The 114,027-nt window shown below is 59.0% G+C and carries 111 protein-coding genes and 1 pseudogene (1 of these 112 only partly in view); 72 read left to right on the top strand and 40 right to left on the bottom strand.

Annotated features, from left to right (window positions below; all coding sequences use genetic code 11):
- From Q0601_RS13505 to Q0601_RS13495, 3 genes are all read left to right on the top strand, one after another.
- On the top strand, positions 1–720 hold the 3' portion of the coding sequence (locus tag Q0601_RS13505) for a TRAP transporter large permease (RefSeq protein ID WP_305290370.1). 594 nt of this gene lie to the left of the window's left edge; the window shows 720 of its 1,314 coding nt (coding positions 595–1,314); its start codon lies beyond the left edge, outside the window; its stop codon occupies positions 718–720.
- A gap of 57 nt (positions 721–777) precedes the next feature.
- The gene (locus Q0601_RS13500; protein ID WP_305290369.1) at positions 778–1,191 is read left to right on the top strand and encodes a PaaI family thioesterase; all 414 of its coding nucleotides are present in this window, start codon (positions 778–780) and stop codon (positions 1,189–1,191) included.
- 89 nt (positions 1,192–1,280) lie between these two features.
- Entirely contained in the window at positions 1,281–1,943 is a 663-nt protein-coding gene (locus tag Q0601_RS13495; RefSeq protein WP_305290368.1) for a TetR/AcrR family transcriptional regulator, read from the top strand.
- Positions 1,944–2,000: 57 nt separating this feature from the next.
- Here Q0601_RS13495 and Q0601_RS13490 read toward each other — a convergent pair whose 3' ends face one another.
- From Q0601_RS13490 to Q0601_RS13480, 3 genes are all read right to left on the bottom strand, one after another.
- A complete protein-coding gene (locus Q0601_RS13490) occupies positions 2,001–2,765 on the bottom strand; it encodes an SDR family NAD(P)-dependent oxidoreductase (protein ID WP_305290367.1) in 765 nt (254 codons plus the stop codon).
- A 67-nt stretch (positions 2,766–2,832) separates the two neighbouring features.
- Positions 2,833–4,539: a class I adenylate-forming enzyme family protein gene (locus tag Q0601_RS13485; RefSeq protein ID WP_305290366.1), complete on the bottom strand. Its 1,707-nt coding sequence runs from the start codon at positions 4,537–4,539 to the stop codon at positions 2,833–2,835.
- Between the two features lie 123 nt (positions 4,540–4,662).
- The gene (locus tag Q0601_RS13480; RefSeq protein ID WP_305290365.1) at positions 4,663–5,763 is read right to left on the bottom strand and encodes a phosphotransferase family protein; all 1,101 of its coding nucleotides are present in this window, start codon (positions 5,761–5,763) and stop codon (positions 4,663–4,665) included.
- Between the two features lie 275 nt (positions 5,764–6,038).
- Here Q0601_RS13480 and Q0601_RS13475 point away from each other — a divergent pair, with 275 nt between their 5' ends.
- The 4 genes from Q0601_RS13475 (at position 6,039) to Q0601_RS13460 (ending at position 11,153) form a co-directional block, all read left to right on the top strand.
- The gene (locus Q0601_RS13475; protein WP_305290364.1) at positions 6,039–7,334 is read left to right on the top strand and encodes an acyl-CoA dehydrogenase family protein; all 1,296 of its coding nucleotides are present in this window, start codon (positions 6,039–6,041) and stop codon (positions 7,332–7,334) included.
- Positions 7,335–7,476: 142 nt separating this feature from the next.
- Positions 7,477–8,895 (top strand): MATE family efflux transporter, encoded by a 1,419-nt coding sequence (locus Q0601_RS13470; protein WP_305290363.1) that lies wholly within the window; start codon positions 7,477–7,479, stop codon positions 8,893–8,895.
- Between the two features lie 73 nt (positions 8,896–8,968).
- Positions 8,969–9,832, top strand: a complete 864-nt coding sequence (locus Q0601_RS13465; protein ID WP_305290362.1) for an acyl-CoA thioesterase — start codon at positions 8,969–8,971, stop codon at positions 9,830–9,832.
- A gap of 244 nt (positions 9,833–10,076) precedes the next feature.
- Positions 10,077–11,153 (top strand): AbrB family transcriptional regulator, encoded by a 1,077-nt coding sequence (locus tag Q0601_RS13460; RefSeq protein ID WP_370656136.1) that lies wholly within the window; start codon positions 10,077–10,079, stop codon positions 11,151–11,153.
- A gap of 152 nt (positions 11,154–11,305) precedes the next feature.
- Here Q0601_RS13460 and Q0601_RS13455 read toward each other — a convergent pair whose 3' ends face one another.
- On the bottom strand, positions 11,306–12,097 hold the full coding sequence (locus Q0601_RS13455) for a DeoR/GlpR family DNA-binding transcription regulator (protein ID WP_305290361.1): 792 nt from the start codon (positions 12,095–12,097) through the stop codon (positions 11,306–11,308).
- A gap of 139 nt (positions 12,098–12,236) precedes the next feature.
- On the opposite strand from Q0601_RS13455, the gene glpD reads away from it, so the two are divergent.
- The 14 genes from glpD (at position 12,237) to Q0601_RS13385 (ending at position 32,015) form a co-directional block, all read left to right on the top strand.
- Positions 12,237–13,787: a glycerol-3-phosphate dehydrogenase gene (gene glpD, locus Q0601_RS13450; protein ID WP_305290360.1), complete on the top strand. Its 1,551-nt coding sequence runs from the start codon at positions 12,237–12,239 to the stop codon at positions 13,785–13,787.
- Positions 13,784–14,851: an ABC transporter ATP-binding protein gene (locus Q0601_RS13445; protein WP_305290408.1), complete on the top strand. Its 1,068-nt coding sequence runs from the start codon at positions 13,784–13,786 to the stop codon at positions 14,849–14,851. Before glpD ends, Q0601_RS13445 begins: the two co-directional genes overlap by 4 nt.
- Positions 14,852–14,867: 16 nt before the next feature.
- Complete coding sequence (locus Q0601_RS13440; RefSeq protein WP_305290359.1) at positions 14,868–15,959, top strand: ABC transporter ATP-binding protein; 1,092 nt, start codon at positions 14,868–14,870, stop codon at positions 15,957–15,959.
- Complete coding sequence (locus Q0601_RS13435) at positions 15,959–16,819, top strand: carbohydrate ABC transporter permease (protein ID WP_305290357.1); 861 nt, start codon at positions 15,959–15,961, stop codon at positions 16,817–16,819. Before Q0601_RS13440 ends, Q0601_RS13435 begins: the two co-directional genes overlap by 1 nt.
- Positions 16,819–17,640, top strand: coding sequence for a carbohydrate ABC transporter permease (locus Q0601_RS13430; protein ID WP_305290355.1), 822 nt, complete (start codon positions 16,819–16,821; stop codon positions 17,638–17,640). Before Q0601_RS13435 ends, Q0601_RS13430 begins: the two co-directional genes overlap by 1 nt.
- 201 nt (positions 17,641–17,841) lie before the next feature.
- Positions 17,842–18,141, top strand: coding sequence for a DUF2160 domain-containing protein (locus tag Q0601_RS13425; protein ID WP_305290407.1), 300 nt, complete (start codon positions 17,842–17,844; stop codon positions 18,139–18,141).
- A gap of 23 nt (positions 18,142–18,164) precedes the next feature.
- Positions 18,165–19,877, top strand: a complete 1,713-nt coding sequence (locus tag Q0601_RS13420; RefSeq protein ID WP_305290353.1) for an ABC transporter substrate-binding protein — start codon at positions 18,165–18,167, stop codon at positions 19,875–19,877.
- 256 nt (positions 19,878–20,133) lie between these two features.
- Complete coding sequence (locus Q0601_RS13415) at positions 20,134–21,489, top strand: NAD(P)-dependent oxidoreductase (RefSeq protein WP_305290351.1); 1,356 nt, start codon at positions 20,134–20,136, stop codon at positions 21,487–21,489.
- 34 nt (positions 21,490–21,523) lie between these two features.
- On the top strand, positions 21,524–22,822 hold the full coding sequence (preA, locus tag Q0601_RS13410) for an NAD-dependent dihydropyrimidine dehydrogenase subunit PreA (RefSeq protein ID WP_305290350.1): 1,299 nt from the start codon (positions 21,524–21,526) through the stop codon (positions 22,820–22,822).
- A gap of 161 nt (positions 22,823–22,983) precedes the next feature.
- On the top strand, positions 22,984–23,721 hold the full coding sequence (locus tag Q0601_RS13405) for an SDR family oxidoreductase (protein ID WP_305290349.1): 738 nt from the start codon (positions 22,984–22,986) through the stop codon (positions 23,719–23,721).
- Between the two features lie 34 nt (positions 23,722–23,755).
- Positions 23,756–24,514 (top strand): HpcH/HpaI aldolase family protein, encoded by a 759-nt coding sequence (locus Q0601_RS13400; protein WP_305290348.1) that lies wholly within the window; start codon positions 23,756–23,758, stop codon positions 24,512–24,514.
- 15 nt (positions 24,515–24,529) lie between these two features.
- Positions 24,530–25,561, top strand: a complete 1,032-nt coding sequence (locus Q0601_RS13395) for a glucokinase (RefSeq protein WP_305290347.1) — start codon at positions 24,530–24,532, stop codon at positions 25,559–25,561.
- A gap of 113 nt (positions 25,562–25,674) precedes the next feature.
- Entirely contained in the window at positions 25,675–27,534 is a 1,860-nt protein-coding gene (locus Q0601_RS13390) for an autotransporter assembly complex protein TamA (RefSeq protein ID WP_305290346.1), read from the top strand.
- On the top strand, positions 27,534–32,015 hold the full coding sequence (locus Q0601_RS13385) for a translocation/assembly module TamB domain-containing protein (protein ID WP_305290345.1): 4,482 nt from the start codon (positions 27,534–27,536) through the stop codon (positions 32,013–32,015). Before Q0601_RS13390 ends, Q0601_RS13385 begins: the two co-directional genes overlap by 1 nt.
- A gap of 49 nt (positions 32,016–32,064) precedes the next feature.
- Here the strand turns inward: Q0601_RS13385 and Q0601_RS13380 are convergent, their stop codons facing one another.
- Together Q0601_RS13380 and Q0601_RS13375 are read right to left on the bottom strand one after the other, a co-directional pair.
- On the bottom strand, positions 32,065–33,522 hold the full coding sequence (locus Q0601_RS13380; RefSeq protein WP_305290343.1) for a PAS-domain containing protein: 1,458 nt from the start codon (positions 33,520–33,522) through the stop codon (positions 32,065–32,067).
- Between the two features lie 64 nt (positions 33,523–33,586).
- Positions 33,587–34,906 (bottom strand): ActS/PrrB/RegB family redox-sensitive histidine kinase, encoded by a 1,320-nt coding sequence (locus Q0601_RS13375; RefSeq protein WP_305290342.1) that lies wholly within the window; start codon positions 34,904–34,906, stop codon positions 33,587–33,589.
- A gap of 90 nt (positions 34,907–34,996) precedes the next feature.
- On the opposite strand from Q0601_RS13375, the gene Q0601_RS13370 reads away from it, so the two are divergent.
- The 3 genes from Q0601_RS13370 (at position 34,997) to Q0601_RS13360 (ending at position 36,625) form a co-directional block, all read left to right on the top strand.
- Positions 34,997–35,623: an SCO family protein gene (locus Q0601_RS13370; protein WP_305290341.1), complete on the top strand. Its 627-nt coding sequence runs from the start codon at positions 34,997–34,999 to the stop codon at positions 35,621–35,623.
- A 59-nt stretch (positions 35,624–35,682) separates the two neighbouring features.
- Complete coding sequence (locus tag Q0601_RS13365; protein WP_305290406.1) at positions 35,683–36,237, top strand: ActR/PrrA/RegA family redox response regulator transcription factor; 555 nt, start codon at positions 35,683–35,685, stop codon at positions 36,235–36,237.
- A 76-nt stretch (positions 36,238–36,313) separates the two neighbouring features.
- On the top strand, positions 36,314–36,625 hold the full coding sequence (locus tag Q0601_RS13360) for an H-NS histone family protein (RefSeq protein WP_119750867.1): 312 nt from the start codon (positions 36,314–36,316) through the stop codon (positions 36,623–36,625).
- A 27-nt stretch (positions 36,626–36,652) separates the two neighbouring features.
- Here the strand turns inward: Q0601_RS13360 and Q0601_RS13355 are convergent, their stop codons facing one another.
- The 3 genes from Q0601_RS13355 to Q0601_RS13345 are packed head-to-tail and all read right to left on the bottom strand — an operon-like array spanning position 36,653 to position 38,392.
- Positions 36,653–37,270: an HD family hydrolase gene (locus Q0601_RS13355; protein ID WP_305290340.1), complete on the bottom strand. Its 618-nt coding sequence runs from the start codon at positions 37,268–37,270 to the stop codon at positions 36,653–36,655.
- A gap of 12 nt (positions 37,271–37,282) precedes the next feature.
- The gene (secB, locus tag Q0601_RS13350) at positions 37,283–37,810 is read right to left on the bottom strand and encodes a protein-export chaperone SecB (protein ID WP_119750865.1); all 528 of its coding nucleotides are present in this window, start codon (positions 37,808–37,810) and stop codon (positions 37,283–37,285) included.
- Positions 37,811–37,870: 60 nt separating this feature from the next.
- Positions 37,871–38,392, bottom strand: a complete 522-nt coding sequence (locus Q0601_RS13345; protein ID WP_305290339.1) for an FxsA family protein — start codon at positions 38,390–38,392, stop codon at positions 37,871–37,873.
- Between the two features lie 111 nt (positions 38,393–38,503).
- On the opposite strand from Q0601_RS13345, the gene Q0601_RS13340 reads away from it, so the two are divergent.
- Together Q0601_RS13340 and Q0601_RS13335 are read left to right on the top strand one after the other, a co-directional pair.
- Entirely contained in the window at positions 38,504–39,160 is a 657-nt protein-coding gene (locus Q0601_RS13340; protein ID WP_305290338.1) for a Tim44/TimA family putative adaptor protein, read from the top strand.
- A 1-nt stretch (position 39,161) separates the two neighbouring features.
- On the top strand, positions 39,162–39,752 hold the full coding sequence (locus Q0601_RS13335) for a Smr/MutS family protein (RefSeq protein WP_305290337.1): 591 nt from the start codon (positions 39,162–39,164) through the stop codon (positions 39,750–39,752).
- Positions 39,753–39,757: 5 nt separating this feature from the next.
- Here the strand turns inward: Q0601_RS13335 and Q0601_RS13330 are convergent, their stop codons facing one another.
- Positions 39,758–39,937 (bottom strand): PLDc N-terminal domain-containing protein, encoded by a 180-nt coding sequence (locus tag Q0601_RS13330; RefSeq protein WP_119750861.1) that lies wholly within the window; start codon positions 39,935–39,937, stop codon positions 39,758–39,760.
- Between the two features lie 297 nt (positions 39,938–40,234).
- A complete protein-coding gene (locus tag Q0601_RS13325; RefSeq protein ID WP_119750860.1) occupies positions 40,235–40,921 on the bottom strand; it encodes a response regulator transcription factor in 687 nt (228 codons plus the stop codon).
- A 133-nt stretch (positions 40,922–41,054) separates the two neighbouring features.
- Between Q0601_RS13325 and ribA the strand changes: the two genes are divergently transcribed.
- Both ribA and Q0601_RS13315 read left to right on the top strand, forming a co-directional pair.
- Positions 41,055–42,113: a GTP cyclohydrolase II gene (gene ribA, locus Q0601_RS13320; RefSeq protein ID WP_305290335.1), complete on the top strand. Its 1,059-nt coding sequence runs from the start codon at positions 41,055–41,057 to the stop codon at positions 42,111–42,113.
- An 11-nt stretch (positions 42,114–42,124) separates the two neighbouring features.
- Positions 42,125–42,622, top strand: coding sequence for a L,D-transpeptidase family protein (locus Q0601_RS13315; RefSeq protein WP_370656135.1), 498 nt, complete (start codon positions 42,125–42,127; stop codon positions 42,620–42,622).
- Between the two features lie 78 nt (positions 42,623–42,700).
- On the opposite strand, the gene Q0601_RS13310 is transcribed toward Q0601_RS13315, so the two are convergent.
- Both Q0601_RS13310 and Q0601_RS13305 read right to left on the bottom strand, forming a co-directional pair.
- Entirely contained in the window at positions 42,701–43,354 is a 654-nt protein-coding gene (locus Q0601_RS13310) for a YggS family pyridoxal phosphate-dependent enzyme (protein WP_305290331.1), read from the bottom strand.
- A gap of 70 nt (positions 43,355–43,424) precedes the next feature.
- Positions 43,425–44,450, bottom strand: a complete 1,026-nt coding sequence (locus Q0601_RS13305) for a porin (RefSeq protein WP_305290330.1) — start codon at positions 44,448–44,450, stop codon at positions 43,425–43,427.
- Positions 44,451–44,733: 283 nt separating this feature from the next.
- Here Q0601_RS13305 and Q0601_RS13300 point away from each other — a divergent pair, with 283 nt between their 5' ends.
- The 5 genes from Q0601_RS13300 to Q0601_RS13280 all read left to right on the top strand — a co-directional run bounded on the left by Q0601_RS13300 (position 44,734) and on the right by Q0601_RS13280 (position 50,617).
- A complete protein-coding gene (locus tag Q0601_RS13300) occupies positions 44,734–45,216 on the top strand; it encodes a DUF3576 domain-containing protein (RefSeq protein ID WP_305290329.1) in 483 nt (160 codons plus the stop codon).
- Between the two features lie 80 nt (positions 45,217–45,296).
- Complete coding sequence (gene leuS, locus Q0601_RS13295) at positions 45,297–47,831, top strand: leucine--tRNA ligase (RefSeq protein WP_305290327.1); 2,535 nt, start codon at positions 45,297–45,299, stop codon at positions 47,829–47,831.
- 10 nt (positions 47,832–47,841) lie between these two features.
- Positions 47,842–48,390, top strand: a complete 549-nt coding sequence (gene lptE / locus Q0601_RS13290; RefSeq protein ID WP_305290326.1) for an LPS assembly lipoprotein LptE — start codon at positions 47,842–47,844, stop codon at positions 48,388–48,390.
- Positions 48,387–49,415: a DNA polymerase III subunit delta gene (gene holA, locus Q0601_RS13285; RefSeq protein WP_305290325.1), complete on the top strand. Its 1,029-nt coding sequence runs from the start codon at positions 48,387–48,389 to the stop codon at positions 49,413–49,415. The genes lptE and holA overlap by 4 nt, the downstream gene beginning before the upstream one ends.
- Complete coding sequence (locus Q0601_RS13280; RefSeq protein WP_305290324.1) at positions 49,412–50,617, top strand: BaiN/RdsA family NAD(P)/FAD-dependent oxidoreductase; 1,206 nt, start codon at positions 49,412–49,414, stop codon at positions 50,615–50,617. The genes holA and Q0601_RS13280 overlap by 4 nt, the downstream gene beginning before the upstream one ends.
- A gap of 168 nt (positions 50,618–50,785) precedes the next feature.
- Here Q0601_RS13280 and Q0601_RS13275 read toward each other — a convergent pair whose 3' ends face one another.
- On the bottom strand, positions 50,786–52,102 hold the full coding sequence (locus Q0601_RS13275; protein WP_305290323.1) for an MFS transporter: 1,317 nt from the start codon (positions 52,100–52,102) through the stop codon (positions 50,786–50,788).
- A 151-nt stretch (positions 52,103–52,253) separates the two neighbouring features.
- On the opposite strand from Q0601_RS13275, the gene Q0601_RS13270 reads away from it, so the two are divergent.
- The 4 genes from Q0601_RS13270 (at position 52,254) to Q0601_RS13255 (ending at position 58,550) form a co-directional block, all read left to right on the top strand.
- The gene (locus Q0601_RS13270; protein WP_305290322.1) at positions 52,254–53,039 is read left to right on the top strand and encodes an exodeoxyribonuclease III; all 786 of its coding nucleotides are present in this window, start codon (positions 52,254–52,256) and stop codon (positions 53,037–53,039) included.
- 152 nt (positions 53,040–53,191) lie between these two features.
- Positions 53,192–54,823: a DUF1217 domain-containing protein gene (locus Q0601_RS13265; RefSeq protein ID WP_305290321.1), complete on the top strand. Its 1,632-nt coding sequence runs from the start codon at positions 53,192–53,194 to the stop codon at positions 54,821–54,823.
- A 101-nt stretch (positions 54,824–54,924) separates the two neighbouring features.
- Complete coding sequence (gene carB / locus Q0601_RS13260; protein ID WP_305290320.1) at positions 54,925–58,263, top strand: carbamoyl-phosphate synthase large subunit; 3,339 nt, start codon at positions 54,925–54,927, stop codon at positions 58,261–58,263.
- A 68-nt stretch (positions 58,264–58,331) separates the two neighbouring features.
- Entirely contained in the window at positions 58,332–58,550 is a 219-nt protein-coding gene (locus Q0601_RS13255) for a hypothetical protein (RefSeq protein WP_305290319.1), read from the top strand.
- Here the strand turns inward: Q0601_RS13255 and Q0601_RS13250 are convergent.
- On the bottom strand, positions 58,514–59,095 hold the full coding sequence (locus Q0601_RS13250) for a transglycosylase SLT domain-containing protein (RefSeq protein WP_305290318.1): 582 nt from the start codon (positions 59,093–59,095) through the stop codon (positions 58,514–58,516). The two genes, Q0601_RS13255 and Q0601_RS13250, sit on opposite strands and share 37 nt — an antisense overlap.
- Before the next feature lie 69 nt (positions 59,096–59,164).
- Positions 59,165–60,643, bottom strand: coding sequence for a glycerol kinase GlpK (gene glpK / locus Q0601_RS13245; RefSeq protein WP_305290317.1), 1,479 nt, complete (start codon positions 60,641–60,643; stop codon positions 59,165–59,167).
- A gap of 206 nt (positions 60,644–60,849) precedes the next feature.
- On the opposite strand from glpK, the gene Q0601_RS13240 reads away from it, so the two are divergent.
- Positions 60,850–61,929, top strand: coding sequence for an ABC transporter ATP-binding protein (locus tag Q0601_RS13240; protein WP_305290316.1), 1,080 nt, complete (start codon positions 60,850–60,852; stop codon positions 61,927–61,929).
- A gap of 57 nt (positions 61,930–61,986) precedes the next feature.
- Here Q0601_RS13240 and Q0601_RS13235 read toward each other — a convergent pair whose 3' ends face one another.
- Positions 61,987–62,628 carry a DsbA family protein gene (locus tag Q0601_RS13235; RefSeq protein WP_305290315.1) on the bottom strand — a complete coding sequence of 214 codons (642 nt, stop codon included), beginning with the start codon at positions 62,626–62,628 and terminating at the stop codon, positions 61,987–61,989.
- Positions 62,622–63,167 (bottom strand): DUF721 domain-containing protein, encoded by a 546-nt coding sequence (locus Q0601_RS13230; protein WP_305290314.1) that lies wholly within the window; start codon positions 63,165–63,167, stop codon positions 62,622–62,624. The genes Q0601_RS13235 and Q0601_RS13230 overlap by 7 nt, the downstream gene beginning before the upstream one ends.
- 84 nt (positions 63,168–63,251) lie before the next feature.
- Between Q0601_RS13230 and Q0601_RS13225 the strand changes: the two genes are divergently transcribed.
- The 7 genes from Q0601_RS13225 to cysN all read left to right on the top strand — a co-directional run bounded on the left by Q0601_RS13225 (position 63,252) and on the right by cysN (position 70,985).
- The gene (locus Q0601_RS13225; protein ID WP_305290313.1) at positions 63,252–64,292 is read left to right on the top strand and encodes an A/G-specific adenine glycosylase; all 1,041 of its coding nucleotides are present in this window, start codon (positions 63,252–63,254) and stop codon (positions 64,290–64,292) included.
- Positions 64,289–65,428 carry an alkane 1-monooxygenase gene (locus tag Q0601_RS13220; RefSeq protein ID WP_305290312.1) on the top strand — a complete coding sequence of 380 codons (1,140 nt, stop codon included), beginning with the start codon at positions 64,289–64,291 and terminating at the stop codon, positions 65,426–65,428. The genes Q0601_RS13225 and Q0601_RS13220 overlap by 4 nt, the downstream gene beginning before the upstream one ends.
- A gap of 11 nt (positions 65,429–65,439) precedes the next feature.
- Positions 65,440–66,192, top strand: coding sequence for a 5-oxoprolinase subunit B family protein (locus Q0601_RS13215; protein WP_305290311.1), 753 nt, complete (start codon positions 65,440–65,442; stop codon positions 66,190–66,192).
- Entirely contained in the window at positions 66,189–67,202 is a 1,014-nt protein-coding gene (locus Q0601_RS13210) for a 5-oxoprolinase subunit C family protein (protein WP_305290310.1), read from the top strand. The genes Q0601_RS13215 and Q0601_RS13210 overlap by 4 nt, the downstream gene beginning before the upstream one ends.
- Complete coding sequence (locus Q0601_RS13205) at positions 67,199–67,957, top strand: LamB/YcsF family protein (protein ID WP_305290309.1); 759 nt, start codon at positions 67,199–67,201, stop codon at positions 67,955–67,957. The genes Q0601_RS13210 and Q0601_RS13205 overlap by 4 nt, the downstream gene beginning before the upstream one ends.
- 170 nt (positions 67,958–68,127) lie before the next feature.
- Complete coding sequence (gene cysD / locus Q0601_RS13200) at positions 68,128–69,063, top strand: sulfate adenylyltransferase subunit CysD (RefSeq protein ID WP_305290308.1); 936 nt, start codon at positions 68,128–68,130, stop codon at positions 69,061–69,063.
- Positions 69,063–70,985 carry a sulfate adenylyltransferase subunit CysN gene (cysN, locus tag Q0601_RS13195; protein ID WP_305290307.1) on the top strand — a complete coding sequence of 641 codons (1,923 nt, stop codon included), beginning with the start codon at positions 69,063–69,065 and terminating at the stop codon, positions 70,983–70,985. The genes cysD and cysN overlap by 1 nt, the downstream gene beginning before the upstream one ends.
- 201 nt (positions 70,986–71,186) lie before the next feature.
- Here cysN and Q0601_RS13190 read toward each other — a convergent pair whose 3' ends face one another.
- The 11 genes from Q0601_RS13190 to Q0601_RS13140 all read right to left on the bottom strand — a co-directional run bounded on the left by Q0601_RS13190 (position 71,187) and on the right by Q0601_RS13140 (position 80,547).
- Complete coding sequence (locus Q0601_RS13190) at positions 71,187–71,861, bottom strand: rhomboid family intramembrane serine protease (RefSeq protein ID WP_305290306.1); 675 nt, start codon at positions 71,859–71,861, stop codon at positions 71,187–71,189.
- A 7-nt stretch (positions 71,862–71,868) separates the two neighbouring features.
- The gene (locus Q0601_RS13185) at positions 71,869–72,063 is read right to left on the bottom strand and encodes a Trm112 family protein (RefSeq protein ID WP_305290305.1); all 195 of its coding nucleotides are present in this window, start codon (positions 72,061–72,063) and stop codon (positions 71,869–71,871) included.
- Complete coding sequence (locus Q0601_RS13180) at positions 72,060–72,686, bottom strand: LON peptidase substrate-binding domain-containing protein (protein WP_305290304.1); 627 nt, start codon at positions 72,684–72,686, stop codon at positions 72,060–72,062. The genes Q0601_RS13185 and Q0601_RS13180 overlap by 4 nt, the downstream gene beginning before the upstream one ends.
- On the bottom strand, positions 72,686–73,600 hold the full coding sequence (locus Q0601_RS13175; RefSeq protein ID WP_370656134.1) for a tetratricopeptide repeat protein: 915 nt from the start codon (positions 73,598–73,600) through the stop codon (positions 72,686–72,688). The genes Q0601_RS13180 and Q0601_RS13175 overlap by 1 nt, the downstream gene beginning before the upstream one ends.
- A gap of 103 nt (positions 73,601–73,703) precedes the next feature.
- Positions 73,704–74,348: a PqiC family protein gene (locus Q0601_RS13170; RefSeq protein ID WP_305290303.1), complete on the bottom strand. Its 645-nt coding sequence runs from the start codon at positions 74,346–74,348 to the stop codon at positions 73,704–73,706.
- 1 nt (position 74,349) lies between these two features.
- On the bottom strand, positions 74,350–76,410 hold the full coding sequence (locus Q0601_RS13165; protein WP_305290302.1) for an MlaD family protein: 2,061 nt from the start codon (positions 76,408–76,410) through the stop codon (positions 74,350–74,352).
- A complete protein-coding gene (locus Q0601_RS13160) occupies positions 76,407–77,102 on the bottom strand; it encodes a paraquat-inducible protein A (protein ID WP_305290301.1) in 696 nt (231 codons plus the stop codon). The genes Q0601_RS13165 and Q0601_RS13160 overlap by 4 nt, the downstream gene beginning before the upstream one ends.
- The gene (locus Q0601_RS13155; protein ID WP_305290300.1) at positions 77,099–77,797 is read right to left on the bottom strand and encodes a paraquat-inducible protein A; all 699 of its coding nucleotides are present in this window, start codon (positions 77,795–77,797) and stop codon (positions 77,099–77,101) included. The genes Q0601_RS13160 and Q0601_RS13155 overlap by 4 nt, the downstream gene beginning before the upstream one ends.
- A 191-nt stretch (positions 77,798–77,988) precedes the next feature.
- Positions 77,989–79,785, bottom strand: a complete 1,797-nt coding sequence (locus tag Q0601_RS13150) for a sensor histidine kinase (protein WP_305290299.1) — start codon at positions 79,783–79,785, stop codon at positions 77,989–77,991.
- 12 nt (positions 79,786–79,797) lie between these two features.
- Positions 79,798–80,397: an RNA polymerase sigma factor gene (locus Q0601_RS13145; protein WP_305290298.1), complete on the bottom strand. Its 600-nt coding sequence runs from the start codon at positions 80,395–80,397 to the stop codon at positions 79,798–79,800.
- Positions 80,398–80,400: 3 nt separating this feature from the next.
- Positions 80,401–80,547 carry a NepR family anti-sigma factor gene (locus tag Q0601_RS13140; RefSeq protein WP_119750828.1) on the bottom strand — a complete coding sequence of 49 codons (147 nt, stop codon included), beginning with the start codon at positions 80,545–80,547 and terminating at the stop codon, positions 80,401–80,403.
- Positions 80,548–80,643: 96 nt separating this feature from the next.
- Between Q0601_RS13140 and Q0601_RS13135 the strand changes: the two genes are divergently transcribed.
- Positions 80,644–81,447 carry a response regulator gene (locus Q0601_RS13135; RefSeq protein WP_305290297.1) on the top strand — a complete coding sequence of 268 codons (804 nt, stop codon included), beginning with the start codon at positions 80,644–80,646 and terminating at the stop codon, positions 81,445–81,447.
- 44 nt (positions 81,448–81,491) lie between these two features.
- Here Q0601_RS13135 and Q0601_RS13130 read toward each other — a convergent pair whose 3' ends face one another.
- From Q0601_RS13130 to Q0601_RS13115, 4 genes are read right to left on the bottom strand one after another with little or no spacing between them, the layout of a single operon-like run.
- Positions 81,492–82,346 carry a YihY/virulence factor BrkB family protein gene (locus tag Q0601_RS13130; RefSeq protein ID WP_305290296.1) on the bottom strand — a complete coding sequence of 285 codons (855 nt, stop codon included), beginning with the start codon at positions 82,344–82,346 and terminating at the stop codon, positions 81,492–81,494.
- Between the two features lie 51 nt (positions 82,347–82,397).
- Positions 82,398–83,102: a DNA polymerase III subunit epsilon gene (gene dnaQ, locus Q0601_RS13125; RefSeq protein WP_305290295.1), complete on the bottom strand. Its 705-nt coding sequence runs from the start codon at positions 83,100–83,102 to the stop codon at positions 82,398–82,400.
- On the bottom strand, positions 83,095–83,682 hold the full coding sequence (gene coaE, locus Q0601_RS13120) for a dephospho-CoA kinase (RefSeq protein ID WP_305290294.1): 588 nt from the start codon (positions 83,680–83,682) through the stop codon (positions 83,095–83,097). Before coaE ends, dnaQ begins: the two co-directional genes overlap by 8 nt.
- The gene (locus Q0601_RS13115) at positions 83,679–84,533 is read right to left on the bottom strand and encodes a shikimate dehydrogenase (RefSeq protein WP_305290293.1); all 855 of its coding nucleotides are present in this window, start codon (positions 84,531–84,533) and stop codon (positions 83,679–83,681) included. Before Q0601_RS13115 ends, coaE begins: the two co-directional genes overlap by 4 nt.
- A 494-nt stretch (positions 84,534–85,027) precedes the next feature.
- On the opposite strand from Q0601_RS13115, the gene Q0601_RS13110 reads away from it, so the two are divergent.
- The 7 genes from Q0601_RS13110 (at position 85,028) to Q0601_RS13080 (ending at position 92,274) form a co-directional block, all read left to right on the top strand.
- Entirely contained in the window at positions 85,028–85,474 is a 447-nt protein-coding gene (locus Q0601_RS13110) for a CopD family protein (protein WP_305290292.1), read from the top strand.
- A gap of 124 nt (positions 85,475–85,598) precedes the next feature.
- Entirely contained in the window at positions 85,599–86,870 is a 1,272-nt protein-coding gene (gene rho, locus Q0601_RS13105; RefSeq protein ID WP_305290291.1) for a transcription termination factor Rho, read from the top strand.
- 10 nt (positions 86,871–86,880) lie between these two features.
- Positions 86,881–88,149, top strand: a complete 1,269-nt coding sequence (gene mnmE / locus Q0601_RS13100) for a tRNA uridine-5-carboxymethylaminomethyl(34) synthesis GTPase MnmE (protein WP_305290290.1) — start codon at positions 86,881–86,883, stop codon at positions 88,147–88,149.
- Position 88,150: 1 nt separating this feature from the next.
- A complete protein-coding gene (gene mnmG / locus Q0601_RS13095) occupies positions 88,151–90,022 on the top strand; it encodes a tRNA uridine-5-carboxymethylaminomethyl(34) synthesis enzyme MnmG (RefSeq protein ID WP_305290289.1) in 1,872 nt (623 codons plus the stop codon).
- Positions 90,019–90,621 carry a 16S rRNA (guanine(527)-N(7))-methyltransferase RsmG gene (rsmG, locus tag Q0601_RS13090; RefSeq protein WP_305290288.1) on the top strand — a complete coding sequence of 201 codons (603 nt, stop codon included), beginning with the start codon at positions 90,019–90,021 and terminating at the stop codon, positions 90,619–90,621. Before mnmG ends, rsmG begins: the two co-directional genes overlap by 4 nt.
- The gene (locus tag Q0601_RS13085) at positions 90,608–91,393 is read left to right on the top strand and encodes a ParA family protein (protein ID WP_305290287.1); all 786 of its coding nucleotides are present in this window, start codon (positions 90,608–90,610) and stop codon (positions 91,391–91,393) included. The genes rsmG and Q0601_RS13085 overlap by 14 nt, the downstream gene beginning before the upstream one ends.
- Positions 91,393–92,274, top strand: a complete 882-nt coding sequence (locus Q0601_RS13080; protein WP_305290286.1) for a ParB/RepB/Spo0J family partition protein — start codon at positions 91,393–91,395, stop codon at positions 92,272–92,274. Before Q0601_RS13085 ends, Q0601_RS13080 begins: the two co-directional genes overlap by 1 nt.
- Positions 92,275–92,410: 136 nt before the next feature.
- On the opposite strand, the gene Q0601_RS13075 is transcribed toward Q0601_RS13080, so the two are convergent.
- Genes Q0601_RS13075 through rph form a run of 5 tightly spaced genes read right to left on the bottom strand, consistent with a single transcriptional unit; the run spans position 92,411 to position 95,628 of the window.
- The gene (locus Q0601_RS13075; protein WP_305290285.1) at positions 92,411–92,764 is read right to left on the bottom strand and encodes a YbaN family protein; all 354 of its coding nucleotides are present in this window, start codon (positions 92,762–92,764) and stop codon (positions 92,411–92,413) included.
- A complete protein-coding gene (gene hemW, locus Q0601_RS13070) occupies positions 92,765–93,946 on the bottom strand; it encodes a radical SAM family heme chaperone HemW (RefSeq protein WP_305290284.1) in 1,182 nt (393 codons plus the stop codon). It abuts the gene before it with no gap.
- Complete coding sequence (locus tag Q0601_RS13065) at positions 93,943–94,317, bottom strand: RidA family protein (protein WP_305290283.1); 375 nt, start codon at positions 94,315–94,317, stop codon at positions 93,943–93,945. The genes hemW and Q0601_RS13065 overlap by 4 nt, the downstream gene beginning before the upstream one ends.
- Positions 94,310–94,918, bottom strand: a complete 609-nt coding sequence (gene rdgB, locus Q0601_RS13060; RefSeq protein ID WP_305290282.1) for an RdgB/HAM1 family non-canonical purine NTP pyrophosphatase — start codon at positions 94,916–94,918, stop codon at positions 94,310–94,312. The genes Q0601_RS13065 and rdgB overlap by 8 nt, the downstream gene beginning before the upstream one ends.
- Complete coding sequence (gene rph / locus Q0601_RS13055; protein WP_305290281.1) at positions 94,915–95,628, bottom strand: ribonuclease PH; 714 nt, start codon at positions 95,626–95,628, stop codon at positions 94,915–94,917. Before rph ends, rdgB begins: the two co-directional genes overlap by 4 nt.
- A 74-nt stretch (positions 95,629–95,702) precedes the next feature.
- Between rph and hrcA the strand changes: the two genes are divergently transcribed.
- From hrcA to Q0601_RS13000, 11 genes and pseudogenes are all read left to right on the top strand, one after another.
- Positions 95,703–96,758 carry a heat-inducible transcriptional repressor HrcA gene (gene hrcA / locus Q0601_RS13050; protein ID WP_305290280.1) on the top strand — a complete coding sequence of 352 codons (1,056 nt, stop codon included), beginning with the start codon at positions 95,703–95,705 and terminating at the stop codon, positions 96,756–96,758.
- Between the two features lie 8 nt (positions 96,759–96,766).
- Positions 96,767–97,306 carry a nucleotide exchange factor GrpE gene (locus Q0601_RS13045; RefSeq protein WP_119750801.1) on the top strand — a complete coding sequence of 180 codons (540 nt, stop codon included), beginning with the start codon at positions 96,767–96,769 and terminating at the stop codon, positions 97,304–97,306.
- A gap of 214 nt (positions 97,307–97,520) precedes the next feature.
- Entirely contained in the window at positions 97,521–98,105 is a 585-nt protein-coding gene (gfa, locus tag Q0601_RS13040; RefSeq protein ID WP_305290279.1) for an S-(hydroxymethyl)glutathione synthase, read from the top strand.
- Positions 98,106–98,203: 98 nt separating this feature from the next.
- Entirely contained in the window at positions 98,204–99,331 is a 1,128-nt protein-coding gene (locus Q0601_RS13035; protein WP_305290278.1) for an S-(hydroxymethyl)glutathione dehydrogenase/class III alcohol dehydrogenase, read from the top strand.
- 80 nt (positions 99,332–99,411) lie between these two features.
- Positions 99,412–100,041 carry an ATP-dependent Clp protease proteolytic subunit gene (locus Q0601_RS13030; RefSeq protein ID WP_119750795.1) on the top strand — a complete coding sequence of 210 codons (630 nt, stop codon included), beginning with the start codon at positions 99,412–99,414 and terminating at the stop codon, positions 100,039–100,041.
- Positions 100,038–100,553 (top strand): GNAT family N-acetyltransferase, encoded by a 516-nt coding sequence (locus Q0601_RS13025; protein WP_305290276.1) that lies wholly within the window; start codon positions 100,038–100,040, stop codon positions 100,551–100,553. Before Q0601_RS13030 ends, Q0601_RS13025 begins: the two co-directional genes overlap by 4 nt.
- Positions 100,543–101,376, top strand: coding sequence for an S-formylglutathione hydrolase (fghA, locus tag Q0601_RS13020; RefSeq protein ID WP_305290275.1), 834 nt, complete (start codon positions 100,543–100,545; stop codon positions 101,374–101,376). The genes Q0601_RS13025 and fghA overlap by 11 nt, the downstream gene beginning before the upstream one ends.
- A 170-nt stretch (positions 101,377–101,546) precedes the next feature.
- Positions 101,547–103,343, top strand: a pseudogene (locus Q0601_RS13015) (methanol/ethanol family PQQ-dependent dehydrogenase); the annotation flags it as partial.
- 262 nt (positions 103,344–103,605) lie between these two features.
- On the top strand, positions 103,606–104,193 hold the full coding sequence (locus Q0601_RS13010) for a c-type cytochrome, methanol metabolism-related (RefSeq protein ID WP_305290273.1): 588 nt from the start codon (positions 103,606–103,608) through the stop codon (positions 104,191–104,193).
- Between the two features lies 1 nt (position 104,194).
- Positions 104,195–105,010, top strand: coding sequence for a quinoprotein dehydrogenase-associated putative ABC transporter substrate-binding protein (locus Q0601_RS13005; RefSeq protein ID WP_305290272.1), 816 nt, complete (start codon positions 104,195–104,197; stop codon positions 105,008–105,010).
- The gene (locus Q0601_RS13000; protein WP_305290271.1) at positions 105,007–105,537 is read left to right on the top strand and encodes a PQQ-dependent catabolism-associated CXXCW motif protein; all 531 of its coding nucleotides are present in this window, start codon (positions 105,007–105,009) and stop codon (positions 105,535–105,537) included. The genes Q0601_RS13005 and Q0601_RS13000 overlap by 4 nt, the downstream gene beginning before the upstream one ends.
- On the opposite strand, the gene Q0601_RS12995 is transcribed toward Q0601_RS13000, so the two are convergent.
- Both Q0601_RS12995 and Q0601_RS12990 read right to left on the bottom strand, forming a co-directional pair.
- Positions 105,512–106,477 (bottom strand): YncE family protein, encoded by a 966-nt coding sequence (locus tag Q0601_RS12995; RefSeq protein ID WP_305290270.1) that lies wholly within the window; start codon positions 106,475–106,477, stop codon positions 105,512–105,514. The genes Q0601_RS13000 and Q0601_RS12995 overlap by 26 nt on opposite strands.
- A 3-nt stretch (positions 106,478–106,480) precedes the next feature.
- Positions 106,481–107,041, bottom strand: a complete 561-nt coding sequence (locus Q0601_RS12990; protein WP_305290269.1) for an SRPBCC family protein — start codon at positions 107,039–107,041, stop codon at positions 106,481–106,483.
- Between the two features lie 181 nt (positions 107,042–107,222).
- Here Q0601_RS12990 and Q0601_RS12985 point away from each other — a divergent pair, with 181 nt between their 5' ends.
- The 8 genes from Q0601_RS12985 to rpsT all read left to right on the top strand — a co-directional run bounded on the left by Q0601_RS12985 (position 107,223) and on the right by rpsT (position 113,494).
- The gene (locus Q0601_RS12985) at positions 107,223–108,413 is read left to right on the top strand and encodes an ABC transporter substrate-binding protein (protein WP_370656133.1); all 1,191 of its coding nucleotides are present in this window, start codon (positions 107,223–107,225) and stop codon (positions 108,411–108,413) included.
- Between the two features lie 8 nt (positions 108,414–108,421).
- Positions 108,422–109,381, top strand: coding sequence for a YVTN family beta-propeller repeat protein (locus Q0601_RS12980; protein WP_305290268.1), 960 nt, complete (start codon positions 108,422–108,424; stop codon positions 109,379–109,381).
- Positions 109,382–109,533: 152 nt separating this feature from the next.
- Positions 109,534–110,103, top strand: a complete 570-nt coding sequence (locus Q0601_RS12975; RefSeq protein WP_305290267.1) for a cupredoxin domain-containing protein — start codon at positions 109,534–109,536, stop codon at positions 110,101–110,103.
- 6 nt (positions 110,104–110,109) lie between these two features.
- On the top strand, positions 110,110–110,832 hold the full coding sequence (locus Q0601_RS12970) for an ABC transporter ATP-binding protein (RefSeq protein ID WP_305290266.1): 723 nt from the start codon (positions 110,110–110,112) through the stop codon (positions 110,830–110,832).
- Entirely contained in the window at positions 110,829–111,650 is an 822-nt protein-coding gene (locus tag Q0601_RS12965; protein ID WP_305290265.1) for an ABC transporter permease, read from the top strand. The genes Q0601_RS12970 and Q0601_RS12965 overlap by 4 nt, the downstream gene beginning before the upstream one ends.
- Entirely contained in the window at positions 111,647–112,243 is a 597-nt protein-coding gene (locus tag Q0601_RS12960) for a hypothetical protein (RefSeq protein ID WP_305290264.1), read from the top strand. Before Q0601_RS12965 ends, Q0601_RS12960 begins: the two co-directional genes overlap by 4 nt.
- A 99-nt stretch (positions 112,244–112,342) precedes the next feature.
- A complete protein-coding gene (locus Q0601_RS12955) occupies positions 112,343–113,119 on the top strand; it encodes an enoyl-CoA hydratase (RefSeq protein WP_305290263.1) in 777 nt (258 codons plus the stop codon).
- 105 nt (positions 113,120–113,224) lie between these two features.
- A complete protein-coding gene (rpsT, locus tag Q0601_RS12950) occupies positions 113,225–113,494 on the top strand; it encodes a 30S ribosomal protein S20 (protein ID WP_305290262.1) in 270 nt (89 codons plus the stop codon).
- The last annotated feature ends 533 nt before the right edge of the window (positions 113,495–114,027 follow it).

Raw genomic sequence — 114,027 nt, 5'->3', positions numbered from 1 at the left:
TGGCTTCAGCCCGAGCTGGGCCCCGCCCTGCCCCGGGAAGAACGCGCGGGTTGGGGGCCAAAGCTTCGTTCGTTGAAGGCCGTGATCCTTCCGATCCTTATCGTCGCCATCGTGCTTGGCGCGATCTTCGGAGGCTATGCGACACCCACCGAGGCCGCCGCCATCGGCGTTTTCGGCGCGCTTGTCGCCACATTGGTGAATCGCCAGCTTTCATGGCGTGTGATCCATGATACCTCGATCGCCACATTGCGCCTGACCGCACTTGTCATCTGGATCCTTTTTGCGGCGCATGCCTTTTCGGCGGCTTATACCGCATTGGGGGCGCAAAGCATGATGTCGAACCTGATGGGCTTCATTCCCGGCGGGAAATGGGGCGCCCTTCTGTTCATGCTGATGATCCTGTTTCTGTTCGGGATGGTGCTCGACCCGGTCGGCATCATGCTGATCACATTGCCGGTCTTCCTGCCGGTGATCCGCGAAGCGGGTTTCGATCCGATCTGGTTCGGCATCCTGTTCATCATCATGATGGAAGTGGGCTACATGACGCCGCCATTCGGGTTCAACCTGTTCTATCTGAAAGGCGTTGCGCCGCCGGGCGTCACCATGGGCGACATCTACAGCTCGGTCATTCCCTATGTTCTGGTGACGCTGCTGGGCGTTCTGCTGATCATCCTGATCCCGGGCATCGCGCTGTACATTCCAAATCTGCTTTACGGCTGATAGAAGCCTTGCCGGACGGATAGATCATCCGGCAAGGCAGACAGGGATCCTGACCATATGACCACCCGGATCGACGCGGATCTTATCGAGGATCCTTACCCGTTTCAGGCCCATATGGGCTATGAACTGACGGGCTGGTCAGAAGATTACTCGCGGTTCGAGATGCCGATCCGCAGATTTATCGAAAATCGCTACGGCATTCCGCATGGCGGCATTTACGGGGTTTTGCTGGATACGGTCATGGGCTTCGCAGGATGCTATACCGGCGATCCCGAACAGCGCAGATTTGCCATGACGTTATCAATGAATGTGAATTTTCTGTCGCGCCCGAAGGGGAAACGTCTCACCGCCGAGGGCTGGCGCAAGGGCGGCGGCCGTTCGACCTTCTTCGCCGAAGGTCGTGTGACCGACGATACCGGCGAGGTTCTGGCCACCGGAACCGGGGTTTTCCGCTATCGTCGAACGGGTTGAAATAACCTGTGGGCAGCCGGCACGTTGCAACGCCTGCCCTGCGCCGCTAGGTTTTTGCATGGCCCGGGCAAATCGGAGACGTTGGATCAGTGGCTCGTGAAAATGCACGTATGCGCGCGGTGCGCAAAGAGCTTCTGGAAGAGGCCGATATCACCAATGTCCGCAATCGGGATCTGATCCAGGCCAAGCGCCAGCAGATCTGCGAGGGCGCGCTGGAGCTTTTTATCGAAAAGGGTTTCGCGGCCACGACCATCCGCGACATCTGCGCGCGTTCGGGCGTGAATCAGGCCAGTATCTACGATTATATCGCGGACAAGAACGATATCCTGCGCCGCCTGCTGAATCAGCTGTGGTTCCGTACGGATGTGCCGACCCTGCCGGATATCCTGGCCGATCATTCCGTACCGCTTGAGGAGGCGATCGAGCGCTATCTGATCGTTTCGTGGAAGCGCAAGCGTCAGGCGACCCTGCTTGCCTATCGGACCATTCCGCATCTGCGGCAGGAAGACCGCCGCGCCATGCGGCTGCGCGAAATCGCCGTCATGAAGGATCTGGCGGATCAGCTTGCGGATCGGCTGGGTGTCGGGCCGGGGGATCAGCGGCTGGAAATCATCGCCAATCTGATGGTTTTCCTGAGTGCTTTCGGACCCATGCGCGATTGGCTGAACCGTGATCAACCCGACGAGTTGATCGCCCGGACGATCGCGAAAGGCGCGGCCGCCATGATCAGGGCGAGTATCGGCGGGGATTGAGGGCGCAGGCCGGGTTCCGGATCGGGCGTCGCCATATCGCCTGCGGGGCGGCTTTGTTCAGGTCCACATATTCGATCCGCCGCAAAGGGTAAGCGCCTGCCCCGTCATGTAACGGCTGGCATCCGAGGCAAGAAAAACCGCGATCCCCGCGAAATCCTCGGGCTCGCCCAGCCGGCGCAATGGGATGTCGTTCTGGATCCGCTTTTCGACATCGGGGTTTTCCCATAATTCGCGCGCGAATTCCGTACGCACCAATCCCGGGCAGATGGCGTTGAACCGCACACCCTTCGGCCCGAATTCAGCAGCCAGATTCCGCACCAGCCCGATCAGTGCCAGCTTGGACATGCCATAGGTGCCCAGCATGACCGAAGGCTTGAATGCCCCGATGGAAGAGGTGAAAGCGACCGAGCCCGCACCCTTTTCGATCATGTCGGGCACCACCATGCCGGCAAGCCACAGGTTCGACTGCACATTCGTCTTCAGGGTCTTGTCATAGGCGTCATCGGGGATCTGCGAGGTCGGGCCATAATAGGGATTGACCCCGGCATTGCCGATCACCACGTCGATCTTGCCCGCGACGGAACGGGTTTCATCCACCAAAGCCTGCAACTGGTCCCTGTGGCCCGCATTGCAGGCGACGCCATACGCCCTGCCCTTCCCAAGCGAATTGATACTGGCTGCGGCCGCATCCAGCTGATCCTGCTTGCGGGCCGATATCACCACCGTCGCGCCATGTTCCGCCAGCGCCTTCGCCATGGCGAATCCCATGCCCCGCGACGCACCGGTCAGCAGCGCAACCTTGCCGGTCAGGTCGAACATCATGTCTGGAACTCCTTTTTTTCCAACGATGGTTTTCGGGCGGCGATGCCCGCCCGCGGATCGCCTGCGGTCAGGGCGGCGCCCCAAGACAGGCAAGGCGCACAGCACGACGGTCGGTCTTGTCCGTGGCGCCGCGCGCCAGCGGCTCGTATTGGCACCAGAGTTTCTGGGGAATCTTGAATCGCGCCAGATGCTGCCCAAGGTAATCCGACATGGCATCAAGGCTCATCCCGGTGCCGGGGCGAAGCTGAATGGCGATTCCCACGATCTCGCCCAGCCGCTGGTCCGGGACGGGGAAGGCGCAGGCCTCGATGACATCAGGATGGCCATGCAACGCGCCTTCCACCTCGAGGCAGGAAATATTCTCGCCGCCCCGGATGATGATATGCTTCTTGCGGTCAAGGATGGTGACAAAGCCTTCATCGTCGATCACGCCGATATCCCCGGTACTCAGCCAGCCGTCTTTCAGCACCCGCGCAGTTTCTTCCGGCTGGTTCAGGTAACAGCGCATATTCGCCAGGCTCTTGACGGTGATTTCGCCCAGCGAACCCGGCGGAAGTTCCGCGCCCGCATCGTTCACGATACGGATTTCCTGCACCGGCGGGTAAAGCCGCCCCGCCGCATCCGGGCGCCTGACATAATCATCGCCGAACATCCCGATCCCCAATGCATTGGTTTCGGTCATGCCCCAGCCGGTGCCGATATCGGCCTGCGGAAAGGCCCGTGCAAGCTGCGCGACCTGTGGCGCCGGGCGTTTCGCGCCACCCGCCCCGACATAGCGCAACGAGTGCAGCGCCGCGCCGGTTTCGCGCACCGCCTCCATCAGTTCCGCCGATTGGGTCGGCACGCCAAGGAACCGGGTGACATTCCGCGCCTCGATCAGCCGGATCGCCTCGTACGGGTCCCATTTATACATGAGCGTCACCGTTGCGGGCGCCAGAAGACTGTAAAGAAACATCGTATGGCAGGCCGTGGTGTGGAAAAGCGGCGTGACGATCAACACGGAAACGGGCAGCGCCGGAGGCGTATCGGGGCCGGCAGGAAACACGAGCGGCTTCAGCGACATCTGCATCACCCATGTATAGACTGCCGTGACCGCGCCGCGATGGGTCTGGACCACGCCTTTCGGATGGCCGGTCGAACCCGAGGAATACATGATCTGGAAATCGTCATCGGGATGGATTGCGGCAGTGACGGCTGCGTCATCCGGGGCCGCGTGCAGCATGGAACTGTAGCATGGGGCGTCCGCATGCTCGCCATCACTGACTCCGATGATCGTCAGGTCATGGCGTTTTCGCAGCGGCTCCAGACGCTCTGCGCGCGGTCCGTCGGCGAAGATCACCCGCGCCCTGCAGTCGCTCAGGGCGTAATCCAGTTCTTGGCTCGTCCACCATGCATTCAGATTGACGACGACCGCGCCCAGCGACGAAATCGCCAGAAACGAGATCATGAATTCGGGATAGTTCCGCATGGCGATGGCAACGCGGGTGCCTTTGGTCACGCCAAGCTGCTCGCGAAGCGACCATGCGATGCGATTCACATCACGGCAGAATTCATCATAGGTCCAGCATTCGTCCCGATACGCAAGATAAGCCGCCGCGCCATTGCCATGCCGTTCCCGGCAATCCCGCATCAGATCGGGTATGCTTGGCGGACAGTTTCGAAACGCCTTGTAGCTGACGCCGTTCACCATCACCCTGGTCGTGTGGAACATCGGGTTGGTGGTCGTGACGTGGTGAACTGCCTGCTCGAAACTCATCGAAGCGGTCGCTGTCATGCAAAATGCCTCTTCATGCAGGGTGAAATCCCAAATATCGCCACGATATCCGCGAACCGTTCATACGCAGAGATCCCGCCAGTCCTGACGCGCCATTCGCGGGTCGAACCGATCGTTGGCATGTCACTCTGCCCCGGTCCGGGCAATCTGGCAGCCGATCTCTGCCACGCGCCGGGCACGGGCGCCGTCTTGCCTGGCATCGGCGCTTGCGCTGCTGACATTGCCACGAGCCGCGCGGGCCGCGACGCCCTGAACGATCGCGGCATAGCGGAAACAGGCAAAGGCAAGGAAAACCGGCCAATCCCCGACCCGGGACAGCCCCATCCCCTTGCAATAGCGGTCAAGCACCTGCGCTTCGTCCGGCAATCCCGCCGCCATCGGATCCACTGCCTTGGGCAGATCCGGCGGAAAGCGATATTGCAGGCAGAGATATGCCAGATCGGCAAGCGGATGACCAATGGTCGAAAGCTCCCAATCCAGAACGGCGATGACGCGCGGCTCTGTCGGATGGACGATCACATTGCCAAGGCGGAAATCGCCATGCGAGATGGCGCCCAGATCCGCCACATCGGAATGCGCGATCAGCCAGTCGCGCAGCCAGTCCAGTTGCGAATAGTCGAAATCCCGCGGAAGATCGGATTTGGCGCCTTCGTATTGCCGTGCCCATAGCTTGACCTGCCGGGTCAGATAAGCCTTGGACTGCCCAAAACCTTCGAGACCGGCGGCCCGCCAGTTGACGCGGTGCAGATCTATCAGCGTATCGACCAGCGAGTGCATCATCGCCGGGCGCTGTTCACGCAGGATCGTACCCATCGCCGGATCGGTGATAACACGCCCGTCGACAAAACGCATGATAAAGAATTCCGCCCCGATGACCTGCGGATCCTCGCAATAGGCGATCATTTCCGGAACCGGAACCGCGCTATCGCCAAGCGCCCGCATCACCCGATATTCACGGTCGACAGCATGCGCCTTGGGCAGCAGTTTCCCCGGCGGCTTTTTTCGCAGAACGAAGCGCCCACCCAGACGCGAGGTCAGCATGAAACTCGGGTTGGACATGCCTCCCTGAAATTGCTGCAATTCAAAGCCTTCCCGAAATTCGGGCACTCGATCTGACAGCCAGACCCGCAATGCATCGGTATCGAACCTGTGCGTAGGCAGAGGATCGACCAGAACCGGCGCGGAATTGCCGGATTGCCGCATTATGCCCGAGCCGGTTTTCATCTGACCTCCCGATTGTGCGGAACATTGCCGGGAATTTTCCTGACACTTGTCAGTTATCTATAATTCCCGCTCCCAGGCCGGTCAATCGGCGCGGTCAGGAAATTGCGGAATCTGCAAATCACTGCCGGCCGGGCTTGACCCGGAACAAAACCCGGCATTAAAACTGACAAATGTCAGGAAAACCCCGCTCCGGCCGATACGTCCGGGAATCATAGGGGCAAGGAACGGATTTTCCGGCGACACGCCGGTTTCGGCACAAGTCAGGGGGGGAACGAATGTCACAGGCGAATCCGCAGGACGAATTGCATAATCTGGCGATGTCGGAAGCCGCGCGCCCCTTGCTGGAAAAGGTCGTCAGGCATATCCGCGAGAATTGCGATCCGGCGCTGGCCGAATATGAACGGCTGGGCAGGAATCGTCAGGAACGCTTTTCCTTCGCGCCTGGCCAGCTTGAAATCCTTGACGATCTGAAGGCCCGGGCAAAAAGCGCCGGGCTGTGGAACTTCTTCCTGCCCGATGCGGAAACCGGAGAGGGGCTTTCCAATCTCGACTACGCCTATATCGCCTTTGAACTGGGCAAGAACCCCCTTGCCCAGCAATCGCTGAACTGTTCCGCCCCCGATACCGGCAATATGGAGGTGCTGGAGCGGGTCGGCACTCCGGAACAGAAAGAGAAATGGTTAAAGCCACTTCTGAACGGCGAAATCCGGTCGGCATTCGCCATGACCGAACCCGATGTCGCCTCATCGGATGCGAAGAATATCAGCACAAGCGCGGTGCTGAAGAATGGCGAATGGGTCATCAACGGCGAGAAATATTTCATCTCGGGCGCGGGGGATCCGCGTTGCAGGATCATGATCGTCATGGTCAAGACCTCGCCCGATGCCGAACCGTTCCGCCAGCAAAGCCAGATCCTTGTGCCGATGGATACGCCGGGCGTGAAGGTGCTGGGCCCGATGCGGGTATTCGGCCATGATGATGCGCCGCATGGGCATATGCATATCGTCTTCGACAATGTCCGGGTGCCGGAACAGAACATCCTTTGGGGCGAGGGCCGTGGTTTCGAGATCAGCCAGCTTCGGCTGGGACCGGGACGAATCCACCACTGCATGCGCTCTATCGGGGCGGCCGAGAAGGCGCTTGACCTGATGATCCACCGGGGTCTGAGCCGGGAAGCGTTCGGCAGGAAGATCATCGATCTTGGCAAGAACATGGAAACCGTCTCGCGCGCGCGGATCGAGATCGACGCGATGCGTCTGCTGGTGCTCAAGGCCGCCCGGGCGATGGATGTTCTGGGCAACAAAGAGGCGCGGATCTGGGTCTCGAAGGCGAAGGCCATGGTGCCCGAAAGATGCTGCCGGATCATCGACGACGCCATGCAGATGCACGGGGCCACCGGTATCAGCCAATGGACCGACCTGCCCGAGATGTATATCAGGCAGCGCACCCTCCGCTTTGCCGACGGCCCGGACGAGGTGCATCACCACGTCATCGCCCGCGCCGAACGCCAGGCTTTCGAAAGCTCGAATGACAGGCAGGCGGCAGTCCGGAACTGGACCATCAGGAACTAGGCATGGTGCAGGCCGGGACATCCCTTACCGTCAGAACCGTTTCCATCCCGCGGTTCTGTGGTTACAAGCAAAGGCGCCCTAATCAGCATCGTTTCAACCTTGCTTTCCGATTGCGGACAACCTGAAGGAGCCGGGCCGGATCATGTCGCATCGGGAACCTGACCCGGCCATATCGCCGCAGCCGGATCGCGCCGATGCGGCATCCCTGACGCGCGCCGCCCGGACCCGCCGGTTCCTGGAAGCGCCTGTCGCGCCGACACTGGCGCGCCTTGCCGCGCCAAATATCGTGGCGATGGCGGTGCAATGCGCCATGAGCATCGCGGAAGGCTATTTTGCCGGACAGATGGGCGTAACGGCGCTTGCCGGGCTCGCGCTGGTCTTCCCGCTTGTCACGCTGACCCAGGCGCTGTCCGCCGGCGCCATGGGTGGGGCGATCTCCTCGGCCGTCGCCCGCGCCCTTGGCGCGAATAACGAACGCCGCGCCGCCGGTCTGGTCTTCGCCGCATGGATATTGGCGGTGTCGATCGCCGCGCTTTCGGCGGTACTGATGGCATTGTTCGGACGCCCGATACTTGGGTTGCTGGGCGGAGGCGGAGGCAATGCCGTGGACGCCGCACTGACCTATGCCGCAGTGTATTTCCCCGGATGCATCTCGTTGTGGCTCTGCCATTCGACGCTCAGCGTGTTGCGCGGCACCGGCAATATGGTGGCTCCTGCGGTGGTGCTGGTGCTGGTTTCGACGGGTTCGATCCCCCTGTCGGGCGCATTCGGGCTGGGATGGGGGCCGTTTCCCGCGCTTGGAATGGCAGGGCTGGCACTGGGAATGGTGCTGGCCTATGCCACCGGCGCGCTTGCCGCCATCGCCTATATCCTGTCGGGCAGGGCCGGTTTATCGCTGCGCAGACGCCCGCCGCTGGCCGGTTCGGGGCTTTTCGCGGATATCCTTGGCGTCGGGCTTTCGGCGTCGCTGAACTCGGTGCTGACGATTCTGACGGTCGTCGCAATGGTCGGCCTGGTCGGACGTCACGGAGAGGCGGCGCTGGCCGGCTACGGTCTGGGCGCCCGTCTGGAATTCCTGATGATCCCCATCGTCTTCGGCATCGGCTCGGCGATGACCAGCATGGTCGGAGCGAATATCGGCGCGGGTCAGCGGGATCGCGCCCTTGCCATAGCCTGGACCGGATCGCTGACAGCCGCCGCGATTATCGGTGGTATCGGGATTGTGCTGGCGATCAATCCCGACCTGTGGCTGCTGATCTTCCTTTCGCCGGACCAGACCGAAACGCTTGCCATCGGCCGGACCTATTTCCATACCATCGCGCCATTCTATTTCTTCTTCGGGCTGGGGCTGGCCCTGTTCTTTGCCAGTCAGGGCGCGGGGCGGATGTTATGGCCGGTGGCCGGAAGCATCTGCCGCTTCGTCATTGCCTTTGGCGGCGCATTGCTTCTGGGCCGGGCGACCGATCTGGGCATTCAGGCCGTGTTCATCGCTATAGCCGCGGCAATGCTGATCTATGGCCTTGTGATCGCCATGGCCGTCAGGGCCTCGGGCTGGAGATGATCTTGGATTGCCCGCGCTTGTCATCCGCCCTTGTTGCTGCGACAACAGACTGGAATTCAAGGGGTTTGCCGCAATGACCGAAGCTGCACAACGGTTGCTTGAACTGCTCGATATCGAACGGATCGAGACCGACATGTTCCGTGGTTTTGTCGAGCAACAGCCGGGAAGAACGCGGATTTTCGGCGGGCATGTCATCGCGCAGGCGCTTATGGCCGCATATCGGACCGTGCCCGACCGCGCCTGTCACTCGCTGCATGCCTATTTCATCCGGCCCGGAGATCCGGCTTTGCCCGTCGTCTATCTGGTCGATCGCGCCCGCGACGGTGGCAGCTTCACGACCCGGCGCGTCGTCGCGATACAGCATGGTAAGCAGATCCTGAACATGTCCGCGTCATTCCAGATTGATGAGCGGGGCTGGGATTACCAGCACCCGATGCCCGCGATCGACGGCCCCGAAAACCATGCCGATCAGGCCGGGATACGCGCTATCCATGCCGATCGCGTTCCCGACCGGGTGCGGCAGGAATTCCTGCGCGAACGGCCGTTCGACATGCGCGAGGTGGAACCCCGCGATCCGGTTGATCCCGTCCGGGCCGATGACCGGAACAGCGTCTGGATCCGCATGCAGGCGGCTGCGGGACAATCCTCGGAAATGCAACACTGCCTTCTGGCCTATGCCTCGGATGCCAGCCTGCTGGGATCGTCGCTGCGCCCGCATGGGCTGACATGGGTGAAGGGCAATGTCATGATGGCAAGCCTTGATCATGCCATGTGGTTCCACGCACCGATCCGTTTCGAAGACTGGCATCTTTACAGCATGGACGCCCCCTTCACCGGAGGCGCGCGCGGCTTCAATCGCGGCATGATCTTCGATCAAAGCGGAAGGCTGGTGGCCAGCGTCGCGCAAGAGGGGCTGATGCGGCCGATCACACGCTAAAGCGGATCACCTCCAGTTAACCCGCAGCAACATTTTGCGGGTAATCAGATCATGCCGCGCCTGCCCGATTTCTCTCTCTTTCTTCTTTGCGGTAAATACCTCGGGGGTCCGGGGGGCAGCGCCCCCGGCCATCGCGGGACGCAAATAGCCGACGTTTCCGATTCAGCTCGGCACGCTCTAATAATTTCACGGACGATATCGGTATCACTTCCGTTTTTGTATCCAGAAATATACACGACTGGCCATGACATCCCGTTCCGACAATCCACGCCCCATCCGGAGGCGAAAATTGCCAAGACAGGTCCTGGCACTGGCGATTTCCGCCATGGGAACAGCCCTGTTCCATCAGCTTGGCCTGCCGCTGCCCTTTCTTTTCGGCCCGCTTTTCGCCTGCCTTGCCGCCGCGCTGCTTGGTGCGCCGCTGATCGGGACGGGGCAGGTCGCGGTCGGGGCAAGGACGATTCTCGGATTGGCCGTCGGCGCCTCGATCACCCCGGCGGTCATGCAGCAATTGCCGCAGATGGCGGCCTCGGTGATCTTTGTTCCGGTTTATGTGCTGCTGATCGGGCTGATCGGCATCCCCTTCTTTCAGCGTGTCTGCGGATTTGACCGGGCGACGGCCTATTATGCCGCAATGCCTGGCGGGCTTCAGGATATGGTGGTCTTCGGACAAGAAGCGGGCGCGGATGTGCGCGCTTTGGCACTGATCCATGCCACGCGCATTCTGATCATCGTGACGATCGCGCCGCTGCTTATGGTGAACCTGTTTCACGTTACCCTGTCCAATCCCATCGGCGCACCCGCCCGCGATGTGCCGCTCGACCAGCTTTTGCTGATGGCAGCCGCCGCATTTCTGGGCTGGAAAGGCGGCGAGCGGATCGGGCTTTTCGGTGCGGCCATTATCGGGCCGCTGATCGTGGCGGCGATCCTGTCCCTGAGTGGCATATTGCATCAACGCCCACCCGCCGAGGCGCTGAACGCCGCACAGTTCTTTATCGGCAGCGCAATCGGGGTCAGCTATGTCGGCGTCACCCTGCGCGAGTTGCGCAAGGACGTGCTGGCCGGAATCGCTTTCGTCGTGATTCTCGCGATTCTTGCCTTCATCATGATGGAGATCGTCGTGCAAGCGGGCTTTGCCCAGCCGATCGAGGGCTTCCTGTCATTTACGCCGGGCGGTCAGGCCGAGATGACGGTGCTGGCGATCATTTCCGGCGCGGATCTGGGATTCATCGTCGTGCATCATCTGGTGCGGCTGATGGTGGTCATCGCGGGCGCGCCGATCATGGCCCATCTCATCGGCCTGCGGGCGCGGCGGGAATAGCCGCTTCGGGTTGGTGCGGATAAATTCCGAAACATTGTCTTTAATGTATACTCCCTCACGCGGGAGCAAGGGCCGCAGATCCGCCGCGCAGCGCTCGGCCACGGCCCGGCACAGCGCGGCTCTGACCGGCTGCGGAATCCGGTGTTTCCAGATTAGCCTGACGTGCTCTGCCCATCCGCTCCAACCCCCGCCACAATCACCCGCGTCTCCCATTCCCGGCATTTCCCGGTCAATTCACCGGGCAAGGGCCGATCCACGAATACCGTATCGAGTTCCGCCATGGAAATGATCCTGACGGGGGCGGACCGTTCAAGCTTGCTGATATCGGTCACCAGAAAGGTCTTGCGTGCCAGACCTGCGATGGCACGGCTTACCCGCACCTCGGCCATGTCGAAATCCAGCAGATCGCCATCCGCATCCAGCGCCGAGGTGCCGATAATCGCGTAATCCGGCTTGAACTGCGCGATGAATTCGCTGGTCAGATCGCCGACCAGCCCCCCATCCGAGCGGCGCAGCGCACCGCCCGCCACCATGATCTCGCAGCTTTCATTGGCGACAAGAATATTGGCGACATTCATGTTGTTGGTGATGACCGTCAGGTTGCGATGATGCTGCAATTCGCGCGCCACAGCCTCGGTCGTGGTTCCCAGATTGATGATGACCGAGCAATTGTCGGGAATCTCGGCAGCACAGGCCCGGGCGATTGCCGCCTTGGCGTCTTCATTCATGCGGCGGCGTTCCTCATAGCCGATATTGCTGACGCCGCTGCGCATGACCGCCCCGCCATGAACGCGGTCCAGCATGCCGTGGTCGGCCAGTTCACCCAGATCGCGGCGGATGGTCTGCAAGGTCACGTCGAAACGCTCGGCCAATTCGTCCACGCCGACACGACCCGTCGCACGGGCCAGATCCAGAATTTCCATCTGGCGAATATTCAGCGCCATTGCCGCCCCCAGTTTCCTGACCTAACGGAACATTTATGCGCGGTTTTTGTCAATTCGAATAGAAACGCAAATCTGCGAAAAATTCCGTTGACAGAACGCACGAGAACGTGATCGGATATTCACAGCTTGGGGGAAGGCGATGCCGGATACAACCGACCTGTTCATTATTGGCGGCGGTATAAATGGCTGCGGAATTGCCCGCGACGCGGCAGGCCGCGGGCTGTCGGTGCGTCTGGCCGAGATGGGTGATCTGGCGCAAGCGACCAGTTCCAAATCGACCAAGCTGTTTCACGGCGGGCTGCGCTATCTCGAATATCTCGAAATCCGGCTGGTGCGCGAAGCCCTGAAAGAACGCGAGGTTCTGCTGCGTGCCATGCCGCATATCAGCTGGCCGATGCGATTCGTGCTGCCGCTTGACCCGGAAATGACCTTCGAGGCGCATACGCCGGTATCAAAGGCGCTGGGTATGCTGATGCCGTGGAACAAGGGCCATCGCCCAAATTTCCTGATCCGCGCGGGCCTGTTTCTGTACGACAATCTCGGCGGCCGGAAGATTCTGCCCGGCACGCGCAGCCTGTCGCTGGAAAACACCGCGGAAGGCGCCCCGCTGCAAGACCGTTTGAAACAGGCTTATGAATACAGCGATTGCTGGGTGGATGACGCAAGGCTGGTGGCGCTGAACGCCCATGACGCAGCGCTGCGCGGAGCAAGCGTCATGGTCGGCGCAGAGGTGGCCGAGGCCGCGCGCGATGGCGATCTGTGGCGCGTGACGCTGATAGACGGGCAAATCTTTCATGCCCGAGCATTGATCAATGCGGGCGGACCCTGGGTCGGGCATATCATCCGGGATGTGGCGCATCTTCCCTCGGCCGAGACGGTGCGTCTTGTCCGGGGCAGCCATATCGTGGTGCCGAAGCTTTACCATCACGACAAGGCCTATTTTTTTCAGGGAAAGGATGGGCGGATCATCTTCGCGCTTCCCTATCAGGATGAATTCACCCTGATCGGGACAACCGACCGCGATCATGACGGCAGTCCGCTGGATGCGGAATGCACGCCCGAAGAACAGCAATATCTGTGCGATTTCGCCTCGGGTTATTTCCGGCAAGCGGTGACACGGGATCAGATCGTCTGGACCTATTCCGGCGTGCGGCCATTATACGACGACGGGGCAAAATCAGCCACGGCGGCGACGCGGGATTATGTATTGTCTCTGGATGACAAGGGCGCGCCCTGCCTGAACGTTTTTGGCGGCAAGATCACGACTTATCGCCGGCTGGCCGAGCATGCGATGGAAAAGCTGACGCCGTATTTCGCGAATGCCGGGCCGGCATGGACGGCGGGCGCAGCTCTGCCCGGCGGAGATTTTCCGGTCGATGGCGTGGCCGGGCTGATCGCGGATCTCCGGGCCGGATATCCTTTCCTGACCGGTGAATGGGCAACGCGGCTGATCCGCGCTTATGGAACGGATGCGCAGGAAATTCTGGGCAAGGCGCAGGAGTCCGCCGCGCTTGGCCGCGATTTCGGCGCGACGCTGACCGAAGCCGAGGTTCGCTGGCTGATGACGCATGAATTTGCCCGCCATGCCAGCGATATCGTCTGGCGGCGCAGCAAGCTGGGATTGCGGATGGATCAGGGCCAGATCGCCGCATTGGAGGAATGGATGAGCGACGCGAGGGCTGCCGCATGACGCTTGAACTGCGCGGGGTCGGCAAGACGGTAGACGGGATGGAGCATATCCATCCGGCCGATCTGACATTGCAGCCGGGCAGCATGAATGTGCTACTGGGGCCGACGCTGGCCGGGAAAACCACGCTGATGCGGCTGATGGCAGGGCTGGACCGCCCAAGTTCCGGCGCCATCTTCTGGAACGGTCAGGACGTGACCGGGCAGCGCGTGCAGGATCGCAAGGTCGCGATGGTCTATCAGCAGTTCATCAATTACCCGTCGATGAGCGTTTACGACAATATCGCCTCTCCGCTGCGCCTGATGAAGGTCGCGAAATCCGAGATCGACCGCCGCGTCCGCGAAACCGCCGGGATGATGCGGCTGACCCCGATGCTGGATCGTCGTCCGCTGGAACTGTCGGGCGGCCAGCAGCAGCGCTGCGCCCTTGCGCGGGCCCTGGTCAAAGGTGCGGGGCTGGTGCTTCTGGACGAGCCTCTGGCCAATCTGGATTACAAGCTGCGCGAGGAATTACGGGCCGAGATCCCCCGGATATTCGAGGAATCCGGCGCGATCTTCGTTTATGCCACAACCGAGCCCGAAGAGGCTTTGCTGCTGGGCGGCAATACCGCAACCCTGTGGGAAGGCCGCGTCACGCAATTCGGCCCGACTCCAAGGGTCTATCGCGCGCCGCAGGATGCCGTGACCGCACGGGTCTTCAGCGATCCGCCGATGAATTTCGCGCCGGTGCGGCTGGAAAGCGGGCAGGCTTTTCTGGGCGCGCTCGCATGGTCCGCCGATCTGCCCGATGGCGCCTATCAGGCGGGCTTCCGCGCTGCCCATCTGTCGCTTACGGAAACGCCGGACGCCCTGCCCCTGCGGGTTGTGCTGGAATCGGTCGAGTTTACCGGCGCGCAGACATTCATGCATTTTCGCCACGGTCAGGATCAATGGGTGGGCCTGATCGAGGGCGTGCAGCGCCGCGAATTGGGGCAGGAACTGACCGTCTGGCTGAAACCCTCGCATATCTATCTGTTCACGCCCGAAGGCAGGCTTGCCCGCGCGGCCCCTTATGCCGCCGCTGCATGATGGCGAGGAGGAAGGAATGACACGGATCACACTGGAAAACCTTGCACATAGCTATCTGCCCAGACCGTCGCATGACGATGACTGGGCACTGAAGCCCATGAATCTGACATGGGAGGATGGCGGGGCCTATGCGCTGCTGGGCGCATCGGGCTGCGGGAAATCGACGCTGCTCAATATCATCTCGGGGCTGCTGGTGCCGTCCAGCGGGCGGATCCTGTTCAATGACCGCGACGTGACCGGCCTGCCGACCGCCGAACGCAATATCGCGCAGGTCTTTCAGTTCCCCGTCGTCTACGACACGATGAGCGTGCGCGAGAATCTGGCATTCCCGCTGAAAAACCGTGGAATGCCCGCCGATCAGATCGCCGCCCGCGTGGACGAGGTGGCGCGGATGATCGGCATGACCGCCGTGCTGGATCACCGCGCACGCAGGCTGACGGCGGATTCCAAGCAGAAGATCAGCCTTGGCCGCGGCATGGTCCGGCAGGATGTCAACGCCATCCTGTTTGACGAGCCGCTGACCGTGATCGACCCGCATATGAAATGGGAATTGCGGACCCAGCTCAAGGATCTGCACCGCCGTTTCGGCCATACGATGATCTATGTCACCCATGACCAGACCGAGGCCCTGACCTTCGCCGATCAGGTGGTGGTCATGCATGATGGGCGGGTCGTGCAGTCGGGCACGCCTCAGGCGCTGTTCGACGCGCCTGAACATACGTTCGTCGGTTATTTCATCGGCTCGCCGGGGATGAACCTGCTGGATGCGCAGATCGACGGGGCGACGGCCCACATCGCCGGGGCGCAGATCGGCCTGGCACATGGTTACGCGCCCCTCTCGGGCAAGGTTCAGCTTGGCATCCGGCCCGAGTTCCTGCGCCTTGGTTCCGGAACCGAAGGACTGCCCTTTACCATCCACCGCATAGAGGATGTGGGCCATCACCGGATCATTCGCGGCAAGGTCGGCGACGCCGATATGAACGTGATCCTTCCGGAAGCGCAGGAAATTCCCGCAGATGCCAGCCGGATCGTCCCCGACCCCGGCCGTGCGCATATCTATGTGGATGACTGGCGGGTCGATCCGCCGGCACGGGAAAGGGCCGCCTGATGGATAAACCCGTCAATAACCGCGCATGGTTCCTTGTCCTGCCCGTTCTGCTTCTGGTCGCCTTCTCGGCGGTGCTGCCGCTGATGACGGTGGTGAACTATTCTGTTCAGGACACGTTCGGCGGCAATCAATTCTTCTGGGCCGGGCTGGACTGGTTCGAGGAGGTCCTCGAATCAGATCGCATCCGGGCCGCTTTGGGCCGGCAAATCCTGTTCTCGGCCATCATTCTGGCGATCGAGATTCCGCTGGGCATCTTCGTTGCGCTCAATATGCCGAAAAAGGGTATCTGGGCGTCCTTCTGCCTTGTGCTGATGGCGCTGCCGCTTCTGATCCCGTGGAACGTCGTCGGCACGATCTGGCAGGTTTTCGGGCGCGTGGATATCGGGTTGCTTGGCCATACGCTGAAACAGCTTGGCATCAACTATAATTATGTGAATGACGCCATCGATGCGTGGATCACCGTGATCGTCATGGATGTCTGGCACTGGACTTCTCTGGTCGCGCTCTTGTGCTATGCGGGGCTGCAATCCATCCCGGACGCCTATTATCAGGCCGCCCGCATCGATCAGGCCAGCCGCTGGAAAGTGTTCCGCTATATCGAATTGCCCAAGATGCAGGGCGTGCTGCTGATCGCGGTTCTGCTGCGCTTCATGGACAGTTTCATGATCTATACCGAGCCCTTCGTGGTGACCGGTGGGGGACCCGGCAACGCCACAACCTTCCTGTCCATCGATCTAGTGAAAATGGCAGTGGGCCAGTTCGACCTTGGGCCGGCGGCGGCGTTCAGCCTGATCTACTTCCTCGTGATCCTGCTGATTTCATTCGTGTTCTACACCGTCATGACGAAAGAGGCGAAATAATGGCCGCAGTCGCCGAATCCAAGGGCAGAGGATCCGCCATCGTCATGGCACTGTATCTGCTGTTCCTGCTATTGCCGATCTACTGGCTGCTGAACATGAGCCTGAAAACCAATAGCGAAATCCTTGGCACGTTCAGCCTGTGGCCGAAGAACCCGACGCTTGCGAATTACCGCACGATCCTGACCGACCCAAGCTGGTATATGGGCTATGTCAACAGCCTGACCTATGTGCTGATGAACACGGCGATCTCGATCACTGTCGCCCTGCCCGCCGCCTATGCCTTCAGCCGCTATCGTTTTCTGGGCGACAAGCACCTGTTCTTCTGGCTGCTGACCAACCGGATGGCCCCTGCGGCGGTTTTCGCGCTGCCGTTCTTCCAGCTTTATTCCTCGATCGGGCTGTTCGACACGCATATCGCGGTGGCGCTGGCACATTGCCTGTTCAATGTCCCGCTCGCGGTCTGGATCCTCGAAGGTTTCATGTCGGGCGTTCCACGCGAAATCGACGAGACCGCCTATATCGACGGCTATTCCTTCCCGCGTTTCTTCGTGCGGATCTTCATGCCGCTGATCGCATCCGGCATCGGCGTGGCGGCATTCTTCTGCTTCATGTTCTCATGGGTGGAACTGCTGCTGTCGCGCACGCTGACCTCGGTCGATGCCAAACCCATCGCCGCGACCATGACCCGCACCGTTTCGGCATCCGGCCTTGACTGGGGGGTACTGGCAGCAGCGGGAATGCTGACGATCATTCCGGGCGCATTGGTGATCTGGTTCGTCCGGAACTACATCGCCAAGGGCTTCGCATTAGGGAGGGTGTGAACCAATGGTTACTGCAAAATGCGCGCTTCTTCTTTGTGCAAATACCTCGGGGTCCGGGGTGGCCCCCCCCCCATCGCAAGATGTAGCCCGAGGAACGATCTGATGCGCCGCCCCCTCAACATCACCTTCACCCTCGCCGCGCTTCTCTGGGCCGGGGTGATCTACTGGCTGCTGCGGCATGTTCCGGTCACGGATGAGGGCATGGACTGGACCGGCTCCATCAATCCCGGCGGCTGGATGGCGTGGACCCTGCCGACCGCTTTGTTCTTCACCGTAATCGCCGGGCTTCTGATCCTGTTCACATGGCTTGCGATCCGCTTCCCCGAAACGCCGCGCAGGGGCATCCTTGGCATCGTGACGACCCGGGGCGACCGGCTGTTCATCAGCCTGCTTGGTTCGGCCTTTCTCTGTCTGATCTGGCTGGCGGTGATGGGAACGCCCCTGTGGGGAGGAGTTGCCTGCGCCCTGATATACGCCGCAGCGGTATTTCGCTGGGTATGAATTAACCAAACCGGGAGGATGACATGAAACTCTACCTGACAACGGCCATGGCGCTTGCGCTATTGGCCACATCCGCGCAGGCGGGGATCGAGGAGGCCAAGGAATTCCTTGACTCCGAGATCGACAATTCGGCCCTGACCCGCGAAGATCAGGAAGCCGAGATGCAATGGTTCATCGACGCCGCCAAGCCCTTCGAGGGCATGGAGATCAACGTGGTGTCGGAAACCATCACCACGCATGAATATGAAGCCAAGGTGTTGGCGCCGGCATTCACGGCGATCACCGGCATCAAGGTCACGCATGACCTGATCGGCGAAGGCGATGTGGTCGAGAAATTGCAGACCCAGATGCAATCTGGCGAGAATATCTATGACGGCTATGTCAACGATTCGGATCTGATCGGCACCCATTGGCGCTATCAGCAGGCGCGGGACCTGTCCGGCTGGATGGAGGGCGACGCCAAGGATGTGACCAATCCGGGGCTGGATCTCGAAGATTTCATCGGCACATCCTTTACCACGGCACCCGATGGCAACCTGTATCAGCTTCCCGATCAGCAATTCGCCAATGTCTACTGGTTCCGCTACGACTGGTTCAGCGACCCCGAAAACCAGAAAGCCTTCAAGGAAGAATACGGCTACGATCTTGGCGTGCCGGTGAACTGGTCCGCCTATGAGGATATCGCCGAGTTCTTCACGGGCAGGGAAATCGACGGCAAGAAGGTTTATGGCCATATGGATTATGGCAAGAAGGATCCATCGCTTGGCTGGCGGTTCACTGATGCCTGGCTGTCGATGGCCGGTAACGGCGACAAGGGCATTCCGAACGGGGTGCCGGTCGATGAATGGGGCATCCGGGTGGATGAAGACAGCCGCCCCGTGGGATCCTGCGTTGCCCGTGGCGGGGATACCAATGGCCCGGCTGCGGTCTATGCGATCCAGAAATATCTGGACTGGATCAACAATTACGCGCCCCCTGCCGCCCAGGGCATGACCTTCAGCGAATCCGGCCCGGTCCCGGCTCAGGGTGAGGTGGCGCAGCAGATGTTCTGGTACACCACCTTCACCGCCGATATGGTCAAGGAAGGCACGCCGGTGATGAATGAGGACGGCTCGCCGAAATGGCGCATGGCTCCGTCGCCGCATGGCGCCTATTGGCAGGAAGGCATGAAGCTGGGCTATCAGGATGCCGGTTCCTGGACGATCCTGAAATCCACCCCGGACGACCGCGCCAAGGCCGCATGGCTTTATGCGCAATTCGTGACCTCGAAAACCGTGGATGTGAAGAAAAGCCATGTCGGCCTGACTTTCATCCGCGAGTCGACGATCCAGCATGAAAGCTTCACCGAACGCGCACCGAAGCTGGGCGGTCTGGTCGAGTTTTACCGCTCGCCCGCGCGCCTCAACTGGTCTCCGACAGGCACGAATGTGCCGGATTATCCCAAGCTGGCGCAGCTTTGGTGGCAGGCGATTGGCGATGCTGCATCGGGTTCGAAAACCCCGCAAGAAGCGATGGACAGCCTTTGCGCCGAACAGGAAAAGGTGATGGAGCGGCTGGAGCGCGCCGGTATCCAGGGCGATATCGGTCCGAAACTGGCCGAAGAGCATGATCTGGAATGGTGGAACAATTATGCCAAGGAAAACGGCACGATTGCACCGCAACTGGCGCTGGAGAATGAGAAGCCACAGCCGGAAACCGTCAGTTACGACGAGTTGGTCAAAAGCTGGCAGGAGTAATTCCGGATCATCGGTCCGGGGGCATTGCCCCCCGGCGCTCCGCGTGTTCGGTGCGGAAAAAGGTCCAGTGGACCTTTTTCCGGGCGCACCTCACCCCGGGATATTTGAGTGAAGAAGGAGCAGATGCACTTTGCCCGATATTCCGGCGCTAACGGGATGACGGGCAAAAATCCTGCGCCGATTTATTTTACCATTTGATAAAATTTCTGACCTGTGTCAGCCTGATTCCATCCAACAGGTGAGCCAGGAGACGAAAATGTCCCAAGCCAGACTGTCCCCGGGCGTCGTGCCCGGTCGCCTGAGTTCCGAGGAACTCGCGGTAAATTTTGCCGATGTCGCGCCTTTGATGGACGATCACGAGGCGCGTATCGCTGCCGATCGATGTTATTTCTGCCATGATGCGCCCTGCGTGACGGCCTGTCCGACCTCGATCGATATTCCGTTATTTATCCGGCAGATCGCGACCGGCACGCCGGATGCGGCGGCGATGACGATCCTGCACGCCAATATCCTTGGCGGGATGTGCGCCCGGGACTGCCCGACCGAAAATCTGTGCGAAGGTTCATGTGTGCGCATGGATGCCGAACAGCAACCGGTCGAGATCGGCGCATTGCAGCGCTATGCTACCGACGGGCTGATGGCGCAGGACGGGCACCCGTTTCGCCGCGCCGAACCAACGGGCAAGCGGATCGCCGTGGTGGGCGCCGGTCCTGCCGGGTTGGCGGCGGCGCATCGGCTGGCCGCCAAGGGCCATGACGTGGTGATCTTCGAAGCCCGCGAGAAGCCCGGGGGGCTGAACGAATACGGGATTGCCAGCTACAAGGCCGTTGACGGCTTCGCGCAGGCCGAGGTTGAGTGGCTGCTTGAGATCGGCGGGATCGAGTTGCGGCACGGGCAGCAACTGGGCCGCGAGATCACGCTTGAGGGGCTGAGGGCGGAATATGACGCCGTGTTCCTTGGGATGGGGCTAAGCGGCGTCAACGCCCTGCGCACCGATGGCGAAGACAAGGATCATGTCACCGACGCCGTCTCGTTCATCCGCAATCTGCGGCAGGCCAGCGATCTGACCGCCTTGCCGATCGGCCGCGATGTCGTGGTGATCGGTGGTGGTATGACAGCGGTGGATGCTGCCGTGCAGGCAAAGCTGCTGGGGGCCGAGAATTCCACCATCGTTTATCGCCGCGGCCAGGACCGGATGAGCGCCAGCAGGCATGAACAGGAACATGCGACCTCTTCCGGGGTGCGGATCATCTGCAATGCCGCGCCGGTGGCTATTCACGGCAATGGCGTGGTCGCCGAGATCGAGTTCGGCTATACGCAGGACGGACCGGACGGGCTGACCGACACGGGCGAGCGTTTCCGCCTGAAAGCCGATCAGGTGTTCCGCGCCATCGGTCAGCAACTCGCGGATGCGCCACAGGGGCTGAAGCTGACCGGCGGCAAGATCGCCGTCACTGCTTCGGGTCGCACCAGCCTGCCCGATGTCTGGGCAGGCGGCGATTGTGCCACTGGCGGCGACGATCTGACCGTGACTGCCGTGGCCGAGGGCCGCGATGCCGCCGAGGATATCGATGCGCGGCTGACGGGCCGCCCCATCGAGATCCCCGGCTGACCCATTCTTGCGCTTATCAGAAGGAGGCTGACATATGGCCGATCTGCGCAGCGATTTTATCGGAATCAAATCTCCCAATCCGTTCTGGCTGGCATCCGCGCCGCCGACAGACAAGGAATACAATGTCCGCCGCGCCTTTCAGGCCGGTTGGGGCGGCGTGGTCTGGAAAACGCTGGGCTCCGAAGGACCGCCCATCGTTAACGTTAATGGCCCGCGCTATGGCGTGGTGCATGGGCCGGATCGTCGCGTGCTGGGGATCAACAATATCGAGTTGATCACCGACCGGCCGCTTGAGGTGAATCTGCGCGAAATCAAGCAGGTCAAGCGCGACTATCCTGACCGGGCGCTGGTCATCAGCCTGATGGTGCCCTGCGACGAGGATTCGTGGCGTACCATCCTGAAACAGATCGAGGATACCGGCGCGGACGGGGTGGAACTGAATTTCGGCTGCCCGCATGGCATGAGCGAGCGCGGCATGGGTGCCGCCGTCGGTCAGGTGCCGGAATATATCGAGATGGTGACGCGTTGGGTCAAGCAATATTCCCGCATGCCCTGCATCGTGAAGCTGACCCCCAATATCGCCGATATCCGCAAACCCGCCGAGGCCGCGAAACGCGGCGGCGCGGATGCCGTCAGCCTGATCAATACGATCAACTCGATCACTTCGGTGGACCTGGATCTTTTCGCGCCGGAACCGACAGTCGACGGCAAGGGCGCGCATGGCGGCTATTGCGGGCCGGCGGTCAAGCCGATCGCGCTTAACATGGTGGCAGAGATCGCGCGGAACGCTGAAACCCGCGACTTGCCGATCAGCGGCATCGGCGGCGTGACGACATGGCGCGACGCGGCTGAATTCATGGCCCTTGGCGCCGGGAATGTGCAAGTCTGCACCGCCGCGATGACCTATGGTTTCAAGGTCGTGCAGGAAATGATAACGGGCCTGCGCGATTATCTGGACGGGCACGAGATGGCGCTGTCCGACCTGATCGGGCGGGCGGTGCCGAATGTGACCGACTGGCAATATCTGAACCTGAACTATGTCACCAAGGCGGTGATCGATCAGGACGCCTGCATCAAATGCGGGCGCTGCTATGCCGCCTGCGAGGATACCAGCCATCAGGCCATCGCGATGAAACCGGGCCGGGTCTTCGAGGTGATCGAAGAGGAATGTGTGGCCTGCAATCTTTGTCTGGATGTCTGCCCAGTCGAGAATTGCATCTCGATGCGGGAACTTGACATGGGAGAGGTGGATAAGCGTACCGGCATTGCCCGTGGCGGTTACGCCAACTGGACCACCCACCCCAACAACCCGATGGCGAAAGCGGCGGAATAGCCGTTTTCCCATTCGGGAACGCTGCTCGCGTTTCTGGCCCGCAGCCCTTGACTTCCGCCGGTCATACGGGCGGATTGGGGTTGTGATTTCGATTTCCCGTGAACAGAGTATGATCGCAGCGCCAATAAGCTGCGGTTTCCGGGGCATAGCAAGGGGCAGGCATGAGTGGCACAATCATCGTAACCGGAGCATCCGGCGGCATCGGCCGCGCCACGGCTAGGCTGTTTCTGCAAGAGGGCTGGCAGGTGGGATTGATCGGCCGCCGGACCGAGGCGCTGGAAGAAACGGCCGATGGTCACGAAAACGCTTTGATCCTGCCCTGCGATGTCGCGTCCGAGGATCAGGTGACGGCGGCTTTCGATACCGCGCTGTCGCGCTGGGGTCGGCTTGACGCGCTGTTCAACAATGCCGGGACCTGGTTGATATCCGTGACGATCGACGAAATCGGCTTCGATCAATGGCGCGAGGTCATGGACGTGAATATCAACGGAATGTTCCTTTGCGCCCGCGCCGCCTTTGCGCAGATGCGGCGACAGGAGCCACAGGGCGGGCGGATCATCAATAACGGTTCGATCTCGGCTCATGCGCCGCGCCCCGGGTCTGTTGCCTATACGACCTCGAAACATGCGGTGACCGGGATGACGCGCAGCCTTTCGCTTGATGGCCGCCCGTTCAATATCGCATGCGGCCAGATCGATATCGGCAACGCGCTGACCGATATGACCGCCGGTCAGGCTCAGGGTTTTTCGCAGGCGGATGGCTCGATACGGCCAGAGCCGACGATGGATGTGCAGGATGTGGCCCGCTCGGTCCTCCATATGGCCAGCATGCCAGATGGCGCGAATGTGCAGTTCATGACCGTGATGGCCACCAATATGCCCTTTGTCGGGCGCGGCTGAGCTAATTGAAAAGCAGGTGAAAGGATGAATGGACATGACGCGTAATCCCCTGAAGGCGGCGTTGAAAGAACGGCGGAAACTGCCGGGCCTGTGGCTTTCCCTGTGTTCGCCCACAGTAACCGAGATCGCTTCGGGGGCGGGTACCGAATGGGTGCTGGTGGATATGGAGCATGCGCCGGGCGATCTTTCGCAGATCGCGGATCATCTGCGGGCGGCACATGGAAGCAATGCCGAAGTGATCGTGCGGCCGCCTTTTTCCGAACAGGTGATGATCAAGCGCCTGCTGGATATCGGCACGCGCAACCTGATGTTCCCGATGATCCAGACGGCAGAAGACGCGCGGCAAGCCGTAAGCTGGACGCGATATCCGCCTCATGGGATTCGCGGCATTGCGGCGTCGGTCAGGGCAAACCGCTATGGGCGGCAGGCGGATTATCTGAAAACCTATACCGAGGATATGACGATCATCGTTCAGGTTGAAACGCCTGAAGCCATCGCCAATATCCCCGAGATTGCCGCCATAGACGGCGTGGACTGCATCTTTGTCGGGCCGGGCGATCTTGCCGCATCGATGGGCCATGCCGGCAATGGGAGCGCGCCAGAGGTACGGGCGAAGATCGTTGAAGCACTGAACCTTATTCACGAGGCCGGCCTGCCAGCGGGCATCCTGGGTTATGGCGAAGAGACCGCTCGGGGCTATCTTGAGAATGACGGTTTCGAGTTCGTCGCCATTGCGGGCGACACCTGGCTGCTTGCCCGCCATATGGATGCGATCGTACATGCCCTGAAGTAAACCGGCTTCGATGGCATGGCAGCGGATCAGAGTGATGTTGCCGCTATCATTCACTCTCGCAACGAGGCGGGAACCGGTTTAAACGGGCTTGGCGAAAAGGTTGATCTTGGGGACTGGTCGATGGTGACATTGCTGGGAGATGTCGGCGGCACGAATGCGCGGCTGGCCATTGCCAGAGACGGCGTGATCGACAATGCGACCGTGACACGGTTTCGCGGCGACGATTTCAGCAGTTTCGACGATGTCATGCGGCAATATCTTGACCAACAGGGCAATCCCCGGATCAATTCGGTCTGTATCGCCGTGGCGGGACCGGTCAGCGGCGGCAAGGCAGAGCTGACCAATCGCGACTGGAATTTCTCGGAAGACAGGCTTGCGCGGCTGACGAATGCGGATCAGGTGCGGCTTATCAACGATCTGACCGCGCTTGGCTATGCGACACCGGCCTTGCGCGGGGACGGGCTGGCCATTCTGCGCAAAGCCCCCGAAGATCGCGCCCGCAACGGGCAAAGTCTGGTCGTCGGATTGGGTACGGGGTTCAATGTCTGCGCCGTCCGCCTGATGCCCGGCGGAATCATCACCGCGCTGGAGGCCGAGGAGGGGCATACGAACCTGCCCGCGAATATCTATCAAAAGCTGGTCGACCTGTTGGGATATGACGCTGCGCAGGGCTTTTTCTCTACCGAAGAGACCTTTGCCGGGCGCGGGCTGGCGCGATTGCACGCGGCGCGGACCGGCAGTGACATCCTGCGCAGCGAAGATATCGCCCGTGCCGCCGGGAACGGAGATGCCGGGGCGGTGGCCACCTATGACCTGTTTACGGAACTGGTCGGCCTGCTATGCCGAGAACTGGCACTGCGCTTCATGCCTCTGGAGGGTCTGTTTCTGGCGGGCAGCGTGGGCCGCAGCATTGCCGACCGGATGGAACGTTTCGAAACCGGCTTTCTGGCCGATAACTATATGCGTCAGATTCCCGAGGCGACGCCGATCTATCTGATCCGCGACGATATGGCCGCATTGCATGGATGCCTTGCCGCAGCAGGCTGACACAAGGGTGTTACCTCTGGGCAGCAATCTGCTGGAACAGTGATCTGCTTGCTGGATCTCCGGGTCTATTCCTGTTCAAATACCCCCAGAAATCCGAGGGCGGGGACAACGCGATGCGGGCATATCTGAAGGCTATTCTGATAGGCCTTACAGCTTTGGGTATTGGCGGGATGGTCCACGCGCAATCCTCGAATCCGTTTTCCGGGCTTTTCGGCGGCGACGAAGACAGCGACAGCCCCGTTTCCCTTGATTTCCGGGTTGCCGGGGATGACGGCCGAATCGAACGCATGATCAAAAACACATCGCTTTTGTCCAGTGCACTGGCCGAGGATCGGATCACCGGGCAGGATCTGCTGGCGGCTGCTCGTGGCGATTACGCCCGGATATTGGGTGCGCTGTATGACGAAGGGCATTATTCCGCAGTCATCGATATCAAGCTTGACGGCGTGGAAGCTGCCGAGATCGCCCCACTGGATGCGCCAGAACTTGTCCGGTCGGTTGTCGTCACCATAGATCCCGGGCCGGAATTCGCCTTTTCCCGCGCGGCCATCGGCCCGCTGGCCCCCGGAGCACAACCCTCGAACGACTATCGGCGCGGCGAACCGGCGGGAACCGGCGTGATCAAGTCCGAGGCGCTGTCCGCGGTGGATTCCTGGCGGGAATACGGCCATGCCAAAGCCGATGTCGGCAGCCAGGAGATCGTGGCGGATCACAACAGCAATACCGTGGACAGCCAGATCGGGCTTGAACCCGGCCCGGCCGTCACCTTCGGCGATTTGCATATTTCCGGCTATAGCCGCATGAATCCGCGCAGGCTCCACAAGATCGCGGGCTTCCCGACCGGGCAGCGGTTCGATCCCGAAGATCTGGAAACAATGCGCAAAAGGCTTCGCCGCACGGGCGTATTCTCGGCCACGACGATCGAAGAGGCCGAACAGCTTGGGCCGGATAACAGCATGGATGTCAGCCTTGCCGTGGTCGAGCAGAAACCCCACAGGATCGGCGCCGGGTTCGAATTGTCGAATACCGATGGCGCAATGGTCTCGGCCTATTGGATGCATCGCAATATTCTGGGCGGCGGCGAGCGGCTGCGGATCGACGGTAAAATTTCCGATATGGGATCGGATGTCAGCGGGCGCGACGAGGAACTGAAATTCCGCCTCGACCGGCCCGCCACGATCACCCCGGACACAACCGCCTATACCGAGACCAAGCTGGAAAGGATGCGGGAAGAGGAATACGATTCCGACAATCTGACCATCGGTGTTGGTTTCAACCATATTTTCAGCGACGAGCTTACCGCCGATATCGCGATCGAATACGAAACCTCGCGGGTCACCGATGCCAATGGCGAGACCGATTTCCGGGTGCTGGCGCTTCCCATGGAGGCCATATGGGACATGCGCGACGAACCGAACAATGCCAAGCGGGGCTTTTATCTTTCGGCCGAGGTCACGCCATTCAGGGGCTTCGAAGAGACCGGATCGGGCGTCAGGGCGCTGGGCGAGGCGCGGGGCTTCTATTCGCTGGGCGAAGATGACAAGTTCACGCTGGCGGGCCGGGCGAAAATCGGAACCGTGGCAGGAACCGAGATCGAACGCACGCCACGCGACTATCTGTTCTATTCCGGCGGGGGCGGAACCGTCCGTGGCCAGCCATACGAGTCGCTTGGCGTAAGGGAAATTCCCGGACCTGACGAGCGGATCAAGACCGGCGGGATGAGCACCGCCGTGCTTAACGCCGAGCTTCGCTGGCAGTTCGGTGAAAATCTGGGGGTTGTCTTCTTCGCCGACTATGGCAAGGTCTGGGCAGAGTCCGGATTCGGCGGCAACAGCGACTGGCATTCGGGTGCGGGCGCCGGAATCCGTTATAACACTCCGATCGGGCCCCTGCGTTTCGATATCGCGGGACCGGTCGGAGGCGACACTGGCGACGGTGTGCAGCTTTACCTTGGCCTTGGACAGGCATTCTGATGCGCAGGCTTGTAATCTTTCTTTTCGCTATTTTTCTTCCGCTCGCGGTGCTGGCGCAAAGTGCCGCCGAATTGTCCGAGCAGGCCGAGGATGACCGCGGCTTCCTGACCTCGCTCCTTGAGAAAAACCTGTCCGGAGCGGGGCGGCAGGTCGTTATTCGGGGGTTCAAGGGCGCCCTGTCCTCTCGCGCGACATTCGAACAGCTTATCATCGCCGATGATGAAGGCACCTGGCTGACATTGAATAACGGAGCGATCCAGTGGAACCGGTCTGCGCTGCTGGTCGGACGGATCGAGATCGCCGAACTTTCGGCCAGCGAGATCCTGCTGCCCCGCCTGCCCGGCACCGGCGAAGACGGCAAGCCCAAGGCCGAAGCCAAGGAATTCGCGCTGCCGGAACTGCCGGTTTCGGTGAATATCGACACAATCCGGGCCGACAGGGTCGAGTTGGGCGAACCCGTCATCGGCCTTCCCGCCGCCATTTCCATGGCAGGCAGCATGAGCCTTGCCGGTGGCGAGGGTAACGCCGATCTGAATATCAAGCGGCTTGACGGGCCGCGGGGCGAATTTGTTCTGAGCGCCGGATATATTAATGAAACCAAGAACCTGTCACTGAACCTGTCGCTGGACGAGGCCAAGGACGGGTTGCTGGTCAATCTGGTCGATCTGTATGACAAGCCATCGGTCACCGCCCAAATCAGCGGCGAGGGACCGCTGGACGGTTTCACCGCGGATCTGCGGCTTGCCACCAATGGCCAGCCACGGGTGACGGGCAATGCCTCGATCAGTGCCGAAAGCTCTGCCGACGGTGAGCCGGGACGGGCATTCCGGCTGGAACTTGGCGGCGATGTCGCCTCGCTTCTGCCGCCCGATGACCGGACGTTCTTCGGCCCGGATACCCAGCTTGTCGCCGATGGCTGGCGCGGTGACAGCGGACGGCTGAACGTGCCGGAACTCATGATCGATACGGATGCCCTGAATCTTTCGGGATCGGTGACCACCAATGAAAAGGGCGCGCCGCAAAGCGCAAAGCTGCTGCTGGCGCTTGGCCGGGATGCAGAGGCAAGCGAGCTGCCCGTCAAACTGCCCGGCGCAGGCGGCGATACCACCGTCGATTCCGGGATGCTGGAACTGCAATATGACGCCGCCGAAGGAGAGGGCTGGACCCTGGCGGGCCGTGTCGGCCAGCTTGATCAGGGGGATGTCAAGATCGGCGCATTGACGCTTGACGGTTCGGGCCAGGTGGTCATGAACGAGGCAGGCGCCCTGTCCGAGATCACGGGCGGACTGGATTTCGGCGGCAGGCAGATGGAGTTCGCGGATCCCGGGCTTGCGCAGGCCATCGGCGAAGCCATTACCGGCAATGCCGTGTTCACCTATGCCAAGGGTCAACTGGAGGTCAGCGAATTGCAGGTGAACGGATCGGATTACGGGCTGTCGGGCTACAGTCTTCTGTCCGACCTGACCGGCGGGCTGATGCTGTCGATGGACATGCAGGCACGATACGAGGATCTCGACCGGCTCTCGACCCTTGCCGGCCGTCCCCTGTCAGGGCGCGCCGATGCTTCGATCTCGGGCTATTACACCGTGCTGACCAAAGCTTTCGATATCGATGCAGCGGTCCGGGGCACGGATATCACCGTCGATCAGGAACAGCTTGACCGGCTTCTTGCCGGGCAGTCGCGCATCCTGCTTTCGGGTCGGCGGGACGAAACCGGCATCGAACTTCGCGATCTTTCGATCAACGGACAAGGACTGACTGCGAATGCGCAAGGCTATCTGAACAGCGATTCAAGCGATGTCACCGCGCAGATCTCGATGCCCGCACTGGACCAGCTTGGCGGCGACTTCCAGGGCTCTGTCGAGACCGAGGCGAAACTGACCGGGGCGGATGGCGCAAGGCAGGTTTCCCTAAGAGGCGAGGCGGACAATCTGCAACTCGGGATCGAGATGCTGGATCGGGCGCTAAGCGGAAAAACCAGCCTGACGGTGCTGGCCGGACAGGTCGAGAACGGGTTTCAGGTCGAGAATTTCCGGTTCTCGAACCCGCAGATCAATGCCGAGGCCAAGGGCAATTTCGCCGCTGGCGCATTGGACGCAACAGCCGACATCGCGATTCCCGATCTGGCCGCGCTCAACCCCGACTGGACCGGCGATCTGAACGCCACCGCCCTTCTGAACGAGAAGGACGGCATCCGCTTTGTCGATCTGACCGGGACAAGCGAAGATCTGGGCTTTGGCCAGCAGGGCACCGATGTGGCATCTACGGGCACCACCAATCTGCGCGTGAAGGCCGAAGAGAAGGACGGCATCATCACCTTGCGCGATGTCGGACTGAAGAATGAACAGATCGACGCGACCGCTTCGGGAACCTATGGCGAAGGCGTCACCGATATTTCCGCTGATGTGGACATCTCGGCGCTTGAACCGCTGATTGCCGGTTGGCATGGCTCGCTAAGTGCCAATGCCGTCTTGAAGGAAACCGGTGATGGCGCGCGGCGACTGGAAGTCGACGGCACCGGGCAGGATCTTGCCTTTGGTCAGGCGCAGGTCGACAACGCCTTAAGCGGAGAAACACGCCTGCGCGTCATCGGGACCGAACGTGACGGGGTTTTCGACATCGAACAGGCGCAGATCGAGAACCCCCGTCTGGCAGCAGAAGCGACCGGCAAGATCGGCAAGGGCGCGACGGATCTTTCCGCGACGGTTGACGCAAGCGATCTTGGTTTTGTCGGACAGGGATTCGGCGGAGCGGTTTCGGCGCAGGCAACGCTTGTCGAACAGGGCGGCACGCGCCGCATTAATGCCAACGGATCGGCAAGCAATCTTTCGGTCGGGCAGGAAAAGGCCGATGCGGTCCTGCGCGGACAGACGAATTTCGATATTGCCGCGACCCAATCCGATGCGGGAATTTCCCTGCAAAAACTGGATGTCTCGAATCCGCAAATCCAGATCGGCGCAAGCGGAGATCCCGCGCAGGCATTGAATGTCGATGCAAGACTGAACGATCTGGCACTGATCCAGCCCGGTTTTCCGGGACCTGTCAGCCTGACCGGAACCATACAAGAAACCGCTCAGAATTTCATCGCCGATCTTGATGTGACCGCGCCGGGTAATACGAGTCTCCGGATTTCGGGGTCGGCGGCGCGTGATTTCTCGACCATGGATCTTGGTATCAATGGCGACACCAATGCCTCTATCGCCAACAGTTTCATCCGGACACGCAGCATTCAGGGCCCGGTCACAGCCGATCTGCGGATCAGCGGCCGACCGTCGCTGGAAGCCATCAGCGGTCAGGTGACCCTGCGCGGCGGTGAAGTCGCCGAGCCGGGTCTGGGCATGCGGATTGAGGGGCTGGATGTGACCGCCGATCTGCAGAATGGCCGGATCGTGGTAGATGCCGCCGGGAATATGGAGGCCGGCGGGCGGATCGCGGTGAACGGTCCGGTCGATATTCGGAACGGCACGGTGGATCTTGAGGTGACATTGGACGATGTCGTCGCCCGCGACCCCAATCTTTACGAAATCATGATTTCCGGAAATGTCCGCTTTGCCGGGCGCAATGCCGATGGCCCACTGATCTCGGGACGTGTGGACGTGGAGAAGGCGGAAATTCGCATCCCCTCGACCGGTTTGGGGGGCGCAAAGGCAATTCCCGAAATCAAGCATATCGGTGACACGCGGCCCCCGCGCTCGACCAGAGCGAAGGCAGGGCTTGAACCCTATGGCGGCCCCGCCTCGCAAGAGGCCGGGCTGGGCGGGCCTCCGGCCACGCCGCCGACCAATCCGCCACGGCTGGATCTGATGATCAGTGCCCCCAATCAGGTATTCATCCGCGGCCGGGGCGTGGATGCCGAAATGGGCGGGGAACTACAGGTCACCGGCACCACCCGCAATGTCATCCCGATCGGCCATCTGGAAATGATAAGGGGCCGGGTGGATCTTCTTGGCAAACGGTTTGATCTGACCGAGGGGCTTGTCGAGTTGCAGGGCAGCATGGTCCCGGTGATCCGGCTTGTTGCCGAGACACTGGAAAACAGTGTCACGACCCGTATCATCATCGACGGCGACGTCCGCGATCCCGATATCAAATTCGAATCCTCGCCCGAAATGCCGGAAGAAGAGGTGCTGTCGCAATTGCTGTTCGGGCGCGGCATCGACAATATCAGCCCATTGCAGGCGGCCCAGCTTGCGAATGCGATTGCGGTTCTGGCCGGGCGCGCGGGTGACGGAATCGTCGGACGGCTGCGCAAGCAAGTTGGCCTGGACGATCTGGATCTGGCAACCGATGACGAGGGCAATGTATCGGTCCGGGCCGGCAAATACCTGACGGACAAAGTTTATACCGATGTATCGGTCGGCGACGACGGCAAAAGCGCCCTAAGCCTGAATATGGATATTTCGAATACTCTGCGGACCCGGGGTTCGGTCGCCAGCGACGGCGAAAGCACCATCGGCATCTTTTTCGAGCGCGATTACTGAAGCCTGCCGAAGCTTTGCTGGGCGGGATACGGCTTTCCCCGGCATATCGTCAGGCGGCATGGAATCGCAGCATCCGGCAGCCGCCGCTGACCTGCGAGATGCTCCACCCGATCTGCTGGCCTGCCGGGCCGGGTATGCTGCCGCCGCATTCATCGGGCTCTATACCCGGATTCAGAAAACTGCGGCGCAATGCGTCATGTGCCGCCGATGCCTCATTGCTCCAGTTATCCCGGTATGAGCGATTGGACAGCACCAGCTTCCCGTCCGGCCCGAATACAGCCAGGGAATCGTCGAGCTGGTCCAGTACCGTCTTGTTCAATGCCAGCTTTTCCCGGTATTCCCGCCTTATCACGATCTCGGAAGTGATATCCTCGAACAGCAATGCGATAGCGCCATCGGGATGCGGGCTGCCCTGCACACGGAAAACCCGACCGCAGGGCAATGACCATTCTTCAAGATGATGGCCATTCGCCGCCGCGCTTTCCAGGTTATTGATCCGGCGGCGCCAGCCTGGATAATCCTTTGGCTCGGGCACCATCCGCAATTCGCGCAGCTGATCAAGGAAATCCGCAAGCGTCGGACGCGATGCCAGAAAATCTGCCCGGATACCGGTCAGATCAATGATCGCAGGATTGAATAGCTGCAAATTGCGTTGCCGGTCGAATATCGCAAAGCCGGTGCTCAAGGTGGCAAATGTTCTGGTCAGGGTCTGCACGAATTCGCGCAGAAACCTTTCGGCGCGCACGGCGGCATCGGCGGAGGCGGCGAAAAACATCGTATCCTGCCCAACATCGTGACGCCGGCAATCAAACCACAAGGTCTCATCCCCAGAGACCAGCTTGGCGCGGCAACTTTTGGCTCCGTTATCGGGCAAATCAAACAGATGCAGCATCGGCCAGCCGGGTTCCTTGCCTGTGATTTTCCTGACCTGCGACAGATAAGAGGCATTCGCCCATGTAATACGCCCGGACGGGTCCTGCCGCCACAGCAACGATGGCGCGTTGTCGAAAGCCTGACGCAGCACGGCAAGCTCGTCTTCCATGGCATATCGGGACATGATGTCGTTGCCGTCGCCACTACCGGGATTCGCCGGGGCCAAGGTGACGCGGGTCAGGTTCTCGCCGGGGCTTTCAATCAAAAGGCGAATTTCGTCGCCGTCGGGACTGATCCGGGTAGACAGGTCGGTACAGGTAAAATCACCACCGGCCGCAAGCCCCCTTGCCTGCGGGAAATGCGCTTCAATCCAGTTCCGCACCTGCTGCCATTCGGTTCCGGGCATGCCGCTTCGCCCCAGCCAATGACGAGCGGGTTCCGTTGCATCAAGCAGATCCGTGCCTTTGAACAGGAATACCGTGGGGATTTTCCGCTTTGAAACATCACTTGCGGCAGCTTGCGCCGCCGGATGGCGCCCGCGCTCCCAAAGCCGGATCAATGCCAGCCCCGCTATGACGGACAGCGCGCCGCAAATCAGGGATAAGCCGATAATCAAGAACGTAACATCGTCCACGCAACCGTTCCTCGGGAAAAGAAGCACAACTATAACGGGTATTTTAATTCCGCAAGCCTAAAATTCAGGGATCGGCCGGGTGATGAGGGTTTTCGCCAAGGATCGCCCGGCTGTCGGTTTTCAAACGCTCCAGCGGCCATGTGACCCGGACCACCGCACCGGGCCCGCCATTCGAGAATTCCAGCCGGGCCCCCGACCGCTCGAGCAGGGTCTTGGCGATAAACAAGCCCAGCCCCATACCATCATATCCCTGGCGCTGCGCTCCGCCTCGGCGACTCGTCAGATAGGGATCGCCGATCCGCGAAAGCAGGCTGCCGGGATAGCCCGGCCCGTCATCCTTGATCGTGACAGTCAGGGTTTCGCTGTCATGTTCGGCCTCTATCTGAACTCGTTTACTGGCGAAATCGACAGCATTCTGGATCAGATTGCGCAGCGCGTGAATCACCGCCGGATCGCGGCGGACACTTATATCCGGCGCATGGATTTCAACCGCCGGGCCACGATCACCATGTGGCCCCACGGCATCTTCAAGCATCGCGCTTAGAAGCGCGGAATGCAGCAGAAGATCGTCCTTCCCTGCCCTTCCCATACTGCGCAGGATATATGCGCAGCGATCGGCCGAGTCGCGCAATGCGTTAAGATCAGGCGACAGTTCGGGCCGGTCTCCCAACTCGTCGATCAGTTCCGATGTGACCAGCTTGATCGTTGCCAGTGGTGTTCCCATTTCATGCGCCGCCGCGGCAACCACGCCCCCTAGATGCTGCAACCGCTGCTCTCGCGCGAGGGCCATCTGCGTCGCGAACAGCGCGTTCGAGGTGGCGGATAATTCGGCCGTGACGCGATGCGCATAGCCCGAGAAAAAGAACACGCCGATAATCAACGCAAGCCAGTGACCGATCTGAAGCAGGGGATCCAGAAGCATCATATCTCCGTCGGGATAACGAACGGGGATGGCCAGAACGGCGGACAGGGTGATCAGGGCGACGGTCGCCAGTCCCAATGCGAATGTATGGCGGGCGTTAAGCGCTGTTGCCGCAATCGTGACCGGTGCCAGAACCAGAAGCGCGAACGGATTGGCCAATCCACCGGTCAGGCCCAGCAAAGCCGAGATCTGCGCGACGTCGAACAGCAATTGAAGAACGGCGCTATTGGGCGAAATCCGGGTAGGAACCTGCAAAAACAGCCATAGATTCATGACTCCGGCGATTGCGATCAGGACCAACGCCCATATGATCGGGAATTGCATACCCATCGCCGACGCCGTAACCACCGCCGCCAGTTGCCCGGCAATCGCGAACCAGCGCAATAACGCCAGAGTACGCATGCGTATAGGCTCTGAATGCGGAACCTGATCGCCGATACTCAAAGACTCTGTCTGGGACATGGCGCTTTCCGCTGCGACAATGAGTTATCTTGATACCCGGCGCAGGATTGGCGATCAATGCGCGAATGAAACCCGAGCAGGAGCAAACAGATGGCCGTTCGGAAAGACCTGATAATCGGAGGTGCCGTTGCCGTGGTGGCACTTGTCTCTGGCGGAATATATCTGTCAAGCGGCTCCGGAGGCAATTACGCGGATTGCGTCGCCAGCAATGTTGCCGGCGGATTGGACAATTTCGGCACCTCTTTTACCCTACGCAATCAAAAAGATGAGCAGGTAACCGATCAGGAGGTTTTCTCGAAACCATCCCTGCTTTATTTCGGTTATACTTATTGCCCGGATGTTTGCCCGTTGGATAGCGCCCGAAATGCCGAAGCCGCTGAAATCCTGAAAGAACGCGGTATCGAATTGCAAACTGTTTTCATTACCGTCGACCCTGACAGAGACACGCCTGAAGTTCTTGCGGATTTCACCGACTCATTTCCCGGCGATATGATCGGCCTGACAGGTACCCAAGAGGAAATTGCCGCGGTCAACAAAGGTTGGAGAAATTACTACAAGCTTAACAACCAGGAGGATAATGAATATTATCTCGTCGACCACATGACGAATACCTATCTGATTATGCCCGGCAACGAAACTGTTGAATTCTTTGACCGTAACAAGTCACCCGAAGAGATCGCGGATAGTGCCGCTTGCTTTATCCAGGCAGCGTCATAGTCTACAGATCGGCTCTACGCGACTCGCCGGAGTCAATTCGCTGTGATAAAGGGGCTGGCATGGTAGAATTTAACTCGAACAAAATCGGGCCAGACCCCTCGCTATTGCTGGTCGATGACGATGAGATTTTCGTAACCCGGCTTGGCCGGGCTATGGAAAAGCGGGGTTTCCAGCCACTGACAGCGCTTGGCGTCACAGAAGCCGAGCGGATTATCGCCGACAAACCCCCCGCTTACGCCGTTATCGATCTTCGGCTGGAGGATGGGCACGGGCTTGATGTCGTGGATCAGTTGAGAGAGCGCCGTCCGGATGCCCGCATTATCGTTCTGACAGGTTATGGCGCCATCGCAACAGCCGTCGCGGCTGTAAAAATGGGAGCAATTGATTATCTTGCCAAACCCGCGGATGCGAATGACGTAACGGCAGCGCTTCTTTCAACAAAAGATGTTTTACCGCCTCCACCCAATAATCCGATGTCTGCGGATCGTATTAGATGGGAACATATTCAAAGAGTTTTTGAGCAATGCGACCGGAATGTAAGTGAAACTGCGCGCCGTTTACATATGCACAGAAGAACACTACAGCGAATTCTTGCCAAGCGCGGCCCACGCTAATATATTACGCTTCTCTATATCTTTATTCCTATAGTATAGGATTAAGAGTAAATCCTGTACGAATGGAAAAAAACGAATGGATATCGAGTTAGATAAGCTGTCGCTTAAGGAGTTGCGTGAACTTCAAGCCAAGGTAGAACGCGCCACAAATTCTTACGAAGATCGTAAACGGCGCGAAGCACTTTCCGCAATCGAAAGTACCGCTCGTGAATATGGCTTCAACCTTGCCGAACTGGTCGGCAGCAAACCGAAGCGTGCCGGAACCATTGCGCCGAAATATGCGAATCCCGAAGATCCGACGATGACCTGGACCGGCCGCGGCCGTAAGCCTCGTTGGGTCGCCGAGCATCTTGAAAAGGGTAAATCCCTGGACGATCTGGCCATCTGATCCGGAAAATCGTTCAGACGTAACCCGTCATTTTCCCGGCTTTGCCCTGTCTACCTTGTCAAGCAAGCGGGAAAACCTGTCCAGAAACTCCGTCCGCACTTCCGCAGGTGGGCGGGGTTTTATTTCAAACTCGTCCAAAAGCGCCCCGTTTCTGATCGGAAACAGTTTCCGCGCCTCGCCAACAGTGAAGCCGGCAATCTGGACCGCCTCAAGCCGCGCCGAAATCCGGTCTGCGGATTTGATCCGCTTCCTGATCGGTAATGGAATATAGCCCGGCAGACCGAATCGGCGGTGAATGGCAATCGTCAGGCGTTCATCCATATCGCCATATTCCTCGCCCAATGCTGCCTTGACCGGGGAAATCATGTCGCCAATCACATATTCGGGCGCATCATGCAGCAGGGCGGCCAGCCGCCAATTGGGATCCGAACCCGGTTCAAGACGATCAAAAATCTGCTCGACCAGAAGAGAATGCTCGGCAACGGAATAGGGCCAGTCGCCGCGCGTCTGGCCATTCCAACGCGCGACAAATGCAAGCCCATGCGCGATATCTTCGATCTCGATATCGACCGGAGTGGGATCAAGAAGATCAAGGCGGCGCCCGGAAAGCATTCGCTGCCAGGCGCGACTTTGCCGGACGGCCATTGAAAACCCTCCTCAGGACGAGGATTGCTGTTCCTTGGCGGAAGACTCGGCTTGTTGTTGTGCGCGACGGGCAAGTTCCTGGCGGTAAAGCTGGACGAAATCGATCGGGTCCATGTTGAACGGCGGGAAACCACTGTCGCGCGTCAGGTCCGAGACGATCCGGCGCGAAAATGGGAACATCATGCGCGGGCATTCGATCATCAGGAAAGGATGAAGCTGATCTTCGGGAACCCCCTCGATGTGGAATACACCGCCATAATCCAGCTCGATCAGGAACAGAGTTTGACCGTCGCCCTTGTTGGTCGATTTCACGCGGTATTTCGAAATGACTTCATATTGGTTGTCATTATTACGCTTGCGGGCGTCCAGGCTGACCTGCACGGTAATTTCAGGTTGCACGTCACCGGTTGGAGCGCCCTTCTGGGCAACCGCATTCTCGAAAGACAAATCGCGGATATATTGCGCCAGAATTTGCATCTTCACTTGCTGTTGCGGCTGACTGTTCGGGGCAGCGCCGTTCGACTGATTGTCTTCGGCCATAGGATTATTCAAACCTCTCTGAAAAACTCAGGCCGCTTTTAACAGCACTGCGTGTCCGCCTCAATGCCGCGTCCAGCCAGAGTTGCCGCGATTGCGGTTTTCCCCCGGTGAAACATCCGGCGGCATGGGCGCATGATCCTGCGATTCGTCCTCGACCACGAAATCGCCATCGATCACGCCATCGTTATACGGAGGGCGATGCGGCTCCGGCCGGCCTCTCATTTGAACGCGGGACACCTGAATGCGGCTGGCGATCCAGCGCATGACAAGTTCGCGTATACCGGGCACCAGAAGCGCCAGACCAAGGCTGTCGGTAAAGAAGCCGGGCAGCACCAGCAGCATGCCGGCAAACATGATCATCACGCCATGCGCCAGCGGCCGGCCGGGATCACGCAATTCGCCAAAGCTTCGGTTCACATCATTCCATGCCTTCGCGCCCTGGCTGCGCATCAGCGACATACCGGCCACTGCCGTAAGAATCACGATGCCAAGCGTGGGCCAAAGTCCGATCAGACCGCCGACCTGTATGAACAGTGCGATCTCGATCAGCGGAACTGCCAGAAACAGTGCGAATAACCACATATGCTTTCCCTTTCCGGACGGGTCGATAACTGGACTTGCCCCGCCTCAGCCCCTACATAATGATCGAGGCCGAAGATACCAACATATGCGCATAGAATTGAGGTTCCCTGCATGTCCAACCCGATGATCCAGCTGCTTGTTCTGGCCGCGATCGCAATTTTTCTGATATTGCGGCTGCGCAATGTGCTGGGCACGCGTGACGGCTATGAACCTCCGAAATCGGAACCCGCGCAGTCGGATCGCCGGAATTTCGAGGTTATCGACGACAGCGCAGTCGAACTTGACCATGATATCCTTGACCATGTCGAAGCCGACAGCCCTGCCGCACACGCATTGATCGCGATGAAACATGCCGAGCCTTCGTTTTCCGTCCGGGAGTTTCTGAGCGGCGCGAAATCCGCGCATGAGATGATCCTTCTGGCATTCGAACGCGGCGATATTTCCGAGATTCGTCCGTTCCTTGCGGATGAGGTGGCCAACGCATTCCAATCGGTCATCGATACCCGCAACGAACAGGGACAGAAGGTCGAGGCTCAGTATCTGGGCACGCGCGAAATCTCGGTCGCCAGCGCGGAATTCGACAAGGCGACAGGCACGGCTGAATTGTCGGTGCGGTTCCTTGCCGAAATTATCGTGGTAACCCGCGATTCCGAGGGCGTGGTGATCGAGGGCGATCCCAAGGCTCCGCGCAAGCAGCGGGACGTCTGGACCTTCAGCCGCGGAATGGGTCAGGACGATCCGAACTGGCAGTTGGTCGCGACTGGCTGAAATGGCGGCGCGGCGCAGGGGACTTACGCCGGACGAACGGGAATTATGGTCCCGTATCGCCCGCAGCGCCAAGGCGTTGCACCCGCCCGGAAAACCCGCAGAATCCCACCGGGAAGAGACGACCCTTCCCCTATCTGAAAAAGCTGCCACGACGCCGGCGGCTTTTCCGCGGTTCAGGGTCGGCCAATCCTCACTTCCCTCCAATCCTGCCAGTGTCAGGGTACAAAGCCCCGCCGAATGGCTGGCCGATGCCGCCCCACGCATGGACGCCAAGGCCTACAAGCGGATGACACAGGGCAAGATGCGCCCGGAAGCGCGGCTTGACCTGCATGGCATGACGCTTGCACAGGCACAACCCGAACTTATGCGGTTCGTCCTGTCCTGCCATGCGAATGGATTGCGGCTGGTTCTGGTGATTACCGGCAAGGGTCGTGGCGATCACGGCCCTTTACCGACCCGCCCCGGCGCACTTCGCCACCAGGTGCCGCATTGGCTGCACAGGACACCATTGGCCCCGGTGGTGCAGCAGGTCACCGCCGCGCATTACAGGCATGGAGGAGAGGGCGCCTATTACGTCTATCTGCGCCGATAATGCCGTTAAAGCGATATATTGGATTTCGGTCCGGCAAAATACCAGATGATCAGCCCGATAACCGGCAGAATGACAATAATGGCAATCCACAGGATTTTTGTGCCGGTGCTGGCATTCGTATTGATGATCGACGCAATCGCCAGAACATCCAGCACGAAAATAATGATCCCGAATATATAGTTCACAATGAAGCCCTCCGTGCTGCTGCCTGATCAACTCCGGAAAGCGATCCGGGTTCCCGATAAAATCCTGCAGCCGCGACCGCCCGGTAATGAAATAACCCCGGTGCACAAGGCACCGGGGCATCAGAGAGAGAAAGAAGGTATGCCCACAACCGTGGACGATAACTTCCTATCACCAACGCATCCTGCCGGGTTAGGTTCCACGATTCCGCTCGTCTGGGGGATTCACACTGTTTTGTGAAAACCGAAAGGCCCGGCATGACCCCGGGCCCCTTCTGATTCCAAGTTTCGGAATCCTGTTCAGGCAATCAGCCGATAGCCGCCGGATTCGGTGACCAGCAGGCGCGCATTCGAGGGATCGGGCTCGATCTTCTGGCGCAGACGATAGATATGTGTCTCAAGCGTATGCGTCGTGACGCCGGCATTATAGCCCCAGACCTCATGCAGCAGGACATCGCGCGGCACCACACCATCCTGTGCGCGATACAGGAACTTGAGGATATTGGTTTCTTTCTCGGTCAGACGGATCTTGCGGTCCTTCTGGTCAATCAGCATCTTCATCGCCGGCTTGAACGTATAGGGCCCAAGCTGGAAAATCGCATCCTCGGATTGCTCATGCGTCCGCAACTGCGCCCGCAGACGGGCCAGCAGGACCGGGAACTTGAACGGCTTGGTCACATAGTCATTCGCCCCGGCGTCAAGACCAAGAATCGTATCCGCATCGGTATCATGTCCGGTCAGCATGACGACCGGGCATTTGACATTCAGCTTGCGCAGCTTCTTGCACAGCTCGCGGCCATCGGTATCGGGAAGGCCCACATCAAGAATGACCAGATCGTAAATGGCGTTCCGGGTGGCATCCACCGCCTCGGCACCGGTCCCGGCTTCGATCACTTCGAATTCATCGGTCGCCGCCAATTGCTCGGCCAAAGCCTCGCGCAGGTCTTCCTCATCATCGACAAGCAATATTTTTTTTAGTCCGGGCATGTTGCCTCCTTCACGCTATTGCGCAAAGGAGTGGGGACAGGCCCCGGTTCCGTCCAGAGGGATCAATGAATTCTCACATGGAATTGTCGGTATGGGGCCATTATGTTTCAGAATGTTTCAATAATCGCCAGCCATGAGCCTGATCCCGACCCTTGCCGAAACCATATCCCGCGCCCGTGCCGATCTGCGCATGGGCCTGCCTGTCGTGATCGGCAACCATATCGTCGCAGCGGTCGAGTCGCTTTCGCCGACGCGGCTTTCCGACATGCGGGCACTGGGCCAGCCGGTTCTCGCACTGACCGCGCGTCGGGCGGAAACACTGAAAGCCCGCGTCTATGATGACGGGCTGGCGCGGGTGATCGTGCCCGATGACGGCGATCTTGCATGGCTCAGGGCGCTTGCCGATCCAGCCGGCGATCTGATGACGCCGATGAAAGGCCCTCTGAAAACCCTGCGCGACGGAGAGGTTCAGGATCACAAGGCAGCATTGGCGCTTGCCAAATCGGCCCAGCTTCTGCCCGCAATGCTGATGATCGCTTCGCCCCCCCTGCCCGGCCTGACGACACTGGCGGCCGGACCGATGCTGGCCCAACTTGCAAGCGAAGCCGCCGTTGCGCCGGTCGCCGCGGCCCGGCTTCCGCTGCTGTCGGCAGAGCGTTCGCGCCTGCATATCTTCCGGCCCGACGACGGCGGAACCGAACATTACGCCATCGAGATCGGCGATCCGCCCCGCGATCAACCCGTTCTCACCCGGCTGCATTCCGCCTGCTTTACCGGTGATGTGCTGGGCAGCCTGAAATGCGATTGCGGCCCGCAGCTTCAATCCGCCCTGACGGCAATGGGTCAGCAGGGCGCCGGCGTGCTGCTTTACCTCAATCAGGAAGGGCGCGGCATCGGACTTGCCAACAAGATGCGCGCATATGATCTGCAAAATCAGGGCTTTGACACGGTCGAGGCGAATCACCGGCTGGGATTCGAGGATGACGAACGGGATTTCCGGATCGGTGCGGCCCTGCTGCGGCGTCTGGGCTTTGATGCTGTGCGACTCATGACCAATAACCCGCGCAAGGTAGCGATGCTGGAAGGTCAGGGGATCAAGGTTTCCGAACGCGTCCCCCTGATCACCCCGCGCAACCGGTTCAATACCGATTACCTCGACACCAAGGCTCTGAAATCGGGGCATCTGCTGTGACGCGGCAAGATATGGTCCTTACCCCGCGTGGCATCCGCTTTCTGGGCCGGATATTCCCGTGCAGCATCGGCAAGACCGGCATCACCACGCATAAACGCGAGGGCGACGGGGCTACGCCCGCCGGTATTCTGCATATCACCGGCCTGTGGTATCGCCCCGACCGGCTGGCGCCCCCTGCCCCCTGGGCGCGCCCTGTCGGACCAGGTGATCTCTGGTGCGACGATCCCGGCCATCCGGCCTATAATCATCACGCCCGCGCGCCCCTGCCCGCCAGCCACGAGCGCCTGCGCCGCAGCGATCCGCTTTATGACCTGATCCTGACCACCGACTGGAACTGGCCCGATGCCATCCCCGGTTGGGGCTCGGCGATATTCCTGCACCAATGGCGCCGCCCCCGCTTCGGCACAGAAGGTTGTATCGCCTTCTCTCGCGCTCACCTGCTTCGGATCGCCGCACTGGCCATCCCCGGAACGCGCCTGATCGTCCCCAATGCTCTCGCCGGCCAATAGCCACATTCTTCTTTGTCCAAATACCTCGGGGTGAATTGGCCGCAGGCCAAGAGGGGCAGCGCCCCTTCCCGATTCCGGCTACCCGTAATCCCGCGCCCCGAATATCGCCGAACCGACGCGCACATGAGTCGCGCCCTCGGCAATTGCGGCTTCGAAATCCGCACTCATCCCCATTGACAGATTCGGCAGCCCGTTATCCTCAGCCAATTGGCGCAGCAGGCGGAAATGCGGCACCGGATCGCCGCTTTCCGGCGGGATGCACATCAGACCGCCGGGCGAAAGGCCCAGCTCGCGGCACGAGGCAAGGAAACCCGGCAGTTCATCCGCCAGCACACCGGCCTTTTGCGGCTCATCCCCGGTATTGACCTGAACGAACAATTCGGGCGCCCTGCGCTGCTCGGCGATCTGCGCGGCCAGTTTGCGGGCAAGCGACATGCGATCCAGCGAATGGATTGCGTCGAAAAGCTGCACGGCCAGCTTTGCCTTGTTCGACTGCAAGGGGCCGATCATATGCAGCGAGACGCCCTCGAATCGCTCGCGCCAATCGGGCCATTTGCCCTGCGCTTCCTGCACGTAATTCTCGCCGAAGATGCGCTGCCCGGCCTCAAGCACGGATTCGACCCGCCCGGGCGGTTGCACCTTGCTGACAGCGATCAGCGTGACCGCACCGGGGGTACGCCCCGCAGCCTTTTCTGCCGCGGCAATGCGGCCTTTGATATCATTCAATCCCATGACAGGACCAAACAAAAAGAAAAGAGCGGACGCAAGGCCCGCTCTTCACAATTTACGATGATCGTTTCGATCAGAAGTCGAAGCGAACACCCATGTCGGCGGTGACACGCTCGTCGTAGTCACGCTGCAGCGAAGCACCAAGACGGGCACCGCCCAGATCGTAGTTCACGCCGATACCGAAAGCGTTGTCGGTTTTGTTCCACTCTGCGTCGTTGTTCGCGACATAGGCTTCGATGTTGGTCAGCCCATCAGCCAGGGTGTAGTCGCCATAGATAGCGATGGTGTTACCTTGCTCGACATACTCACGATTATCGTCGCTACCGGTGACCCCGTCATTGCTGGCGTCAACATAGTTCAGACCGATGCGGGCGTTGTCCATGACGGCATAACGCGCACCGATGAAGAAGATGTCGTTGTCTTTGACGCCTGCGCCATTCATGACATAGGCAGCCGACAGTTCCAGACGCTCGTTCCAGACATAGTCGATCGACAGACCGTATTCTTCTTCGACGTCATAGAAGTATTTAACGCCATCAATAACTTCAGAGGTTGCTTCGCGATGGCCAGATTGATCGGGATCAACGTACGAACCTTGAACGGTCAGGTTGTCGATCTCGTACAGAACGCGGACACCAACACGGTCAACATCGTCATAAGCGGCGGATTCATAGGTAAAGAACGAACCGGTGCGGTCGCTGAAACCGACCGAGCGGTCAAATGCACCAAGTTCCGTTTCGTAGATCAGGCCATTCGAGTCGAACGCGGTGTCGACGTTACCAACCTCGACGGTCAGACCGTTCGAGGTAACGTACAGCTTACCGGCGTTGGTCGACGCTTTTTCCCCACGCGAACCGTGACCCTGATCCCACTGCAGACGGAAACGCGCACCGAAATCAACGCCTTGGTCGGTCGAGGTCGACGCGTCAAGGTTCATCCGCAGACGCGAAACGATCTGCGAATCGTTGCCGCCGTCAGTCAGTCCACCGTCTTCGTAATACTGCACACCGGTCCGGCCGTAACCCGAGATGGTGACGTCGGCGGCAGCAAAGCCAGCGGACAATGCCAGCGCTGTGGAGGCGATAAGAGCCTTTTTCATGGTAATGTTCCCTCTTGTCTCTCTGATGCCCAAACCGGATTACCGTCTTGGGTATGCATCGTGTTTCCTACTTTCAGCTTCGCTATGCAACGAAATCAGCCGGCTGGGCCGGGGATTAACGAAGACTGTGATGCACAAGCGCCACAGTTTCTGGTTGCAACGTGTCCTTTCTGTTTTGCCCGCCGTGACCCCGCTTTGTGAAAGCAAGGTTTTGCCAAAGCGCTTGTCGCTAGGGGGGAATCCGCGCTAAAGCTGCCGTGAATGGCAAAATCCGGGGGATCGCATGAAAACGCCACGCATCGTGCAGTTGTTTTTCGTTACGGCGCTTTGCGTCGGATTGGCTGCATGCGGAGGCAATCGCGCCACCAGAGGCGACGACATGTCGGCCTATGGCGCCGATATGCGTCCCAGCGCCCGCCAGACCACGATCTGGGACGTGTTCGGCAACCGCAGCAATCCAAACACCACGGTCGCGGTGAACAAATATCTGTGGAATGCCAGCCTCGAAGTCCTGAATTTCCTGCCGATCCAGTCCGTCGATCCCTTCACCGGCGTGATCGTGACCGGCTATGGCACACCGCCGGGCGGCGGCAGGTCCTATCGGGCAACGGTCCAGATCAGCGATCCTGCCATGGATGCACGCTCGCTCAAGCTGTCGCTGCAAGGGCCGGGCGGCGCTGCCGTCGCACCCGGCACTGTGCGCGCGGTCGAGGATGCGATCCTGACCCGCGCCCGGCAAATGCGCATCCGCGACAGCGGCCTGTAACCGCGCACTCCTACAGCACTGGACCAATGCGCGCCTGCCGTATACATCCTGCGGCCAAAGAATAATGCCCGAGGTCCGACATGCCCTACGATCCCTCCAGCTCCGAGTCCCGGTGGCAGCAAGCCTGGGCCGATGCCGGATGCTTTACCGCCATCCGCGACGAGCGGCCGAAATATTACGTGCTGGAGATGTTTCCCTATCCGTCGGGCCGGATCCATATGGGTCACGTGCGCAACTACACGATGGGCGATGTGGTGGCGCGGTTCAAACGCGCGCAGGGTTTCAGCGTGCTGCATCCGATGGGCTGGGACGCATTCGGCATGCCCGCCGAGAATGCCGCGATGGAGCAGGGCGGTCATCCCCGTGACTGGACCTATGCCAATATCGCCACCATGCGGGATCAGCTTAAGCCGCTTGGCCTGTCCATCGACTGGAGCCGCGAATTCGCCACCTGCGATGATGCTTATGTCGCGCAGCAGCAGGCGCTGTTCTTGGACTTCCTGGATGCCGGGCTGATTACCCGCAAATCGGCGCAGGTGAACTGGGATCCGGTCGATATGACCGTGCTTGCGAATGAGCAGGTGATCGACGGCAAGGGCTGGCGCTCTGGTGCACCGGTCGAGCGGCGGGAACTGACGCAATGGTTCTTCCGCATCTCGGATTATTCCGAAGAGCTGCTGGACGCCATCGACGGGTTGAAAGGCTGGCCCGACAAGGTGCGGCTGATGCAGCAGAACTGGATCGGCAAGTCCCGAGGCCTGCAAATCCGGTTCGAAACCGTGAACGCCCCCGAAGGCTTCGATCAGATCGAGGTTTACACGACCCGCCCCGACACGCTGATGGGCGCATCCTTCGTGGCGCTGTCGCCGGATCACCCATTGGTCACCGCGCTGGCCTCGAATCCGGACGTGGCCGCCTTCATTCAGGAATGCCGCAGCATCGGCACCACGGAAGAGGCCATAGAAACCGCACCGAAATTGGGCTTTGATACCGGCTTGACCGTGCGCCATCCTATTGATTCGTCTTGGGAATTGCCGATCTGGATCGCCAATTTCGTGCTGATGGATTACGGCACCGGCGCAATTTTCGGATCCCCCGCCCATGACGAGCGCGACCACGAATTCGCCACGAAATACGGCCTGCCGATACCCGCTACATTCGGCGAAAAAGGGATGGATCTGGAACAGGCAGACGCGCTGGTCGCAAAGGCGCCCTATGTGCCGTTGAAATCCGAGCCGGTGTCCTATGTCCGCGGTTTCACCGGCGAGGCCGAACAGACGGGCGAGGCCGCGGTCACAGCGGCAATCGCGGTTGCCGAAGCGCAGGGCTGGGGCGAAGGCGTGACCAAGTTCCGGCTGCGCGACTGGGGCATTTCGCGGCAGCGCTATTGGGGCTGTCCGATTCCCGTAGTGCATTGCGACACATGCGGGACGGTACCCGAGGCCAAGGAAAACCTGCCGGTGCTGCTGCCGCAGGATGTCAGCTTCGATCAGCCCGGAAACCCGCTGGACCGTCACCCGACATGGCGCGATGCGACCTGTCCGAAATGCGGCGGCGCGGCGCGGCGCGAAACCGATACGATGGATACATTCGTCGATTCGTCATGGTATTATGCGCGTTTCACCTCGCCCGGGGCCGATACGCCAACCAACCGGGCGGATGCCGATTACTGGATGAATGTCGATCAATATATCGGCGGAATCGAGCATGCGATCCTGCATCTGCTGTATTCCCGCTTTTTCGCCCGCGCGATGGTCAAGACAGGCCATCTGCCGGAAAGCGCGTCAGAGCCCTTTGACGCGCTGTTCACGCAGGGCATGGTCACGCATGAGATTTATCGTACCCTCGATGAACGCGGCCGCCCGGTCTATCACCTGCCCGAGGATGTCACCGACGGCAAGCTGGCCGATGGCACCCTGGTCGAGACCGTTCCTTCGGCCAAGATGTCGAAATCCAAGAAGAATGTCGTTGATCCGGTGAATATCGTCGCCAGTTTCGGGGCGGATACCGCGCGCTGGTTCATGCTGTCCGACAGCCCGCCCGAGCGAGACGTGGAATGGACCGCCGCCGGGGCCGATGCCGCCTATAAGTTCCTGTCCCGCGTCTGGCGTCTGGCCGATGAAGCACCCGAAAGCGGCGAGGATCCTGCCCTGACCCGCGCAGCGCATCGGGCCATTGCCGATGTGACCCGCGCGATCGAGGGCTTTACCTTCAACAAGGCGGTGGCCAAACTGTACGAACTCGCCAATGCCGTAGGAAAATCCGGGGCAGGGGGCGAGTCGCGGCGCGAGGTATTGCGCATCATGGCGCAGCTCATGGCGCCGATGGTGCCGCATCTTGCGGAAGAGGTCTGGGCAAAGGCCGGCGGGCAGGGCATGGTGGTGGATGCACCCTGGCCCAAGGCCGATCCCGCATTGCTGGAGGATGACACCGTGACGCTGCCCGTCCAGATCAACGGCAAACGCCGGGCCGAAATCAGCGTGGCGAAGGATATGCCCAAGGACCAGATCGAGGCATTGGTGCTGGCCGATGAGACGGTGCAGCGCTTCCTTGACGGTGCGGCGCCCAAAAAGCTGATCGTGGTGCCCGGCCGGATCGTCAATGTGGTTGCATAGGGCGAACCCGATGAAAACCCCGTCATCCAAAAGCACAGCAAAGCCGCGCATCGGGACAACGGCACCCCGCAATTCATTACCCAGACGTACGGCCATTCTGGGAATACTGACGCTGTCCGCCTGCGGCCTGACCCCGGTTTACGGCCCGAATGGTGGCGGCAAAAAGCTGTTCGGCAAGATCCGTCCGCGCGACCCGCAGGATTATCAGGAATTCGCCTTCAACCGCCGTCTTGCCGAACGCATCGGTCCGGAGGGCGAAGCTTCCTATGATCTCGATTACCGGATAAGCATCGGCGTCGTCCCGCAGGCGATTACCACCGATGAGATCACCACCCGCTATTCCCTGAACGGCACGGTGGATTTCGCGCTTAAGGAAAGTTCCGGCGGCGCCACGCTGACCTCTGGCCGTGTCAGCAGTTTCACCTCTTACTCGACCACGGGCACCACGATCGCCACGCTCAGCGCCGAGCGCGATGCACGCGAGCGTCTGGCCCGAATGCTGGCGGATCACGTGGTGACAAGATTGCTGGCAGCCTCTGCCTCGTTATCTGCCCCATGAATCTCAAGGGCGGTGAAATCGCCCGCTATCTGGCGCGGCCCGATCCTTCGCGCCCGGCCTTGCTGATCTATGGGCAGGACGCCATGCGGGTTGCGCTTAAACGTGCCGAAGCCATCGCCTCGCTGACCGGCGAGAACGCCGAAGAGGAAATGCGCCTCACCCGCCTGCCCGGAGCGGGCCTGAAGAAAGATCCGGCCGCGCTTCTGGATGCAATCAAGGAAGTCGGATTCTTTCCCGGCCCCCGCGTCGTTCTGGTTGAGGATACTCCCGACAGTGGCACGGACGCGATCAGGGTCGCCCTGGAGGAATGGCAGCCCGGCGATGCGGTTATCGTGATCACCGCCGGAGGATTGGCGAAGTCATCGGCTCTGCGCAAATTGTTCGAGCCGCATAAACAGGCGGTTGCCGCACCGATCTATGACGATCCGCCGGGCGAGGACGAGATCCGCAAATGGCTGCAAGCCGCCGGCCTGCAAGAGGTTCCCCCCGACGCCATGCGCGATCTTCTGACATTGGCGCAGGCGCTGGATCCGGGCGATATGCGCCAGACTATCGAGAAGATCGGACTTTACAAATATGGGGATCCCTCGCCGCTGACGCCTGCCGAGATCGCCCTGAACACACCTGCCACGATAGAGGCGGAACTGGACGAATTGCTTCATGTCGTGGCCGAGGGGCGCTCGGACGAGTTCGGACCGCTGATGCGCCGGATCGAGGGGCAGGGGGTCACGCCGGTTTCGCTATGTATCGCCGCGCTGAGGCATTTCCGGGCGCTGCATCTGGCCGCAGCCGATCCGCAAGGGCCGGGGGCGGGGTTGTCGCGCATGCGCCCACCGGTGTTCGGCCCGCGCCGCGACCGCATGACCCGGCAGGCGCAACAATGGGGCGTGGCACCGCTGGAAGAGGCGATATCCCAGCTGCTGACCACCGACCTGACCCTGCGCAGCGCAAGCCGCGCCCCGCAAATGGCGCTGGTCGAGCGTGCCCTGATCCGGCTGGCGATGAACCGCCGGGGACGACGGTGAACAATCGGCCCGACGCATTGGTCATCGGCGCAGGGCCGGCCGGACTGATGGCCGCCGAAATGCTTGCCGGGGCAGGGCGGCAGGTGGTCATTGCCGACGCGATGCCGACACCGGCGCGAAAATTTCTGATGGCCGGTAAATCGGGGCTGAATCTGACCAAAAACGAGCCGGAAGACGCGTTCGCCACTCATTTCAACGGCAGTGCCGCCTTTGCATTGGGATATGGGCAGCCGGATGCATTCGGTCCGCAAGAGGCGATGGACTGGGCGAGCAGCCTTGGCGCAAAGCTGTTTACCGGCTCGACCCGGCGTGTCTTTCCGGTAGGCATGAAGGCGTCACCTCTGCTTCGCAACTGGCTTGCACGGTTGCGCGAGGCCGGGGTCGAGCTGCGAACAAGATGGAAATGGACGGGTTTGCAGGACGGTTTCCGGTTTTCTACCCCCGAAGGCGAACAGGTCCTGCGCCCGTCCGTCACCGTGCTTGCCCTTGGCGGCGCAAGCTGGCCCCGGCTGGGTTCCGACGGCACATGGATGTCGATCCTGCACGCGGCGGGGGTGGACATGACGCCTTTCCGCCCCGCGAATATGGGGCTGCGCGTTTCGTGGTCACCTGAAATGGCGCGCTTTTTCGGATCGGCCGTCAAGGGCGTGGCCCTTCGTGCCGGAGAACAGGTCAGCCGTGGGGAATGGGTCATCACGCGCGACGGGATCGAAGGCGGCGGCATCTATGAAATCGCCGCCCGGATTCGGGACGGTCAGGTGGCCCATATCGATCTGGTACCGGATCTTGACCATCAGGTGCTTGCCGGGCGTTTTCGAAGGCCCAGGCGCAAGCTTTCGGTCGGGAACTGGCTGCGCCGGGTACTTGGAGATCCGGTCAAAACGGCGCTGTTGCTGGAATGGGGACAACCTCGACCTGACGACCCGGATGATTGGGCGGCTTTGGCCAGGAACCTGATACTGCGTCATGACGGACCGATGGAGATTGAACATGCGATCTCGACCGCAGGCGGAGTAGCGGGCAGCGCGATCACCCCGGATCTGGAGTTGAAGGCACTGCCGGGCGTATTCGTCGCAGGCGAAATGCTTGATTGGGAGGCCCCGACAGGCGGCTATCTGATCACGGGATGTCTTGCTTTGGGAAGGCGCGCGGGACTGGCGGCATGTGCCTTTCTTGACGCGCGTCAAAACAGGCTGCATTGAACCGGGCATGCAAGCTGCCTGCGTCCCGCGGTGGGGGGGGGGGGGGGGGGGGGGGGGGGGGGGGGGGGGGGGGGGGGCGCTGCCCCCGGACCCCCGAGGTATTTACCGCAAAGAAGAAGGGTAAAGAGGCAGGTCAGGCATGATGCGCCATGTTTAGCGCGAAGCCGCCTAACCGATTGCCCGATCGCGGGTTTCCTCTTTCACCAGCAACAGGGCGGCTGTCCCCAAAAGCAGAAGCAGGGCGAATACGCCTATGGCGAAACCAAATCCTTTGACGAAGACGTATGCCAGAAGGCTGGGCGCGAGAATACCGCCCAGCCGGGCAACGGCGCTTGCGGTGCCCATGCCGGTGCCGCGCAGATTCGTGGGATAGAGTTCAGGCGTAAAGGCGTAAAGCGCGCCCCATGTGCCAAGCAGCGCAAAGCTCATCATGATCAGCGAAATGGCGATCATCGCCGTTGAACCGGCAATCGTGAATAATGCGCATCCCGCCGCGCTCAGGATCAGGAAGCCCATCAGCGTATTGCGCCGCCCGACCGCCTCGACGCCCCAGGCGGCAAGCATATATCCCGGTATCTGCGCAAGAGCGAGGATGACCACGAAGCCGAAGCCGCGCACGAAACCGAAACCCTCGGTCGCAAGTTCCCCCGGGACCCAGACGAACACTCCGTAATAGGAAAGCGAGACAAGGAACCAGACGGCCAGAATCCCGATGCTCCGGTCACGCAGGGCCGGACCGAAGATCGAACGTTCGGCCGCGTCGGAAACAGGAGCCGGAATGATCTGCGTCCCTTCGTCCAACAGCGGTGCCCCATTCACCGAAAGAACGCGATTGACGACCCGCCGCGCCTCGGGTTCGCGTTTGTTGCGGATAAGGTACATGGGCGATTCCGGCACCCAAAGCCGCAGCCAGATCCCGATCAGGGCGGGCAGGGCGGCAATCGCGAAGATCCATCTCCAGGGCGCGGCTGCTTCGAGCGAGGTGGCAATCCACGCGGTCACGGCGATGACGACGGTTCCCACCGCCCAGAAACCTTCAAGCCAGACCAGCCAGCGCCCCCGGTTCTTCGGCGGCAGAAACTCGGCCATCATCGCGTAATCGACGGGCAGGGTGCCTCCGACGGCGACGCCGGTCATGAAGCGCATTGCCAGCAAGAATGTGAAATCATTGGCGAGCACCGAGGCAAGGCCGAATATCGCATCCATCGCGACGGTCAGCAGCAAGACCTTGCGCCGCCCGATCCGGTCGGCAATCCGTCCGAAACCATAGGCGCCCACGAACATCCCCAGAAAGAACAGCGTTCCGATCTGAAGCGCGGTGACCCGCTCTACCCCGAAACTTGCGGCAACCGATGGCCAGGCAAAGCCAACTGCGATGACCTGCATCGCGTCCGCCGCCCAGACAAGCCCGAATATCCCCAGCAGGCGCCATTGAAAGCGCCCTGTGCCGCCCCGTGCCAAAGCGTCGTCAACGGTGATCTGCATGGGCCGTCCCTTTTTTCACTTTGTCGCCCTCATTAGCTGCTGCGCCGCATTTCACCAAGCGTCAATATGGCGGAAAAGACGGCTTGCCCCGCCGCTCTGGCTCGACATGCCTTTATCCCGCGGCTAGGTTCCCGAACAAAGGAGCCCGCATATGTTCACACTCGCCACCTGGAACATCAATTCCGTCCGCCTGCGCGAAGCCCTGGTCACCCGGCTATTGCGAGAGGAAGGCCCGGATATCCTGTGCCTTCAGGAATGCAAATCGCCGGTCGAGAAGATCCCGCTGGAGGGATTTCGAGAACTTGGCTATCACCACATCGTCGCGCGCGGCCAGAAGGGTTATAATGGTGTCGCGATCCTGTCCCGCCTGCCGATCGAGGATGCGGGCGACCGGGATTACGCCGGACTTGGCCATGCCCGCCACGTTGCCGCACGGACCGAAAGCGGGATCACCATCCACAACATGTATATCCCGGCAGGTGGCGATATTCCCGACCGCGAACTGAACCCGAAATTCGGCCAGAAGCTGGATTTCGTGACCGAGCTGCGCGATGTTTTCCATGCCGAGCGGCCCAGCCGTTCGATCATGGTCGGTGATTTCAACATCGCGCCGCGCGAAGACGATGTCTGGTCGCACAAGCAATTGCTGAAAGTGGTCAGCCATACGCCCATCGAGGTTGAACACCTGATGCAGGCGCAGGACGCCGGGAAATGGGTGGATATCACCCGCAAGGATATTCCCGACGGCCAGCTTTATTCATGGTGGAGCTATCGCGCACGGGATTGGGATGCCGCCGACAAGGGTCGCCGGCTGGATCACATCTGGGCCAGCCCGGATATCGCCAATTCCGGTCATAACAGCCGGGTATTGCGCGATGTCCGCGGCTGGGAAAAACCAAGCGATCATGCCCCGGTCTTCGCGAGTTTCGATCTTTGAAGCATCGTCCGGAAGCGACCAGGGCGGGTTATCTAAAGATTTAATTACAAGCCGCCGCCCGCAAGCGATCCGTTCATAAATTATCAGCCTCTGCCGCGTTACATCTGTTCCGCAGATTCTGTTCGGAATGTTCCGGTAATCGGGGTGATGTGATGGTGTTTTCGGTAAATTTGGGTATCGGCGGTCCCGCCGGATGGAATCTGCTGCAACGCACGGAAGCCAAAAGCAAACAGGTGCTTGCGCGCGATCCGGTGGTAAAGCGGGAAATCGACTACTACCGCGACCGCATACAGCATGTCGAAACCGCTGATGATCTGGTGGGCGATTACCGCCTGTTAAGCGTTGCGCTAAAGGCGCATGGGCTTGAAACGGAAATAAATTATCGCGGGCTTATCAAGAAGGTTCTGGAATCCGATCTGAACGATCCCCGCTCGCTTGCCAATCGGCTTGCGGACAAGCGATATCTTCGGCTTGCGGAAAGCTTCGACTTCAACCGCAAAGCCTCGGGCGGCATCGATGCGAGCGTTCCGATAGAAGAAAGGATCGGCCTCAGGGGATATTCCAGAGAGGTGTCCGGTTTTGCCACGCGGCGAAAGGACGAGATCGTCAAACTGGCAGAAAGCACAACGAACGATCATGCTTTCTGGACAAAAGCCCGCAAGAGCCCCTCATTGCGGAAAATGATGACGGTCGCGCTAAACCTGCCGGACGGTTTCGGGAAATCCACCTCCTACACCGATAGCTCGGGCGAGCAAAAACTGCTGATCACCACGGAAAGCCGGCCCGCGGTCGAAAAGGCCAAGATTCTGAAAGCGCTGGAGGAGGTTGTCGGTGTCAAAAGTTTCAAGGAACTGGCCGACCCCTCAACGGCAGAGAAACTTATCCGCGCCTATGTGTTTAATGACCGTGATTTCATCATTCAACAGAAGATCGAGGCCGATACCGAAGCGCAAACCTGGCGTAATCTGCCGAAATCAGACCAAACGGAAATTTTCCTTCGCAATATCGGCCTGACCGGTTTCGACAAGGATACGATCAGTGCGACCCAAAAAGCGCATGATACGATGAAGAAGGTTTTCGAGATCAAGGATCGGGACGCCACGATTACCTTTGCGCTGCTGCGCAACGATAATTTGCAAGATGTCCTGACAAGCGCGTTCGATCTGGGCGAAGATTTCAGCAAGCTTTCCTTCCTGAAGAAAGAAGAGATATTCACCGAAAAGGCGAAGAGTATCTTCGATGTCGAATCGCTGACGGAATTCGCGGATCCCGCAAAACTGGAACAGGTCTTCCGCCGTCATGTCTTCCGGCTGCGGACAAGGGAAAAGATCGACGATTCATCGCAAATGACCGATTCCGCGGAAAAAGTCGCCACGGCTTATGTTGATCGTGAATTCGAATCCCGAATCGGGCAAAGTGATGAATCCCTTCGGCTCGCATTGAATGCACGGCGCGAGATCGCACGCATAGCCGAGGCTGGCCGCAGTGATCGGGCGAACTGGTTCGAATTGCTCAGCAATCCACCTTTGCGGCAGGTGTTTCAGGGCGCATTCGGCTTTGGTCCATATATGGCGAGCCTGGATGTCGACCGGCAGGCGGATGAGTTTTCCAAGGCCGCCAGACGCGTCCTTGGAACCGATTCATTCAAGGATATCGCCGGGGAGGAAACGACCGAACGGCTGCTTCGCACCTATCTTGCACGTTCGCAGACAAGCGATTCATTCGCCGTGAATCGCTATAGCGCCGCGCTCACATTGCTGGCCAATCCCGGCCCGTTTTTCTGACATTGTCGGACCTTGTGGCAGTTGCCACCTTGCGCACAGGCCACGCTTGGCTATAACCCCGGACGATTTGCGCAACTCCTAGACATGCCGGGGGCAGAACCATGCCGAAAAGAACCGATATCAAATCGATACTGATCATCGGTGCCGGACCCATCGTGATCGGGCAAGCCTGCGAGTTCGATTATTCAGGTGCACAGGCCTGCAAGGCGCTGCGCGAAGAGGGCTATCGCGTCATCCTGGTCAATTCCAATCCCGCCACGATCATGACCGATCCCGAAATGGCGGACGCGACCTATATAGAGCCGATCACCCCCGAAATCGTCGAGAAGATCATCGCCAAAGAGCGCCCGGACGCGCTGCTGCCGACGATGGGCGGGCAAACCGGTCTGAACACCGCGCTTGCACTTGCCGATTCGGGTGTGCTGAACCGCTATGGCGTCGAGCTGATCGGGGCGCAGCGTTCCGCCATCGAAATGGCCGAGGATCGAAAGCTGTTCCGGGAAGCCATGGACCGGATCGGGCTGGAGAATCCGCTTGCGACCATCGTTTCGGCCCCAAAACTCGCCAGCGGCAAATATGATATCAATGCCGGCGTCAACACGGCCATGGAGGCGCTCGAGGAAATCGGCCTGCCCGCGATCATTCGACCGGCCTTTACCCTTGGCGGGACCGGTGGCGGGGTAGCTTATAACCGCGACGATTATGAACGGATCGTGCGCTCGGGGCTGGATGCCTCGCCCATGGCGCAGGTTCTGATCGACGAAAGCCTTCTGGGCTGGAAGGAATACGAGATGGAGGTCGTGCGGGACCGCAACGACAATGCCATCATCGTCTGTTCCATCGAAAACGTCGATCCGATGGGCGTGCATACCGGCGATTCGATCACCGTCGCCCCCGCCCTGACACTGACCGACCGCGAATATCAGATGATGCGGAACGGCAGCATCGCGGTGCTGCGCGAAATCGGCGTTGAAACCGGCGGATCGAATGTGCAATGGGCGATCAACCCCGCCGATGGCCGTATGGTCGTGATCGAAATGAACCCCCGCGTCAGCCGTTCCTCGGCGCTGGCCTCCAAGGCCACAGGTTTCCCGATCGCCAAAATCGCCGCAAAACTTGCCGTCGGCTATACGCTGGACGAGCTGGACAACGATATCACCAAAGTCACACCGGCAAGCTTCGAGCCGTCCATCGATTATGTCGTGACGAAAATCCCGCGTTTCGCCTTTGAGAAATTCCCCGGCTCCAAGCCCGAGCTGACAACCGCAATGAAATCCGTGGGCGAGGTGATGTCCATCGGCCGCAGCTTCCATGAATCGCTGCAAAAAGCCCTGACCTCGATGGAAAACGGCCTGACCGGGCTGGATGAAATCAACATCGAGGGTTTTGCGGAACAGGGCAAGCCTGCCGTCATCGCCGCATTGTCGAAACAGACGCCCGACCGTTTGCGCGTTATCGCCCAGGCAATGCGTCTCGGGCTGAGCGACGATGAAATCCAGCGGATCACCCATTTCGACCCGTGGTTCCTGCAACGCCTGCGCGAAATCGTCGATACCGAAAACAAGGTCCGCGAAAACGGCTTGCCGACAGATGCCGAAGACCTGCGGGCGCTCAAGATGATGGGTTTTTCCGATGCCCGCCTTGCGATGCTGACCGGTCGGGAAGAGGACGATATCCGCCGCGCCCGGGTTTCGATGGATATCCGCCCGGTCTTCAAGCGCATCGATACCTGCGCCGCCGAATTCGAGGCGCAGACGCCCTATATGTATTCGACCTATGAAAGCCCGGCGATGGGTGAGGTCGAATGCGAATCCCGGCCGACCGCGGCGAAAAAGGTCGTCATCCTTGGCGGCGGCCCGAACCGGATCGGGCAGGGGATCGAGTTCGATTATTGCTGCTGTCACGCCTGTTTCGCACTGACCGATGCCGGTTATGAAACCATCATGGTCAACTGCAACCCCGAGACCGTCAGCACCGATTACGATACCTCGGACCGACTGTATTTCGAGCCATTGACACTGGAACATGTGCTGGAAATCCTGCGGGTCGAAAAGGAAAACGGCACGCTTCACGGCGTCATCGTACAGTTCGGCGGTCAAACCCCACTGAAACTCGCCAATGCGCTTGAAGCCGAAGGAATCCCGATCCTTGGCACCACCCCGGACGCGATCGACCTTGCCGAGGACCGCGAGCGGTTCCAGAAGCTTCTGAACGATCTGAACCTGAAGCAGCCGGTTAATGGCATCGCGCATAGCGACAGCGATGCCATTGCAATCGCCGGGAAAATCGGCTTCCCGCTGGTGATCCGGCCGTCATATGTTCTTGGCGGCCGCGCGATGGAGATCGTGCGGGACATGGATCACCTGAAACGCTACATCAACGAGGCCGTGGTGGTGTCGGGCAAGAACCCGGTGCTGCTGGACAGCTATCTGACCGGCGCGATCGAGGTTGACGTTGACGCCCTTTGCGACGGCGAAAATGTCCATGTCGCGGGAATCATGGAACATATCGAAGAAGCCGGAGTCCATTCCGGCGACTCGGCCTGTTCGCTGCCTCCGCATACACTGGATCAGGCGACCATTCAGGAACTGAAACGCCAGACCATCGAGATGGCGCGCGCCCTGCATGTCGTCGGCCTGATGAATGTGCAATTCGCGCTCAAGGATGGTGATATCTATGTGCTCGAGGTAAATCCCCGCGCATCGCGCACGGTTCCCTTCGTCGCCAAGGCCACCGACAGCGCCATCGCCTCGATTGCCGCGCGGCTGATGGCGGGCGAGCCTATGTCGAATTTCCCCGCCCGCGATCCCTATCCCGAGGGGGTCGGTCCCGAAGACGATCTGCCTTTCGCCGATCCGCTGACATTGGCCGATCCCAACACACCGTGGTTCTCGGTCAAGGAGGCAGTGATGCCTTTCGCCCGGTTCCCCGGTGTCGATACGCTGCTGGGCCCGGAAATGCGCTCGACCGGCGAAGTGATGGGCTGGGACCGCAATTTCCCGCGCGCCTTCCTTAAGGCGCAGCTTGGGGCGGGAAGCAATCTGCCGCATGATGGGCAAATCTTCCTGTCGATCAAGGATGCCGACAAGACCGACGCCATGGCCTCCGCCGCCCGCGATCTCATCGACATGGGCTTCCAGATCATCGCCACCAGCGGGACAGCCGATTTCCTGGCCGCCAGGAATGTCGAGGCGCAACGCGTCAACAAGGTCTATGAGGGCCGCCCCAATATCGTTGACCGGCTGAAGAATGGCGAGATCACGATGGTCCTGAACACGACCGAAGGGGTACAGGCCATTGCGGATTCTCGCGAAATCCGCGCCGTCGCCTTATATGACAAAATCCCCTATTTCACGACCGCTGCAGGCAGCATAGCCGCCGTCGCCGCGATCAGGTCCCGTGACGAGGGCGAGGTGGGCGTGCGCAGCCTTCAGGCATAGAGCCCGCCACCGCCGGATATAAGGATCATGCTCTGCGTTTCATAAAGGCTCGGGCCATGGGGTAGCTATTGCCTTCTCTCGCGCCCGGCCCGGATTCATTTCCTCCCCTTCTTCTTTGCGGTAAATACCTCGGGGGTGCGGGGGGCCCCCCCCCCCCCCCCCCCCCCCCCCCCCCCCCCCCCCCCCCCCCCCCCATCGCGGGACGCAATCTGCCGCCGCAACACCGGCATTTCGCTTCAGACGGGAAAAATCACCCTCTTCCGCAGGACGCCAGCTGCATGCGATAGGTTTCCGAGCGCGATCCGACCTTGTTCGCCACGTTCATCAGCCATCCCTTGGACCGATAGGATCCGCGTGAGAAACCTCCGCGACCTTCGTGATAGGCCAGATATTGCGATGTCGCGTCCAGTTTCGAGATGCCAAGCCTTCTTGCCGAACCATCCATGTACCATCCCATGAAATCGGTCGCATCGTCGATCCGGTCACGTCTTGCGCGGCGCTTTCCGGTTTTCTCGACATATTCTTCCCAGGTGCCGTCCAGCGCCTGTGAATATCCATAGGCGCTGCTTTGCCGCCCCATCGGGATCACGCCCAGAAGATAGCGATGCGGGGTGCGGGCATTGCCGATGAACTTGGATTCCTGATGGATGGTCGCCATCTGCACATGGACAGGTATTCCCCAGCGCCTTTCAGCCTTTCTCATCGCATTCAGATAGGCCGGGCGCTCGGCCACGATGGCACACGCATTGTCAAGATTCCGTGGCGCCTTGTAGTTGCCGCCCCCGCATGAGGCGACAAGCGCGACGATCGCGAGTTTCAGAAACCTGTTCATCACTGCCCTCTTATCGTTTTTTTGTAATATTACGGAAAAACGCGCTTGCGTAAAATCACAAAGCCCGAATCAGACCGCCATGACCGCCTGAACAGCCCTTTGCCATGCGGAATATCGCCGGTCACGCTCTGTCCCGCTCATTTGCGGTTCGAATCTGCGATCAAGCCGCCACGCTTTGGCATATTCCTGTGGTCCCGGGCATAAATCTGCGCGGAAACCTGCCAGCCAGGCAGCGCCTTGTGCGGTCGTTTCGGTATTCACGGGGCGATCGACCGGTGCGCCCAGAATATCCGCCAGAAACTGCATTGCCGGCTCGCTGGCGGTCATGCCGCCATCGACCCGCAGCACCGCCGCATCGCCGGTGCCTTGCCAATCCGCGGCCATGGCATGCCAAAGATCGCGGGTCTGGAAGCCAACGCTTTCAAGCGCGGCACGGGCGAATTCCGCCGGACCGGTATTGCGCGTCAGCCCAAACACCGCCCCTCGCGCCCGAGGGTTCCAATGCGGCGCGCCCAACCCGGTGAATGCCGGAACCATGATGATCTGCTGGCTGTCATCGGCCTGCTCGGACAGGGATTGCGTCTCTTTCGCCTCGCGGATCAGTTTCAGCCCGTCGCGCAACCACTGAACCACTGCTCCGGCGATGAAGATGCTCCCTTCCAGCGCATAGACCGGCTTGCCATCCAACTGATAGGCGATGGTCGTAAGCAGCCGGTTTTCCGAGGTCACCGCCTGTTCGCCCGTGTTCAGCAGCGCAAAGCAGCCGGTGCCATAGGTTGATTTCATCATGCCCGGGTCGAAACAGGCCTGACCCACTGTCGCCGCCTGCTGATCGCCCGCCACGCCCTGAATGGGAATTTCGCGCCCGAACAGATCGGCGCGGGTGGTGCCGAACTCGGCGGCGCTGTCCAGAACATCAGGCAGGATCGCCCTTGGCACGTTGAACAGGCGGCACATGTCATCCGACCAGTCGCCCTTGCGGATATCGTAAAGCAATGTCCGCGAGGCGTTCGTCGCATCCGTCACATGAGACCTGCCGCCGGTCAATTTCCAGATCAGGAAGCAATCCACCGTGCCAAAGGCAAGTTCCCCGGCTTCGGCCCGCGCCCGCGCGCCTTCGACCTGATCCAGTATCCAGGCAATTTTCGTCGCACTGAAATAAGGGTCAAGCAGCAGCCCGGTCACCGCCCGGACGGCATCCTCGTGCCCTTCATCCTTCAAGCGGTCACAAAGATCCGCCGTCCGGCGATCCTGCCAGACAATGGCGCGATATATGGGCTTTCCGGTCTTGCGGTCCCAGATCAGGACCGTCTCACGCTGATTGGTGATCCCGATAGCGTCAATGCGCGGATTACCCGCCTTTTCGATCGCGCCCCGCGCCGTCGCGGCGCTTGTCGTCCAGATGTCATCCGCATCATGCTCGACCCAGCCCGAGCGCGGGAAATGCTGTTCGAATTCCTGCTGTGCGCTTGCCTGCACCTGCAAATCGTCGCTGAACACCAATGCCCGTGACGAGGTTGTACCCTGGTCCATTGCCAGAATGGTCATCTCTGCCCTCCCCTATATTCTGGTTATAGATAGCGTTTGTGGCCTTGCGGGTGAAGCGCCCCGGATCATTTCGCGCTGGCCGTAACAGTGCGACCGGAAAACCATATTTCAACGCCGAACACGGCACAGGCAGAGCTGATGGCAGTTGCAGCGCGAAATCGCGCCTGCTAGGCAACGAAAAGCCTTGGTGAAAGCGTCGTCTCATCGTGACAGCACCGCCCCGACTGGAAGTTCAAAGCCTGACCCGTTCCTTCAACGGGCAAGCTGTTGTGGAAAATGTCAGTTTTTCGGTCGAGGCAGGGCAGGTAGCCTGCCTTCTGGGCCCCTCGGGCTGCGGGAAATCCACAACGCTCCGGCTGGTGGCCGGGGTGGATATGCCGGATAGCGGGCATATCCTTGTCGATGGCAGAACCATGTGCGACGCCGCGACACATGTTCCGCCCGAACGCCGCTCGGTCGGGCTGATGTTTCAGGATTTCGCGCTTTTTCCGCATCTGCCGGTCAGCGAGAATGTCGCCTTCGGGCTGAAGGGCGGTTTTTCCGCCAATCGCGACCGCGTACGGGAACTGCTGGCGCGCGTGCAGATGTCATCCCATATCGACAGCTATCCGCATCAGCTTTCGGGCGGCGAACAACAGCGCGTAGCCCTGATCCGTGCGCTTGCACCACAGCCGCGCATCCTGTTGATGGATGAGCCTTTCAGCGGTCTGGATGAGCGTCTTCGCGACGGGATCCGCGACGAAACACTGGCCCTGCTGAAGGAAGAGGGCACCGCAGTCCTGCTGGTCACGCATGAACCCGACGAGGCGATGCGCATGGCAGATCAGATCCTGCTGATGCGCCGGGGCCGGATCGTGCAGCAGGGCGCGCCCTATAACCTGTATAATGCGCCGGTCGACCGCGAGGCAGCCGGGTTTTTCAGTGATATCAATATTCTGACTGGGAAGGTGCAGGGCGCGTTAACGAATACGCCCTTTGGCGAATTTCTTGCGCCGGGGGTCGCGGACGGGCAAGAGGTGGAAATCGTTATCCGCCCGCAGCACCTGAAAATCGACTTCGACCGGGCCGGGCGGGGGCCTGCCCCTACGGCGGAAAACGGCAGCGCGGCGCTTGCCCGTGTCAGACGCGCGCGGTTTCTGGGCAGGGAATCCCTGGTCGAGTTTATCACCGATAACGGGGAAATCATCCTGAACGCGACAGTTCCGGGGGTATTCCTGCCACGCGCCGATACGCCGATGTGGCTGATGTTGCGCCGCGACCGGGTTTTCGTGTTTCCGAAAAAGTGAAGACGGCCCCTTTCGCCAGGAAGCGACAAGGGGCCGCGAACCGGATCATGCGTTGGCTTATTCCGCCTCGGCCAGTTTGTCGTCGATGATCTTTTTCATATCATCCCAAGGCTGGTTCATTACCTTTTCCTCGCCGATGATAAAGGTCGGCGTCGCCTCGATCTCATCCGCGGTGGCATTGTCCTGGAAGGTCTTGATCAGGCTTTCGGCAGTGCCCTTGTCATCCCAGCAGGCGGTCATCTGCTCTTCCGACATGCCCGCTTTCAGGCCGATCTTGCGCAAATTCGACGCGATTTCATCACCAGACCCACCGGACAACCATTTTTCCTGATCGTCGAACAGCATGTCCGACACGGCATAGTATTTGTCATCACCACCGCAGCGGGCAAGAATACCGGCCCAAAGGCCGACCGCATCGAAATAGACATCGCGCTGGATGAAGCGGACCTTGCCCGTATCGACATATTCCGATTTCAGCTTGGGCCAGTTTTCCTCATGGAAATTGGCGCAATGCCCGCAGGTGAAGCTGGCATATTCAATGATTGTCAGCGGCGCGTCCTCTGCTCCCAACGCGATATCGGGAACGGTCTGCGCTTCGCTGGCCTCGGTTTCGGCCTCGGCGGTCGCGGCCTCGTCCTGCGCCAAGGCGGGTGTTGCCAGCGACAACGCCAATGCGGCAACGAAAGAGCGGGTCAGCATGAAGAATCCTTTCGGTTTGTTCGGGATGAGATATTCAGTGTCAGTCGCGCCATGGCCTCGGCAAGCTGCGGATCCTCGAACTGCCCGGCAACCTGCCTTGCCTCGGCCAACGCTTCGGGATCCGGGGGCCGCATCTCGCGACGGGCTGCCAAAGTGAACTGTGCCTGACCTTCGGCAAAGCCGCTTGCCGCGGTTTGGGTCAGGGAAATCTTCTGAATCGCATTATAGCCATAACAGGCATTGATACGCTCGCGCAGATGCGGCAGCTGCATCTCGACCATCGGCGCAGCCGGACCGGTGGTCAGCAGGATCAATGTCGCGCCAAGCCCGCCCCGTCCATAGCTGATGCGCACCGGGCGGGTCTGCCGGGCAAGCTGCTCGCCCGCGATTTCCGGCCAATGCGTCAACAGCCGGGTCACGGCGAAACCACGACCCTCGGCTGCCTTCTGCACCTGCTTCGCCAGCACTGAAGACGCCGCCTGAAAACCGCGCCTCCGACGGTTTGTGCTTTTATTCGGGCTGTGCGATATCTGGGCCATACCTGTCTGTTCGGTTATCCATAATATATCCTTAACCAGCAGCAGGCCCGGATGAAAGCTTGCGAATGGTCGGAGTTCTGAAAATTGCGTGACAGCAAGGTGATCGGAGCGCAGCTTCTGGAATGGTATGACCGCCATGCCCGCATCCTGCCGTGGCGCGTGCCGCCGGGCAGGGGCAATGCCGATCCTTATCGCGTCTGGCTGTCCGAGATCATGTTGCAGCAGACCACGGTTGCCGCGGTGAAAGCTTATTTCGAACGGTTCATCGATCTCTGGCCAACGGTGCAGGCACTTGCAGCGGCAGAGGATGCCCGGGTGATGGCCGAATGGGCGGGGCTGGGTTATTACGCCCGCGCCCGGAACCTGCTGGCATGTGCGCGGCAGGTTTCCGAAGCGGGCGGTTTCCCGACGACTCGTGAAGGCTTGCAGGCATTGCCCGGCATCGGCCCCTATACATCCGCCGCCATTGCCGCCATCGCCTATGACCTGCCCGAAACCGTCGTTGACGGTAATGTCGAACGGGTCGTGGCGCGGCTGTTTGCCATTGAAACTCCGCTGCCCACGGCCAAGCCTGAACTGGTCACCCTTGCCGGCGGCCTGACACCAGGACACAGGCCCGGCGATTACGCGCAGGCGATGATGGATCTGGGCGCCACGATCTGCACACCGGGCAATCCTGCCTGCGGCATCTGCCCGCTTACCGGCGAATGCGATGCGCGCCAGCAGGGAATCGCGGCGGAGCTGCCGCGCAAATTGCGGAAAACTGCCAAGCCAAACCGAAAGGGCGTTGTCTGGGTGGCATGGCAGGGCGGTTCGCTGCTACTCGAAGAACGGCCCGCCAAAGGATTGCTTGGCGGAATGATGAGTTTCCCCTCGGCGGGGTGGGACGGGCGCGATCTGCCTCCTCCCGGTCAGGCCGATTGGCGCGAAATCGGAGAGGTGCGGCATGTGTTCACCCATTTCAACCTGTCCCTGACAGTGCTGCAGGGGAAATTGGCGGGGCCGCCGCAGCGGGGGCATCTGGTCCCGGCGCAGGATCTTGACAGGAACGGGTTGCCGGGATTGATGCGCAAGGTCTGGGATGTGGCACAAGCAGAACATGGCAGTCTGAAGGAACAAGCATGAGTGGAAAATCATCTGGTCCTCTTCCCGCAGCCGCTCCTTTCTGGATGTCGGCCGCCATGCCGCCGCTGGTCGCGCTTGCCGCGTGGCAAGGGGGGTTCTGGTGGATGCTGCTGCCCGCCTATGCATGGTATCTGACCACGGCGCTTGATGGCGTTCTGGGCCTGAACGAGGATAACCCCGATCCCGAAACCGCCCTACCACAGCTTTTCTGGCACCGCGCGGTCACGATCATCTGGTTCCCGCTGCAATTCGCGGCGATTTTCGGATCGATCTGGTATGTGACCGCCACGGGACATCTGTCCGGGCTGGAAAAACTTGGCCTGTTCTTTGGTATCGGGGTGCTGTCGGGCTCTATCGGCATCGTCTACGCGCATGAATTGCTGCATCAGAAAACCGCGCTGGAGCGCTGGCTGGGTGATCTTCTGCTGGGTTCGGTCCTGTACTCGCATTTCCGCACCGAGCATCTGCTGGTTCACCACTCATGGGTCGCAACCCCCCGTGACGCGGTATCTGCCCGCTATAACGAGAATTTCTACCGCTTCTTCTGGCGCGTGCTGCGCGATGGCCCCGTCAGTGCGTGGCGCGCCGAAACCGGCAAGCTTGCGCGGGGCCGCAAAGGGCCGTTCGACCGGCGCAATCCGTTCTGGCGCTATGCGGCGATCCAGCTTGCCATGCTGGGGCTGGCGCTGTGGCTGGGCGGCTGGCAGGGGCTTTTGCTGTTCGTCTTTCAGGCATTTATCGCCGTCTGGCAGCTTGAGCTGACGAATTACGTCGAACATTACGGCCTGACCCGTCGCTATCTGGGCGAGGGCCGTTACGAACATATCCTGCCCCGCCATAGCTGGAACGCCTCGCACAAGGGCTCGAACTGGCTGCTGATCAATCTTCAGCGTCACTCGGATCATCATTACAAGCCCGACCGCCGCTTTCCCTTGCTGCAAACCTATGGCGAGGATGAGGCGCCGCAATTGCCTTTCGGCTATCCGGCGATGACATTCGTGGCCATGGTTCCGCCCTGGTGGCGGCGGCGGATGAACCCGCGCGTTCGCGCATGGCGGCGGCAATTCTATCCCGATATCGAGGATTGGGGTCCCTATAATCGCGGAGAGCTGCCAATGCCTCGAAATGCGCTGTGAACGAGGTTTTCATGTCGCGTGAAACCCTGCAAGACACGGAACCCCGGGTGCTTTGGGCTGGAATGGACGGCGTGCTGCTGCGCTTTGCACTGACCCCCGAGCCTGCGGCAATGGCGGCGGCGCAACGACTGGCGGCCGATCTGGAGGATCGCACCCCTGACGGAGTGATCGAGATCGCGCCGGGGCTTGTCTCGGTCCTGTTGCGCTTTGACCCTGCGAAAACGGCGCGGACAGTACTGGCAGAGGAACTTCTGACCCGGGCACAGCGCATTCGGCAGCGCGCGCAGGACATCCCCGATCCCGCCCGGAGATGGACGATCCCCGTCGCCTTCGGCGAGGAATACGGGCCGCAGCTTGACGAGGTGGCGCAGGCGGTCGGCTGTCGCCCCGAGGATGCCATCCGTCAGATCTGCGACGCGGATCTGCGGGTGCTGGTGATCGGATTTGCCCCCGGCCAGCCCTATATCGGCCTGCTGCCCGAGGAATGGAACCTGCCGCGCCAATCCGGCCTGACGCCCGAGGTTCCCGCCGGGGCAATCGTCGTCGCCGTGCGGCAGATTGTGATGTTCGGTGCGGCCTCTGCGACGGGCTGGCGACAGGTCGGGCGCGCCGCATTTCGCAGCTTTCGCCCCAGGCAGGACACACCCATGCCGCTGAAAGCCGGCGACGCGATCCGGTTTGAGCAGGCACCCGGCCCCGAGATCGAGGCGCTTGAGCAAGCGGGCGATCTGTCCGGTGGCGCAAAACTGAAGGTGCTGCGATGAGCGTTTTGCATCTGCGCCGGGTCGACGGGCTTCTGACGGTTCAGGACATGGGCCGTCCGGGCCATCTGGCCAGTGGTTTGTCCCGCGGCGGCGCCATGGACCGGCTTGCACTGATCGAAGCCGCGGCGCTGTTGGGCGCGAACGCACCGCTTGCCGCAATCGAAATGGCAGGCGCGGGCGGGATTTTCGAAACCGATCAGCCGATGCGTATCGCCCTGACCGGCGCACCGATGACCGCAACGCTGGATGACGCGCCGCTGCGATGGCACGCATCGCATCTGATCCTGCCGGGGCAAAGCCTGCGGATCGGAGGAGTGCAGGCGGGAAGCTACGGCTACCTGACACCCGCCGGAGGGATGGCGACCGAGGAATGGCTGGGCAGCCGCTCGGCCCATCTAAGCATCGGAATCCTTGCGCCGCTATCGCCATGCAACCTGCCCGTCGGGGACGATCCGGAACCCGACAGACCGTCGCAACTGATCGAGCCTGTCCGTCGCTTCAATGGCGGCACGATCAGGGTGATCGACGGGCCGCAAACCGGGCTGTTCGGCGACGAGGTCCTTGCCGGTTTTCATGAAACCACCTTCATCCGCTCGGATCGCGGCAATCGCCAGGGGGTCAGGTTCGACGCTGAACGGAACTTCACCTCGGATCTGGCTGCCGGACTGGCCTCGGATCTCATCGGGCCGGGGGATCTGCAGATGACCGGCGATGGCGTGCCCTTTGTCCTGATGGCCGAATGCCAGACCATCGGAGGGTATCCGCGTATCGGGACGGTCATTCCCGCCGATCTGCCCATCGCGGCACAGGCCGCGCCCGGCGCGAAACTACGTTTTCAACGTCTGCCACTGGACGAGGCGGACAGGCTTTGGCAAACCGAAACCCGGCAAATCCAGACCGCCGCGGCAGCCTGCCGTCCCTTGGTCCGCGATCCGGCCCTGATGCCGGATCTGCTGGCCTATCAACTGATCGGCGGCGTGACCGCGGGTCGAGAACTGGAGGATCAATGATGCGTGTCGACCTGAATTCCGATATGGGCGAAAGCTTCGGGCCGTGGGTGATGGGCGATGACAACGCGCTTCTGGATATCATCACTTCGGCCAATATCGCCTGCGGTTTTCATGCCGGTGATCCGGATGTCATGGCCCGCACCATGGCTCTTGCCCATGCCCGTGGCGTCGGTATCGGCGCCCATCCGGGTTTCGCCGATCTGCAGGGATTCGGCCGCCGCCGGATCCGGCTGAGCGCGGAAGAGCTGGGAAACATGGTTGCCTATCAGGTCGGCGCGGCCATCGGCATGGCGCGCATGGCGGGCGTGGAACTACGACATCTGAAGCTGCACGGAGCCCTGTCGAACATGGCCACGGACGAACCCGAGCTTGCCCGCATCTGCTATGAAGCCGTCCTGAAGGTCGATCCGTCACTGGTCCTTGTCGTGCTGGCCGGTACGGCACTGGAAGCGGCGGCGCGCGATCTGGGCGCGGCATATGCTTCCGAGATTTTCGCGGACAGGGCGTATAACGACGATGCCTCGCTGGTCGATCGCAGCCAGCCCGGAGCGGTGCTGCACGACCCGGACGAGGCGGGGAAACGCATGGTCGAGATGATCCGCGAGGGCGCGATCATTACCGGCAGCGGCAAGCGGATCCCCTGCCGAATCGACACGATCTGCGTTCATGGTGATTCTGCCCAGGCGGTTGCCATGGCCTCAACAGTCAGGAAAACCCTGACCGATGCCGGAATCGAGGTAAGGCGATTTGATTAACCGGCAAGCGGCAGCGAACCGCAATTAAGTCAACGCCGATGAAATCATGAAGAGTTTACACCGACTTTGCCGATTTAAGCAGAATCTTAAGCGTAATTCTGCTGCCCCCCCTTGGTATTATCGCCCAGATCTGCCACATGCCAGACCGCATAGGACAAAGAGTTATAGCCATGACAATCCAGCCCGCCACTGAACCTGAACTCAGCACGGCAACGCTGACTCATTTGCAGCGTCTTGAAGCTGAAAGCATTCATATTATGCGCGAGGTTGTGGCAAATGCCGACAACCCCGTGATGTTGTATTCCGTAGGCAAGGATTCCGCCTGCATGCTGCATCTGGCGAAGAAGGCGTTTTATCCGGCCTCTCCGCCTTTCCCGCTGATGCATGTCGACACGACGTGGAAGTTCCGCGCCATGTACGAGTTGCGCGACCGCGCGGCCGAAGATGCCGGGATGAAGCTGATCGTTCACCACAATCCCGAGGCAGTCGAGAAGGGCATCAACCCGTTCGATCACGGCAGCCTGCACACCGATATGTGGAAGACCGACGGTCTGAAACAGGCATTGACCAAGTATAATTTCGACGTCGCTTTCGGCGGCGCCCGTCGCGATGAAGAGAAATCCCGCGCGAAAGAGCGGATCTTCTCGTTCCGCTCGGCCAATCACCGCTGGGATCCGAAGAACCAACGGCCCGAGCTTTGGCGGCAATACAACACCCGCAAGGCGAAGGGCGAATCGATCCGGGTCTTCCCGCTGTCGAACTGGACCGAGCTGGACATCTGGCAATATATCCATCTGGAAGGCATCGAGATCGTGCCGCTCTATTTCTCGGAGCCGCGCCCGGTGGTCGAGCGTGACGGATTGCTGATCATGGTGGATGACGACCGTTTCCGGCTGAATGAAGGCGAAACGCCGCAGATGAGATCCGTCCGTTTCCGGACGCTTGGCTGCTATCCGCTGACCGGCGCGGTTGAATCCGAAGCGAAGACCTTGCCCGAGGTCATTCAGGAAATGCTGCTGACCACCACGTCCGAGCGTCAGGGCCGCGCGATCGACCACGATAGCGCCGCCTCGATGGAGAAAAAGAAACAAGAGGGGTATTTCTGATGACCCTGGATACCAAAGATCCCGTATACCTCACCGATACGCTGATCGCCGAGGATATCGACGCCTATCTGCTGAAGCATCAGCACAAGACCATGCTGCGCTTCATTACCTGCGGCTCGGTCGATGACGGCAAATCGACGCTGATCGGGCGGTTGCTTTACGACAGCAAGATGATCTTCGAGGATCAGCTTGCCAGCCTGGAGAACGACTCGAAAAATGTCGGCACACAGGCAGGCGAGATCGATTTCGCGCTTCTGGTCGATGGTCTTGCCGCCGAGCGCGAGCAGGGCATCACCATCGACGTGGCCTATCGTTTCTTTGCCACCGACAAGCGGAAATTCATCGTCGCCGACACGCCGGGACATGAGCAATATACCCGCAATATGGTGACCGGTGCCTCGACCGCCGATCTGGCTGTGATCCTGATCGATGCGCGTCAGGGCGTTCTGACCCAGACCAAGCGCCACAGCTATCTTGTGAATCAGTTGGGCATCCGCAATGTCGTGCTGGCCATCAACAAGATGGATCTGGTCGATTACTCGGCCGAGCGGTTCTACGAGATCGTCGGCGAATATTCGCATTTCGCCAAGCAGATCGGCATGGAAAGCTTCCTTCCGATCCCGATTTCCGGGCTGAAGGGCGATAATATCGTCACCAAAAGCGAAAATATGGCCTGGTTCCAGGGCCCGACCCTGCTGGGTCATCTGGAACAGGCCCCGATCAGCGATGCGCGCATGCAGGACCATCCATTCCGTATGGCCGTGCAATGGGTGAACCGTCCCAATCTGGATTTCCGGGGCTTTGCCGGCCAGATCGGTGCAGGCGTGGTACGCCCGGGCGACGCGATCCGGGTTCTGCCCTCGGGCAAGACCACGCGCGTCAAATCCATCGTCACCTATGACGGCAATCTGGATCAGGCCATCGCCGGACAATCCGTAACGCTGACCTTCGAGGACGAGATCGATTGTTCGCGTGGCGATGTGATCGTGAAATCCGACGAACCCTGCGAGGTCGCCGACCAGTTCGAGGCAATGCTGGTCTGGATGTCCGAAGAGGAAATGCTGCCGGGCCGTCCCTATATCCTCAAGATCGGCACACAAAGCGTCACCGCGACCGTGACCGAGCCGAAATACGAGGTGAACGTCAACACGCTGGAGCATCTGGCCTCGAAAACGCTGGGGCTGAATGCGATCGGGGCGGTCAATATCTCTACCGACCGGGCGATCCCCTTCGAGGCTTATGACAAAAACCCCGATCTGGGCGGCTTCATCCTGATCGACCGGATGACCAATGCCACGGTCGCGGCGGGGATGATCAAATTCGCCCTGCGGCGCAGCCAGAACATCCACTGGCAAGCCGTCGATGTGGACCGTGACGCGCATGCCGCGCTTAAGAATCAGAAGGCCGCTGTCGTCTGGTTCACTGGTCTTTCGGGTTCGGGCAAATCGACAATCGCGAATATCGTCGAGAAGAAACTGCATGCGCTTGGAAAGCATACATTCCTTTTGGACGGCGATAACGTTCGCCACGGGCTGAACCGGGATCTGGGCTTTACCGATGCGGACAGGGTCGAGAATATCCGCCGCGTGGGTGAAGTCTCGCGGCTGATGACCGATGCCGGTCTGATCGTGCTGACGGCGTTCATCTCGCCCTTCCGTTCCGAGCGGCGGATGGTCCGGGAACTTCTGACAGATGGCGAGTTCGTCGAGGTCTATGTGGACACGCCACTTGAAGTCGCCGAGCAACGCGACGTCAAGGGTCTGTACAAGAAGGCGCGCGCCGGCGAGTTGAAGAACTTCACCGGTATAGACAGTCCCTATGAAGCGCCCGAAACCGCAGAGCTGACCGTTAACACAGTCGAGCTGAGCGCCGAGGAAGCCGCCGAAAAGGTGGTCGATTATATCCTCAAGTCATCGCGCTGACGGATATCGGTTTGCATTCCGGAAGCGGGCGTTCGCGTCCGCTTCCGGTCAGAGCGCGTCGCATTGAATCGGAAACGCCGGCTATCTGCGTCCCGCGATGGCCGGGGGCCAGCCCCCGGACCCCCGAGGTATTTGAACAAAAAAGAAGGAAGAGGGACGCCGGAGATCGTTCCGGTAAATCAGGCCGCTTGATTCCAGCCTTTATCGCGTATTCCGTGGATTTACCGTTGGAAACCGAGACCGGTGCGGTTGTTTGAATTCCGGTCTCAGCGGCAGCAAAAGCCCCAGAACAAAGCCCGCCACGGTTCCGCCCAGATGCGCCTGCCATGCGATATTGGGCACGGCGAAAGTCAGGGCGATATTCAGCCCGCCGATGATCAGTACCGTCCGCCAGATCGGTCGCATCGACATCGCGTTGTGAAGACGCCATTTGATTGCCTGAGCGATCAGTGCCGCAGCAACACCGAAAATCGCACCTGACGCGCCAACCATCGGAGCTGTCAGTACAGACATCCACGCAAATGCCAAAGCAGCGGCAATCTGCGAAACAAGATAGACCAGACCCATCCGCAGCGGGCGCATGAAGCGGGCAAGCTCCCTTGCCACCGCGACAAGGGAAAACATGTTCATCGCCAGATGCATCAATCCGCCGTGCAGCAGCCCGTAGGTCAGGAACATGACAAGGGGCTGACCCGGATACAGACCTTTCCCGCTTTGGAAAACCGGCAGCCAGAACGCACCGGTCAGATTCGCCATGGCCCGCAATGGCTGGTCGAACCCCACAACCGGAGCCAGCCAGAAAGCCGCCTCGATTGCACAGCACGTTACGATCAGAATCCTGATCCACAAAGGCAGGGAGGGGCGGTCGAGTGCCATCTGACGCTTAATCCGCCTTGATCTGGCGAGCCTCATCGATCAGCATGATCGGGATCCCCGCATGGATCGGAAATGCCAGCCCCGCTGCTTTCGACACAAGTTCCTGCCGGTCGCGGTCGTAATACAGCACCGTATGGGTCACCGGACATACCAGGGCCTCCAGCATGTGGCGGTCGAATTCGGGGCGCGCGTTATCTGTCATTGCAAAGGCTCGTCATTTTCGCCGCAGCGAAGGGCATAATCGATCAGCCCCTCAAGAAGTTCCCGGCGCTCGGTCAGGGTTCGGGTTTCTAGCAAAGCCTGCTTTTCGCCGGGTGAAAAGGGCAACAGCATTGAGAATGCGTTGATCAGGACTTCATCGGCAGCTTTCCCCGCCTCTTTCAGATCGGTCGAAAGCTGACGCAACTCGGCATAGCGGCACAGCCTGTCCAGTAAAGCCGGGCGGTCAAGGTCAGGATCGAATTCCGGCCCGCCAAGATCCCGCGCGAATTCCGCCCAATCTATCTGTGCTTGCTGATACGGGGCGAAACCTTCCTCGATCCCGGTCAGGCGGAACCGCGAGACGGCGCGCAATGTTATCATCATCCGCCCATCGTCGCTTTCAGAGAAGGCGACAAGCCGTCCCGCGCAACCGATATCGGCCAGCCCGTCGTCAACGGGTTGGATCATGCCAATCAGCCGGTGATCGGTTTTCAGCGTGTCATCAAGCATCTGAAGATAACGGGGCTCGAAAACATGCAATGGCAGCTTGGCCCGAGGCAGCATGACCGCCTCGGCCAGCGGAAACAGCGCGATCCGCGAGGGCAGATCGAACCGGAAAGCCATCACGCGAAGATCAGCGAGGAAAGCCGACGGCGGCCTTTCTGGCCAATCGGATCATTCGGCTTGAGGCTTTCGAAAATCGTCAGAAGCTGCGCCTTGGCCGCACCGTCATTCCATTCGCGGTCGCGACGGAAACTGTCCAGAAGCGTATCCACCGCCTCTTCGACCTGACCGGCTGCATGAAGCGCCCTGGCATATTCCAGCCGAGCTTCCTGATCGTCGGGATTCGCCTCGACACGCGCCTGCAGATCGCCGATGGGACCGGCATCCTCGGCCTGCTGGGCCAGTTGCAGTTGTGCCTTCGCGGCCTCGACCGGCGCGGATTCGGCAATTCCGGCGGGCACCTGTTGCAATGTCGAAGCAGCGGCCGCAGCGTCTCCGGCGGCCAGATGCGAACGGATCAGACCGCCCCAGGCCTCGGCGTTCTCGGGCTCTTCGCCGATAATGGCGGCAAAGGTTTCGATCGCGTCACCTGCCGCGCCTTCGTCAAGCATCGACTCGGCGGCGGCAAGTGCCTCGGACAAACCGCCGTCGTCACCGGAAAGCGCTGCCAACTTATCCACGAACTGCTTGATCTGGCTTTGCGGAACCGCGCCCTGGAAGGCATCCACAGGGCGGCCCTGAAAGAAGGCATAAACGGTTGGAACAGACTGCACGCGCAATTGCGAGGCAATCATCTGATTTTCGTCGATATTGACCTTGGCCATGCGGATCCGGCCCTTATGCCGCGCCACTTCCGCCTCGAGCTGTGGGCCAAGCGTCTTGCACGGGCCGCACCATGGCGCCCAGAAATCCACGACGACCGGAACTTCCATGGACTTCTCGACAACCTCAGCCATGAAATCGGCTTCGGTCACGTCACGGATGAATTCACCAGTCTGTGGCGCGTTATCGGCGCCATCGAACAGCATGGTCATTTTGCCCCCAATCGGCTGAGATCAACGGTTGCCCGCAATATGGGGCGCGGGACGCCCGAACGAAAGGGCAGATCCGCGCAAAACCGGGTCAGCGGCCTGTTCATCAGAAAATCGGGTCCAGTGCAAATGGATCAGGCGATGCGCTGGTCGCAATCGTCCGGCCCGGCCCGCCAAGAGTGGCAATCTGCCCGGCAAGCTGGCCGATCGCCTGCGACATCGCGCGCGCGATCGCGGCGGGTTGATTTCCTTGTAGCGGAACGGAAATATCAAAGCTGCGGGCGTGATTCGTGCCGCCGCTGGATTGATCCGACACGAAATAACGCCCGCTTAGGCGATAGATCCCATCGGCCTGCGCAAGCGCCTTTTCGACCCGGACGACAAGCTCGCGCTGCGGAGGCTCGGCCAGCGGCCAGGGCTCGCCGATGACTGTCGCGCCCGAGATGTCCGAGATCTCTCGCGCAAGGGCAAGGGTGAAGGCGCGCTGGGGATTGTCCGCCCAGAGATTGTCAGGGTTCGAACGGATCGCGCCATCTTCGGTCTGCCACATCACCTCTTGATCAGAGGCATATTCAGGCAGCGACACGTCCTTGAGTTCTGCGGATCCCAGACGGTTCGGCACCTGTCCGGATCCGGACGGGGGATCGATCAGGAATCTGCCGGTTTTTTCTGGATTCGAACAGGCGGTCAGCGCCAGCAGCATGCCCAGCAGCAGGGCGGAAGAACGCACCGGGTGAAACTTCATATTCATGTCATCGTCCCAGAATAAAGGCGCGCGGATTACGTTCAATCATGCGGGCCAGAGAGCCAAATGATTCCGTCGCCCGGCGCAATTCGCGCAGCATGTTGATGGCCTCGGTATTGAATGCCGAACGATTGCCATATGCCGCAAGAACCGTATCGGCACGCGCCGCGGTGACTTGCAGACGTTGGATCAGTTCGGGCAGATCCTGAACGGCTTTCGCGATTTCGTCGGCGGCGATACTTGCCGAATTCAGTGCGCTGTTCAGGCTTTCGGTGGCATTGCCGTCCCGCAGATCGTTCAGCAGCCCTGCGGCGGCTTCAAGCGTGTTGGACAGATTGCGCGGCAATGCCTCGGCATCCTCGCTGCCAAGCATCGCCCGGAGATCTGCCAATATGCCCTCTGCCTGGGCGCCGATTGCCGCGAAATCCACCTCATTTATCTTCGCGGCGATCTGATCGATTTCTTCCACCATTGCAGGGACTTCGTCGGCAGCCTCCTGAACAGATATGAATGCCGCGGTTGCCTCGTCAACCATAGTGCCCATATTCTTTGCCGCGCCGCTTTCACGAAGCTCTTTCGTGATCGTCGTGACATCGATCAGGGCCGTCTGCGCCTCGTCAATGGTTTTGCGCAGAGTTTCGGGAATTGCCCTTGTATCCGGTGCGCTGGCGATTGCGGTGATGCTGTCCATCATGTCGGTCGCGGATACCAGCACCTGTTCGATCGGCAGATCACCGATACGGTTCATGAACCCTTCGGCGGTTTGCGTGAAATTGGACAGATCGCCCTCGACCGCGGGAACGATCGGGTAGGGTTTGGCGTCCATATCGATCTCGGCCGCGGGCGCGGTCGGAATATTGACCAACTCGATCATCAGAGCACTGCCAAAGAAACCGGTGCTGGCGACCCGGGCGCGAAGGCCCGACTGAACCGAATCCTGCAGGAATTCAAGCGCATCCTCGGGCGTCGCATCGGTATCCAGCCCCAGCCTGCTGGGCGAAACCGCGATCGTTACCCTTTGCAGAGTGACCGGCGGCATATCTTCGTTATCCGGCTCTTGCACGAAAACGGAAATATTGGTGACCGTGCCGACTTTGAGCCCGAAGAACTGAACGTCCGAGCCTTTGGAAAGACCGGAAACGGAATTATCCACCAGCACATTAAGATGAAGCTGTTCGGACTGGTCCTCGATGAACATGTTGCTTCTGGCGGTGTCTTCATCGGGGTAGACGGTAAAGACCTGCCCCGTCTCGACCTGCCTTCCGCCAGAGGCCAGCGTGTCGAAGGCAACGCCACCCTGCAGCAGTGACGCAAGGGAGTTCACATTGAACGATACCCCGCTCGTGCCCAGGGAAAGCGAGAAACCCGACGTATCCCAGAAGGTTGTCGCAGTCGTCAGACGCTTGTCATGCGGTGCCTCGACAAAGGCGTTGGCAACCACCATGTCCGAGCCATCCTCGGCCAATCGGATATTGTCCATCTGGCCGACCTGAACCCCGTGATAAAGGATCGGCGCGCCCTCCGAGATTCCGTCGGCATTGCTCATTCGCAAAACGATCCAGCTTCCCTCGGCATCGCTGCGAACCAGCGGAGGACGTTCAAGCCCGGTGAAATGGGTTTCCCGGGTAGAAACCTCGGAATCCCAGTAACCCTCGATGAACGCCCCCGACAGCACGGTATCGAGTCGGGTAACCCCTTGTGCGGTCACCTGAGGGCGAACGATCCAGAAGCTGGCCTGATCGTCGATATATTGCGCCACATCGGAATCGATGCGGATTTGAACGCTGACCTTGGAAAGATCCGGTGTGAACCTGACCGATTCAACCTGTCCAACGGTAATTTCGCGGAAGCGCAAGGCGGTTTCCCCGGGCGTAATGCCGGTCGCATCGGCAAACTCAACCTCGATCAGGGCACCACGATTGGCATAGGAATTCCATGCAACGCCAAGCGTCACGACCAACGCCAGAATTGGCACCAGCCATACGACATTGACACCGGCCTGCGCTGCCCGTGCCGCAGTTTTACGCACCGGGCTTGCCGGTTTGATCGGACCTTGGGTATCGCTCATTCTGCCCGTGTTTCCCGCACATCGTTACCATCACTCCGGCTGCGGAGGGGAAGCCCTCGCCAGATCAGCCTTGGATCGAAACTTTGCGCAGAAAGCATCGTAAAAGCAACTGACAAGGCAAAAGAAACCGCCGCCGGTCCCGGATGAATCGACGCGACGAAGCCCAATTGCACCAGTGCCGAAAGGATCGCCACCACGAACACGTCGATCATGGACCAGCGCCCGATGAATTCGACGACTTCATATACTTTCAGCCTGACATGCGCCTGTTCGACAGTCGCGGGACGACCGGCAACCAGCGCCAGCCAGGAAATCGCCACGAATTTGGCAATCGGCACCACGACCGAGGCCACGAACACGATGGCCGCAATATCGTAGCTGCCATGATGGATCAATTCCACCACGCCTTCCAGAATCGTCGCTTCGGAGCTGCCCTGAAGACCCGCAAAGGTCTGCGTGCTCATCATCGGAAAGACATTCGCAGGAATATAGGTGATGATCCCCGCCGCCAGCCATGCCCAGACAAACTGAAGCCGCCTGCGATCGGGCGGGGTAAGTGTTTCACCACAACGCTCGCATCTGACGTGATCCGTGGGCCAGACCCGCCCGCAGCTATGACACCCGATCAGACCTGCCCGATGTGCCGTCAGCACCGGACGGGCATCATGGTTGTTTGAGGTTTCGCCATTCATGTGGATATATCAGGTTTTGGCGTTTCGACCATTTCCCGGCCATCAGTCCTCACGCCGCTGTCTTCGATCGCGTCCCAGATGGTGGTCTGACACATGAAACCCCGCGACGCGATATTGACGAAGATCAAGGCACAGAATGCCCAGAATGCCGGGCCAAGATGCACACTGGCCAAACCGGCAACCTTGACCAGGGCGACCGAGGTGCCGATGACGAAAATCTCGGCCATTGACCACGGGCGCAGATGCTCTGACAGGCGAAAAGCCGTAGCAGCATGACGGCGGGCAGGCCGGCCCTGTGCCAGCGGAACCAACGTATAAAGCAGCAGGAACGAACGCAGCACCGGCAATCCGACAATCATCAGCAGAACCGCCAGCACCAGCGGCAGCAACACACCATCCGCGAAGGAAAGTGCCACACCGAAAAGCGAGGTCGCATTGCCGAAACCCATCCGCGATATTTCCAGAAAGGGAAAGAACACCGCACCGACCATCAGAACCATTGTCGTGAAAGCCAGAGCAATAAGCTGAAGGAACGCGCCGCCGCGAGGATTGGCAAGAACCGTTCCGCAGCGGATGCAGCGAGCGGTTTCACCGGCGGTAAGTTCTTCTTCTATATGAAGCGCATCGCAGCGAGGACAGGCCATCAGCCCTTCGCCGGTTTCAAGATTATAGCTGCGTTGGCCATTTGTATCCATGCCTACAAGATAAACCGGCAGCGAGCAGGCGCAAGCAGGCAAGCTTACTCAAAACGCAATTAGAGTATGTCGTGCCCGACTGGATTCGCGTCCTTCCCCTTCACTCAAATATCCCGGGGGTCCTGGAGGCAGCGCCCCCGGTCATCATTGCAGGGCGTAGAATATGCCGTCATACACAGGAAACATTGTGGTTAATGTTTCGCGCCTTCGCGTGCCGCTGAAGTCAGCACGATATTGGTACTGTCGGGCAACTGATCCGGCTTGGGCAATTCGATCCGGAAGGGCAGCCGCATGACAAAGGTATCTCCGTCTTCTCCGAAAACCGGTTCACCCTGCAACTGCGTGGCGAACGCCTCGATCAACTGACTGCCCAGCCCTGTTCCCTCGGCCTCGTTTTCGCGTTTACCTACCGAATTCACGATTTCCAGAACACCGTTTGAACCGCCGTCACTGGTAAGACTGACGCGCACCCATGCCTGACTATCGTCATCCGGTTTCCCGGCGTATTTCAAAGCATTGGTAAAGGCTTCCGTCGCAAGCAGCGACAACGGAACAGCCTGATCCGGAAGCAGCGTTACCGGTTCGAGTTCGGTTTCAACCTTGAGATTCGAACCGGGTTCAAGCGATACATTCACCATTTGGTTGATGATATCGCCCAGCAGGCGGTCGGCCTCTACCGCGTCGAGATGCTCGGCCTGATAGAGATTCCGGTAGATCGTCGCCAGTGCCGCCACCCGGTCCTGAACCGAGCGTAAAACCCGCTTAGCATCGTTATCCGCGATCATCCGGCTTTGCATGTTGATGATCGACCCGATGAGCTGAAGATTGTTCTTCACCCGGTGATGCAGTTCTTTCAGAAGCACCGTCTTTTCGGCCACTGCCTGCTCCATCGCTTCTTCGTCGCGGATCAGGATGCGAGCCATATTATGGAATGTCTGGCTGACATCGGCGATCTCGGTTGGCGCCTCTGTCAGAACACGCGGAGCCTGATGCCGGCTGCCAATTGCAAAGCGGCGCATCTGGCCACGCAATTCGCTGATATGGCGCAGGACCAGACGAAAAACCGCGAAATAGGCCACCGCCAAGGAGATCAGCCAAAGGATGATGGGAAGTACCACCGCTCCAAATCGAGAAAGCTGCAGGAACCCGATACCGGCAATCTTCGGGCTCCAGCTGCCCAGTGCGTATACAAGTCCCGGCACAACGGGAACGACGGTGAAAACCCGCGATTCACCAGTATTGGAATAATCCCGGAACGTTGTTTCTGTCCGTGACAGAAGGCTGACCAGCTTAACGCCCTGCGGAAGGATATCCGTCGCGTTATCTCCTTCGCCACGATCAGCAGTCAGGATTTCTCCGCGGTGATTGAAGGTTGCGATCCTTGCGCCTTCGGTACCGAAACCGATCGAATGGGTCGAGCGCAGCAATTCATGCGTCAGGCCGACCGAGACATATCCCAACAAATCCCGATCGCGATATAGCGGCTGCATCACCAACACTATCGAGCGCTCGGAACCGAATGCGTCGTCTACCGAGGTAACCAGTGTGCCCGGCTCGGCAATGAATTTCTCATAGGCCGGGGATTCACGCATATCCATGACCTCGGCCATATCCGCACGCGAGTGGCAGGTGCTGAGACCATTCATCGGCACAAAGCCGACATAGATATAGGTCGCGCTTCGTTCGATGAAATTCTTCATGAGATCTGCGCAGCCGCGCTTTTGGTCAAGCGCATCAAGAACTGCCGGGCCAAGAGCATCCGCCGATCCCAATGCGCTTTGCAGCAGGGCCCGTTCCCCCGCTGCGGCCGAGGCGGTGCGGCCCAGCAACGCGATTTCTGCGCTACGATCAGCCTCTTGCGAAAGATTCAGGTTCTGTACCAGCGACATCAGCCCGACGGGGAGGATCGCAACCGAAAGCAATGTGCCAAGCCGAAAGCCCAGCCGCTTGGTGAAACTCAACCGTTCGGTCAGACGCTGAAGTAACACCTACAGACCGATTTAGCGGCGGACAGGATGATTCGGCGCCATTACGGCAAGAGTAACCTGATCATTCATGTTCAACTCTTCGTTTTCTCCCAGATGCAGAAGTTCCGCCAGCTTACGCCGACCGCGATTGGCACGGGACTTCACAGTTCCGATAGCCACGCCGGTCATATCGGCGACTTCTTCATAAGAGAAACCCGATGCGCCAACCAGAATCAATGCCTCTCGTTGTTCATCGGGCAGTTGTTCGAACGCGGCGCGGAAATCCCGCAGGGCAAGGCGCCCGTCATGATCCGGACGAGTCGAGAGCCGGGCGGCATAAAGTCCGTCGCTATCGCTGACTTCCCGCTTGGTCTTGCGCCGGGCCGAATAGAATGTGTTGCGCAAAATTGTGAACAGCCAAGCCCGCAAATTCGTACCGGCCTGAAATTTATCCATATTTGTCCACGCTTTGACGATGGTGTCCTGCACCAGGTCATCGGCGGACGCACTTTCGCGGGTGAGCGAAAGGGCAAATGCCCTTAACGCGGGAAGGTGGCTGACCAGGTCGTCGCGCGGGTCGGGCTGGGCGGAAGCATTGTCGTGCTCACCACCGGATTTGTCGGCAGGTGCCATATGTTACTCCTGCTCGCGCAGTTTTTGCAGCAATTCCAGAAATCGGTCCGGGATCTGCTCGGTGCTGTCCTCTTCATACACCCGCCTCAGGTTTTCATCGATCTGTTTCTCGATCGCGTCCCTAGGGTCATTTTCTCGCTTAGGTGTCATCTTTCGTCAGCCCCGGTAATCTTGTGCGCCCCTCTTCCAACCTGTAGGTATAGGAAATGGTTCCGCCCAACATGCGAAAATCGAGGATAGACTGCAATGTCCGCTGAAAAACTGGCTCAATCCGTGGGACGCGAGCTCCCGTATCTGCGCCGCTATGCGCGCGCGCTGACCGGCAGTCAACACGCGGGCGACAATTATGCCGCCGCAACGTTGGAGGCGATCCTGACGGATCGATCTATCATGGAGGGCGAGACCGAGATCCGGATCGGCCTTTTCCGCGCCTTTCATGCAATCTGGCAAAGCACGGGCGAACCGGTGGATGACGCCGGGGCCACGATTCGCGAGAAGGCCGCACAGGCACGGCTGCGCAAGCTGACGCCGAATTCCCGCGAGGCCCTGCTTTTGCGGACGATCGAAGAACTTCGCTACGACCAGATCGCCCGGGTCATGGATATCAGCCAGTCCGAAGCCGAAGAACTGGTCGGGATCGCATTGAATGAAATGAGCAGCGCAGTCGCCGGCCGGGTCATGGTGATCGAGGATGAAACGATCATCGCCATGGATCTCAGGGGCATCGCGCAGGCGATGGGTCACGAGGTGACGGGCATCGCCCGCACGCATTCCGCCGCGCTTGAACTGGCCGGTAAAGAGCGTCCCGATCTAATTCTTGCGGATATCCAGCTTGCGGATGGCTCTTCCGGAATAGATGCCGTGAATGATCTGCTGAACAATCTGGGTGATTTGCCGGTGATCTTCATCACCGCCTTCCCGGATCGCTTGCTGACCGGCGACAGACCCGAGCCGGCCTTCCTGATCCCGAAACCCTATACCGAGGAACAGGTACGCTCGGCCGTGTCCCAAGCGATGTTCTTTGCCACGACGGAAGGTCTGGCGGTCTAGGCAGGTCTATCAATCAGAGCGGTCTGATCGAAAGAACTGGCCGCCTATTGTTCGGCGGGCGTCTTGCGGTGCCGTTTCTTCTGCGCAAGCTCGATATTAATGACGGCGCCCAACAGCACGGAAAAGCCCGCCAGATAGAACCACATGAGCAATGCGACAACAGTCCCGATAGAGCCGTAGATGCGGTTATAGCTGTTGAAGCTGCCCAGATAGGCCGAGAATCCGATAGAGGCCGCCGACCATAGAAGCGTTGCGAACAAGCCGCCCCATGTCAGCAAAGATGTGCGCTGCGCACCGACATTCGGTCCGTAGCGATAAAGGATCCCGATCCCGATATTGACCAGAACGAACATTCCTGCCCATGGCAGGGCGGTCAGCAGCGCCGCCCTTATCGGTGCTATGACCATGAATTTGAGCAATATCGGAACAACGACAATAGTCGCCATCCCGGCCAAAGAAATTCCCACCATGGCCAGAGTGAGTACATATGCGCGGATAAATCCGACCAATGTCGAGCGGCTGCGCGCGCCATGCGCTGCATTCAGCCCCCGGATAAGGGCATCGACACCGGCACGCGCGGATACCGTAGCGACTACGAAGGAAATGACAGAGGTCCATCCGATGGTGGTCCGTCCTCCTGCCGTAAGCGATCTGATCTGAGTATCTATGATGCCTGCCGCGTCTTCGGGTAGGAATTCATGCGCGACATCGACATATGTCATGATGACATTGGGTTCGAACCACAGGCTCCATAATGCAATGATTGCCGCAAGGCCGGGAAAAACCGCGAACATGGCATAGAATGCGACACCTGCTGCGATAAGAGCCATATGGCTTTCGTCCATACGCTCGAAAACAGCCTGCCAGAATGACCAAAACCTTTTAACCAGAACCAGCATCGGTTCTCCTTGACACGATTACGGACTTGCCCTGGTTGGACATGACCGCATCTAGACAGAATAACGCGACCAGATTGAATCGTCACCCAGCCCACTCAGAAACTCTGCGTGGGCGGCCGCCTCTTCCCTGGTCAGCCGGGAAGGCAATGGAACCGGCCTTGCCCTGGCCTTCTGTGAACCGGGTGTGTCTGCCATATTGGCAACCCGGCTTTCCGCAGGCTGATCCAGCACGAGATCGGGCTGCCGTCCGCCGATAAGCTCCAGATAGACCTCTGCCAGAAGTTCCGAGTCAAGCAAGGCCCCGTGCAGCTCGCGGTTTGAGTTATCAACGCCGAAACGTCTGCAAAGCGCGTCCAGAGACGCCGGAGAACCGGGAAATTTCTCGCGCGCGATGGCAAGCGTATCGAGTGCGCGGTTCCATGGCAGGACGGGGTGGCCGGCACGTTTAAGCTCTGCGTTCAGGAATTTCATGTCGAAACTGGCGTTATGGATCACCAGCTTGGAATCCTGACCTATGAAATCAAGGAAACCCTGAGCAATTTCCGAAAATTTCGGCTTGTCGCGCAGGAAATCGTCGCCAAGACCGTGAACCTCGAATGCTTCGGTCGGCATGGAGCGTTCCGGATTGATATATACGTGGAATGTATTGCCCGTAGGCAGGTGATTAAGCAATTCAAGCGCACCGATCTCGACGATGCGGTCATCCTTCTCGGCATCGAATCCCGTGGTTTCCGTATCCATGACGATTTCACGCATTGGCAAGAATCTCCTTGCAGATTCGTTCGACAGCGGCGCGCGCGGTTTCCAGATCATCCGTTGGGATCACCCAATCGGCACGGGCACGCTTCTCACTATCGGGCATCTGGCGGGACAGAAGCATCCTGAAATGATCCTCGGACATGCCGGGCCGGGACAATACCCGGGCTTTCTGCGTATCGGCATCGGTGGAAACAACTGCCACGCCATCGAAAGAGTGATCCGCAGATTTTTCGAAAAGCAAAGGAATATCAAGAATTATCAGATCCTTGTTTGAATTTCTCTGCAAAAAATCCGCGCGATTCTGGGCTACAAGTGGATGAACGATGGATTCCAGTTTCTCAATCAGGCCCGGATCTGCTTTCAGGGCAAGTTTCAACGCCTCCCGATCTATAGCATCGTTTTTCAAAGCATCCGGCACCAGAACCGAAATCGGAGCAACGGCTGCCCCACCCTGTGCGTAAAGGCGATGCACAGCCCCGTCCGCATCCCAGACGGGATGGCCAAGATCACGGAACATCTGAGCTGTGGTGGATTTTCCCATTCCGATACTGCCGGTCAACCCAAGCTTGTACGTCATTCAAGCACGACCCGGCGGGTTTCATCATCTATGGCAGGGCGTTGTCCAAACCATCTTTCAAAGCCGGGCGCCGCCTGATGCAGAAGCATTCCCAACCCATCGACAACCCGACAGCCGCGCGCCTGAGAATCGACCAGAAACTGCGTCATCAGCGGCGTATACACAAGATCGGTTACCAGGGCGTCGGGGGACAACGCATCCAACGGAATCCTGAGCGGCTGCTTGTCCTGCATTCCAAGGGAACTGGCATTGACGACAGTCACTGCACCTTCAAGCATATTTCCGGCCTGCGCCCAATCATAGACGATCACGCGCGCACCAAACTCTGCGCGAATTTGTTCGGCTCGGACACGGGTCCGATTGGTAATCCGGATCTCCTTGACCCCGCTGTCCAGAAGCGATGCGACAACCGCCCGCGCAGCGCCACCAGCACCTATGACCGCGGCGGGACTGTTATCCGCATCCCAGTCGGGCGCTGCTTGCCGCAAATTGGCGATGAATCCATAACCATCTGTGTTATCGGCATGAATTTTTCCGTCAGGGCGGAAAATGAGGGTGTTTGCGGCGCCGATCAATGCCGCACGATCGGTAACGACATCGGCAAGCGTCAGAACGGCCTCTTTATGCGGGATGGTGACATTAATTCCAACGAAACCAAGATGGGGCAGCGCGCGAAGCACTTCAGCAAGGTTTTCGGGCTTAACGGGCATAGGGATGTAATGCCCGTCGATAGAATAACGCTTCAACCAGTAACCATGCAGCTTCGGCGAACGCGAATGCATGATTGGCTGCCCGATCACTCCGGCCAATGGCGCGTGCCGTGACTGGCTTTCTGGCGAATCTTCGGTCATCACAACAATAAGTTATCTCATCTTTCAGGCTTTGAGTAGAGTAGGGTACATGCCCGCCGCAATAAAAGAGCGGATATGCAGGACGGGCAGTCATTGTGGCAGTTCAGACTCACCCAAGTGGATGAAATGCTGGATATCCCTGGGGACAATTTGCGAATATCTGCCAGCCATGATGCTTATGACCGAAACTCACGGTGAACATAAGGTAAACGAAGACCGACTATCCACAAGGGGACTACAGGAAGCTGGCATACTTGTCCCTGTGGACAAGTGAGATGATCCGGATCTTGTCGATCACTTATTATTTTTATTAATATATTGAAATAAAAAGATATTGTATGAATAATAGCTGCTTTCATGATGCCTCACCTAGCCATTCATACTGGGGATGCCGTTGTGGATAACTCGTTAATCCAGTTTTCCTCAACGCCTACAACAACAACATTTCTTTTCTTCTTTATTTTATTTAGAGGAGTCTTAACTGGAGAGATTTCATGACCGGGTTCCTGCCCTTGATCTATCTGTATGTGAAGGCATTCCATGTGATGGCTGTCATATCATGGATGGCTGGCTTGTTTTATCTTCCACGCCTGTTTGTTTACCATGTCGAGCGAGGGGCGGGGAAGGATGAGCCTGCAGCAAGTCTTTTGATCATGGAAGACAAGTTGCTTCGTCTGATCATGAGACCCGCCATGATTGCGACATGGGTCAGCGGTTTAGTTCTGGTTCTTACGCCTGGTGTGGTCGACTGGTCCATGAACTGGCCGTGGGTCAAGGCCGGATGCGTTTTGATCATGACCTGGTTTCACGGCTGGTGTGCAGGACAGCGGCAAGCATTGATCCGAGGCGTATGGTCTAGCGGAAAACGATATCGTCTGATGAACGAGATTCCGACCCTGCTGATGATTGTGATCGTTTTGTCGGTTATCCTTAAATACTGACGTCAAGATTGACTCGTCCGTCTTTACAGCCTATCTGATGCGGAAACCCGGCCGTCCGGTACGGGAATCTCCATGATATTGATACTTTCGCCAGTCGTCATGCTGGCATCGATGAGGTTACATAATGAGCGACGAACGCCTGAATCTGTCCGATCTCAAGGCCAAGAGTCCTGCAGATCTGCTGGCTATGGCAGAGGAATGGGAAATCGAGAACGCTTCGACGATGCGCAAGGGCGAGATGATGTTCTCGATCCTGAAAGAACACGCTGACGAGGGGTGGGATATCGGTGGCGAGGGAGTTCTTGAAGTCGTTCAGGACGGGTTTGGCTTCCTGAGATCTACCGAAGCGAACTATCTTCCCGGGCCTGACGATATCTATGTCAGCCCGGATATGATCCGGCAGTATTCGCTTAGAACCGGCGATACGGTTGAGGGTGTAATCCGGGCGCCGGGTGAGAATGAGCGCTATTTTGCGTTGACGAAGGTAGAACGGATCAATTTTGAAGATCCGGAGAAGGCGCGGCACAAGGTCGCGTTCGACAACCTGACACCATTATACCCGAATGCGCGGCTTAACATGGAGATCGAGGATCCGACCAGCAAGGATCGTAGCGCCCGGATCATCGATCTGGTTGCCCCGATCGGCAAGGGTCAGCGTTCACTTATCGTGGCCCCTCCGCGCACAGGTAAGACGGTACTATTGCAGAATATTGCGCATTCCATCGAGCGCAATCATCCGGAATGCTATCTGATCGTCCTGCTGATCGATGAACGCCCGGAAGAAGTGACCGACATGCAGCGAAGCGTGCGCGGCGAAGTAATTGCTTCGACGTTCGATGAACCGGCGAGCCGGCACGTCGCCGTGAGCGAGATGGTTATTGAGAAAGCTAAGCGTCTTGTTGAGCATAAACGAGATGTTGTTATTCTTTTGGATTCAATCACTAGACTTGGTAGGGCCTATAATACTACTGTTCCAAGCTCGGGCAAAGTCTTGACTGGTGGTGTCGATGCGAATGCGTTGCAGCGGCCTAAGCGTTTCTTTGGTGCGGCGCGGAATATCGAGGAAGGTGGTTCGTTGACCATTATCGCGACAGCCCTGATTGATACCGGTTCGCGTATGGATGAAGTGATCTTCGAGGAGTTCAAGGGTACGGGTAACAGTGAGATCGTACTTGACCGGAAAGTCGCTGACAAAAGGGTCTTCCCGGCAATGGATATCCTTAAGTCCGGAACCCGAAAAGAAGAACTTCTGGTGGAAGCACGAGATTTGCAGAAAACCTATCTGCTGCGTCGTATCTTGAATCCGATGGGAACGACGGACGCGGTCGAGTTTCTGATTTCGAAGCTGAAGCAGACAAAGACAAATGCCGAATTTTTCGACTCGATGAACGCCTGACGAGGTCGTCATGGATTTGATTTTTTCCGAGGCCACCTCTCCTGGGCGGGGGGGTGTCTCGGTTATTCGTCTTAGTGGAGATAATGCGCGCACCGTAGCGGAGAAACTTACCGGGCCGTTGACGCGGCCACGGTATGCTGAGTTGCGTGATATTCGTGTTGGTGATGAAACCATAGATCGCGCGCTTGTACTTTGGTTTGAAGAAGGGAGCAGCTTTACCGGCGAAGAAGTTGTTGAACTTCACCTTCATGGTGCTCCGGTTATTGTGAAGCGGATCTCGCGCGCCTTGCTGGAGATGGGGTTGCGGTGGGCGGAAGCCGGGGAGTTTACGAAGCGTGCATTCTTGAATGGCCGCATGGATCTTGCCGAAGTCGAGGGTTTGGGAGATCTTCTGGAAGCGGAAACCGAAGTTCAGCGCCAGCTTGCCACTCGCGTTGCCAGTGGCGAATTGAGCGATAAGACGGAAGCTTGGCGGGGAGCGCTTATTCGAGCCGGGGCTCTTGTCGAGGCAAGTGTTGACTTCGCGGATGAAGAGGTGCCAGAGCAGGTTCCCTTGGAAGCATATGAAATTCTATCGCAGCTCAGGGATGACCTCGATAGTGAGATAAACGGGTTCTCTGCAACAGAGCGATTGAGAAAAGGCCTTGAAGTTGCAGTTATCGGTCCGCCAAACGCTGGAAAATCCAGCCTGATAAATCGAATTGCCCGGCGGGATATTGCGCTGGTTTCGGATATCGAAGGTACCACAAGGGATATTATCGAGGTCCGACTGGATCTTTATGGGCTGGCAGTCACAATTTTGGACACTGCAGGGCTACGCGAATCTATAGATGAGATCGAGAAATTGGGTGTTGGCCTTGCAAAGAAACGAGCGATGGCCGCCGATTTGCGTCTTCATCTATCGGAAACCGGAGATGTTGTTACCGACCTGTGGAAAAACGGGGATATTTCGATCAGAACGAAATCAGATCTTGGAGATAGCATAGCTGGTGATATTGCTATTTCTTCTTCCACGGGTGATGGAATCGACGTATTACTTTCACGGCTATATGATAGGCTCTCTTTAATGGTTGTTGGTGCTCGAACCATTAGTCATGAAAGGCAGCTGACGGCCCTGGTTGATGCAAGCGCATGTCTTTCAGATATAGAGGCGCTGCCGCCGGAATTGTTAGCAGAATCTATAAGGGCGGCCGCAACGTCTCTGGATAGGTTGCTTGGCAGAATCGGTGCAGAAGAGTATCTGGGAATGATCTTTAGCTCATTTTGTATTGGGAAGTGAGATGGTGTTTCACGTGAAACATTTCGATGTGATAGTGATCGGAGGCGGCCATGCGGGGACCGAGGCGGCTGCGGCTGCGGCTCGCATGGGCTCTCAAAGCGCGTTGATCACTATGCGGGAAGACGATATTGGCGCACTTTCCTGTAATCCCGCTATTGGCGGCTTGGGAAAAGGCCATCTGGTCCGTGAGATTGACGCGCTGGATGGACTTATGGGGCGGATAGCTGACAGCGCAGGTATTCAATTTCGTCTGCTTAATAGACGTAAAGGACCGGCCGTTCAGGGACCTCGTGCGCAAATGGACAGGGCGGTATACCGAAAACATGCATTAACTTATTTGCGTGGTATACCGGGGTTGGAACTGGTGTTCAGTGAAGTTGCAGCATTTACCGGTGATTCAAATCGAATTGATGGTGTCGAGCTTGTGGATGGCACTTGCTTAAGCGCAACGGCCGTTGTTCTTACCACTGGTACATTCCTTAACGGTGTTATCCATATTGGAGATGTAAGTAGAAAGGCGGGGCGTTGGGGTAATACCGCTTCCAACAGGCTTGCTGATTCTCTTTACGGCTTAAATCTTCCAATGGGGCGTCTAAAGACCGGAACACCACCGAGACTTGACGGGCGCACAATAGATTGGGACCAGTTGGAGAAGCAGCCGGGAGATGACAATCCTGTCATGTTCTCGTATCTATCGAGGTCACCGTCATTGCGTCAGATATCTTGCGCAATTACTCATACGAACACCCATACGCATGATATTATTCAAAAAAATCTAAATCGCTCAGCGATGTACGGAGGGCATATTTCAGGGAAAGGTCCGCGATATTGCCCATCCATTGAAGATAAGATTGTGCGATTTTCGGATAAGAACTCCCATCAAATTTTTCTTGAACCGGAAGGACTGGAAGATAATACCGTATATCCGAATGGTATCTCAACCTCGCTGCCGGAAGATGTTCAGACCGCCTATGTCCATACGATAAAGGGGCTTGAAAATGCAGTTGTTATGCAGCCCGGATATGCGGTTGAATATGATTACGTTGATCCAAGGGCGCTGGATTCGAGCCTGAAGGTCAAATCCCTTGAAGGCCTGTATTTTGCTGGCCAGATTAACGGTACTACTGGGTACGAAGAAGCCGCTGCACAAGGGATAGTGGCTGGCCTTAACGCGGCCCGTTTTGCTTTGAATAACGCACCGGCAGTTTTTAGCCGGGCAGACAGCTATATTGGCGTGATGATCGATGATCTGGTTACTCGCGGGATAAGTGAACCGTATCGCATGTTTACGTCCAGGGCGGAGTTTCGCCTGACGCTACGCGCCGATAATGCCGATCAGCGGCTGACACCATTCGGTATAGAGATCGGCTGTGTTGGAACCGAGCGGCGAGAAAAATATGAAGCTCGACAGTCCAGGTATCTTTCTGCGCGTAGCAGGGCAGAGGAGCAGTCACATTCGCCCAATGAATTGCTGCAGACAGATATTCAGGTACGTCTGGACGGCCAGAGACGCTCGATTTTTTCGCTTCTTGGAATGACAGAGCTTCCAATACAAAAAGTTTACGCAATCGCACCATGGCTGGAGAAGCTCGACCCGGGAACGCTACAACAGCTCATGAACGATGCTCTTTATCATCAATACGTGAGTCGGCAAAAACGTGATGCGGAAGCGCTAAAGGCAGACGAGAATGTTCCACTTACTACGGATATTGATTACTACAATATCGCAGGACTTTCAGCCGAGCTACGTACGAAGCTGACTGATGCTCGTCCGAATACATTGGCTGCCGCCGCCAGGATCGAAGGCATAACGCCTGCTGCATTGACGTTATTAATTGCGATAAGCCGAAGTGCAGAGCGAAAACGAGCATGACCGACAATGTTTCACGTGAAACAATGGACCGTCTTGCGAGATTCAAGGATTTGGTAATTCGTTGGAATCCGCGAATAAATCTTGTGGCGCCTTCAACGATATCTCAGTTCGATACACGGCATATCGAAGATTGCCTACAAATTTCCAATCATGCCAATCCAGAATCAGGTATTTGGGCGGATCTCGGAAGTGGAGGGGGTTTTCCGGGCATCGTTCTGGCGACCGTCTTCTCTGACCGCCCGGTACAGTTTAGGCTTTTGGAAAGCGATCAACGAAAAGCCGCCTTCCTTAGGACAGTTATCCGTGAACTTTCGCTGGAAAATACCCAGGTGGATAGCCGGCGTATAGAGGACGCTGATCCGCTGAATGCCGCCTATCTATCCGCTCGTGCGCTTGCTCCTCTGCCGCGCCTTATGTCATATCTTCACCGGCATTTGGCAGAATATGGACAAGCTTGGATTATGAAAGGTGAGAACTGGCAGGAAGAAGTTGTAGATGCTCGCCATAAGTGGAAATTTAATGTCCTTCCGATACCAAGCACTTCCAGACCGGGCGCCGCGTTACTTAAGATCAGTGAGGTGACAGATGCCAAACCATAGAATAATAGCTATTGCCAATCAGAAGGGCGGCGTTGGAAAAACCACAACGGCGATTAATCTCGGCGCGGCACTCGCTCAAGCGGGGCATGAGACAATCCTTGTTGATCTTGATCCGCAGGGGAATGCGTCAACAGGTTTGGGCATTGACGCGGATATGCGGCAACAGACGGTTTACGACCTCTTGCTGGGTGAAAGCTCACTCGAAAGTATTGCGCAAAAAACCGATATTGATAATCTTCATATTGTGCCGACAACATCGGATTTGGCTTCGGCAGATGTGGAGCTCTCCAATGCTGAAAATCGAACCAAGCTACTGCGGAACAAGCTTGTCGAGACGGACCCCGAGAAAATCATCCTGATAGATTGTCCACCCGCTCTAGGCCTTCTGACCATTAATGCGATGGTAGCGGCGGCCGGCGTTTTGGTACCCCTTCAAGCTGAATTCTATGCGCTGGAAGGGCTTTCACAGCTTCTGACCTCTATTCGTCATGTTCGACAAACTGCGAATCCAGCGCTTCGTGTGAACGGAGTCTTGCTAACGATGTCGGATTATCGCAATAATTTGTCACAACAGGTCGAGGCTGACGCGCGTGCTACCCTTGGCGAATTGATATATACGACGGTGATTCCACGAAATGTTCGTGTTTCCGAAGCACCATCGCATGCTCAACCAGTGCTGATTTACGACCCGAACTCAAAAGGCAGTCTTGCGTACCGTAAGTTCGCGGAAGAATTTGTCAATCGTCTCAATCTTGCACCAGAGGCAGCATGATGTCCGAAAATAAAAGCGTAAAAAGAGGGCTCGGCCGTGGTTTATCGGCGCTTATGGCTGATATCGATGTTAACAGCCCGGAGAAAAACGGAAGCTCTACGCTTCCGATAGAACAGATTACCGCTAATCCCGATCAGCCGAGGCGGCAGTTCAAACCCGAAGATCTGCAAGAGCTTGCGGAGTCGGTTAAAAACCGGGGTGTGCTTCAGCCCCTGATTGTTCGGCCTCATCCAAGCGACGAAGGGTTATATCAGATCGTTGCCGGAGAACGTCGGTGGCGCGCCGCGCAAATGGCGCAGCTTCATGAACTTCCCGTTTTGATTCGTGATCTGAGCGATTCCGAGGTTCTTGAAGTTGCGATCATCGAGAATATTCAGCGGGCGGATTTGAATGCAATTGAAGAGGCGACGTCCTTTCGCCAGCTGATGAATCGGTTCGGTCATACACAGGAAAAGCTTGCTGAATCGCTGAATAAAAGTCGAAGCCATATTGCGAACTTGCTCCGCCTGCTGAATCTTCCGGATTCCGTACAGGATTTTCTCAAGAATGGTCAGATCAGTGCCGGCCATGCGAGGGCTCTCGTAACCGCAAAAAACCCCGAACAGCTGGCGCGTAAGGTGATTGACAAGGGTTTGTCCGTTCGCGAGACAGAAGAGCTTGTGCGCAAGCAAAACGAAGAACCCGCCAACAATGCAAGCAAATCTTCAAGTAAAGCAGACAAGGACGCCGACACCCGCGCACTCGAGTCTGATCTTTCTGCGCATCTTCGTATGCGAGTATCGATTAAACATGCCGGTGCAGATGGCGGGCAACTGACGATCACTTATAAAGAACTCGATCAGCTTGATGAGCTTTGTCAGTTACTGGGCGGCAATCGGTAATCGGGCCGCCTAAGGGATTTGCTGCGTTTTCTGCTTCAGCGGGTTGAAATCACACTTGCAGCAAATCCCGCCAACCTCAAACCAAGAGGCTACATAGCGCTGGAAATCAAAGCCAGATTTCCGACAGGCGATAGATTCAGGCTTCCGGTCGCGTAATCACATACAGACCTACACTCAGACAGATGATAGTTTGACCGGCAATCAGCCAGGCCGGTAACCCAGCCCAAAGGGCAATCGCTATACCTGCCGTCATTGCGGAAACTGCCCATATCTTGGCAATCCGGCCGATTGCACCTCGTTCCTGCCATGCCTTGATCGGGGGGCCATAAACTCTATGGTTCAATATTCTCTGACGTAGCTGTGGCGAAGATCGAGCGAAGGCCCAGACCGCGATCAACAGAAAAGGAACAGTGGGAAGAATCGGCAGCACAATGCCAATTACACCCAGGCCAAACGCAATTGCGCCGATCGAATACCAGACGATAGGCATCTAATCGGCCAATTCTCGCAAAATTGCATTCAGGACCGGGCGTCCTTCACGGCTGGCCTTCAAGCGCCCCGCACACCGTTCAACCATCTTCAGCTCCATTAACTGCGCAACAGACGCTTCGTTTAGCGCTTTGCCCGCAAGTCGAGCATACCGCTCCTCATCCAAACCTTCGTTCAATCTTAACGACATCAACAAATATTCCGTCGCTTGATCCCTGAAGGATAACAACTCCCGCGGTAATTCACCCGTTCCATGACGCTCGACAGAATCCAGCCATGCGCCGGGTACACGGTGCGCTTCCGTCGCGACGCGGCCACGAGGTAGGGTGATTCGCCCATGGGCGCCCGGCCCAACCGCCGCCCAATCGCCTTGCATCCAATAAACCTTATTATGGCGGCTTTCCGATCCCTTGGCGGCATGGTTTGATATCTCGTAACCGGGCATTCCTGATGCCTCGCAGATCTCCTGCGTTTCCAGATACATGTCGGCAGCCAGATCGTCATCCGGCAAATCCCGCAACTTGCCCGCCGCTGCACGCGCTCCGAAAGCCGTGCCCGGTTCGATCGTCAGTTGATAAAGCGACAGATGATCCACCGCCATGCTTAACGCTTCGCGCAGCTCATTCCGCCATGCTTTTGTCGTTTGTCCCTGCCGCGCATAGATCAGATCCATGCTCACGCGCGAGAAACAATCTTGCGCCACATCGAATGCGGCCTGCGCCTCTGCCACCGTATGCATTCGTCCAAGTCGGCGCAAATCGTCGTCGTTAAGTGCCTGCACACCCATAGACAGACGATTGACCCCAGCTTCGGCATAGCCGTGAAAGCGTTCCTTCTCGACGCTGGTCGGATTGGCTTCCAGAGTGATTTCGATATCATTGGCAAAACCCCATCCGGCTCGTGCCGAACGAAGCACGGAATTCACAGTTTCTGGCGCCATCAATGACGGAGTGCCGCCCCCGAAAAAAATACTGCCAAGAATTCGTCCGGGAAGTTCTTCAGCCAGCCGTGCAATCTCTGCGCCTAGTGCTTGCGCCCAACGGGCCTGATCTACGGATCCGGCAACATGGCTGTTGAAATCGCAATAGGGGCATTTGGCAGCACAGAATGGCCAGTGCACATACAGCCCGAATCCTCCGGCATGCCAATCTTCGTCATACCGGAAAACGCTTTTCTGGGTCATTCGCGCATCGCGGTCACTTCGATTTCGACCTTCATTTCGGGACGGATCAGGCCGGAAATGACCATGGTTGCAGCCGGGCGAATCTTGCCCATTGCCTCTCCTAGAACCGGTGCTATCTCATCCACCAGGGTCGCATCGATGACGGTATATTGCACACGGACAATATCATCCGCGGTAAAACCAGCTTCGTCCAGAACCCGGAAAATTGTATCAAAACAATTCTTTACTTGCTCGGCTGCCGTTTCAGGCATGGTCATGGCGGTATAGTCATAGCCCGTCACCCCAGAGACAAAGCACCAGTTTCCCTTAACCAATGCTCGGCTGTATCCCATCGAAGCCTCAAAAGGCGATCCAGTAGAAATTCTATGCAAAACAACCTCTTATCATATTTGCAACGGCCAATGCCCGATGGCTGAGGCGGTTTTTCATGTCAGGTGCCATTTCACCCAATGTAAGCTTCTGCCCTTCGGGCACGAATATCGGATCGTATCCATGCCCTTCGGTGCCGCGCGGGGGCCAGACGACCCGACCCGGCAATATGCCTTCAAATATTTCATCATGCCCGTCAGGCCACATCAGAACCAGCGTACAGCGAAACTGTGCGTTACGGGGTTCCGGCGCGTTCAGATCTTCCAGTTCACGCCATGTCCGCTTCATGGCCATGCCGAAATCGCGACCATTCCCGGTCTCGGCCCAATCGGCAGTATACACACCCGGAGCGCCATCCAGTGCATCCACGCAAATCCCGCTGTCATCGGCAAGCACTGGCAAACCCGTCGCTTCCATGGCGGCACGGGCCTTGATCCGCGCATTGCCGATGAAATTATCTTCGGTCTCCTCCGGTTCGCTCAGCCCGGCTGTCGCCGCCCCCGTCACATCGACGCCGTAGGGGGCCAGCAATGCGCGCATCTCGTTCAGCTTTCCGGCGTTATGCGTGGCCATCAACAGGCGCTTTTCGGTGAATTTCCTCATTCCAGCGCGGCCTTTTGCGCGGAAACCAATTCGCCGATCCCGGCCTCGGCCAGATCAAGCAATTTCCCCATTTCATCGCGCGAGAATGTCGCCCCCTCGGCAGACATCTGTACCTCGATCAGGCGACCGGCTCCGGTCATGACGAAATTCCCATCGGTCCCTGCCTCGCTATCCTCGGCATAGTCCAGATCGACCACCGGCTGGCCGGCGTAAATGCCGCAACTCACCGCCGCCACATGATCAACGATCGGATCACTGGTCAGCACGCCCGCGCCCAGAAGTTTGTTGACCGCCAGCCGCAAAGCCACCCAACCCCCGGTTATCGAAGCACAGCGCGTTCCACCATCCGCCTGCAACACGTCGCAATCGATAGTGATCTGACGTTCGCCTAGTGCGACGCGATCCACGCCCGCGCGCAAACTGCGTCCGATCAGCCGTTGAATTTCCTGTGTCCGCCCCGATTGCTTCCCCTGCGCGGCCTCTCTTCGGTTTCGCGTATTCGTGGCGCGCGGCAGCATTCCATATTCCGCGGTGACCCAGCCCAGCCCGGTACCTTTCAGGAAACGCGGCGGATTATCCTCGATCGAAGCGCTGCAAAGTACATGCGTATCGCCGCAGCGGATCAGGCAAGACCCTTCTGCGTGCCGCATCACTCCGGTTTCAATTGAAATCGGACGCATTTGGCTTAAGTTCCGGCCAGAGGGGCGCATCGGGTTATCCTTTCATTCATGATCAGGCTGCCCAATACCGCCCCAAGTATCGTTCACGCAAGCCCAAGCAGGCCATGAGTCAGGAATCGCTACTTTCAGAACTGAACGACCGTTCGCGTGAAGTGTTCCGGCGGGTGGTCGAATCCTATCTCGAGACGGGGGATCCGGTGGGCTCCCGCACCCTGACACGCAGCATGTCGGAACAGCTTAGCGCCGCGACGATCCGTAATGTCATGCAGGATCTCGAATTCATGGGCCTGCTTGACAGCCCGCATACCTCTGCCGGGCGGCTGCCGTCGCATCTGGGGCTGCGGCTTTTCGTGGATGGCATGATGGAAGTGGATAGCGTCGATCCCGGCGATCAGGCCGTCATGGACCGGACCCTGGGCAATGACGACTCGGATACGAATGTCATGCTGGATCGTGTCAGTACGGCGCTTAGCACGATCACGCGCGGGGCCTCGCTGGTCCTGATGCCCAAGCACGAGGCGCCTATCCGTCATATCGAGTTCGTCAGCCTTGCTCCGGATCGCGCCCTTGTGGTGCTGGTTTTTGCGGATGGCCATGTCGAGAACCGGATTTTCATTCCGCCCGAAGGCCAGACACCCTCTTCCATGAGGGAAGCGGGCAATTTCCTGAATGCCATGGCCGAGGGAAAGACACTTGCCGAATTGCGTAGACACATGGCCAGCCAATTGGCTGAACGTCGGCGCGAACTGGATATCCTTGCGGCGGAACTGGTGCAATCCGGGCTTGCCCTGTGGGACGGCGAAAGCTTCGATCCGCGCCTGATCGTGCGCGGTCGCGCGAATCTTCTGGACAGCGAGGCGGCGGATCTCGACCGTATCCGGGTATTGTTCGACGATCTGGAACGCAAACGTGACATCGTTGAATTTCTCGAACTGGCCGAGCAGGGCGACGGTGTGCGCATTTTTATTGGCTCTGAGAACAAGCTTTTTTCTCTTTCGGGTTCCGCTTTGGTGGTTTCTCCCTATATGAATGCCGACCGAAAGATTGTAGGCGCGGTGGGCGTCATCGGACCGACCCGGCTGAATTATGGCCGTATCGTTCCGATTGTCGATTATACCGCGCAACTGGTTGGGCGGGTCCTGTCCGGCCGGAAAGGATGAAAGTTGGAATGACCGAGCAGAATCAAGAACCGAATGACGACATGACCGAAGAATTGCTGACCGAGGCCGAGGAACTGGCCGATGAGGTTGATCGTCTGATCGCGGAACGGGACGAATTCCGCGACAAGTTCATGCGGGCGCTTGCCGATGCCGAGAATTCCCGCAAACGCGCCGACAAGGATCGCCGCGATGCCGAGCAATATGGCGGGTCTCGTCTTGCCCGCGACCTGTTGCCTGTTCACGATGCCTTGAGCCGTGCCCTCGACGCCGCCGGCGAAGAGCAGCGCGCCTCGGCCAAAGCATTGATAGAGGGCGTTGAATTGACGCTGCGCGAATTGTCCAATGTTTTCGGCAAGCATGGCGTCACTGTCATTACTCCGGAAATCGGTGAGAAATTCGATCCAACCTGGCATGAGGCCATGTTCGAAGCCGCTGTCCCGGATACCAGAGCGGGTGAGATCATACAGGTCATGGAAAATGGTTTCCGCCTGCATGATCGCCTGCTGCGCCCGGCAAAAGTAGGGGTTTCATCGACTCCGGCCGAATAATCACGGCTTCTACGAGTGCCGGATATGGCCCGGCGACAAGCGGCGATTGTCATCCCATTGCGCCAATGGGCGGGCTTTGCGTGCCGTCTCTCCTGGGGTGAAAGACGGCACAATCGGCCCGTTGACGGCGCGTTACGCTACAACCTTCCTCTGACTTGCCGATTCTTCCTGACCGCGCGACCTTTGGGATATTCGGTCATCGCAGGAGGGGACCATGGCGAATACAGATGGGGTGCTAATTCATCCCGCCGTTGATAACGGCATCAAATCGGGTAACTCAAACTTTTCGGGCGGCACACTCACCTGTCATTGCGCCAGCAATCCGGTGAAGGTTCGCGTCGGAGCCCAGACAGCGCATAATCATGTTTGCGGCTGCACCAAATGCTGGAAACCCGACGGGGCGGTCTTCAGCCAGATTGCCGTCGTTTCGCGCGATGCGGTGGAAGTCATCGAAAACGCGGACAAGCTTGAAATTGTCGATGCCTCGGCGGCGATCCAGCGTTACCGTTGCCGCGATTGCGGCGTTCACATGTATGGCCGCATCGAAAACAAGGACCACCCGTTCTACGGCCTTGATTTCGTCCATACCGAGCTTTCCTCGGAAGCGGGCTGGTCCGCGCCGGAATTTGCCGCATTCGTAAGCTCGATCATCGAATCCGGCGTCGATGCGTCGCGTATGGATGGCATCAGGTCGCGTCTGCGAGAGATCGGACTCGAGCCTTATGACGCTTTGTCGCCACCGCTGATGGACGCGATTGCGACCCATGTGGCGAAAAAATCCGGTGCGCTTCCTGCTTGACGGGAACTGTACCGGGCACGATAGGTGAGGAAAGGGCCGGTATGATGCGGCCCTTTCGGTCATGACACGAAGTTGTTGAGATTGATAGGAGAATTGCGATGAAAACCCGTGCCGCCGTAGCCTTCGAGGCAGGCAAACCGCTGGAAGTGATAGAGGTCAATCTCGAAGGGCCGAAGGAAGGCGAGGTCTTGATCGAGATCAAGGCGACCGGCATCTGCCACACCGACGAATTCACCCGCTCGGGCGCCGACCCGGAAGGCTTGTTTCCCGCGATTCTGGGCCATGAAGGCGCCGGTGTCGTGGTCGAGGTTGGCCCGGGCGTTAAATCCGTGAAACCCGGCGATCATGTCATTCCGCTTTACACGCCCGAATGCCGCGAATGTGCGTCCTGTCTGTCGGGCAAGACCAATCTCTGCACCCGGATCCGCGCGACGCAAGGGCAGGGGCTGATGCCCGATGGAACCTCGCGTTTCAGCCTTGATGACGGAACAGTGATCCATCACTACATGGGTTGCTCGACTTTCTCGAATTACACGGTTCTGCCGGAAATCGCGGTCGCCAAGGTTCGCGAAGACGCGCCTTTCGACAAGATCTGCTATATCGGTTGCGGCGTGACGACAGGTATTGGCGCGGTCATCAATACCGCCAAGGTCGAGATCGGCGCGAAAGCAGTGGTCTTTGGTCTGGGTGGCATTGGCCTGAACGTAATTCAGGGCCTGCGCCTTGCCGGGGCCGATATGATTATCGGTGTCGATCTGAATGACGACAAGAAGGAAATGGCCGAGAAATTCGGCATGACCCATTTCGTCAACCCGAAGAATGTCGAGAATGTCGTTCAGGAAATCGTCGAGATGACGAAAACCCCGTTCGATCAGATCGGCGGCGCGGATTACAGCTTTGACGCCACCGGCAGCACCAAGGTCATGCGTGACGCGCTGGAATGCACCCATCGCGGCTGGGGCCAGTCGGTGATCATCGGCGTTGCGGCCGCCGGAGCCGAGATCAGCACCCGGCCGTTCCAGCTTGTCACTGGCCGGGTCTGGAAAGGCACCGCATTCGGCGGCGCGCGTGGCCGTACCGACGTGCCGAAAATCGTCGATTGGTACATGGACGGAAAGATCGAGATCGACCCGATGATCACCCACACCATGCCTTTGGACGACATCAACAAAGGGTTCGACCTGATGCATAACGGCGAGTCGATTCGGTCAGTCGTGCTTTACTGATCCTTCATCGCTGCTTAGGTAGTGAATACGGCGGGGCCACCGGCTCCGCCGTTGCCATGTGAATGAAGGAGAGCAGTCCGATGCGGCACCAGTGGCTTGACGATGACGACGACGATCAGGACGACGACCCGAAACAGGGCGAAAAAGAAGGGCTGGGCCTTCCCGAGGGCGACAATATCGGCAAGCTGTATTTCAAATCCCGCACGGTGATCGTTGCGGGGACGATCAATGACAAGCTTGCGCAGCGCACCGTGGCGCATCTGCTGGCCCTCGCCGAAGAAAGCGACGAAACGATCAATATGCTGATCTCTTCGCCGGGCGGCCATGTCGAATCCGGCGACATGATCCATGACGTGATCCGCTTCATCCGTCCGACTGTCCGCACGATCGGCTCGGGTTGGGTGGCAAGCGCCGGGGCACTTATCTTCGTTGGTGCGGCGAAGGAAAACCGCTATTGCCTGCCCAATACCCGCTTTCTCATCCATCAGCCATCCGGCGGAATCGGCGGCACCTCGTCCGATATGATGATTCAGGCCGAACAGGTTCGCCTGATGCGTGACCGGCTGAATCAGATCTTCGCCGAGGCAACCGGCCAGAAGGTCGAAAAGATCGAAAAGGATACGCAGCGCGACTTCTGGCTTAACACGCAAGAGGCGCTTGATTACGGCCTTCTGGGCAAGGTCATCACCTCGGTGGATGAGTTGAAATGAATGTGCCGGTCGTGATCCGCAGGGCGGAAGACCGCGATCACGGCGCTATCTGGACTGTTCTGGAACCCGTTTATCGGGCTGGTGAAACCTATTGCATTCCGCGCGACATCACGCGCGCGGATGCCCTGGCCGACTGGTTCGCGCAGCCGTTCACCGTCTTCGTGGCCGAGTTGGACGGGCAAATTCTGGGGACAAGCCATGTCGGGGCCAACCGGCCCGGCGGCGGGTCACATGTCGCGAACGCCTCTTTCGCCACCCATCCGCGTGCGCGCGGCAAGGGGATCGCCCGCGGATTGGTCGAACACGCGAAAACATGGGCGCGGGCGCAGGGATTCCGGGCCATGCAGTTCAATTTCGTCGTGTCGACAAATCTGGATGCCGTCCATTTGTGGCAGAAAGCCGGATTTGAGGTTGTCGGCCGCCTTCCCGGCGCATTTCTTCACCCGCAGAAAGGGCCTGTCGATGCCCTTGTCATGTTCCACGATCTGAACGGAGAATCCGATGAGCCTTGAGACCCTTTCCGAAAACCGCAGCTTTGGTGGTACGCAGGGCGTATATCGCCATAAATCGCAGGCAACCGCCACCGATATGACCTTTGGCTTGTTCATGCCGGAACTGGCGGAACATGCTCGCGTTCCGGTTCTGTGGTATCTGTCGGGCCTGACCTGCACCCATGAAAACGCCATGACCAAAGCCGCTGCCCAGCAGTTATGCGCCGATGCAGGGATCGCCATCGTCTTTCCCGATACCTCGCCGCGCGGCGATGAAGTCGCCGATGATGAGGCTTATGATCTGGGTAAGGGTGCAGGCTTTTATGTGAACGCCACGCAGGATCCGTGGAAGCCGCATTTCCAGATGTGGCATTATATCGTGCATGAACTTCCCGAATTGCTTGGCGATAATTTCGCTGTTGATCGTGATCGGATGGGGATCACCGGTCACTCGATGGGCGGTCACGGCGCATTGACCATCGCCATGACCCATCCCGAGCGGTATAAATCCGTTTCGGCCTTTGCGCCGATTGCAAACCCGACCGAGTCCGATTGGGGCAGAAAGCAGCTTGGCGCCTATCTGGGCAGCGATGAGTCCACATGGCGTGCCCATGATTCGACCGTGCTGATGACCGAAAAAGGCTATCCGGGCGAAATATTGATCGATCAGGGCAGCAGCGACCAGTTTCTTGATCTGCTGAAACCCGAATCGCTTGCCCATGCCATGATGGCCCGCCGTCAGCCCGGTCAGTTCCGCATGCAACCGGGTTATGATCACAGTTATTTCTTCGTTCAGACCTTCATGAATGACCATGTGATGTGGCATGCGGAACGGCTGATTTAGGCGATTGCCAAATATTCCCGATCGCCCTGCCAAAAAACCATCAGACTTTAGGGGGAATTGGCAGGGCGACAGATTGACGCAGAAGGGTGTGCACCCAAGACTGACTTCATTGGACGAGCTGCGGATAGGAGAGCCCGCAGCGGATGATCCAGAATCGGAGGAGCACATCCATGAAACACCTATTCAACAGCGCTGCGGTCGCGCTGCTGCTATCAGGCGCTGCGGCATATGCCAATGAAAGTGTCACAGAGGCGATCGAGACGCCTGGCCAATGGGGAATCCAGACCGGCGACTATGCCAATACCCGTTATTCGGAACTGGATCAGATCAACAAGGACAATGTCGGCGATCTGCGGGTTGCATGGAGCTTCTCGACCGGGGTTCTGCGCGGTCATGAAGGCGGCCCGCTGATCATCGACGGGATCATGTATATCCATGCGCCGTTCCCGAACAACGTCTATGCGCTGGATCTGAACGAGGACGGCAAGATCCTGTGGAGCTACAAGCCCCAGCAGGATCCCGAAGTCATTGCTGTGATGTGCTGTGACACGGTCAACCGCGGCGTCGCCTATGCCGACGGCCTGATCCTGATGCATCAGGCCGATACCACGCTGGTGGCGCTTGATGCCAAGACAGGCGAGGAAAAATGGAAGGTCAAGACCGGTGATCCGGCCGTTGGCGAAACCAATACCGCGACGGTGCTGCCGGTTGGCGACAAGGTTATCGTCGGCGTTTCAGGCGGTGAATACGGTGTCCGGGGTCGTGTGACGGCCTATAGCCTTGCCGATGGCTCGGAAGTCTGGAAAGCCTATTCGACCGGCCCTGATGAAGAAATGCTGGTCGACCCCGAGCAAACCACACATCTGGGCAAGCCCATCGGTCCGGACAGCTCGCTGGAAAGCTGGGAAGGCGATCAGTGGAAGATCGGCGGCGGCACTACCTGGGGCTGGTATTCCTATGATCCAGAGCTGAACCTGATTTATTATGGCACCGGGAACCCCTCGACCTGGAACCCGTCGCAGCGTCCGGGCGACAATAAATGGTCCATGACCATCATGGCTCGCGATGCCGATACCGGCATGGCCAAGTGGTTCTATCAGATGACGCCCCATGACGAATGGGACTTTGACGGCGTCAACGAGATGATCCTGACCGATCAGGAAATCGATGGCGAGATGCGCAAGCTTCTGACCCATTTCGACCGGAACGGCCTGGCCTATACGCTGGATCGTGAAAGCGGCGAGCTTCTGGTGGCCGAGAAATACGATCCGGCTGTGAACTGGACCAGCGGCGTCGATATGGATCCGGAATCCGAGACTTATGGCCGCCCGGCGGTGGTCGCCGAATTCTCGACCGAACAGAATGGCGAGGATACCAACAGCACCGGTATCTGCCCGGCCGCACTTGGCACCAAGGACCAGCAACCGGCCGCCTACTCACCCGATACCGGCCTGTTCTACGTGCCGACCAACCATGTTTGCATGGACTACGAACCGTTCCGCGTCGCCTATACCGCAGGTCAGCCTTATGTCGGCGCAACGCTGTCGATGTATCCGGCACCTGACAGTCATGGTGGCATGGGTAACTTCATCGCCTGGGATAACATCAATGGCGAGATCAAGTGGTCGCTGCCCGAGCAGTTCTCGGTCTGGTCCGGCGCGCTTGCGACGGCTGGCGGGGTAGTTTTCTACGGTACGCTTGAAGGTTATCTGAAAGCGGTTGATGCGGAAACGGGTGACGAGCTTTACAAGTTCAAGACCCCATCGGGCATCATCGGCAACGTGACGACCTACACCCATAACGACAAGCAGTATATCGCTGTTCTGTCCGGTGTCGGTGGCTGGGCCGGTATCGGTCTTGCTGCCGGTCTGACCAACCCGAATGACGGTCTGGGCGCCGTGGGCGGCTATGCCGCACTTAGCGACTATACCGAACTCGGCGGTCAGTTGACGGTGTTCGAACTTCCGGGTGACGACGTACAGGCATCCGCCGGTGAAGCAGCCGCACCTGCTGAGACTGAGGCGGCCCCTGCCGAGGAAGCGCCCGCAGAGGAGGCACCGGCAGAAGAGGCGCCAGCCGAAGAAGAAGCTCCGGCGGAATAATCCACCTCGGGCTAATACTTTCGTTCCGAAAGAGCAAAGTTGATCTGTGAAAGGGCCGCCCCGGCGATAAACTGGGGCGGTTACGTCTGAGGAGAGCGGGCGTTAGACATTTGGAGGAAACTCGACCATGAAAGCCATCACCAGCCTTGCGGCGCTGGTTCTTGGCGCGACCCTGGCCAGCACGGCCATCGCGCAGGATGAAACCAGTGAAAACGCTCAGCCAAGCGATGAAGAAGTCGAACTGAAAGAAGATCAGACTGTCATGCCAAGCGGTCATGACATCACCCCGTCCGAGATGACGGACGGTCGCTGGTATAACGAGGAAGGCATTCCGACCTTCAAGGTCGAAGAGGATGGCACAGTCGATTACGCCACCTTTTCGGGCTACCGCCGTTATCACGCGGAATGCCATGTCTGTCACGGACCGGATGGTGAGGGCTCGACCTATGCGCCAGCACTGAAGAATTCGGTCCTGCGGATGGATTACTACGATTATCAGGAGGTCGTCGCTTCGGGCAAGCAAGAGGTGAGCAATTCTGCAAATCAGGTGATGCCGGCTTTCGGCACGAACAAGAATGTCTGGTGCTATGTCGATGACATCTATGTTTATCTTCTGGCGCGTGGCACCGACTCGATTCCGCGGGGGCGTCCGCCGAAAAAGGCCGACAAACCTGACGAGTTTACCGCCGCCGAAGATTCCTGTATGTCGATGTGACATGAGGCAAATCTTCACCACGGCGTTGACATTGTGGCTCAGCCTGTCCGGGCTGGCCACCGCGCAGGTGGCCGATCTGCGTTCGACCACGCAGTTCCGCGTCTGCGCGGATCCCGCGAATGCGCCGATGTCGGTCAAGGACGGCTCGGGGTTCGAGAACAAGCTGGCCGATCTGTTCGGAAAGATCATGGACAGGCCGGTGACTTACACGTGGTTTCCCTCGGGAATGGGGTTCATCGCCAAGACGTTGCGCGCAGGCACCTGTGACGTGGTGATGGGTTATGCGCAGGGTGACGAGCTGGTGCAGAACACCAATCATTACTACACCTCTGTCTATGGGATCGTGACCCGCAAGGATAACGAATTGGCGGCGGTCGATCATCTGACCGATCCAGCGCTAAAGGACCATCCTATCGGGGTCGTCGCAGGCACGCCCCCGGCCACGATCATGGCCCAGGCGGGACTGGCCAAGGATATGAAGGGCACGGATCTGATGGTGGATCGCCGGGTCATGGATCCAATCGGCGATTTGCTGACAGACGTCAGCGACGGCGCACTTGATGCTGCGGTTTTGTGGGGGCCCGTGGCTGGGCCCCGGATCAAGGACGATCCCGATCTGCAGTTCACGCCGCTTCTGAAAGAGACGTCCGGGCCCAAGATGTTTTATCGCATCACCATGGGCGTCCGTCCCGAAGAACAGGAATGGAAGCGCGAGCTGAACAGCTTGCTGCGCCGTCACAAGGACGAGATCGATCAGCTTTTGCGGGATGCAGGAGTGCCGCTGGTTGACGATTACGGCAAGGAATTGCTGCAATGATCCGACTGGCGGCGGCTGCCATACTTGCGGCCGCCCCGGTTCTGGCGCAGATACCCGAGCCGCAGGGCTACCGGGGCGAACCTTATAACGCCCCGGTACCCGAAACGCTCGCCGGGGCAGAGACCATCGAGGCGGAGCGGGCCCTGGATCTGCATGACGAGGGCATCCCTTTCGTCGATGTCTATCCTCGCACCCGGAAACCCGAAAATTTGCCCGAGGATACGTTCTGGCATGAACCGCGCCACGATACGATTCCCGGCGCGGTCTGGCTGTGGGATACCGGCTATCAGAACCTGTCCTCTGCCGAGGAATCCCGGCTGGCAAAAGGTCTGGAGCAGGTGACGGGCGGTGACAAGGCTGCTCCGTTGGTGATCTTCTGCCGCGCCGATTGCTGGATGAGCTGGAATGCTGCGAAACGGGCTGTTTCGATGGGTTACACGCAGGTGATGTGGTTTTCTGGCGGCACGGATGCGTGGCAAGAGACGCTTGGCCCGGATCTGGTCAGGGCTGAACCTGTCGACCCGTGAACTGCCCAAAAGCGCGTGGTCCTGCGGGGGTTTCGATTTCTGCCGTAATTTCAAATGTTTTCGCATCGACAATCACGACCGTATCGGAATCCCAATTGGCGACGGCCACGCCGCTACCATCGGGCAGGGGGGCGATGCCTTCGGGATAATCTCCAACTTCGATCTCTTCCAGAACTTCAAGGCTGTCGGGGTCGAAAACTGTCAGTGTGCTGGCATATTGATTGGTGATAAACCCGTGTCCGCCAGCAAAGGCGACGCCGTAAGGGTGACTGCCGGTTTCAATCTGGCCGACAAGTTGCCCCTTCAGGGGATCGATGACGGAAACGGTGTCGCTTTGGACATCGGCGGTCCAGATCCGGCCTGCGTGAAAGGTGACGGCAAAGGGATGTTCGCCCGCGGTTTTTATCTTGCGGATCAGCCGTCCGGTGCGGCTGTCGAACAGGCTGACCTGATTGTCGTCGCGATCCGCGGTTGCGACCAGCAGCCCGTCATTGCTGACCGCTACCCCTGCCGGGGCTGCGCCCGTATCAACGGCCCATAGCTCTTGCAGCGCGCCATCCAGCCGCAAAAGCCTTCCACGGTACCAATCGGTCACGAATACGCCGCCATCCGGAGCGACTGCGACGCCAAAGGCACCTTCGCCCAGCTCCCGCCGATCGATGATACGGGCCTCTTCGTCCAATACGCTAAGCCGTCCGGTATCGGCTGAAATCACATAGGCACGCCCGCCGCGCGGATCATAAGCGACCGGAGCCGGAGCGCCGTCCACGGGGCTATCCGCAATGATTTCATGGCTGTTCAGATCGACAATGGAGACGGCATTGCCGTTCTGTGACGTGATAAACGCCAGATCCCCGGCGGCTGCCGGAGAAAATGGCAAAAATACCGCCATAATGAACAGGCGCACCCGGCGTATCATGGATGCCGGTGCGCGCCGCATGGTTTACTCCGCCTTTCCGAATTGCTCGGTCAATGCATCGATACCGGCCTGATAGATGCCCTCGACCGCAGCGATGGCAGCTTCGTCATTCAGTTCTGCCGGTGGATTGTTATTCGGAAAACCGCGATAGAACCCGCCTTTCCAGACCACCTCGGCCTTGCCGTCCTTGTCATTGACCTGCAGGGTCGACGAGTAATTCGTGACCGGCAGGACCTCGACGGCGACTTCGGTGATCATGTATTTATACATGTGTTTCTCGGGATCGATCGCCATCAGCTGTTCAGTGATGGTCGGATCGCCTTCATCGGCCTTCAGATGCAGCACACGGGTGGATTCATCGGGCACGTCGGCGGGCGCGCCTTCCGGTGTCATCTCGGTGGAATCGATAGCGGGATGCCAGCTCATGTCGTTGAAATTACCGATTAATTCCCAAACTTCGTCCGGACTGGCATTCAGCGTCACACTCATCTCGACTTTTTGCCGCGAGGGACCGTGCGCATTCGCCATACTCGCGAATACCAAAGCCGCGCCAAATGCGACGGCGGCAAGCGCTTTCAGTTTCATATTCCCTGTTCCTTTACAGTAATTCGCCGTGAATGGCGGGCCGGAACGAAATTGCACGCCGCATTGATCGACGTCCATAAGACCAAAGCTGTAGCCAAATGTTCCCGATACAACCGGGAAGATAAACCGGCTTGTCGCAGGACCTTCCTGCCCGCAGTATACGGAGTGGGAGAGGAACGAAATGTTCAAGAGAATCATACTACTTTTGGCTGGAGTCTGGATGATGTCCGCTCCGGTCGCGGCGCAGGATCAACCCGAGGTGACGCTTATTCCCTCGGCGGTTCTGCGCGTCGAGGAAGCCGGCCTGCCGCCCATTTCCCGACTGGAATTGCCACCCGAGGATCTGGGCTTTGCCGGCGCGCGTCTGGCTATCGAGGATAACGATACCACGGGCCGTTTCATGGGCCAGGATTTCGAAGCGGAGGAGGTCGTCACGACGCCTGACGCCGCTGCGGGTGAAATGGATCGCCTGATCGACGAGGGCGTGGAGTTCATTGTGATTCTGGCCGATGACGAAACCATGCTGTCGCTTGCCGATCACGCGGGCGATCGGGTGATGCTGTTCAATGCGACCGCACATGGCGACAACCTGCGCGGCGCGGATTGCCGGGCGAACACGATTCACGTCGCGCCCAGTCACGCGATGCTTGCTGATGGTCTGGCGCAGTTCCTCATGTGGAAGAAATGGTCCCGCTGGTTCCTGATCGAGGGCAGTCATCCCGAAGATACCGCTTTCGCCGAGGCATTGCGCCGCTCGGCAACGAAATTCGGCGCGAAGATCGTGGAAGAGCGGGTTTACGAGGATACCGGAGGCGCCCGCCGGACCGATTCCGGTCATGTGCAGGTCCAGAAGCAGATGCCGGTCTTTACCCAGCGCGCGGCCGAACATGACGTCGTGGTCGCTGCCGATGACGCCGGGATCTTCGCCGGATATCTGCCTTATCAGACATGGGATCCGCGGCCCGTTACCGGTTCGGCCGGGCTGATGCCCCGTGCATGGCATGCGGCCATGGAAGCATGGGGCGCGAGCCAGTTCCAGAACCGCTTCGAGAAACTGACCAACCGTCCGATGCGGGACGAGGATTACCTGACATGGCTTGCCCTTCGCATGATCGGCGAGGCGGCGACGCGCAGCCAGTCCAGCGATCCCGCTACGCTCAAGGAATTCATGCTGTCGGACCAGTTCGAAGTCGCCGGGTTCAAGGGACAAAAACTGACCATGCGCGATTGGGACCATCAGGTTCGTCAGCCCATCCTGCTGGCAACCGACCTGCTGCTGACCTCGGTCAGCCCGCAGGACGAATATCTGCATCAGGTCAGTCAGCTTGACACATTGGGCATCGACCGCTCCGAAACCGAATGTACCTTCTGAGAGGTGATATGAAACATCTTCTGACGCTTGTACTTTGCCTTGCTGCGACTCCTGTGTTGGCCAACCGGGTGTTCGTCAGTAACGAGAAAGGCAACGATGTCACCGTTCTCGACAGCGAAACGCTCGAGGTGATCGGCAGCTATCCTGTCGGCAACCGCCCGCGTGGCATCACCATCAGCCCGGACGGCAAGGAACTTTATGTCTGTGCCTCGGACGATGATCTGGTGCGGGTTTTCGACCCGGAGACGATGGAAGAGACCCACACGCTTCCGTCCGGTCCCGATCCCGAATTATTCGTGCTGCACCCGTCCGGAAACCCGCTTTATATCGCAAACGAGGACGATAACCTGGTGACGGTCGTGGATACGGAAACCCATCAGGTGCTGGCCGAGATCCCGGTGGGCGTCGAACCCGAGGGGATGGGCGTCAGCCCGGATGGCAAGGTGGTGATCAATACCTCTGAAACCACCAATATGGCCCATTTCATCGACAGCGAGACATTCGAGATCACCGCCAATGTGCTGGTCGACAGCCGTCCGCGCTTTGCGGAATATAATCACGATGGCAGCAAGCTATATGTCAGTGCGGAAATCGGCGGAACGGTCAGCGTGATCGATCCGTCGACGCAGGAGATCGTGCATAAGATCGAATTCGAGATCCCCGGTGTTCTGCCAGAGGCTATTCAGCCGGTGGGTGTGCGGGTCACATCGGATGGCAGCCGCGTCTTCGTGGCCCTTGGCCCGGCGAACCGGGTTGCGGTGATCGACGGAGAAACCGACGAGGTGCTGGAATATCTGCTGGTCGGGCAGCGCGTCTGGCAGATGGCTTTCACTCCGGATGAGAAGCTTTTGTTCACGACCAACGGCAATTCGAACGATGTCTCGGTGATCGATGTCGAATCGCTCGAGGTGGTGAAATCCGTGCCGGTGGGGCAGCAGCCCTGGGGGGTGGTTGTCGCTCCGGACTGATTTGCGTCCCGCGATGGCCGGGGCGCTGCCCGTCGCCGGCTGGTTCTCGAACCAGTGGCGCGCCTGCCGGTGACCCCCGGAGGTATTTGGACAAAGAAGAAGAAAAGGGAATCCGCGTGGTTTGAAGGATTCGGAAATTCAAGGAGAGAGACATGACCCGTATACTGGCAATTCTGATGATCCTGGCCGGGCTGGCCGTGCCGGCCGCTGCGCAGGACGAAACCGGGGGCGATTCCGCAACGGAAAATTCCGACGCGGCGGCAGTTGCCACTCAGGAGGACGATGATGAGGACGACGACGATGAGGAAGCCGGTGGCGGCGGCGAAGGCGTTCACGAGGCGGCCGGCAAGTTCGATTATGGCTTTTCCGGAGTGTTGGCACGGGACAACCGCACCGACCTGGCGCCGCTGACGCTTGCCTCGGGGCAGCCGGTGGCGAGCGACGAGTATACCCTGAAATCCGGCGGTTATTACCGGATCGATATCAATGCGGATGGCAGTCAGGAACTGGCTCTTTCCGGTGGGGATTTCTTCCGCGCCGTCTGGGTGAACGAGGTTGTCATCAACGATATCGAGATCCGGCCGATGGGGGTACACAGCCTTGAATTCGATGATGCCGGCACCGCCAGCATGAGCTTTATCGCGATTGTTCCCGGGCGCTATACCTTGTCGATCCCCGGATCTTCCGGTGAAACGCAGCAAGCCGTGTTCAACATTCAGTAGCCAACATTGCCCGCAGCTCTTGAAATAGATCGGGTCAGTCACAGCTTCGGCGCCGTCGAGGCGCTGAAGGATGTTTCTCTGACGGTGCCAGGCAGCGGGTTCACGGCATTGTTGGGCGTGAACGGCGCGGGCAAGACCACGCTGTTTTCGCTGATCACGCGGCTTTACAACAATAGTTCCGGTGTGATCCGGGTCGCGGGCTATGATCTGCGGCGTCAACCCGCACAGGCGCTTGCCCGTCTGGGCGTGGTGTTCCAAAGCCGCGCCATGGATGCCGATCTGACCGTGCGCCAGAACCTTGCCTATCACGCCAGCCTGCATGGTATTCCGCGCCGTCAGGCGGCTGGGCGGATAGGCGAGATGCTTGCTCAGGTCGGACTGGAGGGAAAGGCCGGGGACCGGGTGTCGTCGCTGTCGGGCGGCCAGCAGCGCAGGGCCGAGATCGCCCGCGCCCTGATTCATCAGCCGGATATCCTGTTGCTGGACGAGGCGACGGTGGGGCTTGATGTCAAATCCCGGGCCGAGGTGCTGGAACTGACCCGCGATCTGATCGCAAGGAATGGCGTTTCGGTCCTGTGGGCCACGCATCTCATGGATGAAATCCAGCCCGGAGACGATCTGGTGATCCTGCATCGGGGCGAGGTATTGCGGCGGGGAACCGCCACCGAGATCGCGGGCCAGCGGGGGCTGACACAGGCATTCCTGGATCTGACCGGTGTCGCGGCATGAGCGATATCGCCTTTCCGCCCCGCGCATGGTTTACGGCCTTCCTTGGTATTGCCCGCCGTGAAACATTGCGCTTCGTCAACCAGCGGGGGCGGTTTCTGGCGGCGCTTGTCAGACCGCTGGTCTGGCTGTTCATCTTCGCCGCCGGGTTCCGCGCCGTTCTGGGCCTGTCGATCACCGAGCCTTATCAGACCTATGTGCTTTACGAGGTCTATGTGACGCCCGGCCTTTGCGCGATGATTCAGCTGTTCAACGGGATGCAATCCTCGCTGTCGATGGTTTATGACCGGGAGACCGGGGCAATGCGGACCCTGCTGGTCAGCCCGTTTCCCCGCTGGTTTCTGCTGGGCGCGAAGCTGATCGCGGGCGTGGTGGTCTCGGTGATCCAGGTCTACACATTCCTTGCCATCGCGTGGTTCTGGGATGTGCGCCCGCCCATATCCGGCTATCTGGCGGTTCTGCCCGCCCTGATCCTGTCGGGGCTGATGCTGGGGGCGATGGGGCTGTTCCTGTCCTCGGCGATCAGGCAACTCGAGAATTTCGCCGGAGTGATGAATTTCGTCATCTTTCCGATGTTTTTTGCCTCTTCCGCGCTTTATCCTTTGTGGCGGATGCGTGAGAGTTCGACGATCCTGCACGATATCTGCGCCTTCAACCCATTCACCCACGCTGTCGAATTGATTCGTTTCGCGCTGTATATGCAGGTGAACTGGCTGTCTTTGGGGGTGGTTTTAGGCTGTTTGGCGGGGTTCTTCGGGGCAGCGGTATTCATGTATGATCCGGCAAAGGGCCTTTGGGCGCGAAGAAAGGGAAGGGCATGAAATATATCCTGACACTGATTCTTGCGATGGCAGCGGGCTCGGCTTTGGCGGCAAGCGGCGGCGTCGACCCGACCTGGCCATGCATTCAACGCAAGCAGCCGCATTTATCCCTTGGGCAGGTCTGGTCCGGACCCCCACCGGATGAAGAAACCGAGGAATTGGCGAGGGATCCCGAGATCGCCGCTCTGGCCGACCGGTTGGAGCAACGCCGCCTGCCTCTGGAAGAGGCCGAGGCCGAAATTGCCGAATTCGCCAAACAGGCGGATGCATCCAGGCTTACGGCGCTTATGGTGGCGATCTTCGATCGGATCGAGCCCGAGAGGAGCGCGATCATCGCCGGAATTGCGCGTTACGGCGAAAGTCAGGTCGCAATTTCCAAAAGGATAGAGGAACGCCGCGCCCGGATGGAAGAAATGGAAGCCGCTGAGGAACCCGATTTCGACGCGATCGACGCCGAGGAAGAGGCGCTTGACTGGGATCAGCGTATCCTTACCGAGCGCCAGCAGTCCCTGACCTATGTCTGCGAAACACCGGTGCTGCTTGAACAGCGCGCATTCGCACTTGGACGGGCATTGTCGGCGCATATCGACTGATCGGGGAATGATGGCGGGATCCGTCATCGCGATACTGGCCACCTTGCCGGCACCCTGCTAGGAGTCGGGCGATGCTTAACAGCAATGAGGGCCGATCTAATGGCTTATGAAACGATAATCGTGGAAATCGAGGATCAGATTGCCCTGATTCGTCTTAATCGTCCCGAGGCTCTTAACGCTCTCAACAGCAAGCTTGTTGATGAGCTGTCGCGGGCTTTGACCGAGGCGGACCAGAACGACAAGGTACGCTGCATTGTCCTGACGGGGAACGAAAAGGCCTTTGCTGCGGGTGCGGATATCAAGGAGATGTCCGAGAAAAGTTTCGTCGATGTCTATGGCGAGGACCTTTTCGGCGCGAAGATCGAGGCGATTCAGCGCGTGCGCAAACCGATGATCGCCGCTGTCAGCGGCTATGCATTGGGCGGCGGTTGTGAACTGGCCATGATGTGCGATTTCATCATTTGCGGCGAGAATGCCAAATTCGGCCAGCCCGAGATAAATCTGGGCGTGGTGGCGGGGATCGGCGGCACCCAACGCCTGACCCGGTTCGTCGGCAAATCCAAGGCCATGGACATGAATCTGACCGGACGTTTCATGGATGCGGCCGAGGCGGAACGCTCGGGCCTAGTCAGCCGCGTGGTGCCGACCCCGAAAGTGATTCCCGAGGCCATGTCCGCGGCCCGGAAGATTGCCGAGAAATCCACGGTTACAGTCAAGGCGGTAAAGGAATCGGTCAATCGTTCCTACGAGACGAGCCTGCGCGAGGGCCTTCTGTTCGAGCGCCGCAGCTTCCATTCCATGTTCGCGACCGAGGATCAGAAAGAGGGCATGGCCGCCTTTATCGAAAAGCGCGAGCCACAGTTCCGCGACAAATAGGTGGATGTGCGAAAAGAATCGCCGGGAACGGTTGACTTGCTTTTCTGCCGCGCGTAGAAGCGCGGCTTCAAGAATTCACCCGAAAACAGTCGGAACCGCATAGATATGGCAAATACGCCCCAATCCAAGAAGCGCGCGCGTCAGACCCTGCGCAAGACCGAGGTCAACAAAGCCCGCCGGTCGCGCATTCGTACCTATCTGCGCAAGGTCGAAGAGGCGATTGCCTCGGGTGACGCCGAAACCGCACGCGAAACACTGAAAGCTGCCCAGCCCGAGCTGATGCGTGGCGTCACCAAAGGCATCGTGCACAAAAATACTGCAGCGCGGAAAATGTCGCGCCTTTCTTCTCGTGTGAAAGCACTTTCCGCAGCCTGAGCCAGTTGCTTCGGCACAACGGAAAAACGCTTTGATACGGTATGATAAGCCGTAATCACCAAAGCCGGACATGCGGATAACCGTATGTCCGGCTTTGGTTTTTCGCATTTGCAGAGAATAAAGCTAAGTCTTTCAAACTCAACAATTTTGAAATTTTCTCTTATGAGTCAATGAGATTGCAGATTCGTTCACCGGCAATCTCTGTCAAGCGCATAGTTCAGTTGCACAAACGGTCTCACTGTTGCAAATTTCAGGCTGCGATTCACGTCGCATTTGGGGGACAAGCCACGTCGTGATCGGAAGTCGCTTCGGATCTTGTGATGTGGTAGGGTGATGAAGAATATTTCTTCTTCCCTTGGGGTTTTAACGGCCGGCTGCCACTGGCCTTCTGAACCCCGTGTCTAAAACTGTTACGGGTTGAAACCCGGTCTGGGGGGGGGGGGGGGGGGGGCGCCCCGGCCCGGGGAGGCTAGGGAGGCCGCCACAAACCTACAGCCCCGGAAAAACACGGCCAGTCTGCGAGGGTGCGGGGG

Origin of the sequence: Paracoccus wurundjeri, from assembly GCF_030678915.1 — a bacterium.
In the GTDB taxonomy this organism is placed as follows: Bacteria; Pseudomonadota; Alphaproteobacteria; order Rhodobacterales; family Rhodobacteraceae; genus Paracoccus; species Paracoccus onubensis_A.
This window is presented reverse-complemented; position numbering and strand designations above follow the sequence as displayed.

Coding starts and splice junctions, on each gene's coding strand:
- Q0601_RS13500 (WP_305290369.1), top strand. CDS start 778: ATGACCACCCGGATCGACGCGGATCTTATCGAGGATCCTTACCCGTTT.
- Q0601_RS13490 (WP_305290367.1), bottom strand. CDS start 2,765: ATGATGTTCGACCTGACCGGCAAGGTTGCGCTGCTGACCGGTGCGTCG.
- Q0601_RS13485 (WP_305290366.1), bottom strand. CDS start 4,539: ATGACAGCGACCGCTTCGATGAGTTTCGAGCAGGCAGTTCACCACGTC.
- Q0601_RS13480 (WP_305290365.1), bottom strand. CDS start 5,763: ATGAAAACCGGCTCGGGCATAATGCGGCAATCCGGCAATTCCGCGCCG.
- Q0601_RS13475 (WP_305290364.1), top strand. CDS start 6,039: ATGTCACAGGCGAATCCGCAGGACGAATTGCATAATCTGGCGATGTCG.
- Q0601_RS13470 (WP_305290363.1), top strand. CDS start 7,477: ATGTCGCATCGGGAACCTGACCCGGCCATATCGCCGCAGCCGGATCGC.
- Q0601_RS13465 (WP_305290362.1), top strand. CDS start 8,969: ATGACCGAAGCTGCACAACGGTTGCTTGAACTGCTCGATATCGAACGG.
- Q0601_RS13460 (WP_370656136.1), top strand. CDS start 10,077: ATGACATCCCGTTCCGACAATCCACGCCCCATCCGGAGGCGAAAATTG.
- Q0601_RS13455 (WP_305290361.1), bottom strand. CDS start 12,097: ATGGCGCTGAATATTCGCCAGATGGAAATTCTGGATCTGGCCCGTGCG.
- glpD (WP_305290360.1), top strand. CDS start 12,237: ATGCCGGATACAACCGACCTGTTCATTATTGGCGGCGGTATAAATGGC.
- Q0601_RS13445 (WP_305290408.1), top strand. CDS start 13,784: ATGACGCTTGAACTGCGCGGGGTCGGCAAGACGGTAGACGGGATGGAG.
- Q0601_RS13440 (WP_305290359.1), top strand. CDS start 14,868: ATGACACGGATCACACTGGAAAACCTTGCACATAGCTATCTGCCCAGA.
- Q0601_RS13435 (WP_305290357.1), top strand. CDS start 15,959: ATGGATAAACCCGTCAATAACCGCGCATGGTTCCTTGTCCTGCCCGTT.
- Q0601_RS13430 (WP_305290355.1), top strand. CDS start 16,819: ATGGCCGCAGTCGCCGAATCCAAGGGCAGAGGATCCGCCATCGTCATG.
- Q0601_RS13425 (WP_305290407.1), top strand. CDS start 17,842: ATGGACTGGACCGGCTCCATCAATCCCGGCGGCTGGATGGCGTGGACC.
- Q0601_RS13420 (WP_305290353.1), top strand. CDS start 18,165: ATGAAACTCTACCTGACAACGGCCATGGCGCTTGCGCTATTGGCCACA.
- Q0601_RS13415 (WP_305290351.1), top strand. CDS start 20,134: ATGTCCCAAGCCAGACTGTCCCCGGGCGTCGTGCCCGGTCGCCTGAGT.
- preA (WP_305290350.1), top strand. CDS start 21,524: ATGGCCGATCTGCGCAGCGATTTTATCGGAATCAAATCTCCCAATCCG.
- Q0601_RS13405 (WP_305290349.1), top strand. CDS start 22,984: ATGAGTGGCACAATCATCGTAACCGGAGCATCCGGCGGCATCGGCCGC.
- Q0601_RS13400 (WP_305290348.1), top strand. CDS start 23,756: ATGACGCGTAATCCCCTGAAGGCGGCGTTGAAAGAACGGCGGAAACTG.
- Q0601_RS13395 (WP_305290347.1), top strand. CDS start 24,530: ATGGCAGCGGATCAGAGTGATGTTGCCGCTATCATTCACTCTCGCAAC.
- Q0601_RS13390 (WP_305290346.1), top strand. CDS start 25,675: ATGCGGGCATATCTGAAGGCTATTCTGATAGGCCTTACAGCTTTGGGT.
- Q0601_RS13385 (WP_305290345.1), top strand. CDS start 27,534: ATGCGCAGGCTTGTAATCTTTCTTTTCGCTATTTTTCTTCCGCTCGCG.
- Q0601_RS13375 (WP_305290342.1), bottom strand. CDS start 34,906: ATGTCCCAGACAGAGTCTTTGAGTATCGGCGATCAGGTTCCGCATTCA.
- Q0601_RS13370 (WP_305290341.1), top strand. CDS start 34,997: ATGGCCGTTCGGAAAGACCTGATAATCGGAGGTGCCGTTGCCGTGGTG.
- Q0601_RS13365 (WP_305290406.1), top strand. CDS start 35,683: ATGGTAGAATTTAACTCGAACAAAATCGGGCCAGACCCCTCGCTATTG.
- Q0601_RS13360 (WP_119750867.1), top strand. CDS start 36,314: ATGGATATCGAGTTAGATAAGCTGTCGCTTAAGGAGTTGCGTGAACTT.
- Q0601_RS13355 (WP_305290340.1), bottom strand. CDS start 37,270: ATGGCCGTCCGGCAAAGTCGCGCCTGGCAGCGAATGCTTTCCGGGCGC.
- secB (WP_119750865.1), bottom strand. CDS start 37,810: ATGGCCGAAGACAATCAGTCGAACGGCGCTGCCCCGAACAGTCAGCCG.
- Q0601_RS13345 (WP_305290339.1), bottom strand. CDS start 38,392: ATGTGGTTATTCGCACTGTTTCTGGCAGTTCCGCTGATCGAGATCGCA.
- Q0601_RS13340 (WP_305290338.1), top strand. CDS start 38,504: ATGTCCAACCCGATGATCCAGCTGCTTGTTCTGGCCGCGATCGCAATT.
- Q0601_RS13335 (WP_305290337.1), top strand. CDS start 39,162: ATGGCGGCGCGGCGCAGGGGACTTACGCCGGACGAACGGGAATTATGG.
- Q0601_RS13325 (WP_119750860.1), bottom strand. CDS start 40,921: ATGCCCGGACTAAAAAAAATATTGCTTGTCGATGATGAGGAAGACCTG.
- ribA (WP_305290335.1), top strand. CDS start 41,055: ATGAGCCTGATCCCGACCCTTGCCGAAACCATATCCCGCGCCCGTGCC.
- Q0601_RS13315 (WP_370656135.1), top strand. CDS start 42,125: ATGGTCCTTACCCCGCGTGGCATCCGCTTTCTGGGCCGGATATTCCCG.
- Q0601_RS13310 (WP_305290331.1), bottom strand. CDS start 43,354: ATGGGATTGAATGATATCAAAGGCCGCATTGCCGCGGCAGAAAAGGCT.
- Q0601_RS13305 (WP_305290330.1), bottom strand. CDS start 44,450: ATGAAAAAGGCTCTTATCGCCTCCACAGCGCTGGCATTGTCCGCTGGC.
- Q0601_RS13300 (WP_305290329.1), top strand. CDS start 44,734: ATGAAAACGCCACGCATCGTGCAGTTGTTTTTCGTTACGGCGCTTTGC.
- leuS (WP_305290327.1), top strand. CDS start 45,297: ATGCCCTACGATCCCTCCAGCTCCGAGTCCCGGTGGCAGCAAGCCTGG.
- lptE (WP_305290326.1), top strand. CDS start 47,842: ATGAAAACCCCGTCATCCAAAAGCACAGCAAAGCCGCGCATCGGGACA.
- holA (WP_305290325.1), top strand. CDS start 48,387: ATGAATCTCAAGGGCGGTGAAATCGCCCGCTATCTGGCGCGGCCCGAT.
- Q0601_RS13275 (WP_305290323.1), bottom strand. CDS start 52,102: ATGCAGATCACCGTTGACGACGCTTTGGCACGGGGCGGCACAGGGCGC.
- Q0601_RS13270 (WP_305290322.1), top strand. CDS start 52,254: ATGTTCACACTCGCCACCTGGAACATCAATTCCGTCCGCCTGCGCGAA.
- Q0601_RS13265 (WP_305290321.1), top strand. CDS start 53,192: ATGGTGTTTTCGGTAAATTTGGGTATCGGCGGTCCCGCCGGATGGAAT.
- carB (WP_305290320.1), top strand. CDS start 54,925: ATGCCGAAAAGAACCGATATCAAATCGATACTGATCATCGGTGCCGGA.
- Q0601_RS13250 (WP_305290318.1), bottom strand. CDS start 59,095: ATGAACAGGTTTCTGAAACTCGCGATCGTCGCGCTTGTCGCCTCATGC.
- glpK (WP_305290317.1), bottom strand. CDS start 60,643: ATGACCATTCTGGCAATGGACCAGGGTACAACCTCGTCACGGGCATTG.
- Q0601_RS13235 (WP_305290315.1), bottom strand. CDS start 62,628: ATGCTGACCCGCTCTTTCGTTGCCGCATTGGCGTTGTCGCTGGCAACA.
- Q0601_RS13230 (WP_305290314.1), bottom strand. CDS start 63,167: ATGGCCCAGATATCGCACAGCCCGAATAAAAGCACAAACCGTCGGAGG.
- Q0601_RS13220 (WP_305290312.1), top strand. CDS start 64,289: ATGAGTGGAAAATCATCTGGTCCTCTTCCCGCAGCCGCTCCTTTCTGG.
- Q0601_RS13215 (WP_305290311.1), top strand. CDS start 65,440: ATGTCGCGTGAAACCCTGCAAGACACGGAACCCCGGGTGCTTTGGGCT.
- Q0601_RS13210 (WP_305290310.1), top strand. CDS start 66,189: ATGAGCGTTTTGCATCTGCGCCGGGTCGACGGGCTTCTGACGGTTCAG.
- Q0601_RS13205 (WP_305290309.1), top strand. CDS start 67,199: ATGATGCGTGTCGACCTGAATTCCGATATGGGCGAAAGCTTCGGGCCG.
- cysD (WP_305290308.1), top strand. CDS start 68,128: ATGACAATCCAGCCCGCCACTGAACCTGAACTCAGCACGGCAACGCTG.
- cysN (WP_305290307.1), top strand. CDS start 69,063: ATGACCCTGGATACCAAAGATCCCGTATACCTCACCGATACGCTGATC.
- Q0601_RS13190 (WP_305290306.1), bottom strand. CDS start 71,861: ATGGCACTCGACCGCCCCTCCCTGCCTTTGTGGATCAGGATTCTGATC.
- Q0601_RS13185 (WP_305290305.1), bottom strand. CDS start 72,063: ATGACAGATAACGCGCGCCCCGAATTCGACCGCCACATGCTGGAGGCC.
- Q0601_RS13180 (WP_305290304.1), bottom strand. CDS start 72,686: ATGGCTTTCCGGTTCGATCTGCCCTCGCGGATCGCGCTGTTTCCGCTG.
- Q0601_RS13175 (WP_370656134.1), bottom strand. CDS start 73,600: ATGACCATGCTGTTCGATGGCGCCGATAACGCGCCACAGACTGGTGAA.
- Q0601_RS13170 (WP_305290303.1), bottom strand. CDS start 74,348: ATGAATATGAAGTTTCACCCGGTGCGTTCTTCCGCCCTGCTGCTGGGC.
- Q0601_RS13165 (WP_305290302.1), bottom strand. CDS start 76,410: ATGAGCGATACCCAAGGTCCGATCAAACCGGCAAGCCCGGTGCGTAAA.
- Q0601_RS13160 (WP_305290301.1), bottom strand. CDS start 77,102: ATGAATGGCGAAACCTCAAACAACCATGATGCCCGTCCGGTGCTGACG.
- Q0601_RS13155 (WP_305290300.1), bottom strand. CDS start 77,797: ATGGATACAAATGGCCAACGCAGCTATAATCTTGAAACCGGCGAAGGG.
- Q0601_RS13145 (WP_305290298.1), bottom strand. CDS start 80,397: ATGGCACCTGCCGACAAATCCGGTGGTGAGCACGACAATGCTTCCGCC.
- Q0601_RS13140 (WP_119750828.1), bottom strand. CDS start 80,547: ATGACACCTAAGCGAGAAAATGACCCTAGGGACGCGATCGAGAAACAG.
- Q0601_RS13135 (WP_305290297.1), top strand. CDS start 80,644: ATGTCCGCTGAAAAACTGGCTCAATCCGTGGGACGCGAGCTCCCGTAT.
- Q0601_RS13130 (WP_305290296.1), bottom strand. CDS start 82,346: ATGCTGGTTCTGGTTAAAAGGTTTTGGTCATTCTGGCAGGCTGTTTTC.
- dnaQ (WP_305290295.1), bottom strand. CDS start 83,102: ATGCGTGAAATCGTCATGGATACGGAAACCACGGGATTCGATGCCGAG.
- coaE (WP_305290294.1), bottom strand. CDS start 83,682: ATGACGTACAAGCTTGGGTTGACCGGCAGTATCGGAATGGGAAAATCC.
- Q0601_RS13115 (WP_305290293.1), bottom strand. CDS start 84,533: ATGACCGAAGATTCGCCAGAAAGCCAGTCACGGCACGCGCCATTGGCC.
- Q0601_RS13110 (WP_305290292.1), top strand. CDS start 85,028: ATGACCGGGTTCCTGCCCTTGATCTATCTGTATGTGAAGGCATTCCAT.
- rho (WP_305290291.1), top strand. CDS start 85,599: ATGAGCGACGAACGCCTGAATCTGTCCGATCTCAAGGCCAAGAGTCCT.
- mnmE (WP_305290290.1), top strand. CDS start 86,881: ATGGATTTGATTTTTTCCGAGGCCACCTCTCCTGGGCGGGGGGGTGTC.
- mnmG (WP_305290289.1), top strand. CDS start 88,151: ATGGTGTTTCACGTGAAACATTTCGATGTGATAGTGATCGGAGGCGGC.
- rsmG (WP_305290288.1), top strand. CDS start 90,019: ATGACCGACAATGTTTCACGTGAAACAATGGACCGTCTTGCGAGATTC.
- Q0601_RS13085 (WP_305290287.1), top strand. CDS start 90,608: ATGCCAAACCATAGAATAATAGCTATTGCCAATCAGAAGGGCGGCGTT.
- Q0601_RS13080 (WP_305290286.1), top strand. CDS start 91,393: ATGTCCGAAAATAAAAGCGTAAAAAGAGGGCTCGGCCGTGGTTTATCG.
- Q0601_RS13075 (WP_305290285.1), bottom strand. CDS start 92,764: ATGCCTATCGTCTGGTATTCGATCGGCGCAATTGCGTTTGGCCTGGGT.
- hemW (WP_305290284.1), bottom strand. CDS start 93,946: ATGACCCAGAAAAGCGTTTTCCGGTATGACGAAGATTGGCATGCCGGA.
- rdgB (WP_305290282.1), bottom strand. CDS start 94,918: ATGAGGAAATTCACCGAAAAGCGCCTGTTGATGGCCACGCATAACGCC.
- rph (WP_305290281.1), bottom strand. CDS start 95,628: ATGCGCCCCTCTGGCCGGAACTTAAGCCAAATGCGTCCGATTTCAATT.
- hrcA (WP_305290280.1), top strand. CDS start 95,703: ATGAGTCAGGAATCGCTACTTTCAGAACTGAACGACCGTTCGCGTGAA.
- Q0601_RS13045 (WP_119750801.1), top strand. CDS start 96,767: ATGACCGAGCAGAATCAAGAACCGAATGACGACATGACCGAAGAATTG.
- gfa (WP_305290279.1), top strand. CDS start 97,521: ATGGCGAATACAGATGGGGTGCTAATTCATCCCGCCGTTGATAACGGC.
- Q0601_RS13035 (WP_305290278.1), top strand. CDS start 98,204: ATGAAAACCCGTGCCGCCGTAGCCTTCGAGGCAGGCAAACCGCTGGAA.
- Q0601_RS13030 (WP_119750795.1), top strand. CDS start 99,412: ATGCGGCACCAGTGGCTTGACGATGACGACGACGATCAGGACGACGAC.
- Q0601_RS13025 (WP_305290276.1), top strand. CDS start 100,038: ATGAATGTGCCGGTCGTGATCCGCAGGGCGGAAGACCGCGATCACGGC.
- fghA (WP_305290275.1), top strand. CDS start 100,543: ATGAGCCTTGAGACCCTTTCCGAAAACCGCAGCTTTGGTGGTACGCAG.
- Q0601_RS13010 (WP_305290273.1), top strand. CDS start 103,606: ATGAAAGCCATCACCAGCCTTGCGGCGCTGGTTCTTGGCGCGACCCTG.
- Q0601_RS13005 (WP_305290272.1), top strand. CDS start 104,195: ATGAGGCAAATCTTCACCACGGCGTTGACATTGTGGCTCAGCCTGTCC.
- Q0601_RS13000 (WP_305290271.1), top strand. CDS start 105,007: ATGATCCGACTGGCGGCGGCTGCCATACTTGCGGCCGCCCCGGTTCTG.
- Q0601_RS12995 (WP_305290270.1), bottom strand. CDS start 106,477: ATGCGGCGCGCACCGGCATCCATGATACGCCGGGTGCGCCTGTTCATT.
- Q0601_RS12990 (WP_305290269.1), bottom strand. CDS start 107,041: ATGAAACTGAAAGCGCTTGCCGCCGTCGCATTTGGCGCGGCTTTGGTA.
- Q0601_RS12985 (WP_370656133.1), top strand. CDS start 107,223: ATGTTCAAGAGAATCATACTACTTTTGGCTGGAGTCTGGATGATGTCC.
- Q0601_RS12980 (WP_305290268.1), top strand. CDS start 108,422: ATGAAACATCTTCTGACGCTTGTACTTTGCCTTGCTGCGACTCCTGTG.
- Q0601_RS12975 (WP_305290267.1), top strand. CDS start 109,534: ATGACCCGTATACTGGCAATTCTGATGATCCTGGCCGGGCTGGCCGTG.
- Q0601_RS12965 (WP_305290265.1), top strand. CDS start 110,829: ATGAGCGATATCGCCTTTCCGCCCCGCGCATGGTTTACGGCCTTCCTT.
- Q0601_RS12960 (WP_305290264.1), top strand. CDS start 111,647: ATGAAATATATCCTGACACTGATTCTTGCGATGGCAGCGGGCTCGGCT.
- Q0601_RS12955 (WP_305290263.1), top strand. CDS start 112,343: ATGGCTTATGAAACGATAATCGTGGAAATCGAGGATCAGATTGCCCTG.
- rpsT (WP_305290262.1), top strand. CDS start 113,225: ATGGCAAATACGCCCCAATCCAAGAAGCGCGCGCGTCAGACCCTGCGC.